General features: G+C 73.3%; 87 protein-coding genes and 2 tRNA genes (2 of these 89 only partly in view). 62 read left to right on the top strand and 27 right to left on the bottom strand.

Going from position 1 to position 115,343, the window contains the following annotated elements:
• From BGP79_RS14585 to BGP79_RS14515, 14 genes are all read left to right on the top strand, one after another.
• Positions 1 to 542: the 3' portion of a thymidine phosphorylase gene (locus tag BGP79_RS14585; protein ID WP_076696693.1), read on the top strand. Its footprint begins 799 nt before the window's first position; 542 of the gene's 1,341 nt are visible here — the last part of the coding sequence; its start codon lies beyond the left edge, outside the window; it ends in the stop codon at positions 540 to 542.
• Positions 543 to 621: 79 nt separating this feature from the next.
• Positions 622 to 1,332: a DedA family protein gene (locus tag BGP79_RS14580; protein WP_143588442.1), complete on the top strand. Its 711-nt coding sequence runs from the start codon at positions 622 to 624 to the stop codon at positions 1,330 to 1,332.
• 63 nt (positions 1,333 to 1,395) lie between these two features.
• A complete protein-coding gene (locus BGP79_RS14575; RefSeq protein ID WP_076697139.1) occupies positions 1,396 to 2,061 on the top strand; it encodes a DedA family protein in 666 nt (221 codons plus the stop codon).
• A gap of 63 nt (positions 2,062 to 2,124) precedes the next feature.
• A complete protein-coding gene (locus tag BGP79_RS14570; RefSeq protein ID WP_076696691.1) occupies positions 2,125 to 3,255 on the top strand; it encodes an adenosine deaminase in 1,131 nt (376 codons plus the stop codon).
• Positions 3,236 to 3,985: a MazG family protein gene (locus BGP79_RS14565; RefSeq protein WP_076696690.1), complete on the top strand. Its 750-nt coding sequence runs from the start codon at positions 3,236 to 3,238 to the stop codon at positions 3,983 to 3,985. Before BGP79_RS14570 ends, BGP79_RS14565 begins: the two co-directional genes overlap by 20 nt.
• Positions 3,986 to 4,106: 121 nt before the next feature.
• Positions 4,107 to 5,387: a phosphopyruvate hydratase gene (gene eno, locus BGP79_RS14560; RefSeq protein WP_076696688.1), complete on the top strand. Its 1,281-nt coding sequence runs from the start codon at positions 4,107 to 4,109 to the stop codon at positions 5,385 to 5,387.
• A 146-nt stretch (positions 5,388 to 5,533) separates the two neighbouring features.
• Positions 5,534 to 6,460, top strand: coding sequence for a septum formation initiator family protein (locus BGP79_RS16240; RefSeq protein WP_083701963.1), 927 nt, complete (start codon positions 5,534 to 5,536; stop codon positions 6,458 to 6,460).
• A 128-nt stretch (positions 6,461 to 6,588) separates the two neighbouring features.
• Positions 6,589 to 7,221, top strand: a complete 633-nt coding sequence (locus BGP79_RS14545) for a DUF501 domain-containing protein (protein ID WP_233121572.1) — start codon at positions 6,589 to 6,591, stop codon at positions 7,219 to 7,221.
• On the top strand, positions 7,199 to 8,272 hold the full coding sequence (locus BGP79_RS14540; protein ID WP_083701961.1) for a Ppx/GppA phosphatase family protein: 1,074 nt from the start codon (positions 7,199 to 7,201) through the stop codon (positions 8,270 to 8,272). Before BGP79_RS14545 ends, BGP79_RS14540 begins: the two co-directional genes overlap by 23 nt.
• A 2-nt stretch (positions 8,273 to 8,274) precedes the next feature.
• Positions 8,275 to 9,807 carry a S8 family serine peptidase gene (locus BGP79_RS14535; RefSeq protein ID WP_083701960.1) on the top strand — a complete coding sequence of 511 codons (1,533 nt, stop codon included), beginning with the start codon at positions 8,275 to 8,277 and terminating at the stop codon, positions 9,805 to 9,807.
• Between the two features lie 110 nt (positions 9,808 to 9,917).
• Positions 9,918 to 11,432: an NAD(P)/FAD-dependent oxidoreductase gene (locus tag BGP79_RS14530; protein ID WP_083701959.1), complete on the top strand. Its 1,515-nt coding sequence runs from the start codon at positions 9,918 to 9,920 to the stop codon at positions 11,430 to 11,432.
• Positions 11,433 to 11,675: 243 nt separating this feature from the next.
• A tRNA-Leu gene (locus tag BGP79_RS14525) sits at positions 11,676 to 11,749 on the top strand.
• Between the two features lie 329 nt (positions 11,750 to 12,078).
• Positions 12,079 to 14,022, top strand: a complete 1,944-nt coding sequence (locus tag BGP79_RS14520) for an HNH endonuclease signature motif containing protein (RefSeq protein WP_076696682.1) — start codon at positions 12,079 to 12,081, stop codon at positions 14,020 to 14,022.
• 86 nt (positions 14,023 to 14,108) lie between these two features.
• Positions 14,109 to 14,990, top strand: a complete 882-nt coding sequence (locus tag BGP79_RS14515; protein WP_076696680.1) for a Bax inhibitor-1/YccA family protein — start codon at positions 14,109 to 14,111, stop codon at positions 14,988 to 14,990.
• 242 nt (positions 14,991 to 15,232) lie between these two features.
• Here BGP79_RS14515 and BGP79_RS16800 read toward each other — a convergent pair whose 3' ends face one another.
• Positions 15,233 to 16,069 (bottom strand): hypothetical protein, encoded by an 837-nt coding sequence (locus tag BGP79_RS16800; protein ID WP_198928491.1) that lies wholly within the window; start codon positions 16,067 to 16,069, stop codon positions 15,233 to 15,235.
• A gap of 52 nt (positions 16,070 to 16,121) precedes the next feature.
• Between BGP79_RS16800 and BGP79_RS14505 the strand changes: the two genes are divergently transcribed.
• The gene (locus tag BGP79_RS14505) at positions 16,122 to 16,565 is read left to right on the top strand and encodes a MarR family winged helix-turn-helix transcriptional regulator (protein WP_076696678.1); all 444 of its coding nucleotides are present in this window, start codon (positions 16,122 to 16,124) and stop codon (positions 16,563 to 16,565) included.
• A gap of 52 nt (positions 16,566 to 16,617) precedes the next feature.
• Here the strand turns inward: BGP79_RS14505 and galK are convergent, their stop codons facing one another.
• The 3 genes from galK to BGP79_RS14490 are packed head-to-tail and all read right to left on the bottom strand — an operon-like array spanning position 16,618 to position 19,804.
• Complete coding sequence (gene galK, locus BGP79_RS14500) at positions 16,618 to 17,775, bottom strand: galactokinase (protein WP_076696676.1); 1,158 nt, start codon at positions 17,773 to 17,775, stop codon at positions 16,618 to 16,620.
• Complete coding sequence (gene galT / locus BGP79_RS14495; RefSeq protein WP_233121570.1) at positions 17,772 to 18,992, bottom strand: galactose-1-phosphate uridylyltransferase; 1,221 nt, start codon at positions 18,990 to 18,992, stop codon at positions 17,772 to 17,774. The genes galK and galT overlap by 4 nt, the downstream gene beginning before the upstream one ends.
• Entirely contained in the window at positions 18,989 to 19,804 is an 816-nt protein-coding gene (locus tag BGP79_RS14490) for a DeoR/GlpR family DNA-binding transcription regulator (protein ID WP_076696672.1), read from the bottom strand. Before BGP79_RS14490 ends, galT begins: the two co-directional genes overlap by 4 nt.
• A 369-nt stretch (positions 19,805 to 20,173) precedes the next feature.
• On the opposite strand from BGP79_RS14490, the gene BGP79_RS14485 reads away from it, so the two are divergent.
• From BGP79_RS14485 to ilvA, 8 genes are all read left to right on the top strand, one after another.
• Positions 20,174 to 21,550: an ABC transporter substrate-binding protein gene (locus BGP79_RS14485; RefSeq protein WP_076696670.1), complete on the top strand. Its 1,377-nt coding sequence runs from the start codon at positions 20,174 to 20,176 to the stop codon at positions 21,548 to 21,550.
• A gap of 82 nt (positions 21,551 to 21,632) precedes the next feature.
• A complete protein-coding gene (locus tag BGP79_RS14480) occupies positions 21,633 to 22,583 on the top strand; it encodes a carbohydrate ABC transporter permease (protein ID WP_233121567.1) in 951 nt (316 codons plus the stop codon).
• The gene (locus BGP79_RS14475) at positions 22,580 to 23,488 is read left to right on the top strand and encodes a carbohydrate ABC transporter permease (protein ID WP_076696668.1); all 909 of its coding nucleotides are present in this window, start codon (positions 22,580 to 22,582) and stop codon (positions 23,486 to 23,488) included. The genes BGP79_RS14480 and BGP79_RS14475 overlap by 4 nt, the downstream gene beginning before the upstream one ends.
• Positions 23,485 to 26,742 (top strand): glycoside hydrolase family 2 TIM barrel-domain containing protein, encoded by a 3,258-nt coding sequence (locus tag BGP79_RS14470; RefSeq protein WP_233121565.1) that lies wholly within the window; start codon positions 23,485 to 23,487, stop codon positions 26,740 to 26,742. Before BGP79_RS14475 ends, BGP79_RS14470 begins: the two co-directional genes overlap by 4 nt.
• 31 nt (positions 26,743 to 26,773) lie before the next feature.
• Complete coding sequence (locus BGP79_RS14465; RefSeq protein WP_083701958.1) at positions 26,774 to 29,083, top strand: alpha-galactosidase; 2,310 nt, start codon at positions 26,774 to 26,776, stop codon at positions 29,081 to 29,083.
• Positions 29,080 to 30,015, top strand: coding sequence for an aldose 1-epimerase family protein (locus BGP79_RS14460; RefSeq protein ID WP_076696664.1), 936 nt, complete (start codon positions 29,080 to 29,082; stop codon positions 30,013 to 30,015). The genes BGP79_RS14465 and BGP79_RS14460 overlap by 4 nt, the downstream gene beginning before the upstream one ends.
• A gap of 98 nt (positions 30,016 to 30,113) precedes the next feature.
• A complete protein-coding gene (locus BGP79_RS14455) occupies positions 30,114 to 31,451 on the top strand; it encodes an AI-2E family transporter (protein ID WP_076696662.1) in 1,338 nt (445 codons plus the stop codon).
• On the top strand, positions 31,448 to 32,695 hold the full coding sequence (gene ilvA, locus BGP79_RS14450) for a threonine ammonia-lyase (protein ID WP_076696660.1): 1,248 nt from the start codon (positions 31,448 to 31,450) through the stop codon (positions 32,693 to 32,695). The genes BGP79_RS14455 and ilvA overlap by 4 nt, the downstream gene beginning before the upstream one ends.
• Positions 32,696 to 32,782: 87 nt before the next feature.
• Here the strand turns inward: ilvA and greA are convergent, their stop codons facing one another.
• Positions 32,783 to 33,277: a transcription elongation factor GreA gene (gene greA / locus BGP79_RS14445; RefSeq protein WP_076696658.1), complete on the bottom strand. Its 495-nt coding sequence runs from the start codon at positions 33,275 to 33,277 to the stop codon at positions 32,783 to 32,785.
• Between the two features lie 327 nt (positions 33,278 to 33,604).
• Positions 33,605 to 34,021 (bottom strand): DUF4307 domain-containing protein, encoded by a 417-nt coding sequence (locus tag BGP79_RS14440; RefSeq protein WP_083701956.1) that lies wholly within the window; start codon positions 34,019 to 34,021, stop codon positions 33,605 to 33,607.
• Positions 34,022 to 34,260: 239 nt separating this feature from the next.
• Here BGP79_RS14440 and mca point away from each other — a divergent pair, with 239 nt between their 5' ends.
• From mca to BGP79_RS14425, 3 genes are all read left to right on the top strand, one after another.
• Positions 34,261 to 35,178 carry a mycothiol conjugate amidase Mca gene (gene mca, locus BGP79_RS14435; RefSeq protein ID WP_076696656.1) on the top strand — a complete coding sequence of 306 codons (918 nt, stop codon included), beginning with the start codon at positions 34,261 to 34,263 and terminating at the stop codon, positions 35,176 to 35,178.
• A 156-nt stretch (positions 35,179 to 35,334) separates the two neighbouring features.
• The gene (locus BGP79_RS14430) at positions 35,335 to 35,727 is read left to right on the top strand and encodes a hypothetical protein (protein WP_076696654.1); all 393 of its coding nucleotides are present in this window, start codon (positions 35,335 to 35,337) and stop codon (positions 35,725 to 35,727) included.
• Positions 35,724 to 37,919: a thioredoxin domain-containing protein gene (locus BGP79_RS14425; protein ID WP_076696653.1), complete on the top strand. Its 2,196-nt coding sequence runs from the start codon at positions 35,724 to 35,726 to the stop codon at positions 37,917 to 37,919. Before BGP79_RS14430 ends, BGP79_RS14425 begins: the two co-directional genes overlap by 4 nt.
• Positions 37,920 to 37,961: 42 nt before the next feature.
• On the opposite strand, the gene BGP79_RS14420 is transcribed toward BGP79_RS14425, so the two are convergent.
• A complete protein-coding gene (locus BGP79_RS14420) occupies positions 37,962 to 38,711 on the bottom strand; it encodes a hemolysin III family protein (RefSeq protein WP_369800225.1) in 750 nt (249 codons plus the stop codon).
• Positions 38,712 to 38,885: 174 nt separating this feature from the next.
• Here BGP79_RS14420 and BGP79_RS14415 point away from each other — a divergent pair, with 174 nt between their 5' ends.
• Both BGP79_RS14415 and BGP79_RS14410 read left to right on the top strand, forming a co-directional pair.
• On the top strand, positions 38,886 to 39,668 hold the full coding sequence (locus BGP79_RS14415) for an isoprenyl transferase (protein WP_076696649.1): 783 nt from the start codon (positions 38,886 to 38,888) through the stop codon (positions 39,666 to 39,668).
• Positions 39,669 to 40,177: 509 nt separating this feature from the next.
• Positions 40,178 to 41,497, top strand: coding sequence for a PhoH family protein (locus BGP79_RS14410; RefSeq protein ID WP_076697118.1), 1,320 nt, complete (start codon positions 40,178 to 40,180; stop codon positions 41,495 to 41,497).
• 69 nt (positions 41,498 to 41,566) lie between these two features.
• Here BGP79_RS14410 and BGP79_RS14405 read toward each other — a convergent pair whose 3' ends face one another.
• Together BGP79_RS14405 and BGP79_RS14400 are read right to left on the bottom strand one after the other, a co-directional pair.
• On the bottom strand, positions 41,567 to 42,154 hold the full coding sequence (locus BGP79_RS14405) for a rhomboid family intramembrane serine protease (RefSeq protein ID WP_076697114.1): 588 nt from the start codon (positions 42,152 to 42,154) through the stop codon (positions 41,567 to 41,569).
• A gap of 41 nt (positions 42,155 to 42,195) precedes the next feature.
• Positions 42,196 to 42,945: a hypothetical protein gene (locus BGP79_RS14400; RefSeq protein WP_143588441.1), complete on the bottom strand. Its 750-nt coding sequence runs from the start codon at positions 42,943 to 42,945 to the stop codon at positions 42,196 to 42,198.
• 234 nt (positions 42,946 to 43,179) lie between these two features.
• Between BGP79_RS14400 and BGP79_RS14395 the strand changes: the two genes are divergently transcribed.
• The gene (locus BGP79_RS14395) at positions 43,180 to 43,704 is read left to right on the top strand and encodes an A24 family peptidase (RefSeq protein WP_076696645.1); all 525 of its coding nucleotides are present in this window, start codon (positions 43,180 to 43,182) and stop codon (positions 43,702 to 43,704) included.
• 150 nt (positions 43,705 to 43,854) lie between these two features.
• Here BGP79_RS14395 and BGP79_RS14390 read toward each other — a convergent pair whose 3' ends face one another.
• Positions 43,855 to 45,600 (bottom strand): pyruvate dehydrogenase, encoded by a 1,746-nt coding sequence (locus BGP79_RS14390; RefSeq protein WP_076696643.1) that lies wholly within the window; start codon positions 45,598 to 45,600, stop codon positions 43,855 to 43,857.
• Positions 45,601 to 45,781: 181 nt separating this feature from the next.
• On the opposite strand from BGP79_RS14390, the gene BGP79_RS14385 reads away from it, so the two are divergent.
• Complete coding sequence (locus tag BGP79_RS14385; protein WP_076696641.1) at positions 45,782 to 46,258, top strand: NUDIX domain-containing protein; 477 nt, start codon at positions 45,782 to 45,784, stop codon at positions 46,256 to 46,258.
• 128 nt (positions 46,259 to 46,386) lie between these two features.
• Here the strand turns inward: BGP79_RS14385 and BGP79_RS14380 are convergent, their stop codons facing one another.
• From BGP79_RS14380 to BGP79_RS14370, 3 genes are all read right to left on the bottom strand, one after another.
• The gene (locus BGP79_RS14380; RefSeq protein WP_076696639.1) at positions 46,387 to 47,802 is read right to left on the bottom strand and encodes a class II fumarate hydratase; all 1,416 of its coding nucleotides are present in this window, start codon (positions 47,800 to 47,802) and stop codon (positions 46,387 to 46,389) included.
• 86 nt (positions 47,803 to 47,888) lie between these two features.
• A complete protein-coding gene (locus BGP79_RS14375) occupies positions 47,889 to 48,542 on the bottom strand; it encodes a carbonic anhydrase (RefSeq protein WP_076696638.1) in 654 nt (217 codons plus the stop codon).
• A gap of 121 nt (positions 48,543 to 48,663) precedes the next feature.
• Positions 48,664 to 49,338, bottom strand: coding sequence for a DUF4245 domain-containing protein (locus BGP79_RS14370; protein WP_158067198.1), 675 nt, complete (start codon positions 49,336 to 49,338; stop codon positions 48,664 to 48,666).
• 140 nt (positions 49,339 to 49,478) lie between these two features.
• On the opposite strand from BGP79_RS14370, the gene glpX reads away from it, so the two are divergent.
• The gene (gene glpX / locus BGP79_RS14365; protein ID WP_233121560.1) at positions 49,479 to 50,630 is read left to right on the top strand and encodes a class II fructose-bisphosphatase; all 1,152 of its coding nucleotides are present in this window, start codon (positions 49,479 to 49,481) and stop codon (positions 50,628 to 50,630) included.
• A gap of 165 nt (positions 50,631 to 50,795) precedes the next feature.
• A complete protein-coding gene (locus BGP79_RS14360) occupies positions 50,796 to 51,944 on the top strand; it encodes a peptidoglycan bridge formation glycyltransferase FemA/FemB family protein (RefSeq protein WP_076696634.1) in 1,149 nt (382 codons plus the stop codon).
• A 35-nt stretch (positions 51,945 to 51,979) separates the two neighbouring features.
• Here BGP79_RS14360 and BGP79_RS14355 read toward each other — a convergent pair whose 3' ends face one another.
• From BGP79_RS14355 to BGP79_RS14340, 4 genes are all read right to left on the bottom strand, one after another.
• On the bottom strand, positions 51,980 to 52,450 hold the full coding sequence (locus BGP79_RS14355; RefSeq protein ID WP_076696632.1) for a hypothetical protein: 471 nt from the start codon (positions 52,448 to 52,450) through the stop codon (positions 51,980 to 51,982).
• 264 nt (positions 52,451 to 52,714) lie between these two features.
• On the bottom strand, positions 52,715 to 54,049 hold the full coding sequence (manA, locus tag BGP79_RS14350) for a mannose-6-phosphate isomerase, class I (RefSeq protein WP_076696630.1): 1,335 nt from the start codon (positions 54,047 to 54,049) through the stop codon (positions 52,715 to 52,717).
• Between the two features lie 69 nt (positions 54,050 to 54,118).
• Entirely contained in the window at positions 54,119 to 54,673 is a 555-nt protein-coding gene (purE, locus tag BGP79_RS14345) for a 5-(carboxyamino)imidazole ribonucleotide mutase (RefSeq protein ID WP_076696628.1), read from the bottom strand.
• Complete coding sequence (locus tag BGP79_RS14340) at positions 54,670 to 55,896, bottom strand: 5-(carboxyamino)imidazole ribonucleotide synthase (RefSeq protein WP_076696626.1); 1,227 nt, start codon at positions 55,894 to 55,896, stop codon at positions 54,670 to 54,672. The genes purE and BGP79_RS14340 overlap by 4 nt, the downstream gene beginning before the upstream one ends.
• Before the next feature lie 248 nt (positions 55,897 to 56,144).
• Here BGP79_RS14340 and BGP79_RS14335 point away from each other — a divergent pair, with 248 nt between their 5' ends.
• Complete coding sequence (locus BGP79_RS14335; protein WP_076696623.1) at positions 56,145 to 56,726, top strand: GtrA family protein; 582 nt, start codon at positions 56,145 to 56,147, stop codon at positions 56,724 to 56,726.
• A 73-nt stretch (positions 56,727 to 56,799) separates the two neighbouring features.
• On the opposite strand, the gene BGP79_RS16795 is transcribed toward BGP79_RS14335, so the two are convergent.
• Positions 56,800 to 57,504, bottom strand: a complete 705-nt coding sequence (locus BGP79_RS16795; protein ID WP_076696622.1) for a TIGR03089 family protein — start codon at positions 57,502 to 57,504, stop codon at positions 56,800 to 56,802.
• A 502-nt stretch (positions 57,505 to 58,006) separates the two neighbouring features.
• Between BGP79_RS16795 and BGP79_RS17070 the strand changes: the two genes are divergently transcribed.
• The 3 genes from BGP79_RS17070 to BGP79_RS14315 are packed head-to-tail and all read left to right on the top strand — an operon-like array spanning position 58,007 to position 63,864.
• Complete coding sequence (locus BGP79_RS17070; protein ID WP_076696620.1) at positions 58,007 to 58,555, top strand: WhiB family transcriptional regulator; 549 nt, start codon at positions 58,007 to 58,009, stop codon at positions 58,553 to 58,555.
• 7 nt (positions 58,556 to 58,562) lie between these two features.
• Positions 58,563 to 62,195 (top strand): glycosyltransferase family 2 protein, encoded by a 3,633-nt coding sequence (locus tag BGP79_RS14320; RefSeq protein ID WP_076696618.1) that lies wholly within the window; start codon positions 58,563 to 58,565, stop codon positions 62,193 to 62,195.
• Positions 62,188 to 63,864 (top strand): DUF5719 family protein, encoded by a 1,677-nt coding sequence (locus tag BGP79_RS14315; RefSeq protein ID WP_143588439.1) that lies wholly within the window; start codon positions 62,188 to 62,190, stop codon positions 63,862 to 63,864. The genes BGP79_RS14320 and BGP79_RS14315 overlap by 8 nt, the downstream gene beginning before the upstream one ends.
• Positions 63,865 to 63,913: 49 nt before the next feature.
• Here the strand turns inward: BGP79_RS14315 and BGP79_RS14310 are convergent, their stop codons facing one another.
• The gene (locus tag BGP79_RS14310; protein ID WP_143588438.1) at positions 63,914 to 64,420 is read right to left on the bottom strand and encodes a hypothetical protein; all 507 of its coding nucleotides are present in this window, start codon (positions 64,418 to 64,420) and stop codon (positions 63,914 to 63,916) included.
• 114 nt (positions 64,421 to 64,534) lie between these two features.
• Between BGP79_RS14310 and BGP79_RS14305 the strand changes: the two genes are divergently transcribed.
• The 3 genes from BGP79_RS14305 (at position 64,535) to BGP79_RS14295 (ending at position 68,102) form a co-directional block, all read left to right on the top strand.
• Positions 64,535 to 64,921 carry a DUF3499 domain-containing protein gene (locus BGP79_RS14305; protein WP_076696616.1) on the top strand — a complete coding sequence of 129 codons (387 nt, stop codon included), beginning with the start codon at positions 64,535 to 64,537 and terminating at the stop codon, positions 64,919 to 64,921.
• 119 nt (positions 64,922 to 65,040) lie between these two features.
• Entirely contained in the window at positions 65,041 to 66,564 is a 1,524-nt protein-coding gene (gene ahcY, locus BGP79_RS14300; RefSeq protein WP_076696612.1) for an adenosylhomocysteinase, read from the top strand.
• A 263-nt stretch (positions 66,565 to 66,827) separates the two neighbouring features.
• Positions 66,828 to 68,102 (top strand): Ig-like domain-containing protein, encoded by a 1,275-nt coding sequence (locus BGP79_RS14295; protein WP_143588437.1) that lies wholly within the window; start codon positions 66,828 to 66,830, stop codon positions 68,100 to 68,102.
• Between the two features lie 167 nt (positions 68,103 to 68,269).
• Here BGP79_RS14295 and BGP79_RS14290 read toward each other — a convergent pair whose 3' ends face one another.
• A complete protein-coding gene (locus BGP79_RS14290; RefSeq protein WP_076696610.1) occupies positions 68,270 to 69,064 on the bottom strand; it encodes an RDD family protein in 795 nt (264 codons plus the stop codon).
• Between the two features lie 131 nt (positions 69,065 to 69,195).
• Between BGP79_RS14290 and BGP79_RS14285 the strand changes: the two genes are divergently transcribed.
• Complete coding sequence (locus BGP79_RS14285; protein WP_198928490.1) at positions 69,196 to 70,188, top strand: stage II sporulation protein M; 993 nt, start codon at positions 69,196 to 69,198, stop codon at positions 70,186 to 70,188.
• Between the two features lie 245 nt (positions 70,189 to 70,433).
• Entirely contained in the window at positions 70,434 to 72,578 is a 2,145-nt protein-coding gene (locus BGP79_RS14280; RefSeq protein ID WP_076696608.1) for a TIGR01906 family membrane protein, read from the top strand.
• 152 nt (positions 72,579 to 72,730) lie between these two features.
• On the opposite strand, the gene BGP79_RS14275 is transcribed toward BGP79_RS14280, so the two are convergent.
• Positions 72,731 to 74,677: a long-chain fatty acid--CoA ligase gene (locus BGP79_RS14275; RefSeq protein WP_076696606.1), complete on the bottom strand. Its 1,947-nt coding sequence runs from the start codon at positions 74,675 to 74,677 to the stop codon at positions 72,731 to 72,733.
• 16 nt (positions 74,678 to 74,693) lie between these two features.
• On the bottom strand, positions 74,694 to 76,424 hold the full coding sequence (locus BGP79_RS14270; protein ID WP_076696604.1) for a dolichyl-phosphate-mannose--protein mannosyltransferase: 1,731 nt from the start codon (positions 76,422 to 76,424) through the stop codon (positions 74,694 to 74,696).
• Positions 76,425 to 76,637: 213 nt separating this feature from the next.
• Here BGP79_RS14270 and rsmI point away from each other — a divergent pair, with 213 nt between their 5' ends.
• Both rsmI and BGP79_RS14260 read left to right on the top strand, forming a co-directional pair.
• Positions 76,638 to 77,492 carry a 16S rRNA (cytidine(1402)-2'-O)-methyltransferase gene (gene rsmI, locus BGP79_RS14265; protein ID WP_076696602.1) on the top strand — a complete coding sequence of 285 codons (855 nt, stop codon included), beginning with the start codon at positions 76,638 to 76,640 and terminating at the stop codon, positions 77,490 to 77,492.
• A 147-nt stretch (positions 77,493 to 77,639) separates the two neighbouring features.
• A complete protein-coding gene (locus tag BGP79_RS14260; protein WP_076696600.1) occupies positions 77,640 to 79,130 on the top strand; it encodes an NAD-dependent succinate-semialdehyde dehydrogenase in 1,491 nt (496 codons plus the stop codon).
• Between the two features lie 145 nt (positions 79,131 to 79,275).
• On the opposite strand, the gene BGP79_RS14255 is transcribed toward BGP79_RS14260, so the two are convergent.
• From BGP79_RS14255 to BGP79_RS14245, 3 genes are read right to left on the bottom strand one after another with little or no spacing between them, the layout of a single operon-like run.
• On the bottom strand, positions 79,276 to 81,765 hold the full coding sequence (locus BGP79_RS14255; RefSeq protein ID WP_076696599.1) for a DUF3488 and transglutaminase-like domain-containing protein: 2,490 nt from the start codon (positions 81,763 to 81,765) through the stop codon (positions 79,276 to 79,278).
• Entirely contained in the window at positions 81,762 to 83,387 is a 1,626-nt protein-coding gene (locus BGP79_RS14250; RefSeq protein WP_076696597.1) for a DUF58 domain-containing protein, read from the bottom strand. The genes BGP79_RS14255 and BGP79_RS14250 overlap by 4 nt, the downstream gene beginning before the upstream one ends.
• Positions 83,388 to 83,422: 35 nt before the next feature.
• Positions 83,423 to 84,409, bottom strand: a complete 987-nt coding sequence (locus tag BGP79_RS14245; RefSeq protein WP_076696595.1) for a MoxR family ATPase — start codon at positions 84,407 to 84,409, stop codon at positions 83,423 to 83,425.
• Between the two features lie 102 nt (positions 84,410 to 84,511).
• On the opposite strand from BGP79_RS14245, the gene BGP79_RS14240 reads away from it, so the two are divergent.
• From BGP79_RS14240 to BGP79_RS14220, 5 genes are all read left to right on the top strand, one after another.
• The gene (locus tag BGP79_RS14240; protein ID WP_076696593.1) at positions 84,512 to 85,549 is read left to right on the top strand and encodes a TatD family hydrolase; all 1,038 of its coding nucleotides are present in this window, start codon (positions 84,512 to 84,514) and stop codon (positions 85,547 to 85,549) included.
• 182 nt (positions 85,550 to 85,731) lie between these two features.
• A complete protein-coding gene (locus tag BGP79_RS14235; RefSeq protein WP_076696591.1) occupies positions 85,732 to 87,084 on the top strand; it encodes a ubiquitin-like domain-containing protein in 1,353 nt (450 codons plus the stop codon).
• Positions 87,085 to 87,163: 79 nt separating this feature from the next.
• Positions 87,164 to 88,087, top strand: coding sequence for a 16S rRNA (adenine(1518)-N(6)/adenine(1519)-N(6))-dimethyltransferase RsmA (rsmA, locus tag BGP79_RS14230; RefSeq protein WP_076696589.1), 924 nt, complete (start codon positions 87,164 to 87,166; stop codon positions 88,085 to 88,087).
• A 2-nt stretch (positions 88,088 to 88,089) separates the two neighbouring features.
• Positions 88,090 to 89,088, top strand: a complete 999-nt coding sequence (locus tag BGP79_RS14225; protein WP_233121557.1) for a 4-(cytidine 5'-diphospho)-2-C-methyl-D-erythritol kinase — start codon at positions 88,090 to 88,092, stop codon at positions 89,086 to 89,088.
• Positions 89,089 to 89,127: 39 nt separating this feature from the next.
• Positions 89,128 to 90,963, top strand: coding sequence for an ABC-F family ATP-binding cassette domain-containing protein (locus BGP79_RS14220; protein ID WP_076696586.1), 1,836 nt, complete (start codon positions 89,128 to 89,130; stop codon positions 90,961 to 90,963).
• Positions 90,964 to 90,981: 18 nt separating this feature from the next.
• On the opposite strand, the gene BGP79_RS14215 is transcribed toward BGP79_RS14220, so the two are convergent.
• The gene (locus BGP79_RS14215) at positions 90,982 to 91,629 is read right to left on the bottom strand and encodes a bifunctional 2-polyprenyl-6-hydroxyphenol methylase/3-demethylubiquinol 3-O-methyltransferase UbiG (protein WP_076696584.1); all 648 of its coding nucleotides are present in this window, start codon (positions 91,627 to 91,629) and stop codon (positions 90,982 to 90,984) included.
• Positions 91,626 to 91,799, bottom strand: coding sequence for a hypothetical protein (locus tag BGP79_RS16790; RefSeq protein ID WP_198928489.1), 174 nt, complete (start codon positions 91,797 to 91,799; stop codon positions 91,626 to 91,628). The genes BGP79_RS14215 and BGP79_RS16790 overlap by 4 nt, the downstream gene beginning before the upstream one ends.
• Before the next feature lie 171 nt (positions 91,800 to 91,970).
• Between BGP79_RS16790 and BGP79_RS14210 the strand changes: the two genes are divergently transcribed.
• The 14 genes from BGP79_RS14210 to BGP79_RS14145 form a co-directional block, all read left to right on the top strand.
• The gene (locus tag BGP79_RS14210) at positions 91,971 to 93,008 is read left to right on the top strand and encodes a hypothetical protein (RefSeq protein ID WP_076696582.1); all 1,038 of its coding nucleotides are present in this window, start codon (positions 91,971 to 91,973) and stop codon (positions 93,006 to 93,008) included.
• A gap of 214 nt (positions 93,009 to 93,222) precedes the next feature.
• Positions 93,223 to 93,294: transfer RNA gene (locus tag BGP79_RS14205), tRNA-Gln, on the top strand.
• 35 nt (positions 93,295 to 93,329) lie between these two features.
• Entirely contained in the window at positions 93,330 to 94,820 is a 1,491-nt protein-coding gene (gene glmU / locus BGP79_RS14200; protein ID WP_076696581.1) for a bifunctional UDP-N-acetylglucosamine diphosphorylase/glucosamine-1-phosphate N-acetyltransferase GlmU, read from the top strand.
• Positions 94,817 to 95,800, top strand: a complete 984-nt coding sequence (locus BGP79_RS14195; protein ID WP_076696579.1) for a ribose-phosphate diphosphokinase — start codon at positions 94,817 to 94,819, stop codon at positions 95,798 to 95,800. The genes glmU and BGP79_RS14195 overlap by 4 nt, the downstream gene beginning before the upstream one ends.
• Before the next feature lie 325 nt (positions 95,801 to 96,125).
• Positions 96,126 to 96,770 (top strand): 50S ribosomal protein L25/general stress protein Ctc, encoded by a 645-nt coding sequence (locus BGP79_RS14190; protein ID WP_076696577.1) that lies wholly within the window; start codon positions 96,126 to 96,128, stop codon positions 96,768 to 96,770.
• A gap of 34 nt (positions 96,771 to 96,804) precedes the next feature.
• Positions 96,805 to 97,389 carry an aminoacyl-tRNA hydrolase gene (gene pth, locus BGP79_RS14185; protein ID WP_076696575.1) on the top strand — a complete coding sequence of 195 codons (585 nt, stop codon included), beginning with the start codon at positions 96,805 to 96,807 and terminating at the stop codon, positions 97,387 to 97,389.
• 235 nt (positions 97,390 to 97,624) lie between these two features.
• On the top strand, positions 97,625 to 100,270 hold the full coding sequence (locus BGP79_RS14180; protein ID WP_076696573.1) for a LuxR family transcriptional regulator: 2,646 nt from the start codon (positions 97,625 to 97,627) through the stop codon (positions 100,268 to 100,270).
• Positions 100,267 to 102,942, top strand: coding sequence for a helix-turn-helix transcriptional regulator (locus BGP79_RS14175; RefSeq protein ID WP_076696571.1), 2,676 nt, complete (start codon positions 100,267 to 100,269; stop codon positions 102,940 to 102,942). Before BGP79_RS14180 ends, BGP79_RS14175 begins: the two co-directional genes overlap by 4 nt.
• 484 nt (positions 102,943 to 103,426) lie before the next feature.
• Positions 103,427 to 104,962, top strand: a complete 1,536-nt coding sequence (locus BGP79_RS14170) for a sugar transferase (protein WP_143588435.1) — start codon at positions 103,427 to 103,429, stop codon at positions 104,960 to 104,962.
• Positions 104,963 to 105,130: 168 nt separating this feature from the next.
• Complete coding sequence (locus BGP79_RS14165) at positions 105,131 to 106,363, top strand: DUF1972 domain-containing protein (RefSeq protein ID WP_076696567.1); 1,233 nt, start codon at positions 105,131 to 105,133, stop codon at positions 106,361 to 106,363.
• Positions 106,356 to 107,195 carry a CDP-alcohol phosphatidyltransferase family protein gene (locus BGP79_RS14160; protein ID WP_076696565.1) on the top strand — a complete coding sequence of 280 codons (840 nt, stop codon included), beginning with the start codon at positions 106,356 to 106,358 and terminating at the stop codon, positions 107,193 to 107,195. Before BGP79_RS14165 ends, BGP79_RS14160 begins: the two co-directional genes overlap by 8 nt.
• Positions 107,192 to 108,010, top strand: coding sequence for a hypothetical protein (locus BGP79_RS14155; RefSeq protein WP_076696563.1), 819 nt, complete (start codon positions 107,192 to 107,194; stop codon positions 108,008 to 108,010). Before BGP79_RS14160 ends, BGP79_RS14155 begins: the two co-directional genes overlap by 4 nt.
• 23 nt (positions 108,011 to 108,033) lie before the next feature.
• Complete coding sequence (locus tag BGP79_RS14150) at positions 108,034 to 112,236, top strand: LamG-like jellyroll fold domain-containing protein (RefSeq protein WP_076696561.1); 4,203 nt, start codon at positions 108,034 to 108,036, stop codon at positions 112,234 to 112,236.
• A 110-nt stretch (positions 112,237 to 112,346) separates the two neighbouring features.
• A protein-coding gene (locus tag BGP79_RS14145) for a LamG domain-containing protein (protein ID WP_143588434.1) crosses the window boundary here: on the top strand, positions 112,347 to 115,343 show its 5' portion. 132 nt of this gene lie beyond the right edge of the window; only the first 2,997 of its 3,129 coding nucleotides appear in the window; it begins with the start codon at positions 112,347 to 112,349; its stop codon lies off the right edge, out of view.

The following is a 115,343-nucleotide window of genomic DNA, read 5'->3' as shown; positions in this document are numbered from 1 at the left end:
AGGCCGTCGAGGTGCTCGCCGGCGGGGGACCGGCCGACGTCGTCGAACTGACCCTCGCGCTCGCCCGGGAGATGCTCGACGCAGCCGGGCGTCCCGACGCCGATCCGGCGGCTGCCCTCGCCGACGGACGGGCCATGGACGTGTGGCGGCGGATGATCGCCGGCCAGGGCGGGGACCCCGACGCGCCGCTGCCCGTGGCGGCCGAGACCGAGACCGTACTGGCCTCCGCGACCGGCACCCTCACCCGGCTCGACGCCCTCGCCGTCGGCGTCGCCGCCTGGCGGCTCGGTGCGGGACGGGCTCGCAAGGAGGACCCGGTGCAGGCCGGGGCGGGCGTCACGCTGCACGCCCGCCCGGGCGATCCGGTGACCGCCGGGCAGCCGCTGCTGACCCTGCACACCGACACACCGGAGGCGTTCGGCCGCGCCCGGGAGGCGCTCGCCGACGCCGTCGACGTCGCCCCCGACGGCGCGACGGTCGCGGGAGCGGGGACCACCGGTGTGGACCGGTCCATCGTGCTCGAACGGGTGGCGCGGCCATGATCCGAGCCGCCCTGTTTCCTCCCCGGTGATGACCCTATGATGTGGGCGTGGGGGCGACGAGAGGGACGACGTGCACATCGTGAGTGACCTGGTGATGCACGCTGCCTCGATGTGGTGGATCCATCCGCTGTTGCTGCTGTTCTGCTTCATCGACGGATTCGCCCCGATCCTGCCGTCCGAGACCCTGATCGTGGCGCTCTCCGCCCTCTCGGTCTCCTCCGGCCAGCCCAATCTCGGCTTCGTCGCGATCGCCGGCTTCATCGGCGCCGTCGCGGGGGACCAGGTGGCCTACCGGATGGGCCGGGCTGCCGGCTCGAGCGGGTTCCGCTGGATGCAGGGCGCCCGGGCCCAGGCATCGCTGCGCTGGGCCCGCCGGGAGCTGGACAAGCGCGGCGCCATGCTCATCCTGACCGCGCGGTACATCCCGGTCGGCCGCGTCGCCGTCAACTTCACCGCCGGCGCCACCGGCTTCCCGCTGCGGCAGTTCACCGTCCTCGACCTCGTCGCGTGCGCCACCTGGATCGGGTACGGCATCGGGATCGGCATCGTGGCCGGCGCCTGGGTGCACGAGCACCCGCTGCTCGGGGCCGGGCTCGCGATCGTCATCGCGATCGCCATCGGTTTCATCATCGACCACGCCATGCAGTGGGTGGGGCGGATCAAGGCGCGGCGTGCGGCCCGCGCCGAGGGCGGCTCCGGCTCCGGCACGGCGACCGAGTCCGCGGCGGCCACGCTGGACACCCCGGCCGTGGAGCCGGTGCGGGAGAACGCGCGCAGCGAGAACGCCTGACCGGTGCTCGGTGCCCCGCTGTCCTCAGCCGTGACCGCGGCGGTCACCGCCGCGGCGGGTCCGATGCAGACCGTCAACGACGCGGTCGCGTCCCTCGCCGGCACCGCGTGGGTGCTGCCGGTCCTCTTCGTGCTCTGCGTGTGCGACGGCTTCTTCCCGCCCCTGCCCAGTGAGTCGGTCGTCGTCGCCCTGACCGCGATCGCCGTGTCCACCGGCAACCCCGCCCTCGTGGGCATCGTCGTCGCGGCCGCCGTCGGCGCCGTGATCGGGGACAACATCGCCTGGCTGATCGGTCGCCGGGTGGGCGTCACCCGGTTCCGGTGGATGCGCCGCCGGCGGGTGCAGCAGGCCTTCCGGTGGGCGCGCGGCGAGCTGGACCGGCGCGGCGCCCTGCTCATCCTCACCGCCCGCTACATCCCGGTCGGCCGCGTCGCGGTGAACATGACGGCCGGCGCCACCGGGTTCCCGCGGGCCCGGTTCGTGCTGTACACCGTGATCGCCGGCGTGAGCTGGTCGGTCTACTCGGTCGGCATCGGCGTGCTGGCCGGAGCGTGGGCCCGCGACAACCACGTGGTGGCCGCGGCCGTCGCGATCGTCATCGCGGTGACGGTGGGCATCGTCGTGGACCGGCTCACGCACAAGCTCGCCCGCCGCGACCACGCCCCGGAGCCGCACGTCTCGGACGCCCGGTCGCGACAGGATCCCCCGGCCGCCGGGGAGGGGCACTGACCCGTCCGCGGGTGCCCGCCGGACCCGCACGGACGACGGCCCATTCGTCGCTACAGTGGGGGCGTGACCGAGAACCTGAGCCCTGCCGCCGCCGCTGACGTCGACTTCCGCGTGCTGCCGAAGATCTCCCTCCACGACCACCTCGACGGGGGGTTGCGCCCGGCCACCATCGTCGAGCTGGCCGAGGCCGCCGGGCACACGCTGCCCACGACCGATCCGACCGCCCTCGGCGCCTGGTTCGTCGAGGCGGCCGACTCGGGGTCGCTGGTGCGCTACCTGGAGACGTTCGACCACACCATCGCCGTCATGCAGACCCGCGACGGGCTGACCCGCGTCGCCCGGGAGTTCGTGGAGGACCTCGTGGCCGACGGCGTCGTCTACGGCGAGGTCCGCTGGGCCCCCGAGCAGCACCTGCGCGGCGGCCTGACCCTGGACGAGACCGTCGAGGCCGTGCAGGCGGGCATCGAGGAGGCGACCGCCGCGGCCCGCGCGGACGGCAGCGACATCCTCGTCGGCCAGCTCGTCTCCGCGATGCGGCAGGCCGACAACGGGGTGGAGATCGCCGAGCTCGCCCTGCGGCACCGGGACCGCGGCGTCGTCGGCTTCGACATCGCCGGTCCCGAGGACGGCTTCGGCCCGGCCCGGCTGGCCGACGCCTTCGACCTGCTCGCGAAGAACCTCTTCCCCGCCACCGTGCACGCGGGGGAGGCGGCCGGCCTGGACAGCATCACCGAGGCCCTGTCCGCCGGTCACGCCCTGCGCCTGGGCCACGGCGTGCGCATCGCCGAGGATCTGACGGTCGACTTCGACGCCGGGCTCGAGGACGGCGCCGCCCTGGTCACCTGCGGCCCCGTCGCCAGCTGGGTGCTGGACCGGCAGGTCCCGCTCGAGCTGTGCCCGTCGTCGAACCTGCAGACCGGCGCCGTCGCCGCGTTCGGCACCCGGCTCGACCAGCACCCGTTCGACCTGCTGTACCAGACCGGGTTCAAGGTCACGGTCAACACCGACAACCGGCTGATGAGCAACACGACGCTCAGCGACGAGATGGCGCTGCTGGTCGACGCGTTCGGCTACGACCTCGACGACCTGCTCACGCTCACGCTCAACGCCGTCGACGCCGCCTTCGCGCCGCTGAGTGTGCGCCTGGCTCTCGCCGAGGCCATCACCGAGAGCTATGACGGCCTCAGCGGCTGACCCCGCGAAGCAGCCGGCCGGAGAGGCGTTCGCCGAGCTCGTCGGCGTGATGGACCGGTTGCGCTCGCCCGGCGGCTGCCCGTGGGACGCGGCGCAGACCCATCAGAGCCTGCTCACCTACCTGATCGAGGAGGCGCACGAACTGGTCGAGGCCGTCGAGACGGGCGGCCCTGCCGACGTGCGCGAGGAACTCGGCGACGTGCTGCTCCAGGTGGTCTTCCACGCGCGCGTGGCGGAGGAGGCCGCGGACGGCGCCGCGTTCGACGTCGTCGACGTGATCGCGACGCTGGTCGAGAAGCTGCGCCGGCGGCATCCGCACGTCTTCGCCGCGGACACCGACGCGTCGGGGCAGGGGACCGACCCGGGACTGGCCGAGCTGCACCGGCGCTGGGACGAGATCAAGCGCGTCGAGAAGCCCGAGCGCATCGGGCCGTTCGACGGGATCCCGCCCGGCCTGCCCGCTCTCGCCCTTGCCCAGAAGTCCCTCGGCCGTGCCCAGCGGGCCGGGCTCGACCCGACGCCGGCTCCCGCCGCCGCGCACCCGGCTCCGGACGACGACGACGAGAGCGCCCTCACCGAGGAACGACTCGGCGACGCCCTGCTCGCCCTGGTCCGCCGCGGGCAGGCCGCCGGCCTCGATGCCGAGGCGGCCCTGCGCCACGCCGTCCGCCGCTACCGCGGTGCCGTCACCGACGACACCGACGCGCCGGGCACCGGACCCGCGCACTAGGCTGGGATCGGCATCCGCGGGGCCGCCTCAGGGCGGGGTCCGCGGACGGCCCGGGCCGCCGACAAGAAGCCCGACGACCGGCGTCAGACCACGCATCAGCTCGACGAACAGGAGTCCTTTCATGGCCACCATCGATGCCATCCACGCGCGGGAGATCCTCGATTCCCGCGGCAACCCGACCGTCGAGGTCGAGGTGCTGCTCGACGACGACTCGTTCGGCCGCGCCGCGGTGCCCTCGGGCGCCTCGACCGGTGAGTTCGAGGCCGTCGAGAAGCGCGACGGCGACGCCGGCATCTACCAGGGCAAGGGCGTCACCTCCGCGGTCAACGCCGTCGTCGAGACCATCCAGCCGGCCCTGCTCGGCTTCGACGCGACCGACCAGCGCCTCATCGACGCGACGATGGTCGACCTGGACGGCACCGAGAACAAGAGCAAGCTGGGCGCCAACGCCATCCTCGGCGTCTCGCTCGCCGTGGCCCGTGCGGCCTCCGAGTCCGCGGCCCTGCCGCTCTACCGCTACCTCGGCGGCCCCAACGCGCACGTGCTGCCCGTGCCGCTGATGAACATCCTCAACGGCGGTTCGCACGCCGACTCCGACGTGGACATCCAGGAGTTCATGATCGTGCCCCTGGGTGCGGCGACGTTCTCCGAGGGCCTGCGCTGGGGCGTCGAGGTCTACCACAACCTCAAGAGCGTCCTGAAGAAGGAGGGCCTGAGCACGGGCCTGGGCGACGAGGGCGGCTTCGCCCCGAACCTGCCGTCCAACCGGCACGCCCTCGACATCATCACCACGGCGATCGAGAAGGCCGGCTACACCCCGGGCAGCCAGATCGCGTTCGCCCTCGACGTGGCGTCGAGCGAGTTCTTCGACAAGGGCGCCTACCAGTTCGAGAAGCAGTCCCGCAGCGCCGAGGAGATGAGCGCCTACTACGAGGACCTCGTCGCCAACTACCCGCTGGTCTCCATCGAGGACCCGCTGGACGAGAACGACTGGTCCGGCTGGCAGACCCTCGCCGCGAACCTCGGCGAGAAGGTGCAGCTGGTGGGCGACGACCTGTTCGTCACCAACGTCGAGCGGCTGCAGCGCGGCATCGACGAGAAGGCCGCGAACTCGCTGCTGGTCAAGGTCAACCAGATCGGCTCCCTGACGGAGACCCTGGACGCGGTCAGCCTCGCCCAGCGGGCCGGCTTCACCACGATCACCTCGCACCGGTCCGGCGAGACGGAGGACACGACGATCGCCGACATCGCCGTCGCCACCAACGCCGGCCAGATCAAGACGGGCGCCCCGGCCCGGTCCGAGCGCGTGGCCAAGTACAACCAGCTGCTGCGCATCGAGGAGGAGCTGGACGACGCGGCCCGGTACGCCGGAGCGAGCGCCTTCCCGCGTTTCTCGGCCTGATCCGCCTCCGCGCTGGCTACGGTAGGAGGGACGGCACCGCACCCGCGGCGGCCGTCCCTCCACCGGTGAGTCCGCCGGCCCCGTCCCCACCGGATCGGCCGCCGCGCCGCCAGGGATGACGACGTACCGAGAGCAGCAGGAGTGCCATGTCGACGCGACGACCGAACGTGCCCCGGACCGGGCCGGCCTCCGAGCCCCGTCCCAGCACGAGCGCCGTCGACGGCAGGGCCGACGGGTCGACGCCGCAGCCGGGGAAGCCCCGCAGCGGCCACACGGGCTCGACCGCCGCACACCCGCCGCGGCCGGTGACCTCCGCACTGCCGGTCACCCGCACGTCCCCGGTCCGGAGCGCCGGCAGCGGCTCGGGCACCGCTCACCGCAGTGGCTCCGGGTCCACCGCGGCGCACCCGCGCGGCGGCAACCGGTTCCTGCGGGGCCTGCGCGGCGGTGCCGGGACGGACGGGAACCAGACCGGCCAGGATGGGTCGAGCAAGGATCATTCGGGGGCGGAGCGTCCGAGCGGTGGCCGTTCCGGTGAGGGCCGCCCCGGCCGTGGCCGGAAGGACGCCTCCGCGACGTCGACCACCCCGACGCGCTACACCGTGCGCCGCGAGGACGGGCGCGTCAACTATGCCTTCACCGACGGGGGAGCGCGTCCGGTCTCCGCGGGATCGACGGCCGTCCGCCCGGTTCCGGCCAAGGCCTTCTCGGGCCGCCTGCTCGCGCTGGCCCTCGTGCTGGTGACGATCACCATCCTGCTCGCGCCCACCGTGCGCACCTACCTCGCGCAGCGCGCCGAGATCAGCAGCCTTCAGCAGAGCATCAGCGAGGAGCAGGCGCAGCAGACCCAGCTCAAGGACCAGCTCGCGCGCTGGAACGACCCCGCCTACGTCAAGCAGCAGGCCCGTGACCGGCTGTTTTACGTCATGCCGGGCGAGACGGGATACTTGGTGATCGGGGCGGGGAACACCGACGAGGTCCCGCCGGTCGCCACCTCGGCCGAGTCCGACAGCGGACCGCAGCCGTGGCTGGACGCCCTGTGGACCTCCGTGCAGGGTTCCGCCGCCCGCTGAGCAGCACCGCTGGACAGCACTGCTCCAGCACTGCACCAGCACCGCACGAGAACAGCCGACAGCAGGACAGGCACCGCGGGTCCGGGCGCCGGAGGCCCCCGATCCCGGTGCCCGGAGAGGACATGCACGTGAGACCGCGCACCGGTACCGGTGAGGACCTCGACGGCCAGGGCGGCGTCGACCCCCGACAGCCGACCCCGGCGGACCTCGACACCATCAGCCTCCAGCTCGGCCGGCCGGCGCGCGACGTCGTCGAGATCAGTGCCCGCTGCGTGTGCGGGAACCCGCTGGTGGCCGCCACCGCCCCGCGGCTGGGCAACGGCATCCCGTTCCCCACGACGTTCTATCTCACCCACCCGGTGCTCACGGCCGCGGTGTCGCGGCTCGAGGCCACCGGCACCATGGCCGCGATGAACGAGCGGCTGGCGGCGGAGCCCGATCTGGCCGCACGTCATCGCGACGCCCACGCGCACTACCTCGCCGAGCGGGACCGGATCGGGGCGCGAGCCGGCACCGGGGAGGTGCCCGAGATCGCCGGCATCTCCGCGGGCGGCATGCCCGACCGGGTCAAGTGCCTGCACGCGCTCGCCGGTCACGCCCTGGCCGCCGGGCCGGGCGTCAACGTCCTCGGCGACGAGGCACTCGCCGGCGTCGCCGACGACTGGACGCCCGACCGCTGCACCTGCACCGGCGCCTGGGACCCCGACGCCGCCGTACCGACGAAGGATCTGAGCCGACATGTCCGACGCCTTGCCCGCTGACCGCCCCGCCGACGCTTCCTCTTCCGGCTCCGCTTCTTCCGGTTCCTCTTTCTCCGGCGCTGTTTCTTCCGGCTCACGCCGGGTCGCCGCCATCGACTGCGGCACCAACTCGATCCGCCTGCTGATCGCGGACGTGTCGGCGGACGGGACCTCCCTCACCGACGTCGTGCGCACCATGCGCGTCGTCCGGCTCGGCCAGGGCGTGGACCGGACCGGACGGCTCGCCGACGAGGCGCTCGAACGCACCTTCGCGGCCTGCCGCGACTATGCGGACCAGTGCCGGGAGCACGGCGCCACCGCGGTGCGCTTCGTCGCCACCTCCGCGACCCGCGACGCCGAGAACCGCCAGGACTTCGTCGACGGCATCCGCGACATCCTCGGCGTGGAGCCCGAGGTCGTCAGCGGTCACGAGGAAGCGGCCCTCTCCTTCGCCGGCGCCCTCAGCGTGCTGGACCCGGCGCAGCCGCTGCCCGCCCTCGTCGTCGACCTCGGCGGCGGCAGCACCGAGTTCGTCCTCGGCGACCGGGACGGCGTCCGCGCGAGCCTGAGCACCGACATCGGCTGCGTCCGGATGACGGAGCGGCACCTGACCGCGGACCCGCCCACGGCGGACCAGATCGCCGCCGCGACCGCGGACATCGACGCGGCGATCGACGCAGCCGCCGCCGTCGTCCCGTTCGAGGACATCGCGACCGTGATCGGGGTCGCCGGCACCATCACGACCATCACCGCCCACGCCCTCGATCTGACGGCCTACGACGCCGAGACGATCCACGGCACCGAACTGCCCGTCGCCACCCTCCGCGCCAGCGCGGACGCGCTGCTGCACGCGACCCGCGAGGAGCGGGCGGCGATGCCGTTCATGCACCCGGGGCGGGTCGACGTGATCGGGGGCGGGTCCCTGATCTGGTCCCGGATCCTCGAGCGGGTCGCCGCCGCGACCGCCGCGGCGGACGGGACCGCCCCGGCGCCGGTGACGAGCGCCGTGACCAGCGAGCACGACATCCTCGACGGCATCGCCCTGAGCGCTCCGGCCGCGGAGCAGCGCTGAGCATGACGGCACCGGCGACCTCACGTCCGTCCGCGCGCCCGTCGTCAGCCACCGCGGCCCCCACCGGCTCGGGCCGGGGAGGTGCTGTCCGTGGCGCAGGCCGCGGCGCAGCCGCCGGCCTCCTGGCCGCCGTGCTGGCCGGTGGGGGCTGGCTGCTGCCCGTCACCCCGGCCACCGCGGCGGACGGCCCGGTCCCGGCCGAACCGCGGCCCACGCCGGCCGCGACCCGGACGACGGCCCCGGCCACCCCGACCGCGTCCGCGACGGCGACTCCCACCGCGTCTGCGACGCCCGACACCCGGACGCCGGAGTACTGGATGCACGAGTACGGCTTCGACGAGGCGCAGAAGGTGTCCCGCGGCGCCGGCGTCACGGTCGCCGTCATCGACACCGGCATCGCCACGGACCATCCCGACCTCGCCGGCGCCGTCGCCGGGGGCACCGACGTCTCCGGTGCCGGCGCGTCGGACGGGTCCGAGCCGATCGGCTTCGAGTCCGAGCACGCCACCATGGTCGCGACCCTGCTGGCCGGTCGCGGGCACGTCCCGGCGGGCCGCACGTCGAGCAGCGCATCGAGCAGCGCATCGAGCAGCGCCGACGCCGGCGCCTCGGGCAGCGCCGACGCCGGGAAGAACCGCTCGGCCGGCATGCTCGGGGTGGCCCCCGAGTCGAGGCTGCTCAACGTCTCCGCCTGGGTCGGCGACGGCAACCCCGGTGGCCGCGACATCATGGACCAGATCCCGGCGGCGGTGCGGTGGTCGGTCGATCACGGCGCAAAGGTGATCAGCATGTCGCTCACCAGCACGAGCACGTCCTGGCCCCGCAGCTGGGACGACGCGTTCGCGTACGCCGAGCAGAAGGACGTGCTCGTCGTCGCCGCGGCGGGCAACCGGGCCGGAGGCATCACCCAGGTGGGGGCGCCCGCGACCATGCCCGGGGTGCTCGCCGTCGGGGGGCTGGACCGGCAGGGGAAGGCGAGCTGGGACGCGTCGGCGCAGGGCATCTCGATCGGTGTCAGCGCGCCGTCGGAGGACCTCGTGGGCGGCCTGCCCGGGGGCGGCTACCGCACCTGGGCCGGCACGTCGGCGGCCACCCCGTTGATCTCCGGCCTCGCGGCGCTGATCCGCTCCCGCTGGCCCGAGCTCAGCGCGGGGGAGGTCGCGAACCGGATCGTCAGTACCGCGCACGACGAGGGCGCGCCCGGCCGGGACCCGATCTACGGCTTCGGAGCCGTCGACGCCGCCCGCGCGCTCACCGCCGACGTGCCGACCGCTGCCGGCGACCCGCTCGGCTCCATCACCGAGTGGATCCGCGTGCACCGCCGGGCGAGCGACCCGCAGGTCACCGCGCCCGCAGCGGCACCGAGCAGGCGAACCGCGCAGGCTGTGCCCGTCCCCGCCGCACCGACGCCGCACCGCCCCGTCTGGGACGGCGGCATCGTGCCCGGCCTGATCGTCGTCGGATTCGGTGCGGCCCTCGTCGTCATCGTCGGGGCCGCGGCTGCGCACCTGACGTCGCTGCGCCGTCGTCGTTGACGTCCGCTCGATCACACCGCCCGACGTCCGCCCGATGTCCACCGCCCCGCCGCGGATCGGCGCGGCGCCGGGCTCGTGGACGGCTCGGCGGAGTGGGTAGCATGGCCCCTATGGCGCCTACACCCCAAGTCGTGAATCGTCCGCGCATCCTGATCGTCGGCGGAGGCTATGTCGGCCTCTACACGGCCCTCGGCCTGCAGAAGAAGATCAAGGAGCAGGGTGGCATCGTCACCCTGGTCGATCCGCTGCCCTACATGACCTACCAGCCGTTCCTTCCCGAGGTCGCTGCCGGCAACATCGAGTCGCGGCACGCCGTGGTCTCGCACCGGATGCACCTGAAGGACACCGAGCTGATCAACGGCAAGGTCATCAAGGTCGACCACGACGCCCGGACGGCCACCATCCAGTCCGTGGACAACGAGGATCCGTTCCAGCTGACCTACGACGAGATCGTGATCGCGGCCGGGTCCATCACCCGGACCTTCCCGATCCCGGGTCTGGACGAGGCCGCCGTCGGGCTGAAGGCCATCGAGGAGGCCAACGGCATCCGCAACCAGACGCTCGAGCTGATCGAGACGGCGTCCCTGACCGCGGACGAGGAGGTCAAGCGGCGTTCGCTGACCTTCGTCGTCGTCGGCGGTGGTTTCGCCGGCATCGAGATCCTCGCCGAGCTCGAGGACATGGCCCGCGTGGCGGCCGAGCGCAACCCTCGCCTGAAGCCGTCCGACCTGCGGTTCGTCCTCGTCGAGGCGATGGGCCGGATCATGCCCGAGGTCACCGAGGAGCAGGCGGTCAAGGTCGTCGAGCACCTGCGCAGCCGGGGCATCGAGGTCCACCTGAACACCTCGCTGGCCTCCGCCGAGGGCGGGCACCTCAAGCTCATCTCGATGCCGGACAAGGCGCCGAAGGACGAGTTCGACGCCGACACCCTGATCTGGACCGCCGGCGTGCAGGCCAACCCGATGGTCAAGCAGACCGGGTTCCCGCTCGACGAGCGCGGCCGGGTTCGCGTCAAGGCCGATCTGCGGATCGCCACCGAGGACGGCGTGGTGCCCGGTGCGTGGGCCGCCGGCGACGTCGCGGCCGTGCCGGATCTGACCGGTGAGGGCCCCGGCGGGTTCTGCGTCCCGAACGCGCAGCACGCGCTGCGGCAGGCCAAGCGCCTGGCGAAGAACGTCCTGCTCGCGCGGGCGGGGCAGCCGCTGGTCGACTACAAGCACGCCTCCCTCGGTGCGGTGGCCGGCTTCGGCACCTGGAAGGGTGTCGCCAAGATCGTGCTCGGCGGGAAGACCATCAAGATGGACGGTCCGCTGGCCTGGCTCGCGCACCGCGGCTACCACGGCATGGCGATGCCGACGGTGGAGCGCAAGGCCCGCGTGGTCGGGAACTGGGCGATCTCCCTGGTCGCCGGCCGGGACACCACCCAGCTGCTGAACCTCAACGACCCGACCCGCACGTTCCGCGAGGCCACGTCCCCGACTCCGAAGATGGCCTCGCCGTCGACGGTGCCGGTGGGTACCGACCCCAACCGCGAGCGCAAGGGCGTCGACTCCCGTCGTCATTCGCTGCCGCTGGCGGCCGGTCCCCGGGAGACCACGCCGGAGCAGACGCCCACCGTGCGCTGACGCTCCGTCACTGCTTCATCGAACGGGCCCGGTCTCACGACCGGGCCCGTTCGTCGTGTCCGGGCCTTCGTCTGCCGCGCCGACTGCTCGCGGCCTGGCACCGCTCGACCGCGGAGTGGACTGTTCTTGCCGTTGGCGCGGGTTCTTCCCGGCGCAACAGCAAGAACGGTCCCGTTCACGTCGTCGGATCGTCCCGTCGGTCGCCGTCCCGGTAGCGTGGGGGAGTCCGGGCTCAGTTCCCGCGCCCCAGTAGCCCAATCGGCAGAGGCGGCGGACTTAAAATCCGCGCAGTGTGGGTTCGAGTCCCACCTGGGGCACCGTCGGGTCGCGGTGGCCTCGTGACGGGACGGCGCGAGAGTTCGGCCGGCGGCGTGAGCTTCTCGGCGCCGGGATGGAGCGCTCCGGAGTACGTCACGAGGACCGCGCGACGTCGAGCTCGTGGAATGCGTTGTATGGCGGGTCCAGCACGACGACGCCGAAGCAGGGGCCGAGGACGGTGGGCTGACCAGATGGCCCAGGCCGTCGTCGTGTCGCGGGTCGGTCGGGATGGGTAGACATCTTCCCCTGACCGGTGGGTGTCATCGGAGTTATCAACAGGCTTCCCGCCGCCACGAGTTCTGTCGTTGGCGGCTGGTTGAGTGGACTCATGGAAGCCCCCGTGGACCCGACGACCCAGCCGCAGCCGATCGCTGCCGTGCTGCCGGGCCTCGGACTGTTCGGGTTGGACCTCCCGGGCGCGGGGTTGCCCGGTCAGGATCCGGCCGGTCGGGATGGAGCCCGACAGCACCGGCGCGGTGAGAGCTCGGGTGTCGATCCGGAGCCAGCGTCGGCGCCCCCGTATGACGACGACGAAGGGGCGCCCGCCCTGGCTGCCCGCCTGTCCCGGACTCACATCGGCGCCGATCTCGACCTCGCGATGTCGGCGCTGGAGGACGTGCGCCGGCTGGAGTCCTGGGTGGCGTCGGCGAAGCACCGGCTCGTTCGTGAGGCGCAGCAGGCGGCCCGCGCCGCGCACGTCCGGTGGGTCGACGCCCACCCCGACCCTTCCGCCGGCGCGCAGGTGCGCGGGGGCCTTCCCCGCGCGGAGCGGCTGGCCGTGGCCGAGCGCGATGGAATCGCCCAGATCGCCTGCGCCCTGCACCTCAGCGAGGCGGCCGCGTCAGGACTGCTCGCCGACGCCGTTCGGCTGGCTGAGCACCTCCCGCGGACCGCGGCCGCCCTTGCCTCGGGCGCCATCACGGCAGCGGCGGCCACACTGATCTCCGGTGAGACGGCCGAGTACACGGACCACCTACCCGGCTGCGTCGACGAAGAGGCCGTCGTGCAGCTGCGGTGGTCGGTGTCCGCTACCGAGGAAGCCCTGCTCGGCGCGGCCACCCGCGGGCGCACCCGGCCCCAGTTGCTGGCGCGGGCGCGCCGAGTGCGCGAGTTCTGCCACCCATCGACCTTCTTCGAGCGGGAGCGGAGGGCACGGGCCGAGCGGTTCGCGCGCATCAGTCCGGACCGGGACGGGATGGCTCGGTTGTCGGCCCTGTTGCCGGCCGCGGTGGCCTGGCGGATCGACGGGCACCTGTCCGCGGTCGCCCGGAGTCTGCGGGCGGAGGAGACGGGCGGCTCGTCGGTCGATGCCGGGCCCGGGTCCTCATCGGCATTCGGGACCGAGGCGATTCCTCCTGCCGGCAACGACGACGCCGCACGGGGCGTGGACGCGGCCGGCGACACGGCGGGCGGAGGTCTCGAGCGGCGGACGATCACTCAGCTGCGGGCCGACGTGCTGGCGGACCTGCTCGCCGGCGACGGTGCTGGGGAGCCGAGCGCGGCGGCAGGTCGTGGAGGGCTGTCGTTGGTTGGGCAGGCCATTGCGACCAGATCGGTCGCGGCGGGAGACGCCCTGGACGCAGCGGGGCATCCGGAGCCGCAGGTGTTGCTCACGATGCCGGCCGCAACGCTGCTGGGCGGCGACGACCCCGGCAATCTCGGGTCCTTCGGTCCGATCCGTGCCGCCGACGCTCGACGACTGGCCCTCGCGGCCTATTCGTTCATGCTCGGCGTCACGGTGGACCCCACCCGCGACGGCGCCCGGGTTCTGCCGATGCTCGTCACCGGCGGTGATCAGTACCGGATCCCGGCGGCCCTGCGACGAGCGCTGGCGGTGCGCGACGGAACCTGTCGTTTCCCCGGTTGTCGCCGTTCCGCCGCCCGCTGCGACGTCGACCATGTCGTCGCCTGGGCCGATGGTGGCCGGACGGAGCCGGCGAATCTTGCCCACCTGTGCCGGAAGCATCACGTGCTCAAGCATCACTCCGGATGGACGGTCGACGCGGGGCCCCCACCACCGGCGGTGAGCCGTCGCGTGGGACGCCGCCCGGACAGGTGCCGCGCGGAGGTGGGCCGGACGGCGCCGGCAACGCCGGAAGCGGCGGTGATCCGAGAGACGGAAGCCTCTGCTGGACCTCGCCCACCGGACGCCGCTATCCGACCGAACCGGAGGACCCGCCCCCGTTCTGACGGTCAGCGGCCCTCGGTACCCGCGTCGGCGGTGTCCCGCTCCCAGCTGACTCGCAGGCTTCGTCCGCACGTCACGCCGTGAGAGAACAGCTCGCACAAAAGCTGGTACGAAAGGCCGTTCTCGATAGACTGGCCGCTCCAGACCCCTTCTCGAGGAGACAAGACGCGATGGCAGCCGGAGGCAACCCCCTGCTGAACAACAACCCCGTCTTCACCGGCCGGGCGCGGGACGGGCGGGCCGGTTACGCGCCCGCTCCGCCCCAGAACCCCTACGGCCAGAACGGCTTCGGTCAGGCCGGCTACGGGCAACAGCCCTACGGCCAGCCGAACGACCTGCAGGACCTGTACAACCGCCCCTCGGCGACCCCCGGGCAGACCGGCCGGATGACCTTCGACGACGTCATCGTCAAGACGTCCATGACGCTCGGCCTCGTCGTCGTCGGTGCGGCCATCGGCTGGTTCGTGCCGGGCCTGATGCTGATCGGCATGATCGGCGGCCTCGTCCTGGGCCTGGTCAACTCCTTCAAGCGGGAGCCGGTCCCGGCCCTGATCCTCGCGTACGCCGCGCTGGAGGGCCTGTTCCTCGGCGGCCTCTCGGGCTTCCTCGAGGGCATCTACCCGGGCATCGTCGTCCAGGCGGTCGTCGGCACCTTCTCGGTGTTCGCCGTGACCCTGGTGCTGTTCCGCAGCGGCAAGGTGCGCGCCACCCCGCGGGCGATGAAGTTCTTCCTGATCGCCCTCGCCGGTTACGCCCTGTTCTCGCTGGTCAACCTGGGCCTGATGGTCTTCGGCGTCACCAATGGCATGTTCGGGCTGCACAGCGCCAACATCCCCGGGACCTCCATTCCGTGGGGCGTCGTCATCGGCCTGCTCGCCATCGGCCTCGCCGCGTTCTCCCTGATCGTCGACTTCACCTCGATCTCCGAGGGCGTCCGCAACGGTGCGCCGGCCCGCTTCGCCTGGACCGCGGCCTTCGGGCTCACCGTCACCCTGGTGTGGCTGTACGTCGAGATCCTGCGCCTGATCGCCATCCTGCGCGGCAACGACTGACGCACGGACAGCCTGACGCGCTGACCCCTCACGCGCTGAACGACCTGAATCACTGAACGACCTGGATCACTGAACGACCTGAATCACTGAACGACCTGAATCACTGAACGACAGCGGCCCCGGCATAGCGCCGGGGCCGCTGTCGCGTCCGGACGCGCCCATCGGACAGCTCTGCCGGACACTGGGAGTCTCGGCGCCGGCCGCCGGACACTGAATGCCGGACGCCGGACGCCGGACGCCGGTCAGTCGGTGGTCCAGCGACGGGGGATCTGGTGGACGGTCGTCCCCTGCAGCACGAAGCCGGCTGCGATCAGCCACGCCAGACCCACGAAGCGGACGACCGGCAGCACCGCGGAGAACGGTGGCCACAGCAGGGTGAGGAAGGACAGCTCACCGAGCACCGCGAGGACCAGCCCGATCCACGCCAGCCACCGGGGGAGCAGGCCCATGATCAGACCCGGCACCGCGATGCCGGCGATCAGCAGGCCGAGCCCGGTGGCGAACGCGACGCCGCCGAGGAGGAAGCCGACGGCGGCCAGCGCCAGGGCCACCGGCGGGGTGGCGGCCACCTCGGGCAGCGCCGCGACCCACAGGACCGCGGCCGCGACCATGAGGGAGACCGCGGCCACCGACCCGCCGAACCAGCCGATGGACGGCCCGGGCACCGCCACCCGGAGCTGCCGCAGCCGGGTGTATGCGGTCGCGGCGTAGATGCCGAGCGGCACCGCGGACCCGAACGTGCAGAACGCGAGCCAGACGACGGCCGCGGGGTAGGCGGTGGCCACGGCTGAGGCCGTGCTCGCGAGGCTGACGGTGGGAAGGACGGCGCCCGCCGCGGCTGCGGACCCGCCGACCCCGACGACGGTGCTCGCCAGGGCCACGATGGCCAGCGCGCCGAGGTGGGGACCGGTCGCGCGGTGCGATCGGCGGCGCGGGCCACGATCGGGCGGCTGACCGGTCGGGGCGCCGGTTCCGAGGCCGGTCGCGGGCCCGGTCACGGGATGGTGCTGCGCGGAGGTGGCGGGGGAGACGGTGGAGGAGGAGTCGGCGGGGCGAGGTGTTCCGGTGGGCGAGCTCATGACTCGATCGTTCACCTGATGAATCAGTCTGTCAATGACGTAATGTGGGCGCATGACCGACCATCCGTCCCGTGTCCCCTTCCTCCTGTCCCAGCTGGGGTCGGTGGCCGCCGACCGCTTCGCCGCGGGTGCTCGGGACGCCGGCGTGAGCCCGTCCGAGGCCGGGGTCCTGCGTCTGGTGGGTCGCCAACCGGGGTCCAGCCAGCGTGAGGTCGCCCGCTCCGCCGGCGTCGTGCCCAGCCGGATGGTTCCGCTCGTGGACGGGCTCGAGGACCGCGGCCTGCTCGCCCGCGAACGCAGCGCCACCGACCGGCGCACCTACGCGCTGCGGCTCACACCCGCGGGATCGGCCGTCCTGGCCGCGCTCGGCGGGGTGGCCAGGGGGCTCGACGACGAACTGACGGCGGCACTCTCGTCCGACGACCGGGACCTGTTGACCGGACTGCTCAGCCGGATGGTGGACGGACTCGGCCTCGACCGGGACCTGCACCGGTAGAGAACCTGCACCGGTAGGCCGCCGGGCGCCGCGGCCGACGCGAGCGGTGCCCTCAGCCGATGCGGCGGGCTCCGTCGGCCGGTTCGACCGGAAAGATGTCCGGCGCGGCGCACCCGGCGGCGTCGAACGCCTCGCGCACCGCGACCGACACACGCTCGACGTCGGCGGAGCGCACCAGGGCGATGGCCGAGCCGCCGAAGCCGCCGCCGGTCATCCGGGCCCCGTATGCACCGGCCGTCCGGGCCGCCGCCACGGCGGTGTCCAGCTCGGTGCAGCTGATCTCGAAGTCGTCCCGCATCGACGCGTGGCTGGCGTCCAGCAGGGGGCCGATCTCAGCGGGGGAGGAGGAGCGCAGGGTCTGCACGGTGTCGAGGACCCGCTGGTTCTCGGTGACGATGTGCCGCAGCCGCCGGAACGTCACCTCGTCCAGCCGGCGCTCCGCGTCACCCAGGTCGGCCACGGTGACGTCCCGCAGGGCCCCGACGCCCAGCGTGTCCCGGGCGAGCTCGGTGGACCGCCGCCGGTCCGCGTAACCCCCGGTGGCGTGCTCGTGCTTCACGTGCGTGTCGATCACCAGCAGCACGAGCCCGTGCTCGGTCAGGGGCAGCGGGACCGTCTCGCTGTGCTGGTCGCGGGTGTCGAGGAAGACGGCGTGCCCGGCGGCGCCGCGCAGGGACGCGGTCTGGTCCATGATGCCGGTCGGGGCTCCGGCCATCTCGTTCTCGGCTCGCTGACAGGCCAGGACCAGCTCGTCCAGCCCGATCGAGGACCCGGTCAGGTCGCGGAGCCCGACGGCGACCGAGCACTCCAGGGCCGCGGAGGAGGAGAGTCCCGATCCGGTGGGCACGGTCGAGTCGACCAGGATGTCCGCGCCCTCGATCGTGACGCCCCGCTCGCCGAGCGCCCACACGACACCGGCCGGGTAGGCGGCCCAGCCCTCGACCGCGCCGGGAGCGAGGGACGCGAGGTCAATCTCGACGACGCCGTCCTGGGACCGGGAGGCCAGCCGCAGCCGCCCCGAGTCGTTCAGCGCGATCGCCGCGGTCGTGGCCGCGTCGATCGCGAAGGGGAGGACGAACCCGCCGGTGTAGTCCGTGTGCTCGCCGATCAGGTTCACCCGGCCGGGGGCGGTGAACAGTCCGTCCGGGGCATCGCCCCCGAAGACGGCGCGGAACTCCGCCGCCAGGCGGCCGGCGTCCACCGCGCTCACCGGTCGACCACCGGATCCGGGGCGGACGCCCGGGCCGCGGAGGCCGCGGCGGACGTCGGTACGGACACTGCCGCGGACGCCGGCGCGGGTGCAGGAGCCGTCGGCTCGCCGGAGACCGAACGGAGCCGCTCGGCCACCTGCTCGGGAACGGTGTCGTTGATGAACGCGCCCATCGCGGCCTCCGACCCGGCGAGGAACTTCAACTTGTCGGCCGCCCGTCGCGGCGAGGTCACCTGCAGATGCAGCCAGGACGCCGCTCGCAGCCGCGGGTCCGCCGGCGCCTGGTTCCACGCCGCGATGTACGGGGTGGGGGAGTCGTAGAGGTGGTCCAGCCGGTTGAGCGTGTCCAGGTAGACGCGCGCGGCGTCCTCCCGTTCGGCGTCGGTCAGCTCGTCAAGGCGGCCGACGTGCCGGTGCGCGGAGATGTGCACCTCGAGCGGCCAGCGGGCCGCCCACGGCACGTAGGACGTGAAGTGCTCACCCATGGTGATGACACGGGACCCCTCCCGCTGCTCGGCCAGGAGCAGGCGCTCGCCCAGCAGGGTGCCGGTCGACTCCAGGTGGGCTGCGGCGCGTTCGCCGAGCAGCGCCCCGCGCGGGGTGACGTACGGGTAGGCGTAGATCTGCCCGTGCGGGTGGTGCAGGGTGACGCCGATCTGCGCGCCCCGGTTCTCGAACACGAACACCTGGGCGATGCCGGGCAGGGCCGAGAGCGCCGCGGTCCGCTCGGCCCAGGCGTCCAGCACGGTCCGCGCCCGCCGCAACGGCAGGGTCGCGAAGGAGCCGGTGTGCTCTGAGGTGAAGGCGACGACCTCGCAGCGGCCGGTGGCCGGGACGGGCTCACCCCAGTGGGGGTGTGCCGGGATCGCGCCCGCGATGGGGCCGAGCGAGGGGAAGCGGTTCTCGAAGACGACGACGTCGTAGTCGGCCGCCGGGATCTCCGACTCACGGCGGGTGCCGTCGGCCCCGGCGTGGCCCGAGGGGCACAGGGGGCACTGATCGGCCGGCGGCAGGTAGGTGCGGGTCTGCCGGTGCGCGGCGATCGCGGTCCACTCGCCGCTCAGCTCGTCGAAGCGCAGTTCGCCCGGCTCTGGACGGGGCGGCAGGGGCCGCGGGTCCGCCGGCGGGGTGAACGAGGACGCGCGGGCCTCGTCGTCGAAGAAGTAGAGGATCTCCCGGTCGTCGGCCAGCCGTCCGGGCACGGGCCGGGCGCTCACGTGCCGACCCCTTGGGCGGGCGCACCGAGGGGCGCGAGGACCACCTCGTCGATGTAGCCGCGGAGCAGGTCGACGGCGGAGGGGCTCATGGCCTCGTCGGTGATCAGGGTCTGGACCTCCTCGAGGCCGGCGATGCGGCTGAGCCCGGACAGGCCGAACTTGGTGTGGTCCGCGAGCACGCACAGCCGTGAGGCGGACTCGAGCATCTGCTGGTTGGTCTCCGCTTCCAGCAGGTTCGGGGTGGTGATGCCGCGTTCCAGGGAGATGCCGTGCACCCCCATGAAGCACACGTCGACGTTCAGGGTGCTCAGCGCGTGCACCGCGAGGGGCCCGACGAGGGCGTCGGAGGGGGTGCGGACCCCGCCGGTGGCGATGACGGTCGGCCCGGGCCGGCCGGTGACCGACGTGTCGAAGCTCCAGAGCACCTCGGCGACGCGCGGGGAGTTGGTGACGACAGTCAGGTCGGGGATCGGGGCGAGCAGCTGCGCCAGGGCGTGGGTGGTGGTGCCCGAGTTCAGGGCGATGGCCATGCCGGGCTCGATCAGCTCGACGGCGGCCGCCGCGATCGCGGCCTTCTCGGCGCCGTCGCGCGCGGCCTTGGCGGCGAAACCGGGCTCCTCCGAGGTCGGCGAGCTGCGCAGGGTGGCACCGCCGTGCACCTTGATCAGCAGGCCGCGCCGCGCGAGGGCGTCCAGGTCCCGGCGGACGGTCATGTCCGAGACGTCGAAGGCGTGCACGAGATCGGTCACCCGGACCACGCCCTCGGCCTGCAGCCGATCGACGATGGCCTGCTGACGCTGGGCGGCGAGCACGGGACCTCCTCGGCGGGCTGGTGGCTGACGGCGGGACGGGCGGAGCTGACGGGACGACGACGCCGGAGCGCGAGGACGAGCGCCGTGGTCGTGTGTCAGCGTGCCCCGCCGCCGATACCGATGTCAACACTTTCGAACATCGTGGTCCGGGACGCCGCTGAATCGTCAGCTGTCTTATCTTCGCTGGTCACCAGCCGATGCGCAAATCGGTCGTTGACACAGTCTGTGATGTCTGGCACATTCTTTCCAACGTCGAAACATGGTGGTTTCTGTTGGATTGGGTGACCGGGTTCCGGTACGCGATCTCGGGGCCACCGGCCGGCGAGACGACGTCGCCGTCCCCGTCCAGCCCAACCCCGAGGAGTCGTCATGGGAATCTTCGATCGGCCCGCCTCCGCGCGGCCCCTGTCCCCGTCGCCGTCGTCGGTCAACCCGCTCGCCCGGGTCGACCTGTCCCGCCGCTCCGTGCTCGGGGGAGCGCTCGGCCTGTCGGCCCTCGGCCTGCTGACCGCGTGCGGCGGAACCTCGACCACCGCGCCGGCCACCACGTCGGGCGCCGCGACGGGCACCGTCAGCTTCGGCTCGAACCAGTCGGACGCCGTGCCGAAGGCCGCCTACCAGAAGGTGGTGGACGCCTTCACCAAGGCCAACAGCGGCCTCAAGGTGAACGTCAACACGGTCGACCACAACACCTTCCAGGAGTCGATCAACAGCTACCTGCAGGGTGCTCCGGACGACGTGTTCACCTGGTTCTCCGGCTTCCGGATGAAGTTCTTCGCCGACCAGGGCCTCGCGGCCGATATCTCCAGCGTGTGGGAGTCCATCGGCGGCTCGTTCAACGACTCGTTCAAGCAGGCCGCGACGGCCACGGACGGCAAGCAGTACTTCGTGCCGTTCACCTACTACCCGTGGGCGGTCTTCTACCGGAAGTCGGTCTTCGAGTCGAAGGGCTACAAGGTCCCCACCACCCTGACCGAGTACGTCGACCTGGCCAAGGGCATGAAGAGCGACGGCCTGACGCCCATCGGGTTCGCCGACAAGGACGGCTGGCCGGCCATGGGCACGTTCGACATCCTCAACATGCGCCTGAACGGCTACCAGTTCCACGTCGACCTGATGGGCGGCAAGGAGTCCTGGGACCAGGACCGGGTCAAGGAGGTCTTCAACACCTGGGGCACCCTGTTGCCGTACCACCAGTCCGGCTCGCTCGGCCGCACCTGGCAGGAGGCCGCGCAGGGCCTGCAGCAGAAGAAGACCGGCACCTACCTGCTCGGCCTGTTCGTGGCCCAGCAGTTCCAGACACCGGGCTCCTCCTCGGCCGACCTGGACGACCTGGACTTCTTCACCTTCCCGAAGATCAACGACGAGAACGGCACCGACTCGATCGACGCCCCGATCGACGGCTTCATGATGTCCTCGAAGGCCAAGAACGCCAACGGCGCGCTCGAGTTCCTCAAGTTCCTCGGCACAAAGGACGCAGAGAAGATCAACGTCCAGACGGACAAGTCGATCGTCGGGGCCGCCAAGGACTTCGACACCTCCGGGTACACGGCACTGCAGAAGAAGGCCGTCGAGGTCGTCTCCTCCGCCAAGCACATCGCCCAGTTCATGGATCGGGACACCCGCCCCGACTTCGCGTCGACCGTGATGATCCCGTCGATCCAGAAGTTCATCCAGAACCCGAAGGACATCAACCCGCTGGTGAGCAGCATCGAGGAGCAGAAGAAGGCCATCTTCGCCGGATGAGCCGGACAGACCACGGGGCCGGTCGCAGCGATCCGACGATGGCGCAGCCGGCCCCGCGGCCCGTGAGCAGGAAGGCACCATCGTGACCACCACCCTCCGACCCGCGAGGACCACCCGGCCCGGCCGCCGGGCTCGTCGCGGTCCCGCCGCCGGCCCGGTCCGGAAGGTCCGCCGTCTGACGGTGGTCGACCGGATCGTCCTCACCGTCATGGTCGGCATCCCGGCCCTGCTGGTGGCCGCCCTGATCTGGGGGCCCTCGATCGCGTCGATCGTGCTCTCGTTCACCACCTGGAACGGGGTCACCCCGCCGCGGTTCATCGGCACCCGCAACTACGAGCAGGTCGCCACCATCTACCCGCCGTTCTGGCCCGCGGTCAGCCACAACGTCCTGTGGCTGCTGTTCCTGCTGCTGATCGCGACGCCGCTCGGGCTGCTGCTCGCCGTCATGCTCGACAAGGAGATCCGCGGCACCCGCATCTACCAGAGCGTGTTCTACCTGCCGGTGGTGCTGTCTCTGGCGCTCGTCGGGTTCATCTGGCAGCTGATCTACTCCCAGGACCAGGGGCTGATCAACCAGCTCACCGGGGCGGACGTCAACTGGCTCGGCGACAGTTCCATCAACCTGCCCGCGGTGCTGGTGGCTGCCGGCTGGCGCCACGTCGGCTACATCATGGTGCTCTACCTGGCGGGGCTGAAGGGCGTGGACACCGAGATCAAGGAGGCCGCCGCGCTCGACGGCGCGACCGAGACCCAGTCCTTCTTCCGGGTCGTCTTCCCCACGCTCAAGCCGATCAACATCGTCGTCCTCGTCGTGACCGTGATCGAGGGGCTGCGGGCCTTCGACATCGTCTACATCGTCAACAAGGGCACCAACGGCCTCGAGCTGCTCTCCGTGCTGATCACCAACAACATCCTCGGCGAGGCCAGCCGCATCGGTTTCGGCTCGGCGCTCGCGGTGATCCTGCTCGTGATCTCGCTGGCCTTCATCATCACGTACCTGTACCAGAACTTCCGGAAGGAGGACGTCCGATGAGCACGGCCACGACCACGCCGGCGAACAGCCGCCGTCCCGCACGGGACGAGACCACCCGCCCCGCCGGGGCGGAACACCGCAGGCCGCTGCGGCCGGCCCGCGTCGTCCTGCACGTCTTCCTCATCGTCTGCGCCGTGCTGTGGCTGATCCCGCTGCTGTGGGCGCTGTACACGTCGCTGCGTCCCTACTCCGAGACCGCGACGAAGGGCTACGTGTCGCTGCCCACGACGCTGACGCTGCAGAACTACATCACGGCGTGGAACCAGGGCCAGATGCCGCGGTTCTTCCTCAACTCCCTGCTGATCGCCGTCCCCGCGGTGATCATCGTGCTGCTGCTCGCCTCCGCCGCCGCGTTCGTGCTCTCCCGCTTCAGCTTCGCCCTGAACATCGGGCTGCTGATGTTCTTCACCGCGGCGAACCTGCTGCCGCAGCAGGTGATCATCACCCCGCTGTACCGGCTGTTCCTCAACCTCGGGCTGTACAACACGCAGGTCGGCATCGTGCTGATCAACGTCGCGTTCCAGATGGGCTTCTGCGTGTTCGTGCTGTCCAACTTCATGCGCACGCTGCCGCACGAGCTGACCGAGGCGGCCCTGGTGGACGGCGCGAGCGTGTGGCGGCAGTACACGAGCGTGATCCTGCCGCTGACCCGGCCGGCGCTCGCGGCCCTGGCCACCCTCGAGTTCGCGTGGATCTACAACGACTTCTTCTGGGCCCTCGTGCTGCTGCGCGACGGCTCCCTGATGCCGGTGACGACGGCGCTGAACAACCTCAAAGGCAACTTCTTCACCGACAACAACCTCATCGCCGCCGGGGCGATCCTCGTCGCGCTGCCGACCGTGTTGATCTACGTGCTGCTGCAGAAGCACTTCGTGTCCGGCCTGACGCTGGGCGCCAACAAGTGACGGCCGAGACGACGACGGGCGTCGAGCTGTTGCCGGACGGCTGGGAGCACAGCACCGCGCCTGGCGCCGGCGCCCTCTCACCGGCCGCCGCGCTCGAGAGCACCGCGCCCAGCGTCTCCCTGGACGGGGACTGGCAGTTCCGCTGGACCGCGCACCGCACCGACGCGCCCGCCATGCCCGGCGAACACGCCGAGCCCGGCCACGCCTACCCGGACCGGGTGAAGGTGCCCGGGCACTGGGTGCTCCAGGGCGGCGAGCCGGCCGGGCGCGGCCCGTGGGGCGCGCCCTGGTACACCAACGTCAACTACCCGTTCCCGGTCGACCCGCCGTTCGTGCCCGACGACAGCGCCGTCGGCGACCACCGCGTCGAGTTCACCCTGCCGGGACCTGACGACGGAGGAGAGGACACGGAGCACCCCCTGCGCGGGTGGCAGGACGCCCGGGCGCTGCTGGTGCGGTTCGACGGGGTGGACGGCGCGTACGCCGTGTGGGTCAACGGCAGCCCGGTCGGCTGGGCCACCGGCAGCCGCCTGGTGCACGAGTTCGACGTCGCCCCACACGTGCACCCCGGCATCAACGTCCTGCAGGTCCGCGTCCACCGGTTCAGCGCCGCCAGCTACCTGGAGGACCAGGACCAGTGGTGGCTGCCCGGCATCTTCCGCCCCGTGACCCTGCGGCTGCGTCCGCAGGCCGGCATCGACGACGTGGACCTCGCCGCGGACCGGGACCCCGAGGCCGGCACCGGCATCCTCGACGTCACCGTCACCGCCCCGGAGGACGCGTTCCCGGTGCGGCTGCACCTGCCCGAGCTCGGCGTCGACGTCACGGTCGGCGCCCACCGGCAGCGGATCGAGGTCGGCCCGGTGGACCCGTGGTCCGACGACGCGCCGCGCCGCTGGACCGTGCGCGTCGAGGCGCCGGGGGAGACGGTGACTCTTCGGACCGGGTTCCGGCGCATCGAGATCCGCGACGCCGTGCTGCTGGCCAACGGCCGGCGCGTGCGGCTGCGCGGCGTCAACCGGCACGAGTTCCACCCCGAGACGGGGCGGGCCGTGACCGAGGAGTTCACGCGCACCGAGCTGATCCGGATGAAGCGGCACAACATCAACGCCATCCGCACCAGTCACTACCCACCCGCCCACCACCTGCTGGAACTGGCCGACGAGCTCGGCCTGTGGGTGATCGACGAGTGCGACCTGGAGACGCACGGCTTCGTGCACCAGCAGTGGCGGCGCAACCCCAGCGACGACCCGGCCTGGCGTGACGCGTACCTGGACCGGATCGCCCGGACCTGGGAGCGCGACAAGAACCACCCGTGCGTCGTGATGGTCTCGCTCGGCAACGAGTCCGGCACCGGGGCCAACCTCGCCGCCATGACCGCGTGGTTGAAGGAACGCGGCTGCCCGCTACCCGTGCACTACGAGGGGGACCGGGAGTCCGCCTACACCGACGTCTACTCCCGGATGTACCCGACGTACCGCGAGTGCGAGCACCTCCTCGCCGGGGATCTGGTGCCCAGCGTGCCCGACGACCGCCAGGAACGGCTCGCCACCCGCCCCTTCGTGCTGTGCGAGTACGGCCACGCGATGGGCAATGGCCCCGGCGGCCTGGCCCGGTACGAGCAGCTGATCGACCGGCACCCGCGGTGCGCCGGCGGCTTCATCTGGGAGTGGAAGGACCACGGCATCGCCACCGCCACCCCCGACGGCACGCCCTATCACGCCCACGGTGGGGACTTCGGTGAGCCGATCCACGACGGCACCTTCGTCCTGGACGGCGTCTGCTTCCCCGACGGCACGCCCAGCCCGGCGCTGCTGGACATCCGGGCGACGTTCGAGCCGGTCAGGATCACCGTCGGCGACGACGGGCGGGTCACGGTGCGCAACCGCAACACCGCTGTGGACACCGGCTACCTGCGCTTCACCTGGCGCCGCGAGGTGGACGGCGTCGCCATCGCCGACGGTGAGCTGCCGTTGCCGCCCGTGCCGGCCGGCGAGACGGGCATCGCCGCCGTCCCCGATCTGACCCTGCCCGAGTTGACCGTGCGGACCCGGCACAGGGCCGGCGTCGCCGGCGACGGCCCGGGGGACGGGACCGACCCGGCCGACCCGGTCGCGGTGCGCCCGGAGAGCTGGCTCGTGGTGACGGCGGCGCTCGCCGCGGACACTCCCTGGGCACCGGCCGGGCACGTCGTCGCGGTCGGGCAGAGCCGGCTCGCCGGCCCGCCGCCCGGCCCCGCACCGGCCGTCCCCGCGGCACCGGGCAGCGCGGTACCGGACGCGGCCGACGGCGTCGAGGACGTCCGGCAGGTCGGGATTGCGGCGTTCACCGCGACCGGAGAGCCGTCCTCCCTCGGCAGCATCCCCCTGCTGGGGCTGGCGCTGTGCCTGGACCGCGCACCGACCGACAACGACCGTGGCACCATCGAGCCGACGCGGGACACCCGCCGCATCGACCGGCCCGGCTTCGACTGGGATGCCGACGCGGGTACCGACCTCGTGCCGGTCGCCGCCGCGCAGCCGTGGGCGGAGCACCGGCTGGGGGACTGGCAGCGACGCACCGTCGACGTCCGCGGCCTGGACAGGGACGACCGCGACGGAGCCCTGACCCGCGTCGAACGGTGGGGCGAGCCGGCGGGCGACGCCGCGGCACGGTTGACGACGACGTGGCGGCCGACGCCGGGCGGGGTCGCGCTGACGGTCACGATCACCCCCGAGGGCAGCGCCGCCGAGCACCCGCTGGCCGCCGCGCGCGAGGGCATCGTGCTGACGCTGCCGGCGGTGCTGGGCGCTGCTGCGGATGCCGCACCGATCGATACCGTGCAGTGGTTCGGGCCCGGCCCGCAGGAGAGCTACGCGGACACGGCGATCGGTGCGCGCGTCGGCCGGCACCGGCTGGCCGTGGACGAGTTCATCACGAGCTACCCGTCCCCGCAGGAGAACGGCAACCGCCGCGGCGTGCGCTGGCTCCAGCTGCGGGCCGGGCAGGACGCGCCGGCGGTCCTGACCGTGCGGGTGCACGCCGCGGACTCCGTCGACGGCTGGCTGAACGTCAACGTCCAGCGACACACCCCGGCCCAGCTCGCCGCCGCCGACCACCCGCACGAGCTGCCCGACTCGGACGTGCTGCACCTGCACCTCGACGTCGCCCAGCACGGCATCGGCAGCCGCTCCTGCGGCGTCGACGTCGAACCCGAGCACCGGCTCGTCCTGCACGAGGCGACCTTCACCGTCGAGTTCCTCACGGCGCGCTGACCGTGCCCCACCCCGGCCCCGAAAGGACCGCATGACCCTCCCCACCCCGGCATCGCCGTCCGGCGCTGGATCCGGCTCCATGTCCGACGCTGCGTCCGACTCCGTGTATCTGCGGGCCGCCGGCGTCAGCGTCCTGCTGGACCTGCCGCACCCCGACCCCGGCCCTCCCGACCAGCACCGCCCCCGCCGGGCGCCCGCGTTCCTGCACTGGGGCGCGGACCTCGGCCCGACGCCGCCGCCGGCCGTGGCGTTCTCCCCGCCGGTCACGCACTCGGGCTGGGACGACCCCGTTGCGCCGCCGGTCGTGCCCGCGGCCGCCGACGGGTGGCGGGGACGGGCCGCACTGCGCGGCAGCCGAGGCGGTGCGGACTTCTCTCCGCGCTGGCGACTGGTCGAGGCTCGCGTGCACGTGCCCGACGGCGGGAATACGGGAAACGGCGGGGGCTGCGGCGGGACCGTCCGGCTGGACCTGGCCGACGAGGCCGCCGGCCTCGCCCTGGCCTGGCACCTGGAGCTCAGTGTCACCGGCGTCGTCCGCGTGACGGCGACCGTGCGCAACACCGGCGCCACCCCGTACCAGCTGGCCGGCCTCGAGGTGAGCCTGCCGGTGGGGGCGGCGGCCCGCGAACTGATGGACCTGACCGGCACCTGGACCCGCGAGCGCCACCCGCAACGGCTTCCGTTCGCGCAGGGTGCCTGGGTCCGCGCCGGCCGGCACGGCCGCACGGGACACGACGCCCCCACCGTCCTCTGCGCCGGAGACGAGGGCTTCGCCCACCGCTCCGGCCGGGTGTGGGCCGTGCACCTGGCCGCGAGCGGGGACACCGAGGTGGTCGCCGAGCGCCTGCCGGACCCCTCCCGCCGGCTCGGCGGCGGCGAGCTGCTCGGCGCCGGGGAGATCGAGCTGGCGCCGGGGGAGGAGTACCGGGGGCCGACGCTGTTCGGCGCCTACGCCGACGCGGGCCTCGACGGGATCGCCGCCGCCTTCCACCGGTGGGTCCGGGCCCGGCCGAATCATCCCGCGACGCCCCGCCCCGTCATCCTCAACACGTGGGAGGCCGTCTACTTCGACCACGACCTCACCGCCCTGACCGAGCTCGCCGACGTTGCCGCGGACATCGGCGTCGAACGATTCGTGCTCGACGACGGCTGGTTCGGCCACCGGCGGCACGACCGGGCGGGTCTCGGCGACTGGTGGGTCGACCCGGAGGCCTGGCCCGACGGGCTCGGCTCGCTGATCGAGCACGTCACCGGGCTCGGCCTCGAGTTCGGCCTGTGGGTCGAGCCGGAGATGATCAGCCCCGACTCCGACCTCGCCCGCGCCCATCCGGACTGGATCTCCGGCCCCGGACACGGCCGGATGCCCGCATCCTGGCGCCAGGAGCAGGTGCTCGACCTGGTGAACCCGGACGCCTACGCCCACGTCCTCGGGGCGCTGGACGCCCTGCTCACGGAGTACCCCATCGCCTACCTGAAGTGGGACCAGAACCGGGACCACACCGAACTCGGCCACGCCGGCCGCCCCTCCGCCCGCGCCCAGACCGCCGCCGGCCTGGCCCTGATGGCCGAGCTGAAGCGCCGGCATCCGGGCCTGGAGATCGAGAGCTGCTCCTCGGGCGGGGCCCGGGTGGACCTGGCCGTCCTCGAGCACACGGACCGCGTCTGGGCGTCGGACTCCAACGACGCCCTCGAACGGCAGACCATCCAGCACTACACCGGCCTGCTCCTGCCGCCCGAACTGGTCGGCGCCCACATCGGGCCGCCCACGGCGCACTCCTCGGGCCGGACGCACGCCCTCGGCTTCCGCGCCGTCACCGCCCTCTTCGGGCACCTCGGCCTCGAGTGGGACGTCCGCCTCACCGACCCGGCCGAGCGGGACGAGCTGCGGCACGTCATCGGGCTCTACCGCCAGCACCGCGCACTGCTGCACGGCGGCGTCACGGTGCGCGCCGACACCGACGGGACGGGGCTGTCCGTCCACGGCGTCGTCGCCCCGGACGCCGGGAGCGCCCTCTACGCCGTGGTCGCGACCGCCACCAGCCCCGACGCGTCGCCCGGCCCGCAACCGCTGCCCGGGCTCGACCCGGGCGCCCTCTACGACGTCGCGCTGGTCGACCCGCTGCACCCCGAGCCGCCCGACTTCCACGCCCCTACCGACCCCGCGGCCGGCCACGCCGCGGAGGACCACACCGTCAAGGAACGGCGTGCCCCGGCCTGGCTTCCCCGGGTGCCAGGGATCAGCGGCGCGGCCCTCGCCGCCGTCGGCGTCACCCTGCCCGTGCTCAACCCCGAGCAGGCCCTCCTCCTGCACGTGCAGCGGACCGGTAGCGTGAGCGCATGACGGCACCCACCCGCCCCGCAACCGGAGAACAGTTCGAGATCGCCGCCGGCGACACCCGTGCGGTGATCACCGAGCTCGCCGCCGGTCTGCGCCTGTTCGAGGTCGCCGGCACGGCCCTGACCGAGACGTACGACGACGACGCGATCGCCCCCGGGGCCGCCGGCGTCACCCTCGCCCCCTGGCCCAACCGGATCGCCGGTGGCCGGTGGACGCAGCCGCTGCCCGACGGCGGCACGAAGGTCCAGCAGCTCGACATCACCGAGCCCTCCCGCGGCAACGCCAGCCACGGCCTGCTCCGCAACACCGGTTACACGCCGATCGAGCATCGCGCCGAGTCCGTCACCCTCTCGGCCGGCATCTACCCGCAGCACGGCTACCCGTTCCACCTGACCCACGAGGTCCACTACGCGGTTTCCGACGACGGGTCGCTCAGCGTCCGGCAGCGGTTGACCAACCGCGGCACCGGCACCGCGCCGGTCGCCCTCGGGGCGCACCCCTACCTGCGCGTGGGCGACGTCCCGGTGGACGAGTTGACCCTGCGCGTGGAGGCGACCACCCGCGTCGTCGCCGACCCGCAGACCCTCATCCCGACCGGGACCGAACCCGTCGCCGGCGAGCACGACCTGCGCGGCGGTGTCCGCATCGGGGCGCTGCGCACCGACTCCGCCTACACGGGCCTGACCGCGGTCGACGGCCAGCACCGGCACGAGCTGCGCGCCCCCGACGGCTCCGGCGTGCAGCTGTGGACCGGGCCCGAGTGCACGTACGCGCACGTCTTCATCACCGAGGACACCCCGGGTCTCGGCCTCGCCGTCGCGATCGAGCCGATGACCGCGCCGGCGAACGCCTTCAACTCCGGGGACGGGCTGCGCTGGCTCGCGCCCGGCGAGGACCTGACCATCACGTGGGGGATCCGCCGTCTGACCCGCTGACGCGCCCGTCCGTGCGCGACACGCCCGGGCGTCGATCGTGTGTCCACCGGGCGACGTGAATTGAGCGATCCGGCTCACGAGGGGCGAAGATGGAGTGCATGGGACTTTTCAGTGGACTCCGCGGCGAGACGCCGGCCACGACACCGCCGGACCCCTCCTTCCAGCCCGCCAACGACGAGGTACCGTACGCGCTGCGCATCGGTGCCGCCTGGTCGTGGCGCCTGGCCATGATCGTGCTGGTCGGCTGGGGCCTGTCCTGGGTGGTCGCCTTCTTCAGCGTGCTCATCATTCCGCTGATGATCGCCGGCCTGCTCGCGGGCCTCCTCTCCCCGCTGGTCCGTCTGCTGCACCGGCACCGCGTGCCGAAGGGGCTCGCCGTCGCCATCGTCGAGATCGGCTTCCTCGCCGTCGTCGTGGGCGCCCTGACCCTCGTCGGCCGGCAGATCGCCACCGGTATCTCCGCCCTGTGGGGCCAGGCCCGCGCGGGATACGAGCAGCTGATGGGCTGGGTGCAGACCGGCCCCCTGCAGCTCTCCACCGCCGAGATCGACCGGTACGTCCAGCAGGGCGTGCAGAGCCTGCAGGACAACAGCGGCACCCTGCTCTCCGGGGCAGCCTCCCTCGGCAGCACCGCCGGCCACGTCGCCGCCGGTCTGCTGCTGACGATCTTCTCCCTCATCTTCTTCCTGCTCGACGGGGACCGGATCTGGCGCTTCGTCGTCGGCATGCTGCCGCGCCGCGCCCGTCCGGGGGCCGACGGCGCCGGCCGCCGCGGCTGGCAGTCGATGGTCTCGTGGGTCCGCGTGCAGATCCTCGTCGCCGCGATCGACGCCATCGGCATCGGCCTCGGGGCCCTGATCATCCAGGTGCCTCTGGCCATCCCGCTGGCCGTGCTGGTCTTCCTCGGCTCGTTCATCCCGATCATCGGCGCCCTGGTCACGGGCAGCGTCGCCGTCCTGCTCGCCCTCGTGGCGCTCGGGCCGGTGCCGGCCGTGATCATGCTCGCCGTCGTCCTGCTGGTCCAGCAGATCGAGGGCCACATCCTGCAGCCGCTGATCATGGGCCGCGCCGTCTCCCTGCACCCGCTGGCCGTCGTCCTCGCCGTGACCGGTGGCTCGATGGTGGCCGGTATCGCGGGCGCCCTGTTCTCCGTCCCGCTGCTCGCCGTCGCCAACACCGTGGTCCGCTACCTGGCGGGACGGCAGTGGGAGACCGACCCGCTGCTCGCCGGATCGGACGCCGACGGGTACGGGCGGCACGCCGACGACACGTCCCACCAGCGCGACATCCACGGCCGGTCCGGCGCGGACGCCGAGACCGCCGCGGTCAACGCGACCGGGCCCGACGCGGCCGACGCCGATACCGGCGCAGTGACCGTGCCCCGCGGCGAGCCCGACGCCGCCGGATCGACCGCGCACGGGGGGGCCGATCGGTGAGCGGATCCAGCACGACCGATCTCGGCGTCCGGTACGAGGACGTCATCGCCGCCCGCCGACTGCAGGCGGGGCTGATCGAGAACACCCCGATCCAGCACTCCCGGGCCCTGGCCCGCATCACCGGCTCGCCGGTGTACCTCAAGTGCGAGAACCTGCAGCGCGCCGGTTCCTTCAAGGTCCGCGGCGCGTACACCCGGATGGCTCGGCTCACCGCGGACGAGCGGGCCCGCGGCGTCGTCGCCGCGTCCGCCGGCAACCACGCCCAGGGCGTCGCCGTCGCGGCGAAGCACCTGGGGGTCAAGGCCCGGATCTACATGCCGCTCGGCGTCGCCCTGCCGAAGCTCGCGGCCACCCAGGACCACGGCGCGGAGGTCGTGCTGCACGGTGCGACCGTCGACGAGGCCCTCGCCGAGGCGCAGCGCTACGCCTCCGCCACGGGCGCCGTGTTCGTGCACCCCTTCGACAACGTCGACGTGGTCGCCGGGCAGGGCACCGTGGGCCTCGAGATCATCGAGCAGGTGCCCGACGTCGAGACGGTGCTGGTGGGCGTGGGCGGTGGAGGCCTGCTCGCGGGCATGGCCGTCGCCCTCAAGCACGAGGCGCAGCGAGCCGGCCGGCAGATCCGGGTGATCGGGGTACAGGCGGAGAACGCCGCCGCCTACCCGCCGTCCCTGGCCGCCGACGCGCTGGTGCCGTTGACGAAGGTCTCCACCATCGCGGACGGCATCGCCGTCGGGCGGCCCGGTCAGCTCCCGTTCTCCATCATCAAGGAACTGGTCGACGACGTCGTGACGGTCAGCGAGGACGCTCTCGCCCGGGCCCTGGTGTTCTTGCTGGAGCGCTCGAAGATGGTGGTCGAGCCCGCCGGCGCCGTGGGCGTCGCCGCCCTGATGGAGGGGCGCATCGAGAACCCCGGCGTCACCGTCCCCGTGCTCTCCGGCGGCAACATCGATCCGATGCTCATGCTCAAGGTGATCCAGCGCGGCCTCTCCGCGGCGGGCCGGTTCCTGCAGGTGCGGATCATGCTGGACGACCGGCCCGGCTCGCTCGCGACCATCTCCCGGATCATCGCCGAGAACGACGCCAACGTCACCGGGGTGGACCACACCCGGATCGGCGGCTCTATCAGCATGGGCGACGTCGCCATCACGATCTTCATGGAGACCAAGGGCGCCGAGCACGCCGAGCTCATCCTGCAGGCCCTGCGCGACGAGGGATACGACCCGCAGGTGATCCACAGCTGAGCTGACCCACCGCTGGCTCAGCCAGACGCAGAACGGCCGGTCACCCCGCGGGGTGACCGGCCGTTCTCGCGTGCGTCGGGTGGCGACTCAGCCGGTGTAGGGCTTGGCGTCGACGATCTCGACGGCGATGTCCTTGCCGTTGGGGGCGGTGTAGTGCGTCGACTCGCCCTTCTTCAGGCCGAGGATGGCGGCACCCAGCGGGGACTTCTCGCTGAAGACGTCCAGGTCCGTGCCGACCGCGACCTCGCGGCTGCCGAGCAGGAACGTCTCCTCGTCGCCGGCGATCTTCGCGGTGACCATCATGCCGGCCTCGACCACGCCGTGGTCGGCGGGCGGCTCGCCCACGTGGGCGTTGCGGAGCAATTCGGTCAGCTGCCGGATGCGGGCCTCGGTCTTGCCCTGCTCGTCCTTGGCCGCGTGGTAGCCGCCGTTCTCCTTCAGGTCGCCCTCCGAGCGGGCCGCCTCGATGCGGGCCACGATCTCGGCGCGACCGGGACCCGAGAGGTACTGGAGCTCGGACTGCAGGCGGTCGAAGGCGTCCTGGGTGAGCCAGGGGGACGAGGCGGCGCTGTTCGTGGTCACGCGATACTCCTTGTCATGCGGGTGGCCGTCGGCCGGCCACGGGGGCCGGTGCGGGGACGCTCCGAGTCCGATCGGGGTCGCCGGCGCGGTGCCGGTCGCCCAAAAAAGGAACCCCGCCGGTGCCGGTCACGCGATCCTGGATCACGACCATCACCTTCACCAGCGGGGCGAAGCGTATTCCGACCATTCTACCGAGCCGGCGCGGGGAACGCGGTATCGACGGGTGCCACGAGCACCGGCGCGTCACACGGGACGGTTGCATCCGGCCTCGTCAGGAGGCGTCCCGGCGGCAGACCGGTCAGCGGCAGACGGGTCAGCGGGAGACCGTCAGGGAAGGGACCAGCAGCGGTCGACGCCGCCGTTGACGGCCAGGGAGGTGGTGCGCAGGTTCACGCGGTGGGCCGAGCCCGGAGCGTCATCGGTGCCCGCCACGTCGACCTCGGTGTAGCCGACCACCGTGAAGCGTTCGTCCAGGGCCTGCACGGCGCAGCGCCCCCGCATACCGGACGGGACGGCGACGTCGAAGTCGACCGTGATCGAGGACGGGCCGTGCACGGCGAAGCCGACGTCCTTCGGGGAGAGGGTCGGCCGGTTCAGCACGAGGGCCACCACCCCGGTCGCGACGACGGCGACGACGAGCGCGAGGACGATGGTCAGCCGCCGGCCGCGGCGGTCCAGGCGGCGCTTGGGCGCTCCGTAGCGAGTGACTAAGGTGGGACTGGTCATCGACTCGGGGGTGCTCACGCGGGCGCTCTCAATTCGCGGTCACGGATGGTTGGGCGTGCCGCTCGCCGGGAGGCGGCGGCACCGGCCCGGGAGGGCGTCTCCAGCCTATCCCGGCAGCGACGTGGTCCCCGGACCGCTCCGGCGGCTGCGACGTCGTCCGGACGCCACCGCGGACCGATGACCTGCCCGCCCTTCGGCGGACGACCCGGCGACGCACGACGTCGCCGGCGCTCACCCGAATCGTCCAGGAGTCCCACGTGCCCGAATCCGTTCCCCCCGGCTCGCTGCGGCTGCTCACCGTGCACGCCCACCCCGACGACGAGTCCAGCAAGGGCGCCGCGACGATGGCGAAGTACGTGCACGCCGGCGCCGGCGTCATGGTCGCCACCTGCACCGGTGGCGAGCAGGGCTCGATCCTCAACTCGGCGCTCGCGTCCGAGCCCCGTGCGCACCGGGACCTGCCGGGCCTGCGCCGGGTGGAGATGGCCAACGCGGCCGCGGCGCTGGGCATCGAGCAGCAGTGGCTCGGCTTCGCCGACTCCGGGCTGCCCGAGGGGGACCCGCCGCCGGACCTGCACGAGCACAGCTTCGCGATGATGCCCCTCGAGCGCGCCGCCGCGCCGCTCGTGCGCCTCGTGCGCCGGTTCCGTCCGCACGTCATCGTCAGCTACGACGAGAACGGCGGCTACCCGCACCCGGACCACATCATGGCGCACCGGGTGGCCGTCGAGGCCTACCACGCCGCCGGCGACCCGGACCGGTACCCGGGCACGGGCGAAGCCTGGGCACCGTCGAAGCTGTACTACGATCGCGCCTTCAACCCGGCCCGCTTCACGACGCTGCACGAGGCGATGGAGGAGCGGGGCATCGAGTCGCCGTTCGCCGAGTGGATCGCCAAGCGCATGCAGACCGACGCGGAGGGCAACCCGCCTCCCGGGCTCACGCACGAGACGACCACCCGGATCGAGTGCGCCGACTGGTTCGAGGCCCGTGACGCCGCGCTGAAGTCCCACCGCTCGCAGGTGGCCCCCGACGGGTTCTTCTTCGCCGCCGGGCTGGACCTGCAGCGGGAGGTGTGGCCCTGGGAGGAGTACACGCTGATCGACGCCCGCGTGCCCACCGAGCTGCCCGAGACCGACCTGTTCGCCGGGATCGAGCCCGAGTCCGCCGCCTGAGGGCGATCCGGGGCCGGACCCCGGGACCGGGTCCGGCGCTGAGGAGTGTCGAGGTCCGGCGACTACCATGGAGGGGCAGCGGGACCTCTCCCGCCCGGGGCGGTTCCTCCGTCCACGACCCGGCGACGAGCCGGGACCGCACGAGAGAAAGCCCCCATGTTCCTCAGCTCCGTCCTGGCCGCCACGCCCACCCCGACGCCCACGCCGGGGAACGGGGGACTGAAGCCGGGGCTCTCTCTCGACCAGGTCACCCCGGGCACCCTCGGCTTCATCGTGACCTTCGCCCTCGCGGTGGCCGGCCTGCTGCTGATCCGTTCCATGAACAAGCGGCTGCGCCGCATCCGGCACCGCGCCATGCTCGACGAGATGGCGGCCGCGGAGCGCGGCGAGGGACCGGGTGCCGGCGGGTCCGACGGCCCCGGTGACACCGGCGGTCCGGGTGGCTCGGGCGGTTCGGGCGGCTCGGGTCGACCGGGCGGCGACGAGCCCTTCGACGGCCGGCACGGCTCCGGACCCGTGACCGGCGATCCCGGGCGGACCCAGCGGTGAACCGGCTGGCGGGCAGCGCCTCCACCTATCTGCGGCAGCACGCCGACAATCCCGTCGACTGGTGGCCGTGGGGCCCCGAGGCGTTCGCCGCCGCCGCCGAGCGGGACGTGCCCGTCCTCGTCTCGATCGGCTACGCCGCCTGCCACTGGTGCCACGTGATGGCCGCCGAGTCGTTCTCCGACGCCGGCGTCGCCGCCTACCTGAACGAGCACTACGTCGCCATCAAGGTCGACCGCGAGGAACATCCCGACGTCGACGCCATGTACATGGCCGCCACCCAGGCGCTCACCGGCGAGGGCGGCTGGCCCATGACCGTGTTCACGGACGCCGACGGCCGCTGCTTCTACGCCGGCACCTACTTCCCGCCCCGTCCCGTCGCGGGCCGCCCGTCGTTCAGCCAGCTGCTCGTCGCCGTCCAGGAGGCGTGGGACCAGCGACGCTCCGAGCTCGAGGCCACCGCCGAGTCCCTCGCCACGAGCCTCGGCCGCGCCCAGGCCGTCAACCGCGATCTGATCGGCCAGCTCGACCTCACCGGCGAGGCGACGACCAGCACCGGCTCGCTGCTCCGCCCGGGCGTGCTCGCCGAGGCCGTCGAGGCGCTCGCGGCCACCGAGGACACGGTGCACGGCGGCTTCGGCGGTGCCCCCAAGTTCCCCGGCACGCCGCTGCTCTCGTTCCTGGCCCGGTACGCCTCGACGGGTTCCGCCACCGCTGCCTCCACCGATTCCTCCGGCGGCGAGTCGGCCGTGCAGATTGCCGAGGACCTGCTCGCCCGCACCCTCACGGCGATGGCCTCCTCCGCGCTGTACGACCAGCTCGAGGGCGGTTTCGCCCGCTATTCCGTCACGGCGGACTGGTCGGTGCCCCACTTCGAGAAGATGCTCTACGACAACGCGCAGCTGCTGCAGGTCTACCTGCAGTGGTCCCGCCTCGGGGCCCGGCACCGGCACGAAGGCTACCTGGGCGCGCGGATCGCCGCCGAGACCGCTGAGTGGATGATCCGGGAACTGGCCCTGCCCGGCGGCGGCTTCGCGTCCTCGCTGGACGCGGACACCGAGCTGGCGGGCGATCACTTCGAGGGGCTGACCTCCGTGTGGACGCCGGCGCAGCTCGCCGACGCCATCGGCGACGACGACGCGCAGGCGGTGGCGGTGCTGATGAACGTGGGCACCGGCCCGCAGCCCACCGAGTACGGCTGGCCCCTGCATCCCCGACTGGAGATCAACCGCGAGGAGTGGGCGCTGTTCGAGGCCGTGCGCCCGGCGCTGCGGCGGGCCCGCCGCGCCCGGCCGCAACCGGGCCGGGACGAGAAGGTCGTCGCCGGCTGGAACGGGATGGCCATCGCGGCACTGAGCGAGGCATCCCTCGCCCTGGACCGGCCGGAGTTCGCCGCGGCCGCCGAGGCCGCCGCGGACTACCTGTGGGACGTGCACGTCGACTCCTCGTCCGGCGTTCCGGTGCTGCACCGCATGTCCGCGACGACCACCGCCTCGACCGCCTCGTCGGGCACCGCCACCGTGCAGCCGGGGGAGGGCCAGCTCGAGGACTACGCCCACTGCGTGATCGGCTTCCTGGCGTTGCCCGCCGCCACCGGCGACGAGCGTTGGTACGAGCGGGCGATCCTCCTGCTGCAGACCGCCCTGGACCGCTTCGTCGTCGACGGCGCCCTGCGCGACACCGCGGCGGGTGAGGAGGGAAGTGCCGCCGGTCCCGCGGCGCTGGCCGGAGAGGCCCCGGTCGACCCCCTCGACGACGCCGTCCCCAGCGGCACCGCCGCCCTCGCCCTCGCGTGCACGCTGGCCTCGGCGTACTCCGGGTCGACCGACCACCGCTCGGTCGCCGAGCAGTTGATCGGCTACGTCGGCCGGCTCGCCGGCCAGGCGCCCCAGGTGGTGGGCGCGGGCCTCGCCGCGGCGACCGTGCTCGCGGCCGGCCCGACCCAGATCGCCGTCGTGGGGCAGGACTCCACGATGCGCTCGGCCCTGCGGAAGATCGCCGCCGTGCACCCCGCGCCGGCGCTCGTGCTCGCGGTCGGGGACGGGACGACGTCCGCGCGCGAGAGCCGGGTGCCGCTGCTGCGCGGCCGGCCCACCGGCCCCGGCGGCGTCGCCCGGGCCTACGTGTGCCGGGACATGGTGTGCGACCTGCCCGCCGAGACGGAAGCCCAGCTGCGGACGCAGCTGGGGAGTTGAACCGGGCAGCTGGGGAGCTGACGGGCAGCTGCGGACGCAGCGTCAGCGGGCGGCGAGGACCGCCATCATGATGCCGACGAAGTGGCAGGTGAATCCGACGACCGTGAGCGCGTGGAACAGCTCGTGGAAGCCGAACCAGTCCCGGCTGAAGTTGGGCCGCTTGATCCCGTAGAACACGGCGCCGACGATGTAGGCGATCCCGCCCACCCCGATGAGGATGGTGACCGCGGGGTTGACCGCCCAGAACTCGCCGAGGTAGAAGACCGAGACCAGGCCGAGCAGCACGTAGGTCGGCACGTACAGCCAGCGCGGCGCGTGCGTCCACAGCACCCGGAAGGCCACCCCCGCGACGGCGAGGGACCAGATCAGCCACAGCAGCACGGTGCCGTGGGACGGACTGAGCAGTGTCACCGCGATCGGGGTGTAGGTGCCGGCGATGACGAGCGAGATGTTCGAGTGGTCCAGCCGCTTGAGCAGCAGCTTCGTCCGGGGCGCCCAGTTGCCGCGGTGGTAGGCGGCGCTGGTGCCGAACAGCAGCACCCCGGTGAGCGCGAACACCGCGGACGCCCAGCGGGTGGCGGTGGTCGGGGCCAGGGCGATGAGCACGATGCCCGCGGCCAGCGCCAGCGGCGTCATGCCGAGGTGGATCCACCCGCGCAGGCGCGGCTTCTCCAGCAGGTCGGCGACCGTGCCGACGGCGGCGTCCCCGGGCGACGCGGGCGACGCCTCGTTTGACGCCGGCCGGGCGGACGGGCCGGTCGAGGAGGCGGAGGTCACCGGGTGGGAAGGCACGTGCTCATGGTAGCGAGACCGGCTGGGCGCCGGCCGCACGCACCCGGACGGTCCCCGGGCACCCGGCGGGGTGCGCGATAGTGTGGACAGGTTCGCTTCCCGCGGCGAGCGTGAAGGACGAGCGGGAGCGGAAGCGAGCAGGTGGAGAAGCGAGTGGGCGGAGAAGGAGGTCTCGTGGGCAGAGCGGACGAGCGGCCGGCGCGGCGGACCCCGCTCTACGACCTCTACGAGCAGCGTCTCGCCCGTCAGGTGGCGCGCTCGCCCCTGCCGGAGCACATCGGCGTCATGGTCGACGGCAACCGCCGCTGGGCGGCCCTGGCCGGCGCCCCCACGAAGCACGGGCATCAGGCGGGCGCGGACAAGATCCACCAGTTCCTCGGCTGGTGCGCCGAGCTCGGCATCAAGGTCGTCACCCTGTACATGCTCTCCACGGACAACCTCAGCAGGGACAGCGCGGAGCTGGACGACCTGCTCGCCATCATCGGCAACACCCTGGACCGGATCGCCGAGGATCCCACGGTGCGGGTGCACCCCGTCGGTGCGCCGGACGTGCTGCCCGCGGACCTCGCGGCCCGGCTGCGGGCTTTGGCCGAGCGGACCGGCAGCGCCGACGGGCTGCACGTGAACGTCGCCGTCGGGTACGGCGGGCGCCGGGAGATCGTCGATGCCGTCAGTGAGCTGCTGCGCGACGCCGCGGCCGCCGGCAAGGACCTGGGCACGGTGGCCGAGGAACTCTCCGTCGAGCAGATCTCCGACTACCTCTACACCCGCGGCCAGCCCGACCCGGACCTGGTGATCCGCACCTCGGGTGAGCAGCGGCTCTCCGGCTTCCTGATGTGGCAGAGCGCCTACAGCGAGTTCTACTTCTGCGAGGCGCTGTGGCCGGACTTCCGGCGCATCGACTTCCTCCGCGCCCTGCGCGACTACGCCCGCCGCCAGCGCCGCTTCGGCTCCTGACGAGACCGTTCCCGGTTCCCGCGTCCGGGGTCGGCCGGGTCGTCAACTCGTCGCGTGCTGTTCACATCCCGGCCACGGCGTGGCGCGCGGATGTCGACCTGCTGCGGCCTACATTCGGTGCATCGGGCGGCACGACCGCCGCCCGGTGCGGGAGGCTCACGATGGCGCATCGCATCCTCGGATCCGGACAGGGCCGGCGGAACTCCGTTCCGGCGCGGCTCGACGGGTTCGCGAGCGGTGGTGCGGCCGGCCGGACGGCTGGGCGACAGCCCGCCCGGCGCCCGAGCGTCCCGGATCCGACCTGACGAGCGATCCGGGTCGCGGTCGCGGCCCGGGGCGGGGAGCGAATCGTGACATCACGGCAGTCATCTGCGCAGGCCAACGACACGCAGGCCACCGACACGCAGTTCGGCGACACGCAGTCCACGGGTGAACCCGGCGCGGTGCGACCGGCCACGGGCACCGTCCGGAACGATCGCCCTGCGCGCACCTCGCGCGGCAACCGGCCGCTGGCCAATCAGCCCGACGCGGCGGTGCGGTGCATCGTCGTCGACACCTCGGTGCTGCTCTCGGACCCCCGCGCGATCTACAGCTTCGCCGAGCACGACGTCGTGCTGCCCGTCGTCGTCATCACCGAGCTGGAGAAGAAGCGGCACGACCCCGAGCTCGGTTGGTTCGCCCGCAAGGCCCTGCGGCTGCTGGACGACCTGCGGATCGCGCACGGCACCCTGAACGAGCCCGTCCAGCTCGGGGAGCAGGGCGGCACCCTGCGGGTGGAGCTGAACCACATCTCCGCCGAGGTGCTGCCGGCCGGGTTCCGGCTCGGCGACAACGACACCCGGATCCTCGCCGTCGCCCGCAACCTCGCCGACGAGGGCCACAACGTCACGGTCGTCTCGAAGGACCTGCCGATGCGGGTCAAGGCCTCGGCCATCGGCCTGACCGCGGAGGAGTACCTGCACGAGCAGCCCAAGGACTCGGGCTGGACGGGGACCGCGGAGGTGACGCTCGACGAGGCGCAGATGGCGGCGCTCTACGATCACGAACCGGTGGCCCTCGACGGCGTCGCCGGTGAGCCCGCGCTCCCGGTCAACACCAATCTCGTCCTGACCTCGGTGCGGGGCTCCGCGCTCGGGCGCGTCCAGGCGGACGGGACCGCGCGGCTGGTGCGCGGGGACCGCGACGTGTTCGGCCTGCACGGCCGCTCCGCCGAGCAGCGCCTCGCGATCGACATGCTGCTCGACGAGACCGTCGGCATCGTCTCCCTCGGCGGCCGCGCCGGCACCGGCAAGTCCGCGCTCGCCCTGTGCGCCGGACTGGAGGCCGTGCTGGAGCGCCGGGCGCACCGGAAGGTGGTGGTGTTCCGTCCGCTGTACGCCGTCGGCGGCCAGGAGCTCGGGTACCTGCCCGGCTCCGAGCAGGAGAAGATGGGCCCCTGGGCTCAGGCCGTCTTCGACACCCTCGGTGCGCTCGTCTCCCAGGAGGTCGTCGAGGAGGTCATCGACCGGGGGATGCTCGAGGTGCTGCCGCTGACCCACATCCGCGGCCGCTCCCTACACGACGCGTTCGTGATCGTGGACGAGGCCCAGTCGCTCGAGAAGAACGTGCTGCTGACGGTGCTGTCCCGGATCGGGCTGAACTCGAAGGTGGTGCTCACACACGACGTCGCCCAGCGGGACAACCTGCGGGTCGGTCGGCACGACGGGATCGCCGCCGTCGTCGAGTCCCTCAAGGGGCACCCGCTGTTCGGGCACATCACCCTGACCCGGTCCGAGCGGTCCCCGATCGCGGCGCTGGTCACCGAGCTGCTGGAGGGCATCGACCTCTGACGCGCACCACCCCGGGCCGGGGTGTCGGCGGTCTCGCCGGCACTCCGGCTCAGGTGCGTTCAGGTGCGTTCAGGTGCGCTCGCGCGTTCGTCTGCCCAGCACCAGGCCGACGACCGCGCCGGCCAGAGCACCGCACAGATGTCCCTGCCAGGAGACGAACGGGTTGAGCGGCAGCACCCCGGCGGCCAGCCCGCCGTAGACCAGGACCACGACGAGCGCGACGACGGCCGGCCCGAGCCGCCGGGCCGCGAGGCCGTAGGCGAGCAGGAACGCCGCGAAGCCGTAGACGACCCCGCTCGCCCCTACGTGCACGCTGCCGCTGCCGCCGATCAGCCAGGTGCCGAGGCCACCGAGCACGGTGACGCCGGCGAACACCGTCCAGAACCGGCCGCTGACCAGCCCCACCAGCACCCCGAGGACGAGGAACGCCCCGCTGTTGGCGATCAGGTGCGCGAAGCCCACGTGCAGGAACGGCGCGGTGACCACGCCCCACAGTCCGTCCAGCTGGCGGGGCCGGATGCCGAACGCGTCCAGACGCAGCGGCAGGATCACGTCGACGATCTCGACCACCCACATCAGCGCCACGAGCAGCATCGGGGGCAGGACGACGCGGGCGGTGTGCCGGCGCAGCTCCTCCCGGAGGGTCGGCTCGGGCACCGGGACGGCGGCCCGTCGCGTCCGGGGTGTCGGGGGCGTGGTCACGGGACGCCGGCGAACTCGTCGTCGCCCGCGTACTCGTCGGTCGCGAGGATGCGCAGCCACAGTGCCGGCGCGGCGTCGTCCTCCGGCTGCACCAGCACGCACACCCCGGTCGCGACGTCGATCCGCACGGTGCTGCGGCCGGGGCCCAGCAGGGCGGCGGCGGGGTCGGCGACGCGGTAGGCGTGGCCGGGGGAGACGACAGCCTCCAGGGCGGGCCGGCCCTCGTGCGCGGTCTCGCGCACGGCGTGGATGGTGACCGGTTCGGCGTGTGGCAGTTCCGCGGCGGCCGGGGCATTGCCGGCCAGCTGGGCGGGGTCCAGGGCCGAGGCGAGGCGCGGGTCGTCGTACCAGGGCTCCCCGTAGGCGGCCTCGGGGCGACGACGGACCAGCCCCTCCGGGTCCCGTCCGGGCGTGACCAGGTGCGGAGCCATCAGCCAGGAGGTGCGCCGCGCCGTGGTGGCGTAGCTGCCCGTGCCCGGGCGGGCGGCCGTGCTCGCGTAGACGACGTCCCCGCCGGCGGCGACGATCCGAAGCGCGAGCGGCCGGCGGACCAGGACCTCCACGGGATCCAGCCCGGCGCGCAGCACCAGCTGGAACCGCAGACTGCGCCACCGCCACGGCGAGGACCGGCACAGGCGGCGGAAACGGGCCGCCGCCACCGGATCGGCGTGCCCGGGGTCGGGCCGCTCCTCGCGTTGCTGCTCCGGTGGCGTCTGTGGGCTTTCCCGGGACGGGGGGACGGACATGAGCGCAGTCTAGCCAGCGGCCCTTGCCGTCGCCCCGGCGATCGACTCCCCGGGCGGCGCCGCCCCGTCCCGCCTGCTCGCCACCGGCGCGCTCGACACCCGGCTCACCGGGCCGCTCGTCGCAGTCGTCCACAGGCGCGTTCCGTGCCCGGACGCGGCGGCAGGTCGCCGGGTAGGCTGCGCTCATGTCGGGGGAGACGCCCGTAGTGACGTGGGACAACGCGTGGGGGAACGATGCCGGGCCGGCTCACTGAGCTGGCCGCCGCGCATCCGCTGGCGGGGGTGCTGGCGGCGCTGGCCTGCGCCGTGCTGCTCGCCCTCGCGGCCGTGCTCACCGTGGTCGACGTGCGCGAGCACCGGCTGCCGGACCGGCTCGTGCTGCCCGGCATCGCGGTCTCCGCCGTGCTGTGGGTGGCGGCGTTCGCCGTCGCAGGACCGGCCGCGGACGCCGTCGGCGGCATCGTGCGCACGCTGGGCGCCGGGGTGGTCCTGTTCGCCGGGTACCTGCTGCTGCGCCTGATCCATCCGCCCGGCATGGGCTTCGGCGACGTCAAGCTCGCCGCGCTGCTCGGGCTGCACCTGGGGGCCGCCGGTTGGGCCCACGTCGCGGCCGGCACGGTGCTGGCCTTCCTGCTCGGGGGGCTCGGCGGCGTCCTGCTGCTGCTGACGGGGCGAGCCCGCTGGCGCAGCGCCATCCCGTTCGGGCCGTTCATGCTGGCCGGGGCCGTCGTCGCTCTCGTCCTCGTCCCGGCCGCCTGACCGCGCCGAAGCCTGCCGCGCCCGGGCCTGCCGCGCCTGCGCCCGGAAACGACGCCAGCTCGTCACCAGATGTCCCATCGCCCCTCGGATCGGGGTCGGATGGAGCATCTGGTGACGAGCTGGCAGAGGTGGTGCGTGGAACGGGAGGGGTCAGCGGGGGATGTTGCGCAGGTTGGATCGAGCCATGCTCACGGCCTCGCCGGCGCCCCGGTTGAGCACCACCTTGCTGATGGCCGTCGCGAACCCGAACACCTGCTCGGAGGTGATCTTCGGCGGGATGGACAGGGCGTTGGGATCGGTCGCGATGTCCACGAGCGCCGGCCCGGCGTGGGCGAAGGCCTCCCGGTAGGCGTTCTCGATGTCCTTCGGGTCCTCGACCCGCGCCGTGTGGAACCCGAGCGCGGCCGCGACGGCCGCGAAGTCGACCATCGGCACGTCCACCCCGAAGTCGGGCAGCCCGTCGACGAGCATCTCGAGCTTGACCATGCCGAGCGTCGAGTTGTTGAAGACGATCACCTTCACGGGCAGCTGGTACGCGGCCACGGTGATCAGCTCGCCGAGCAGCATCGACAGGCCACCGTCGCCGGAGACCGCGATCACCTGCCGGTCGGGGAAGGCCACCTGCGCGCCGATCGCGTGCGGCAGGGCGTTGGCCATCGACCCGTGCAGGTAGGAGCCGATCAGGCGGCGAGTGCCGAGCGGGTTGATGTACCGGGCGGTCCACACGTTGCCCATCCCCGTGTCGGCGGTGAAGATCGCGTCGTCGTCGGCCACCTGATCCAGGATCGACGCGGCGTACTCGGGATGGATCGGCACGAGCCGGTCCGCCCGCCGGGTGTAGGCGCCGACCGCCTTGTTCATCAGCTTGTCGTGCCGCTTCAGGGTTGCATCGAGGAAGCGGCTCGACGTCTTCTCCCGCACCAGTGGCAGCAGCGCCTCGAGCGTGGGCAGCACGTCCGCGTTGACCGCGACGTCGACGTCGGTGCGCCGGCCGATGTGCTCGGCCGCGCGGTCCACCTGGGCGGTCCTCGTGTCCGGCAGGAACTGGTCGTACGGGAAGTCGGTGCCGAGCAGGATCAGCAGGTCCGCGTCGTGGATGCCCTCCGCCGCGGCGCCGTACCCGAGCAGGCCGGTCATCCCGACGTCGTACGGATTGTTGTACTGGATGAAGTCCTTGCCGCGCAGGGAGTGCCCGACCGGGGCCTTCAGTTTCGCGGCGAGGTCGATGACGGCGTCGTGCGCGCCCGCGACGCCGGCGCCGGCGAAGATCGCGACCTTGTCCGCCGCGTCGATCGCGGCAGCCAGCGCCGCCAGGCTCTCCGGGTCCGGATACAGGATGCCGGGCGTGAAGGTCGCCGGGGCCGGCGCCTTCGCGGTGGCCATCTCGTCCGCGACGTCCCCGGGCAGGGTGATCACCGAGACGCCGCGCAGGGCGAGGGCGTGCTGAATGGCCGCGTGGACGACGCGCGGCGACTGCTTCGGCGTCGAGATCAGCTCGCTGTAGACGCTGCACTCGGTGAACAGCCGGTCCGGGTGGGTCTCCTGGAAGAACCCGGTGCCGATCTGGGAGCTCGGGATGTGCGAGGCGATCGCGAGCACGTGCGCCCCGGAGCGGTTGGCGTCGTACAGCCCGTTGATCAGGTGCAGGTTGCCCGGTCCGCAGGATCCGGCGCAGACCGCGAGCTCGCCGGTCAGCTGCGCGTCGGCCGCGGCGGCGAAGGCGGCGGCCTCCTCGTGCCGCACGTGCACCCAGTCGATGCCGCCACGGGCGGACCCGCCGCTGGCGCGGACCGCGTCGACGATCGGGTTCAGGCTGTCCCCGACGATCCCGTAGATCCGGCGGACCCCGGCGTTGATGAGTTGCTCGACGATCTGCTCGGCCAGTTTCTGGGCCATGGCGGTTCCTTCCGTTCGTGCACGACGGGTGGTCTCGCCTGCCAGTCTGGCACCGCGGCCGCAGCGGCGGTATTCCCTGGCTCACGGTCGGTTGGAGCCCGCCCGCCCTGACCGCGGCGACCGGGTCGGCGGTGCGGACGCACGCGCAGGCACAGGTGTGGGGCGCTCCTAGACTGGCCGCATGCCCGTCCCCGATTTCATCCTCACCATGCGCGAGAAGCTCGGCACCGACCTGATCTGGATGCCCGGGGTGAGCGCCGTCGTCCTCGACGACGACGGGCGGGTGCTGCTCGGGCAGCGCGCGGACAACGGCCAGTGGGGGCTGATCACCGGGATCCTCGACCCCGGGGAGGAGCCGGCCGTGGGCGCGGTGCGGGAGGTCGCGGAGGAGACGGGCGTCGTGGCGCGCGTCGAGCACCTGGCCTCGATCAGCGCGGGCCGGCCGGTGACCTTCCCCAACGGCGACCGGGCCCAGTTCCTCGACCTGACCTTCCGCTGCCGGTACGTGGCGGGGGAGGCGCGGGTGGCCGACGACGAGTCGCTCGCCGTCGGCTGGTACGCCGTCGACGACCTGCCCGACTCGGTGCCCCCGCACCAGCGGTGGCGCCTGCAGACGGCGCTGACCGCCACCGGCGTGCCCGTCTTCGCGCGGGACTGATCGGGCGACCGGCTGAGCAGCAACCCGCACTGAGCACCCACCCGGTGAGGCGTCGGCATCCTCCCCGGGACGCCGAACGGCGGCCGGAGAACCGGCCGCCGTTCGGGCGGAGTGGGTGCGGGTGCTGATCAGGCGTTCGGCCCGGTCATCGTCGTCACGTCCAGCGCCGCGTCCAGCTGCTCCTCGGTGACCTCGCCGCGCTCGACGAAGCCGAGCGCCACGGTCGCCTCGCGGACGGTCAGGCCCTCGGCGACGGCCTTCTTCGCGATCTTCGCCGCGTTCTCGTAGCCGATGTACTTGTTCAGCGGCGTCACGATCGACGGGGACGCCTCGGCCAGGAACCGGGCGCGGTCGACGTTGGCCTCGATGCCGTCGATCATCTTGTCCGCCATCACCCGCGCCGTGTTGGCGAGCAGGCGGATCGACTCGAGCAGGTTCGCGGCCATCACCGGGATGCCGACGTTCAGCTCGAAGGCGCCGTTGGTCGAGGAGAGCGCGATGGTCGTGTCGTTGCCGATCACCTGCGCGGCGACCTGGATCGCGGCCTCGCAGATCACCGGGTTCACCTTGCCCGGCATGATCGACGAGCCCGGCTGCAGGTCGGGGATGGCGATCTCGCCGAGGCCCGTGTTGGGGCCCGAGCCCATCCACCGCAGGTCGTTGTTGATCTTGATCAGCGAGTAGGCGATGTTGCGCAGCTGGCCGGAGGCCTCGATCAGCCCGTCGCGGTTGGCCTGCGCCTCGAAGTGGTTGCGGGCCTCGGTCAGCGGCAGCGCGGTCTCCTCGGCGAGGATCGCGATGACCTTCTGCGGGAAGCCGGCCGGGGTGTTGATGCCGGTGCCGACGGCGGTGCCGCCGAGCGGCACCTCGGCGACGCGCGGCAGCGACGCCTCGATCCGCTCGATCCCGTAACGGACCTGCGCGGCGTAGCCGCCGAACTCCTGGCCGAGGGTCACCGGGGTGGCGTCCATCAGGTGGGTGCGGCCGGACTTGACGACGTCCTTGAACTCCGCGGCCTTGCGGCCGAGCGACGCGTCCAGGTAGGTCAGGGCCGGGATGAGGTCGTTCAGCAGGGCGCTGGTCGCGGCGACGTGCACCGAGGTGGGGAACACGTCGTTGGAGGACTGCGAGGCGTTGACGTGGTCGTTCGGGTGGACCGTCTTCTCGGAGCCGGCGGCCTTGAGGGCGCGGGTCGCGAGCTCGGCGATGACCTCGTTGGTGTTCATGTTCGAGGAGGTGCCCGAACCGGTCTGGAACACGTCGATGGGGAAGTCGCCGTCGTACGCACCGGAGGCCACCTGGTCGGCGGCGTCGGCGATCGCGTCGGCCAGGTCGCCGTCGAGCACGCCGAGCTCGGCGTTCGCGCGGGCCGCGGCCTTCTTGATCTGGGCGAGCGCCTCGATGTGCTTGCGCTCGAGCGTCTTGCCGGAGATGGGGAAGTTCTCGACGGCCCGCTGGGTCTGCGCCCGGTACAGGGCGTTGACCGGCACGCGGACCTCGCCCATCGTGTCGTGTTCGATGCGGTACTCGGGGGTGTCGGACACCGGTGTCTCCTCGTGGTGGCGGTGGGTGGTGGCCCGGTCGACGTCGTCGTGAACGGGCGGGTCGGATCTGCGGCCGCCGGCGGCGGTCAGCCCGTCGTCAGCGGCGTGGTCGAGGAGACGACGCTGGCCGTCCCCTCGTCGAGGCGGTAGCTGACGCCGACGACGGCGGTGCGGCCGGCCTCGACGGCCTCGGCGATGACGCGGGAGCTGTCGGCGAGCCGGGACGCCGTCTGGCGGACGTGCTCGTCGATCATGCCGGTCAGGTCGTCGTGACCCTCGCGTTTGGCCGTCAGCACGGACGGCGTGATCCGCTCGACCAGGTCGCGGATGAAGCCGGCGGGCATCTCGCCACTGTCGACGGCGTCGCGGGTCGCGGTCACGGCGCCGCAGCTGTCGTGGCCGAGGATGACGATGAGGGGGACGCCGAGGACCGCGACGGAGTACTCGAGGGAGCCGAGCACGGCGTCGTCGATCACCTGACCGGCCGTGCGGACGACGAACACGTCACCGAGGCCCACGTCGAAGATGATCTCCGCGGCCAGCCGCGAGTCCGAGCAGCCGAAGATGACGGCGAACGGATGCTGCGCGTTGACGAGGGCGGAGCGCCGGGCGGCGTTCTGGTTGGGGTGGCGCGACTGCCCGGAGACGAACCGGTGGTTGCCGTCCGCGAGTCGCTGCCAGGCCTCGGCGGGGTCGACCGGAGCGGCGGGACTGGGGGAAGAAGTCACGCGTGCCAGCATATCGAGTCGGCGGAGCCGGCCGGGATCGTGTGACGGACCGCGGTGGGGGTCGGCACGGGTGCGGTCGGCGCGGGGATCGGCCTGCGGGCAGGAGCTGGTGCCGGGGCCAGTGCCGGGTCGGTCAAGGCGTGGGGGAGGACGACGGCGAGGCGGCCGGCGTGCTCGACGTGCCTGTGGTGGTTCCTGACGGCGTGCTCGTGCCGTTGCCCCGCAGGTCGTCCACGACGGCGGCGGCGAGAGTGGTCAGCGCGGCGTCGGAGGCCTGCCCGCGCAGCACGACGGTGGACCCGCCGATCGTGGCGATCAGCGACTTGGTGCCGGCCTTGTCCCGCAGCTCGAACCGTTGCCCGGCGACGGTCCGGTCCGAGGTGACCGGCGCGTTGTCCGTCACCTGGGCGACCCAGGTGGGGTTGGCCCGACGCGCGGCGGCCTGGGTGAGGGCGATGAACTGCTGGTCGCCGCTGACGTAGCCGACCTCCCAGTTCGGCACGCCCGTCGTGGTGCCGGCATTGAACCGGGCGTAGTTCGCGCTCCAGCCCGGGGGCATCACCGAGACGGGGCGGAATCCCGCGGCGGCAGCGGCCTGGGCGGCGATCCCGGAGACGTCGACGGCCGGCCGGTAGGTCTCCGCCCGCTGCCCCGGGCTGAACAGCAGCACGGGAATGATGACCGCCAGCGTCACGGCCAGCGCGATCAGCAGGCCGGTGATCGAGGAGCGCATCCGCTTGGCCTGCGCGGCGCTGAGGACCGCGGGGTCGCGCGGGGTCGTGGAGGGGGCCGGGTCGGGGGAGCTCACACCCTCCATCCTGCCGCATCGGGGGCCCGCGGCCGGCCGTCGGGCGCCGTCACGGAAGCCGCCGGAACGGGCCCCGTGGGTAGGATCGAACCGTCCGCGCAGCACGTTCGGCATTCCCGAAACTCGAAGATGAGGTCACCGTGTCCGAGAAGACCACCGATACGTCGACGCCCGCACCCGTGACGGGCGGATCCGGTGACGGCTCCGCCGGTGCGCCGCAGACGCCGGCCGATGTCGCCCCCTCGGTCGTCGAGGCTCTCTCCCAGCCGCACCACGCGGAGAACCGGTTCTCCGAGCTCTCCCCGACGCTCGCCACCTCGGACCGCGAGCCGGACCGCAACCTCGCCCTCGAGCTGGTCCGCGTGACCGAGGCCGCGGCCATCGCCGGCGGGTTCTGGGTCGGCAACGGCGACAAGAACAAGGCCGACGGCGCCGCCGTGGACGCGATGCGCGCCTTCCTCCACTCCGTCCGGTTCAACGGCGTCGTCGTGATCGGCGAGGGCGAGAAGGACGAGGCGCCGATGCTCTTCAACGGAGAGCGCGTCGGTGACGGCACCGGCCCCGAGGTCGACGTCGCCGTCGACCCGATCGACGGCACCCGGCTCACCGCGCTGGGCATGGACAACGCCCTCGCGGTGCTCGCCGTCGCCGAGCGCGGCTCCATGTACGACCCGTCCGCCGTGTTCTACATGGACAAGCTCGTCACCGGGCCTGAGGCCGCCGAGATGGTCGACCTGCGGCTGCCCGTCAAGCAGAACCTGCACCTGATCGCCAAGTCCCTGGGCAAGAGCATCAGCCAGGTCACCGTCATGGTCCTGGACCGGGAGCGGCACAAGCCGCTGGTCAAGGAGATCCGCGACGCGGGTGCTCGCACCAAGTTCATCGTCGACGGCGACGTCGCCGGCGCGATCGCCGCGGCCCGCGAGGGCACCGGCGTGGACGCCCTGATGGGCGTCGGCGGCACCCCGGAGGGCATCGTCGCCGCGTGCGCGCTCAAGACGCTCGGCGGCGCGATCCAGGGCCGGCTGCACCCGACCAGTGACGAGGAGCGGCAGAAGGCGATCGACGCCGGGCACGACCTCGACGCCGTGCTGCTGACCGACGACCTGGTCACCAGCGACAACTGCTACTTCGCGGCTACCGGCATCACCAACGGCGACCTGCTGAGCGGTGTGCGCTACAGCAACACCACCGTCCGTACCCAGTCGATCGTGATGCGCTCGAAGTCCGGCACCATCCGGTTCGTCGAGGCGGAGCACCAGGCCGAGAAGTGGACGGACTACGCCCGCTGAGCCGACGGTGAGGCCGGTGCGGTGCGGCTCGTCGAACCGGCCCGCTGTCGGGTCGGCTCGTTGACCGGGCGGGTGTTCCTCCGTCGTCGTCCGGCGTGACATAGGCTGGATGCCGCCCGGGCGGCCCTGCGGGGCCGCCGTTCCGCCGAGCCCGCCAGGAGAGCAGTGAGCCAGAACCGCGCGACCGTCACCCCGATCGACGACCGGACCGCGTGGGACGCGGCCGTCGAGGCGCTCGGCGGTCACCCGCTGCAGCTGTGGGGCTGGGGCGAGGTCAAGGCCGCCCACGGCTGGGAGGTCGAGCGGCTGCTCGTCACCGACCCCGCGGCCGAGCTCGGTGCCGGTTCCGCCGCCACGTACGGTGCCGCCGAGGTGGCCTACCGGTCGCTGCCGTGGCCCCTGCGCTCCCTCGCCTATGTCTCCCGCGGGCCGGTGGGAGACCCGGAACACGCGGCCGAGGTGCTGGAGGCCGTCGCCGCCCACGTCAAGGCCACCCGCGGCTCCGTCGCCCTCGTCGTCGAGCCCGACTGGGAGGCCGGATCGGCAGGGGAGGCGCGCCTGACGGCGGCCGGGTTCCACCGCACCGACACCACGATCCTCATCCCGCGTACCCTCATCCTCGACCTCACCCGCAGTGAGGACGACCTGATGGCCGCGATGCACCGCACCACCCGGGCCAACGTCCGCAAGAACCTGCGCAGCGACCTCGAGTTCCGCCGGATCGCCACCGAGGCCGAACTCGAGAAGATCCTCTCCCTCTATCGCGACACCGCGGCCCGCGCCGGCTTCGGGATCCACAGCGACGACTACTACCGCGACATCTGGCGCTTCCTCGGCGAGAACTCGCCGATCGTGGCCGCCTTCGACGGCGGGGAGCCGATCGCGTTCGTGTGGATCGCCCGCAGCGGTTCCACCGCGTTCGAGCTCTACGGTGGCGTGTCCCCGGCCGGGCAGAAGGCGCGGGCGAACTACGGCGTCAAGTGGGCGGCGTTCACCGAGATGAAGGCCGACGGGTGCACCCGGTACGACCTCAACGGGCTGCTCAACGACGGCATCTCGGACTTCAAGAAGCAGTTCGCGCAGCACGAGGACCAGCTCACGGGCACGTGGGAGCTGCCGCTCTCGCCGCTGTACCCGGTCTACGCGCGGGCGATGCCGCTCGCGCGGAAGGTCGTCACCCGGGCCCGGCCCGCCGCGAAGGCCGCGCTGGCCGGGGCCGTCCCGGCCGCCCGCCGTGTGGCCGGTGGCGCTCTGCCCGCGGCCCGGTCGGTCATCGCCCGGGTGCGCTCGCGAGGCTCGCGTCCCGGCGAGTGACCGCCTCCGTGCTGGTGGGGTGATCCCGCCCGGGCTCACCGGCCACCTCCTCGAGCGTGGGTGGGCGGGCCACCCGCGACGCCGCGCCGGGGTGCCGACAGCCGGGCGGTGACCGCATCCACCTGGCCGCGGGCGACGTCGGGGTCCCCGTCCGCCGCGATGCACAGGTGGGCGGCGGCATTCGCGTACCAGGCGGCGGCGTCGGCCCGGCCCATCGCCGCGAACACGCCGGCGGCCTCACCGAGCAGGTCGGCCCGACCGTCGGCCGCACGACGTACCTCGGCGGCGGCGTCCTCGAACGCGACGTCGCGGCGGCTCGCATGCCGGGAGGCCACGCCCATCAGCGTCGCGATCGCCAACCGGTCCCGCGCCGTCGTGCCGTTCCCCGCACGGCTCGGCGGTCGGACCGGCAGCGGAGGCTCCGACCGGCCGCTCGAGGGGGTCGGAGCACGCAGGATGCCGGGGGCGGTGTGGGGAGCGGGAGCGTCGAGCAGGGTATCCGTCATGGCGCCCATCGTGGACGCCGCCACCGACAGAATTCACCGGGCCGGACCGCGGGGGTGACGGGCACCCCGGCAGTGCCGCAGTCTCGCTGTCGCCGCTCGCGTGAGTCAGCGGTCAGCGCCCGGAACACGTGCTCAAAGAGCAGCGCTTTGGGACGGGAACCGCTGACTCGGGTAGGAGGGGCACCGCATTGGGGCGGGAACCGCTAGCTCAACCTCAAAGAGGCCCGCTTTCGGGCGGGACCCGCTGACTCAGCCGGTTCCCGCTCAGAGCTCCCGGGCGACCGTCGCTGCAAAGGCTCGCGTGCCGGGCTCTGCCGCCCGCGCCATCACGGGTGCCTCGGCGGCCGGGATGAACACCGCGTCCCCCCGTGCCACCCGCAGCGACCCGTTCGGCGAGTCCAGCACGAGCGCGCCGTCGGTGACGAGGACGAGGACCGGGCCGTGCTGCAGGACGGGCACGTCGTCGCTGGTCGAGCCGTCCCCGGTACCGCCACGGAAGTCGAGGACCTGCAGGGCGAACTCGTCGAACGGGGGAGCGAACACGCGCTGCCCCCATTCGGTCTCCACCGCGGGCAGCTCCGGGACGCCGAGGGCGGCGAACCGCACGGTCTTCAGCAGTTCCGGCACGTCGACGTGCTTGCTCGTCAGACCGCCCCGCAGCACGTTGTCCGACGTGGCCATCACCTCGATGCCGAGCCCGGACAGGTACGCGTGCACGTTGCCGGCCGGCAGGTACAGCGCCTCGCCGGGCAGCAGACTGACGCGGTTGAGCAGCAGGGAGACGATGACGCCCGGGTCGCCGGGGTAGCGCTCCTGCAGGTCTGCGGCGGTGGCGATCGAGATCGCCGTGGCGGGGGACACGACGCCCGACATCGATCCCGGGGCGAGGCCGGCGAGTGCCTCGGCGGACAGTGCCGCGTCCTCGCGCCGGTCGAAGACGAGGGCGAAGGCCTGCCGCAGGCGGGGGTCCTCGTCCGTGCCGGAGGCTCCGGCGCCGGACGACGGGGCCTCCGCCTCCAGCAGGTCGGCGAGCTCGGCGAGCAGACGTACTCCGGCCCCTTGAGCGCCGGAACCCTCAGCGCCGGATCCTGCGTCGCCCGTGAGCATGGCGATCGCCTCGCGCAGCAGTCCCGCGGTCGCCGCGGGGTCCCGGAATCCGCTCAGCGCCGCGAAGTCGCTCAGGGCGTAGATCATCTCGGGCTTGTGGTTGCGGTCCCGGTAGTTCCGCTCGGATGCGTCGCGCGCCACGCCGGCCTCGTCCTCGGCGGCGTACCCGGCCTCGGCCTGCTCGATCGTCGGGTGCACCTGCAGGGACAGGGGGGCGCCGGCGGCCAGGACTTTCATGAGGAACGGCAGCCGCCCGTCGAAGCGCTCGGCGGCGGCGGTCCCGAGGGTGGCACCGGGCTCCTCGGCGATCACGTCGTCCAGCCGTGCCCCCGCGGCGGGCTCACCGGGGGCGATCACCGAGGGCGAGTCGGGGTGGGCGCCGAGCCACAGCTCCGCCTCGGGATCCCCGGAGGGCTCGCGACCGAGCAGGGTGGCGATCGCCGTCGTCGACCCCCACGCGTAGGGCCGGATGGTGCTGGTCAGGCGGAACACGGGCGCTCCTTCAGGTCGACATGGACGGGCTCAGCGTCGGCGCAGCGGTACGGGCTGGAGTCACGGCGTTCAGCCGTCATCCCGGGCGCCCGTCCCCAGCTCGCCACGCAGCTTCTCGCCCTTGGCCATCGCGCTCGCGCGCAGGTCCGCGGCGAAACGCGTCAAGTCCTCGCGCAGCCGGGCGGCGTGCTCGTCCGTCCCCGCGCCGAGGATGCGGGCGGCCAGCAGTCCGGCGTTCCGCGCACCACCGATCGAGACGGTCGCCACCGGGACGCCCGCGGGCATCTGGACGATGGAGAGCAGGGAGTCCATGCCGTCGAGGGTCTTCAGCGGCACGGGCACCCCGATCACCGGCAGCGGGGTGACCGCGGCGAGCATGCCCGGCAGGTGGGCGGCGCCCCCGGCCCCGGCGATGATGATGCGCAGGCCGCGGCCGGCGGCCTCCCGCCCGTACGCGATCATGTCCTCCGGCATCCGGTGGGCGGAGACGACGTCCGCCTCGTACGGGATGCCGAACTCGTCCAGGGCCCCGGCCGCGGCACGCATCACGGGCCAGTCGGAGTCCGACCCCATGACGACGCCGACGAGCGCGCCGGGCGACGGGGACGGTGTGGTGGCGGTCATCGGGATCCTCCGGTGGTGGTGACGGCGTCAGGCCGGCCGGACGCGGCATCGGGGGACGGCGAGCCGTCGGCCAGGGTGCGTGCCGCGTCCTCGGCGGCCCTCCGCACGGCCGGCAGGTCTGCCGCGGTGGGGGCGACGGCGTTGACGTGACCGATCTTCCGGCCCGGACGCACGCCCTTGCCGTAGGTGTGCACCTTGACCGCCGGGGCGTCCGCCATCACCTGCGGGTAGACGGCGAAGAGGTCGGGGTTGGCGCCGCCGAGCACGTTCTTCATCACCGCGGCGGCACCGACGACGTCGGTCGCGCCCAGCGGCAGGTCGAGCACGGCGCGCAGGTGCTGTTCGAACTGGCTGGTGACGCTGCCGTCCATGGTCCAGTGGCCGCTGTTGTGCGGGCGCATGGCGAGCTCGTTGACGGCGAAGCCGGGGCCGACACCGGGCGTCTCGAACAGTTCGACGGCGAGGACGCCGGTGACGCCGAGCTCGGCGGCCAGCGTCCGGGCGGCGTCACTCGCGGCGGCCGCGACGGCGGGATCGAGGTCGGGCGCGGGGGCGATCACCTCGTCGCACACGCCGGCCACCTGGATGCTCTCGACGACCGGCCAGGACGCGATCGCGCCGGACGGCGTCCGCGCCAGCAGGGCGGAGAGCTCGCGGCTGAACGGGACCTTCTCCTCGGCGAGCAGCGGGCCGCCCCCGACCGAGGAATCAGCGAACCAGTCGGCGGCGTCGCGGGCGGCGTCGGCGTCGTCGATCACGCGGACGCCCTTGCCGTCGTACCCACCACGGGGGGTCTTGAGGATCACCGGCCAGCCGGTCGCGTCCCCGAAGGCGATCAGGGCGTCGACGTCGTCGACGGCGGCCCAGGCGGGGTTGGGCAGGCCGAGCCGGTCCACGGCCGCCCGCATCACGAGCTTGTCCTGCGCGTTGACGAGGGCGTCGGGGCCCGGGTGCACGGACACGCCGTCGGCGATCAGGGCCCGCAGGTGCTCGGTGGGCACGTGCTCGTGGTCGAAGGTGAGGATGTCGACGTCGGCCGCGAACCGGCGCAGGGCGTCCAGGTCCCGGTGGTCGCCGATCTCGAACGTGCGCACCGCGGCGACGGCGCACTCGTCGGCCGACGTGGCGAGCACGCGCAGCTCGATCCCCAGCTCCGTCGCCGGGGGCGCCATCATCCGCGCCAGCTGGCCGCCGCCCACCACTCCGATCACAGGTCTGTCCATGCCGCCAGCCTATCCAGCGGACCGGACGGCCCGTGCCCGATGACCGCGGATGGCCTGACGGGTGGTGGGCATCGTCACGGCCCCACCACCCGCGGGCGCGCAGGGGCCGGCGGTAGAGTGTCCCCGTGGTCGCGGCTGGTCCGGCCGGCGGTCGCCGATGTCCACCGGTCCCGACACGATCGCGGGACCCGCAGGACACCAGCACGATCCGCGCGACAGCGGTCCACCAGCACGATGGCGAGGTCAGCATGCAGGCACTGATGGAGCGGTTCCGTGGGCTGTTCTCGATGTTCGTCCGGGAGGTCCTGAAGTTCGGAACCGTCGGCGCGGTCGGCGTCGTCATCAACAACGGCGTCTGGTTCCTCCTCGTTCACGGCCCCATGGCCGACAGCCACGCCAAGGCCAAGGTCGTCTCCGGCATCGTCGCGACCCTCTTCGCCTGGGTCGCCAACCGCTACTGGACGTTCCGGCACAAGCGGCAGCCCAACAAGGTCCGCGAGCTAGTCCAGTTCCTCGTCATCAACGCCATCGGCGTCGGCATCGAGGCCGGCTGCGTGTGGTTCACGTCCTACGTGCTGGGCCTGCGCGACACGACGTCCTCCTTCATCGCCGGCGGCGTCGTGGGCCTGGCCCTGGGCACCGTCTTCCGTTTCATCGCCTACCGGTACTGGGTGTTCTCGGCCGAGCTGAACACCGAGCCCGAGTTCGCCGACGACATCGCGGCCCAGGATCAGCACCGCTGGACCGAGACCGAGCGACTGCGCCAGATCCGCGCCGACGAGGTGCACCGTGACGAGGTGCGTCAGGGCATGGAGCACGAGGGCCGCTGAGGCCGCGGCATCACCCGCCGGAGGCGGCCGAGACGCGACCGGGAGCCGGGACCGACAGGCGGCACCGGCGCCGTCAGGACGCGCGGACGGCGCGCTCGGAGGCGAGCACCGCATCGGTGACGCCGTCCGTCTTGTCCGTGATCAGCACGGCCGCGCCGTCGAGCCAGGCGCCCACCGCCGCCACGAGCGTGCCCGTGACGCCGAGGGCCGGATCCAGCGCCCGCGTTCCGGCACCCGCCGTCTCCGACGCGGACAGCGCGACCGGTTCGCCGTCCCGGCGCAGCTCGAGCGGACCCGTCGCGGGGGTGCCCCCGAAGCCGTCCCCGAACGCCCGGACCATGGCCGCGTAGTCGAGGACGTCGGCGGGCAGCCGGCCCGGCCAGGCGAGGTCGAGGGTGCCGAGGGCGACGACGACGTCGTGGTCCGCCCGCATGGTGCCGTCCTCGGCCGGCGCCCCGCCGATGTACACCGCCACAGCACCGTCCACCGCTCCGGTGTGCAGGACGGCACCGGTCTGCCAGGCGCCGAGCGCGATCGCCAGCGTCCGCCAGTGCACGGGCAGGTCCAGGCCGACGGCGGTGCCGGGGTCGACGTCGCACTCCTCGACGAGCAGATTGGCGGTCTTCGCCGCCCAGTTCAGCAACACCGCGCCCGAGAGCTCGATCCGTTCGCCGGCCGAGCCGTACCAGACCAGCCGCGGCGCGGGGCCGGCGGACGCGAGGGCGCGGTCGAGATCACGGAACCGGGGCGACGGCGCGGCCGCGGTGGGGGAGGTCATGGGAAAGCCTTCCGGTCGGGAGGGGAGCCGCACCATTCTCTCGCAGGACCGGTGCCGCGAGATCCCCGTGCCGGCGCACCCAGCACACCGATGGCGTGCCGCGACGTGCGACACGCCCGAGAAAGGCCAACACGCCGGAGCGGCCTCGCATTCGCCCGAATGGCTTGACGTTGCTGTACTTACACGCGTGTAATTAGGTCGTCGGCCCAGGCGCGGCCGGACGAGAACCCAGCACACCCGACCAGCGATCCACCATGTCAGCCCGGAGCGGCCACCGCCGAGGGTACCCGAGCACCACCAGCGGACACCACCGCGGGAGAGCCGGGGACGACCGGACTCCTCATCCGAGCCGGTGGCGGACCCGCGGGACCGAGTCTGCACACCGGCCGGAGGTCTCAACCAGCCGATCGGTGGGGTCTCCGGATGCGCCCGACCGACCGGGGGGACCAGGCGGTCTTCTGTCCGTGCACCATCCAGTAGACCGAGCAGACGAGGAGCACCAGTGGGAGCAGCGGAGCAGGCGCAGGAGCGTTATCTCGCCGCGGATACCGCCAGTCGGCACGGGGCCCGAGCCGTCCCCGACGACTGGTACGTCGACCCCGCCGACCCGGACGCCTCACGGCGGTACCGGGAACACACGCAGCGGTCCCTCGAGGATGCTGCCACCGCCTTCCTCGCCGAGCACGAGGCCCTCGAGGAGTCCGGTGTCACCGCGCTCGCCGGCGCTCCAGCCGCGGCGCCGCAGCACACCGAGCACGCGTACGACCACCAGGTCAGCCCCGCCATCTGGCTCGGGCTGCCGGGCACGTCCCCGGATCCCGCCGACGACGGCGAGCTCTCCTGGCAGGCCGACGCCCTGTGCGCCCAGACCGACCCCGAGGCGTTCTTCCCCGAGAAGGGCGGCTCGACCCGCGACGCCAAGAAGGTCTGCGGTGCCTGCACGGTCCGTTCGCAGTGCCTCCAGTACGCCCTCGAGAACGACGAGCGGTTCGGCATCTGGGGCGGCATGTCCGAGCGCGAGCGCCGCCGGCTGCGCAGGCGCGCCGTCTGACACCGGCGTGCACGTCACGGCCGTCCTCGTCGCGCACGACGGCGAGCGATATCTGCGGCGGACCCTTGCGGGACTGACCGACCAGCAGCGCCCCGTCGACGCCGTCGTGGCCGTCGACACCGGCTCCCGCGACGGTAGCGTCGCCCTGCTGCGAGCCGGGCTGCCCGCCGGTTCGCGGCTGGTGCACACCGATCCCGGCACCGTCTTCTCCGCCGCCGTCGCCCGCGGCCTGCAGGACGCCGACGGACTGATCGGCGATCCCGGCCCCGCCGAGTCCCGCTGGATCTGGCTGCTGCACGACGACGGCGCCCCGGCCCCCGACGCGCTGGCCCGGCTGCTCGCCGCCGTCGAGACCGCCCCCTCGGTGACCGTCGCCGGCTGCAAACAGGTCCACTGGGACGACCCCCGCGCCCTGCTGGACGTCGGCGTGCACGTGAGCCGCTGGACCGAGCGGCTCATCCTGATCGCCCCGGACGAACAGGACCAGGGCCAGTACGACGCGGTGAGCGACGTGTTCGCCGTCAACACCGCCGGCATGCTGATCCGCCGCGACGTGTGGGACGCCCTCGGCGGATTCGACCCGGCCCTTCCCGTGGCCGGCGACGACGTCGACCTGTGCTGGCGCAACCGGCTCGCCGGGAACCGCGTGGTCGTCGTACCGCGCGCCCGCATCCATCACGCCGCCGACCGCGCGGCGGCCCGCCCCCGGGGCCGGGAGCACGCGCTGCGCCGCCGTGCCCAGGTGCACCTGCGGCTGACCCACGCCCCCGCCTGGCGCCTGCCGTTCACCCTGCTCGGCGCCCTGCTCGGTAGTCTGGGCACCTTCCTCGTCAGCTTGCTCGCCAAGGATCCCGGCCACGGCGCCACCGAGCTGGGTGCCACCCTCTCCGCGCTCCTCCGGCCCCGCCTGCTGCACCGGTCCCGCCGGCGCGCCGAACGCAGCCGCCGCGTCTCCCGGGCCGTCGTGAAGCCGCTGTTCACCCCGGCGCGGGACGTCCGTGCCCACCGCCGGTCCCGCGGCGAGGCCGTCGCCGGCACCGTGGTGGGGGACGGCACGGGCGCCTCGGACGGCACGACGGAGGCGACCGGTGACACCGTCGGCCGCGACGACTTCACCTCCCTCGCCACGCCCGCCCGCAACGGCAGCACGGCGACCGTCCTGCTCGTCGTCGCGCTGACCCTCACCGCGGGCGCCCTCGCCTTCGGTTCCTTCTTCGCCGGGCCCGCGGTCGCGGGCGGCGCCCTGCTACCCCTCTCGCCGGAGCTCGGCGCGGTGCTCGCCCACGCCACCTCCTGGTGGTCGGCGCTGGGCGCCGGCTGGCCGGCCGTGCCGGACCCGTTCACCGTCCTGCTCGCCGGCCTCGCGCTGCTCGGGGCGGGCAACGGTTCGATGGTCGTCGCCTGGCTGTTCCCGCTGGCGTTCGCGCTGAGCGCCCTGACCGCGTGGCTCGCCGTCGGCGCGGTCACCGCCCGCCGGTCCGTCCGGTTCTGGGCGGCGCTGGTGTACGCGGCGGTGCCGGCCCTGCAGACCGCCCTGGGAGCGGGCCGCCTCGGCGCCGTGCTCGCCCACGTGCTGCTGCCGCTCGCCGTGCTGGGCACCGTCCGGGCCGTCGGCGGCGCACGCACGCACCGCATCGACGCACGCGGCCGCGTCAGCAGCATCGGCAACCTGCCGCGCGCGGGCACCGGCGGCACGCCGTCGTGGACCGCCGCGGCGGCGGCCGGTCTCGCGGCCGCCGCCGTCACCGCGTCCGCGCCCGTGCTGCTGCCCGCGCTGGTCGCCGGCGTCCTGGTCCTCGCCCTGGTGCTGGGCCGGCGTGCCCGGACCGCCGTCTGGGCCCTGCTGCCGCCCCTCGTCCTCGTCGCTCCCGTGCTGGTGGACCGGCTGATCGCCGCGAGCGCCGGCACGACCGCTGCGGACGCCGTCGCGTCCTTCCGGATCGTCCTCGCCGATCCCGGCCTGCCGCTCGGCACCCGGTCCGCGCCCCTCGGGCTGCAACTGCTCGGCTTCCCCGAACGACTGCAGCTGGACGCCGCAGCGGCCGCGCTGCCCGGCGGGCCGTGGGTGCTGGTCGGGGCGCTTCTCGTCGGTGTACCCGCGCTCGCCCTCGCCGTGGCCGCCCTGTTCGCCGCTCCCCGCCGCGCCGCGACCGCCCGCGGCGCGTGGCTCGCCGTCCTGCTCGGCCTGGGCACCAGTCTGCTGGCGTCGGTGCTGGTCACCGGGACGGCCGACGACGGCACCGTCGTGGGCCCGTACCCCGGCCCGGCGGTGTCGCTGATCGCCCTCGGCCTGCTCATCGCCGCCGCCAGCGGTGTCGAGGCGTGGACGGTCCACCGGCGCCACCGGCCGGACACCGCCGGCACCCCGTTCGGCCGGGGCGGACGGATCACCGGCGTGCTGCTGTGCACCGTCCTCTGCGTCGCGCCGCTGGCCGGGCTCGGCCTGTTCGCCGCGAGCCGGCTCGACGGCGGTCCCGCCCAGCTGGCGGTGCTGACCGGCCGTGCCGACGCCGTCCACACCGTCCCCGCCCGGTCCCTGCCCGCGACCGCCGCGGACCGCGCGACCGGATCCGACCGGTCCCGCGTCCTCGTGCTCGACGCCGCGGATCACCAGGACACCACGGCCTCCCTCGTCAGCGGCACGGGCACGACGGAGGACGCCCTCTCCTCGACCGTGCTCGGCCAGGGCAGCGCCGGGGCGTCGACGGCCGTCGCGGCCGACGGCGCCGCGGAGGCCACGGGCGCCGGCGGAGATCCCGCGACGGCCCTCACCCGCCGCGCCGCGGCCACCGTGCTCGCCGCCAACGGCGTGGACCCGGCCGCGGATCTGGAGTCCCTCGGCGCCGCGTTCGTCGTCCTGCGCGGGGCCGGCAGCAGCACCGACCTGCTCGCCTCCCGCATCGACACCGTGCCCGGGCTCGTGGCCGTGGGCCGCACCGACACCGGGTGGCTGTGGCGCGTGACTCCGGCCGCGGTCGCGTCCGGCAGGGCCACCGTCGTCGCCCGCGCCCGCCTCGTCGACGCGCAGGGCGGCACGCTGATGTACCTGCCGACGACGGCGGACGGCACGGTCGCCCAGCTGCCGCCGGGCACCCCGGGCCGGCACGTCGTGCTCGCCGAGCGCGCCGACGTGCACTGGAACGCCACCGTCGGCGGGACGCCGGTCGCGGGCGGCACCGGCACCGGGCGGTCGGCGTGGGCCCAGTCCTTCGCGGTGCCCGCCGGAGGAGGCGCGTTCCACGCGCAGTACCGGCACCCCGCCGCGCCCTGGTGGGCCGCCGCGCAGGGCGTCGTCCTGCTCCTGACCCTGCTGCTCGCGCTGCCGCTGCGGATGCCCCACCGCCTCACCCCGCACTGGCAGCAGTCCGACGCCGCGCTGCTGCACCGGGCCGCCGCCCGCGCGGGTGCGACCGCCGCGGACGTCGCCGGGACCCACCCCGCGCCGATGCGCGCCGGGTCCACCGGTACCCCGGCCACCGGGGACGGGTCGACGAGCCGATCGACACCCCGAGGCGACGACGGCGACCGACGCGGTCAGGACGGACCCCCCGAGAACGACCACGACGGCGATGGAGCGCCGACGACCGGGGACCCGGTCACCCGATCCGATCGCGAACCCGAGGGGGCGTCCCGTGGCTGAGACCCCGGCCCGATCCGCCGGCTCGACGTCGCCGGAAGAGCCGGCGCTCGCCGGTCCGGCGTCGGGACATCCGGCTCCCGAGCGAGCCGCATCGGACCGACCGGCTGGCACCGGCCGCGGCCGGGTGGCGGCGTCCGTCGCGGCGTCCGTCGTCGTGCTCGCCGCCGCCGGCGCGCTCGTGGCCGGCCCCGTGCTGATCCCGGGGACGGCCCCCGCCGCGGGCGCCCGCTCCGTCGCCGCCCCGGTCGCGCCCGTGCCGGCCGCCGAGACGACGGCCGTCTGCCCCGGCGCGCCGCGGTTGCTCACTGCCGGATCCGGTACGGACCCCCGGTTCAGCCCTGTCTCGGCCAGCGCGCGGACCACGGTCGGCGCCGTCGTCGGCAGCACCGGCAGCGGCGTCCTCGGCGGCACCGTGCTCGAACCCCTGAGCGGGGAACGCCCGCTCGCGACCCTGGCCGAGGTGCCGCGGTCCTCCTCCGGCACCGCCACCGGTGCCGCGCGGGCCGCCGCCCGCACCGGCATCGGCGTCACGGCCCCCTCGGTGCTGCGCGCGGCCCCGGTGGGGCAGACGCCGACGACGGCCGCGGCCGTGCTCGGCTACCGCGCCGACGACGGCGACCTCCGCGGGCTCGCGGCGGCCGGCTGCCAGCGTCCCGGCAACGACCTCTGGCTGCTCGGCGCCTCGACGACCGTCGGCCGCACCGCGATCCTCACCCTGCACAACCCGGGCACCAGCCCCGCGACCGTGGACCTGGATCTGACCGGGACGCGCGGCCCGATCACCGCCGCGGGCAGCCAGGGGCTGCTCCTCGCCCCCGGGGGCAGTCGCTCGATCGTCCTCGCGGGACTCGCGCCCGGCCAGTCCGACCTCGGGGTGCGGGTGCGCAGCAAGGGCGCGCCGGTCGCGGCCGTCATCCAGCAGAGCGTGCTGCGCGGACTCACCCCCGGCGGAATCGAGTACCTCACCCCCGCGCAGGGGCCGGCCCTCACGCGCACGGTGCCCGGCGTCCTCATCGAGTCCCCGGCGGCCTCGGCCGCGCTGCGCCGCGCGGCGCCCGACACGGTCCCGGTGCTGCAGATCGCGGTGGCCGGCGACGGCGACGCCACGGTCCGCGTGCAGGCGCACGGACCGTCGGGTCAGGTGGCGCTCGGCAGCGCCGGGGTGGTCCGGGCGCGCGGTGGGGCCGTGACGACGGTGCCGCTGCAGGCCCTGCCGGCCGGGGTGTGGGGGATCACCGTGCAGTCCGACGTCGCGGTGACCGCCGGGGTGCGGACCGTGCGCGGCACCGCCGTGCGCCGTCCGGTCGACATCGCCCAGGCCGGCGCCACCGCTCGGCTCGGCCAGGACGCCGTCCTGCCCGTCGTGCCCGTCGGCACCGCGCGTCTGGCCCTGACCGCACCGGCCGGGGACGCGACGGTGACGATCCGCCCGGTCGGCACGGACGGCCGGCTCGGGACGGCACGCACGGTGCGCGTCGGCGCCGGCCGGAGCGTGCTCACGGATCCGCGTCAAGGAGCGCCGGGCGCGGCCGCGGTCGTGCTGCAGTCCGGCGGGGGAGCGGTGTACGCCGCGCAGGTGACGACGTCGGGGACCAGTGGCATCGCTATCGCGGCCGTGCCCGAGCCCGACGAGGCCGTCCGGCAGATCCCGCTGCGTCTCGGCCCCTGACCGTCAGCGAGTCAGCGGCTCCACCGTTGCCGTGGTCGAGCGCGGAGCCTCAGTCGAAGCGGCCGTAGTGCGGGTCGACGGCCTCGGGATCCCAGTGCAGCCAGGAGGCGACGAGTTCGACGATCGCGTCGTGCACCGCATCGGCCAGGGGGATGTCGCGACCGGCGAACTGCTCGACCACCCGCCGGAAGACCACGATGACGACCCGGCCGTCCCGCTCGTCCAGGCGACCCATCGGGATGCCGCCGTCGGCCAGCAGCTCACCGGTGGCGCGGGCGCGCAGCTGCTCGAGGTCGTCGGGGATCTGCTGGACCGCAAAGGACACGGCGTCCAGGGCCGGGCGGTGCAGTCGTTGCAGCCGCTGGGCGGAATCGAGGACGGCGTCATCGAAGACGTCCGCACGGGTGCGGCGCACCGGGGCGCCGAGGGGGAGGGGTCCACTCCTCATGCCCCGGCCGTGCCGGTTCCGGCGACGGTGGGAGAAGGGGCGGGACACGTCCACGGAACCCTCGGCGGGGACCGGCGGAACGGGCGACGGGCCGACGCTGTCGTGCATGACAGAACTCTAGTCCGTCCCACCCGGGACATGCGGAGCGGGGCCCCGCGTCGGCGGCGGGACCGGCGAGGCGGTGGCCGGGAGGACCCACCGCCGGGAGTAGGCTGGTTGCTCGTGGGATCCTCCAGACTGTGCACCCGGACCGCCTGCGGCCAGACCGCGGTCGCGACGCTGACCTACGTGTATGCGGACTCCACCGTGGTGCTCGGCCCGCTCGCGCTCTACCCCGAACCGCACACGTACGACCTGTGCGCCGATCACGCCCAGCGGATGACCGCCCCGCGCGGCTGGGAGGTCGTGCGCCTGCACCTGCCGCAGGCCGGCCCGGTCGACGACCTCGGCGCTCTCGCCGACATCGTGCGCCGGCCGCGCACCGACTCCACCCCCGAGGTTCCGCAGCCGCCCGCCGGCCAGCGCGAACCCGGTCAGCCGCTCGAGGCACCGTCCGCGACCGGCGTCCGTCGCGGCCACCTGCGCATCCTGCGCGAACAGCAGCCCTGACCCCCGCTCCGACCGCCCACCCCGACCCGTCCCGGCATCACGCCGGCCGACCCGCTCCGGGCCGTGAGCGGACCGATCACCCGGGCCCGGCGCCCACCCGTTCCCGAGGAGGACAACCCGTGGCATTCGACTCATCCTTCGACACCACCCCCGACTACCAGGTGGCCGACCTGTCCCTGGCCGTCGCCGGCCGTCACCAGATCCGGCTCGCCGAGCACGAGATGCCGGGCCTGATGGCGCTGCGCGCCGAGTACGGCCCCCGCCAGCCGCTGGCCGGCGCGCGGATCGCCGGTTCCCTGCACATGACGGTGCAGACGGCCGTCCTGATCGAGACCCTCACCGCGCTCGGCGCACAGGTCCGCTGGGCCAGCTGCAACATCTTCTCCACGCAGGACGAGGCCGCCGCGGCCATCGTCGTGGGCACCGGGACCCCCGAGGACCCGCAGGGCGTGCCCGTGTACGCGTGGAAGAACGAGTCGCTGCCCGAGTACTGGTGGGCCGCGTCGAGGATCTTCGACTTCACCGACGAGAACGGGGCGCCGGTCGCGCCGACCATGATCCTCGACGACGGTGGCGATGCGACCCTGCTCGTGCACCGCGGTGTCGAGTTCGAGGCCGCCGGCGCCGTGCCGCCGGCCCCGCAGGAGGGCGACGCGGACTGGTCCGAGGAGTACACGATCGTCCTCGACACCCTGCGGACCAGCCTCGCCGAGGACCCGCAGCGCTGGACCCGCATCGCCGACGGCATCCGCGGCGTCTCCGAGGAGACCACGACGGGCGTGCACCGGCTCTACCAGCTGGCCTCCCGCGGCCAGCTGCTGTTCTCGGCCATCAACGTCAACGACGCGGTGACCAAGAGCAAGTTCGACAACCGGTACGGCATCCGCCACTCGCTGCCCGATGGCATCAACCGGGCCACCGACGTGCTGATCGGCGGCAAGGTCGCCGTCGTGTGCGGCTACGGCGACGTCGGCAAGGGCGCCTCCGAGGCCCTGCGCGGCCAGGGTGCCCGCGTCATCGTCACCGAGATCGACCCCATCTGCGCGCTGCAGGCCGCGATGGACGGCTACCAGGTGGCCACGCTCGACGACGTCGTCGGCGTCGGCGACATCTTCATCACCACGACCGGCAACCGGGACGTCATCCTGGCCCGGCACATGGAGAAGATGAAGGACAAGGCCATCGTCGGCAACATCGGCCACTTCGACAACGAGATCGACATGGCCGGCCTCGCGCGGATCCCCGGCATCGAGCGGGTCGAGATCAAACCGCAGGTGCACGAGTGGATCTTCCCGGACGCCTCCGAGAACGCGGAGACCACCGCCACCGAGGGCGGCGAGCGGCGCAGCATCATCGTGCTCTCCGAGGGTCGCCTGCTCAACCTCGGCAACGCCACCGGCCACCCCAGCTTCGTGATGAGCGCGTCCTTCACCAACCAGGTGCTCGCGCAGATCGAGCTGTGGACCGCCGAGCCCGAGGAGGAGCCGGCGGTGCATGTGCTGCCGAAGGTGCTCGACGAGAAGGTCGCCCGACTGCACCTGGACGCGCTCGGCGTCGAGCTGACCGAGCTGAGCAAGGACCAGGCCGAGTATCTCGACATCGACGTGGCGGGCCCGTACAAGTCGGAGCACTACCGGTACTGATCCGGCACGCCGGGGCCGCGACACCGCACGACAGCGAACGACCCGGACCGCGGTCCGGGTCGTTCGGCGTCGTCGCCGGTCACGTGTCCGGACCACGCACACCCGGATCAGCGGGTTCCGCCGGGCGCCGGCGTCCGGGCCACACCCTCCCGTCGCCACCACGACGCGTCGCCGTCCGTCGACCGCAACCTGAACGGGCGGGGCGGCGCGGTCACCTAGACTCGGAGCATGGGCGTGGACGCCCGCGAACAAGGGGTTCTCACGTGTCATCTGCTTCCTCCCGGCCGCCTCACGGCCGTCCCTCCCTGCGGCTCGCGGCCCTGGCCGCCGCCACCGGTCTGGTCGTCGCCCTGAGCGGGTGCACGACCTCGGCGCCCACGTCGGCGGGCTCGGCCACCCGGCCGGCGAGCAGCTCAGCGAGCTCGACATCGACGGCCAGCCCGAGCACGACGAGCTCCGCCCGGCCCACCTCGACCGCTCCTGCGGCGCCCGTGACCGTGACGACGAACCCGGTCGCCGGTTCCCGGGAGGTCAACCCGGCCACCCCCGTGACGGTGAAGGTGGCGCACGGCACGCTCGCGACGGCCTCCCTCACGGCCGCCGACGGTACGGCCGTCACCGGCAGCGTCGACGGAGCGCGCACGACGTGGACCTCGGGCAAGCGGCTCGCCTTCGACACCGCCTACACCCTCGCGTGGACCACGCGGGACGCCGCCGGCGCCACCCGGACGGCGAGCCAGCAGTTCACCACGGTCGTCCCGCAGAACGAGGCGGACGCCCTCGTCTACCCGGGCCCGGAATTGACGACCGTGGGCATCGGTCAGCCGATCCAGTTCACCTTCAGCGAGCCGGTGGTGAACCGCGACGCCGTGGAAAAGGCCATCGCCATCACCTCCAGCGCCGGGCAGAAGGGCGACTTCCACTGGTACAGCAACCAGGTGGTCCGCTTCCGCGCCCCGCAGTACTGGAAGGCGAACAGCACCGTCACGATCGACGCGAAGCTCTTCGGCGTCGACTTCGGCAACGGCCAGATCGGCAACACCGACATCAAGCGCACGGTGAAGATCGGGGATGCGAAGATCGCCGTCGCCGACGACAAGACGAAGCGCATGATCATCACGGTCAACGGCAAGAAGGTCCGCGACGACCCGGTCACGCTCGGTGACGCGGACTGGCCCTCGACCTACGGCACGAAGGTCATCATGGACCAGTACGCGACGACGAAGTTCAACGCGGGCACGCTCGGGCTCAAGCCCGGCGACCCGCACTACTACCCGCCGCTGACCGTGCACAACGCGAGCCGGCTGACCAACGGCGGCGAGTTCATCCACCAGGCGCTGCCCTCCGCGCAGCCCTACCTCGGCAAGATCAACGTCTCCCACGGGTGCATCGGCATGTCACCGGCCGCCGCCGGCTGGGTCTATCAGCACATGACCGCCGGCGACGTCGTCATCGTCAAGAACACCGGGTACGGGCCGATGGAGCCGACCGACGGATTCGGCGACTGGAACGTGCCGTGGGCGAAGTGGGCCAACTGAGCGGCGCAGCCGCACCCGGTCCCCGGGTTCCGGCCCGTTCGGCGGGCTGACGCAGCAGGTCCCGATCAGGAACGCTCCCGATCGGGACCTGCTGCGTGTCGGGGGCCTGACGCCTGCCGTCGGCCGATCGTCTTCCCGGCGCGTGTCGGACCGGTCCGACCGTCGCCTCAGTAGGGCAGGCGGTGCAGGGTGACGGACCGCGCCGACGCGCGGTCGCGGGCGACCTCCAGCCGATCGGTGTCCCGGCGCCGTCGTTCGCTCATCACGGCGGCCAGATAGTCCTCCGGCGCGGTGCCGGTCGGGGGTGCGGGGGCGACGAAGGCGGACGCCTCCGCGGCCAGGGCCGCCCCGATGCGGTGCCGGGACTCGGGGGAGAGCCGGGTCAGGTTCTGCTGGAACTGGCGGACGCGGCGCGCGAGCGGGTCCGGCAACCGGCCGAGATCGGCCAGCTGCGCCCACGCCACCAGCGACGGCGGGGTCTGCGCGAGCGGACGGCGGCGCACCGCTACCCGCTCCCGCACGCTGTACGTGCCGGCGAGCATGTCGCCGAGCCGCTTGGACCGCTCGTTGAAGAGGGAGACGACCAGGGCCAGGGAACCGACCGTCAGGAGGATCTCCACGAAACCGAGCAGCCCCCGGATCATCGCGTGCCGGAACCGGATGCTGCCGCCGTCGTCCCGCACGATCCGCAGACCGAGGGCGAGCTTGCCCAGCGACCGGCCGCGGCTGAGGGTCTCCACCGTGATGGGCAGGACGACCAGCACCAGCAGCACGAGCCCGAGGACGAGGATGCGGGCGGCCGCGGGATCGAGGTCCTGCGCCGCAGGGCCCACCAGGAGCAGCAGGGCCACGAACAGCAGCACCTGGGCGAGGAGGTCGATCAGCAGGCCGGCGCCGCGGGACGCGAAGGTCGCCGGCCGCAGTTCGAGGACGACCGCCTCCCCGCTGACGATCGACGTCACGGCCGTGGCCCGTTCATGCGGTCACTGTAACCCACCGCCCGACGCCGTCGGCGGCGCCCGTCCCGTCCCTGACGTGCGGCGACCGTCGCAGTTCCCCCGGATCCCACGCGGTGCACGGTTAGGCTGTGCGCGTGGACATCGACGCCTTCGAGGCGGTGCACCGACCCGACTGGGACCGACTCGCCGTGCTGTCACGCCGTCGGCGGCTCAGTGGGCCCGAGGCCGACGAACTGATCGCGCTCTATCAGCGCGTGTCCACCCATCTCTCGCTGCTCCGGTCGATCGCGCCGGAGAGTTCCACGTCGACCCTGCTCTCCTCCCGGCTGGCCCGCGCCCGCACCCGCTTCACGGGCGCCCGCTCCAACCTCGCCGAGGACGTGGCCGCGTTCTTCGTCATCGCCCTGCCCGCAGCCCTGTACCGACTGCGGTGGTGGACGGTCGTGATCGGGGTGATCTTCTGCGCGATCGCGACGATGGTCGCCCTCTGGGTGGCGTCGGACCCGCAGGTGCTGGCGACGCTCGGCACCGAGGCGTCCCGACGCCGGCTCGTCGACCGGCAGTTCGTCGGGTACTACTCGGAGAACCCCGCCGCGTCCTTCGCGGGCTCGGTGTGGATCAACAACGCGTGGATCGCGGCGCAGTGCGTCGCCTTCGGGATCACCGGCCTGTGGGTCCCCGCCACCCTGATGCAGAACGCCGTCTCCCTCGGGTTGACCGGCGGCATCATGGTCGCCTACGGCCGCACGGACACGTTCTTCGCGTACATCCTCCCGCACGGCCTGATGGAGCTGACCTCGGTGTTCGTCGCCGGGGCCGCGGGCCTGGCCATCTTCTGGGCATGGGTACGGCCCGGCCCCCGGACGCGGCTGCAGGCGCTCGCGGAGGAGGGCCGGTCCCTCATCACCGTGGCGCTCGGCCTCGTCCTCGTGCTCGCGGTCAGCGGCATGGTCGAGGGGTTCGTGACGCCGAGCGGCCTGCCCACCTGGCTGCGGATCGGCATCGGTGCGCTCGTGCTGGCGGCGTTCTGGACCTACGTCCTGGTGCTCGGCCGCCGGGCGGTCCGGTCGGGCCACCGGGGCGACCTCGACGCGGCCGACGCCGGGTTCCACGAGCTCGCCGCCTGACCGGCGGCCGCCCGGTGTGCTGAAGCGTCGGGACCACAACACCACGGTTCGATAACGCGTGGGCGTCACCGCCGCGCCACGCCGCGGATGCGGGGCCTGCGGCGAGTAGCCTCGTGGGGAGAAAAGACCGATGCCGTGCCGCCCTGCGGTCCGGTCGCCGACCGCGTTGGCCCCAGGCCGGCCCTGCGCCGGCCGGTCCGGTAACCCGGCGGCCCCGATCCGACCGGCAGAGAACGAGGAGATCCGTGAGCAGCAGGACACCGCGACCCGAGGACGAGTACCCGCCGCTGGACACCGACGACGGCGACCGGTACATCCCCACCTCGCGCGAGCTGGCCGAGCAGTACCGCCGTGACCGGTCCGAGCAGGAGGCCGCGCCGAGCGAGCAGGACGCCCGCCGGCAGGACGACGACCAGCACGACGGCGATCTGGGCGCCCCCCAGCACGACGACGTCACGCGCGACCCCTTCGGCCGCGACCAGCCGGGCAACGCCCGGTTCGGCGATCCGGTGGACGGACCGGCCGATGACGGCAGCGGTCAGGCCGCCGATCACGGCGTCCGGGTGACGGAGCCCGTGCCGCTGATCCCCGACGAGACCGACGGGCAGGACGAGGCTCACCAGCACACCCCCGCAGCCGGCGGCACCGCAGCCGACACCCCCGCAGCCGGCGGCACCGCGGCCGCCGTCGATCCGGCGGACCGGGCGGTCCCGGCCGCCGACCCGTCCGCCGCGCCCCACGCCGGACGGGACCTCCCCGGCGACGCCTCCGGCCAGGACGCTTCCGAGCAGGACGTCCGTGGTGGCGGCGACGGATGGCGGGACCGGTTCGACCACGCGGCGGCGATGGACGACTGGGACCGTGAGTTCGGCGACAGCTCCGGCTCGACCGGCGGCACCGACGTCCAGGAGGCCGAGTCCGCCGCGCCGGCCGTCGGCACCGGTATCACCGAGACGGATGCCCGGAGCGACGCCGGCCGCGCCGCCCCCGGGGCCACCACGATCGACCGCCGCAGTGCCGCGACGCAGTCGGCCCCGGGCGAGCAGGTTCCCGCGCCCCTCGGCGCCGCCGCCGTCGCCGGCCCCGCCCACGAGGATGAGCAGGTCACCGACGGCACCCGGAACGCCACCACGGCCGGTCGTCCGGACGACGCCGCTGACCGGGAGGACGCCTTCGGGACCGCCGACGCCGGCGCCGAGCCGACGGCCGCGTCCACGACCTCCGACGACGACCGAGCCCGGCGCGACGCCGACCCGAGCGACCGCACCGGCCAGGAACGCGCCGGTATCCGCGGAGACAGCACCGACCGCGACGGCGCCGACACCGACACCGACCGCGACGACTCGGCCGACACCGACCGGCACGCCGGGGCGGACGCCATCGGCGCGACCGCGGCCGGTGCGGCCCTCGCCGGCGGGGCCGTGGCCGCCGGCACCCACCGGACCGAACGGGACACCACATCCCAGCCCGTCGCCGCACCCGTCCGTGACGATTCGTCGGACGCGCCGGGCCAGCCGCTCGACTCGTCCCGCCGGGAAACGGAGGCACGCGTCGTCGACGACCACGACGACCGCGACCGTCCGGGCGTCGCCGTCGCCGAGCTCGACGACGAGGAAGCGCGACGCCGGGCCACCCGGCGCGACGCCGCCCTCGAGGGCAAGCCCGCGGCCGGGCGGTTCTGGCAGGTCGTGCTCGCGATCGCCTTCCCGGTCGTGCTGCTCGTCGCGGCGATCCGCACCGTCGCGTCCCCGCTGTTCCTCTGGCTGGAGTACCACCGGCCCGGCTTCCCGGTCGACACCTACGGCTACACCACGGACGACCGGCTCACGTGGGGCTCGGCCGTCGAGGACTACATCAACAACTTCGCCAACCCGCGCTACCTGACCCAGATCCCGGGCAAGGACGGCGGCTCCCTCCTGACGGAGGGCGAGGTCAGCCACATGGTCGACGTCAAGAACGTCATCGGCATCACCTACATCGCGGCCGCGGTGCTCGCCGTGCTCGCCCTGATCGCCGTCATCTACCTGGCCAAGCGGTACCTCGGCGGGGTGCGGCGCGGCCTGTTCGCCGGGTCGGTGATCACGCTGGTCGTCATCATCGCGCTCGGCGTGTTCGCGGTGATCGACTGGAGCCTGTTCTTCACCACGTTCCACCGGGTGCTGTTCTCCCAGGGCAACTGGACCTTCTACGAGAACGACGCGCTGATCCGGCTCTTCCCGTCCCAGTTCTGGGTCGACTCCGGCATCGTCATCGGCGGCATCGTGCTGATCGTCAGCCTCGTGACCCTGATCATGACCTGGCCCACCCGGCGCCGGCGTGACCGGTCCCGCGCGGCGCAGGAGGCTCTGCGCCGGTCGATGGCCGAGCACGAGGAGGCACTCGCCGCCTGAGGATCCGCCTGGGGATGGCCAAGCAGTCGGACGGCGAACCGCCACGACGACCCGCAACGACGAAGGACCCGTCACCGCAGCCGCGGTGACGGGTCCTTCGTGTTCCTCGGGTGCCCGTCCCGGGTAGCCGGACGGGCCGCTGCCGGCCCGGCTCAGGTGGAGGCCGTCTCCGGCGCATAGAGGGCGTCGATGGCGTCGGCGAAGTCGTGCGTGACGGCGTCCCGCTTGACCTTCAGGCTCTCGCTCAGGTGCCCGGACTCGAGCGAGAGGGCGGTGGGCAGCACGGTGAACCGCCGGATGCTCTCCGCACGGGAGACGGCCGCATTGGCCTCGTCCACGACGTGCTGCAGGTGCTCGCGGATCTGCGGGTTCTCCGCCGCCTCGGTGAGGGTGAGGGTGCCGAGGCCGTGCCGGGACGCGAAGACGGCGAGCTCCTCCTCGTCGAGCGTCAGCAGGGCCGCGACGTACTTCCGGTCGTTGCCGACGACGACGGCCTGGTCGACCAGCAGGTCCCGGCGCAGGGCCTCCTCGAGCGGCGCCGGGGCCACGTTCTTGCCGCCCGCCGTCACGATGAGGTCCTTGAGCCGTCCGGTGATGGTGAGGAACCCGTCGTCGTCGAGCCGGCCGAGGTCGCCGGTGCGCAGGAAGCCGTCCGCGGGCAGCTCCTCCACGGTCGAGGGATCCAGGTGCACGCCGTCGACGGCGTCCGGGTCGAACGGCGCCGCCTCGGCGCGATCGTGCCGCACCGGGCCGCCGCGGTGGTAGCCGGCGAACACGCCGATGCCGCGGATCAGCACCTCGCCGTCGTCGGCGATCCGCACCGTGGTCCCCGGCAGCGGGATGCCCACGGTGCCGACCTTGGTGCTGGTCGGCACGTTCACCGCGGCCGGCGCCGTCGTCTCGGTCAGGCCGTAGCCCTCGAGCACGGGGATGCCGGCACCGCGGAAGAAGTGGGTGAGCTGCGGGTCCAGCGCGCTCGCCCCGCAGATCGCGTAGTTCAGGGAGCCGCCGAGCGCGGTGCGCAGCCGGCGGTAGAACAGGGAGTCGAAGAGGGAGTGCGCCGCGCGCAGTCGCACCGGGATCCGCGGCGCCGCGGAGGCGGGACCGCGGTACCAGGCTCGCTCCTGCTCCAGCTCGGACCAGCGCACGGCGGTGCGCACCGCCGCGGCGAACGGCTTGCCGAGCCCGGTGTTCTCGGCCCGGCGCTGGGTCGAGGCGAAGATCTTCTCGAAGATGCGCGGCACCCCGAGCAGGAAGGTCGGGGCGAACGTCTCGACGTCGCGCATCAGCGTGCCCGGATTGCTGACGTGGGCGATCTGCACGCGACCGACCAGGCACATCACCTGCACGGCGCGGGCGAGCACGTGGGCGAGCGGCAGGAACATCAGCGTCCGCCCGTTCTCTCCGATCACCTCCCGCAGCACCGGGACCGTGTTGCGGGCGAGCACGCTGATGTTCGCGTGGGTGATGATGCAGCCGCGGGGGCGGCCGGTGGTACCCGAGGTGTAGACCAGCGACGCGGGCGTGTCCAGGGTGTTGCTCGCGCGGTGCGCCTCGAGCAGGGAGTCGGCGACGGGCTCACCGAGCAGGCGCAGGTCCGAGAAGTCCGGGCCGTACCCGTCGTCGGACATCAGCCAGATGCTCGGGCTGCAGCCGGCCTCCTCGGCGGCCGTCTGGACCGCACGGCGTCGTCCGCCGTCGGCGACGAACACGTGCCGGGCACCCGAGTCGGCCAGGATCCAGGCGATCTGCGCGGGGGCGGAGGTCTCGTAGATCGGCACCGTGACGCCGCCGGCGTACCAGATGGCGAAGTCGACGAGGCTCCACTCGAAGCTGGTGGGGGAGAATACGGCGACGGGGTCGGAGGGCTTGAGCCCGGACGCGATCAGGCCGCGGGCGAGCACCTTGACCTGGTCCTCGAAGTCGCCGGCGGTGACGTCGCTCCAGCCGTCGCCGGAGCGCACCGCGTACAGGGGCGTCCAGGGGCTGCGCCGGGCCAGCTGTGCCAGCAGGTCCGTGGTGTTGGACTGGCGGTCCACCGTGACGAGGAGCTCCGTGCTCGCTTCCTTGAAGGGGAAGGGATGGAGGGGGTGGGTCACCCGAACACGCTCGCTTTCAGATCCAGCTGGGCATCCACATGCGCAGCCGCCATTGCTCGTAGGGGATCACCTCGGCCGTCCAGATGGGCAGGAAGAACGCGGTGAGCAGCAGCGCGGCCGCCACGAACACCCCGATCACCACTATGCCCCACCGGCGGCGAGCCACCGGAACCGGGCCGTCGTCGGCGGTTCGCGGCGTCGCGAGCACCCTCCCGGCGACCATGGTGAGGCCGAGGACGAGGAACGGTTCGAAGGAGACGGCGTAGAAGAAGAAGGTCGTCCGGTCCGGATAGAGGAACCACGGCAGGTAGCCGGCCGCGACGCCCGCCAGGATCGCGCCGGCCCGCCAGTCGCGGCGGCCGATCCACCAGAACAGCAGCACGATCAGAGCCAGGGCCGCCGTCCACCAGATCAGCGGGTTGCCCACGGACAGGATGGCCGAGGAGCACTTCTGCACGTCGCAGCCGCCCACCGGTCCGGCCGGGGACTCGTAGTAGAACGACGTCGGCCGGCCCATCACGAGCCACGTCCAGGCGCTGGCCTGGTAGGGGTGCTCGGCACTGAGTCCCTGGTGGAACTGGTACGCGGTCAGGTGGTAGTGCCACAGCGACCGCAGGGACGCCGGGATCCAGCCCCACGTCGTCGACGGGTTCTGCGCCGCCCACTGCCGGTCCCACGCGTCGCCGGAGAGGAACCAGCCCGTCCAGGTGACCAGGTAGGTGACGGAGGCGACGGGCACGATCGCGACGAAGGCGGGCAGGCCGTCCTTGACGATGCCGGCCCGGATCCAGTGCTGGATGCCGGCGAGCCGGCGGGCGTTCAGATCCCACAGCAGGGTCATCAGGCCGAAGACGACGACGAACGAGAGGGCGGACCACTTGGTGCCGAGCGCGAGGCCGAGCAGCACCCCGGCGGCCAACCGCCACGGCCGCAACCCGAGGAAGGGGCCGGTCCGCAGCAGCGCGGGCCGGGCGGCGGTCACGGTGCCCAGGCCGTCCGCGGCAGCGTCGGAGAGCCGACGCGCGAGCCGTCGGCGGCCGTCGTCCCGGTCCAGCAGGAGGGCGACGAACGCGGCGAGGAGGAAGAAGGAGAGGAAGATGTCCAGCAGCCCGGTGCGGGACATCACGAGGTGGTGGCCGTCGATGGCGAGCAACAGCGCGGCGAGGCCCGCGAGGACCCGCGAGCGGAACAGCAGCCAGGCGGCGAGGCCGATCAGCACGATGCTCAAGGTGCCGACGGCGGCCGCGCTGAACCGCCAGCCGAACCCGTTGTCGGAGCCGAACAGCCACATCCCGACGGCGATCAGCCACTTGCCCACGGGCGGGTGGACCACGTACTCCGGATTGCTCTCCAGCACCGGGCGCCCGGCGATGAACGCCGCGTTGGCGTTGTCCGGCCAGGTCCGCTCGTAGCCGCTCTGCAGCATCGACCAGGCGTCCTTGACGTAGTACGTCTCGTCGAACACCAGGGAGTGCGGCTCGCCGAGCCGGACGAAGCGGAGCAGCCCGCCGACGACGGCGGCGACCGCGATCAGCGCCCACCCGGCCGGGCCGAGACCGGCCGAGCCGAGGCCCGCGGGGAAGCCGATCAGCCGGAGCTTCAGGGCGGTGAACGTGAGGGCCTCGCCGGGGGCCAGCACCCGCCGGGAGGCGATGCTCCACGAGCGGCGGAGCCGGGACGTGGTGGGAGCGGATACCGGGCGGGTCGACGCGGGATCGGTCTCGGTCGGACTCGCTGGGTGGCTCACCCGACCATGCTACGGGCCGGTGCTGTGCGGTCCCGGGCGTGACGGCAGGTGTCGGGCGGGGTGTCGGGAACGAGCGTCCCGCAGTTCGGTCCCGGGACACGCCGGCCTCGGCTGCGACCGGGTGTCGGGTGTCGGGTGTCGGGTGTCCGGTGTCCTGCACCCGGTCTCGGGCCCGCCGGTCGGCCCGACACCGCGCCGGGTACCCTCGACGGTGTGGAGCAGCGTGAGGGGACCGGCGTCATCGTCCTGGCGGCGACGCCGATCGGCAACCTCGGGGACGCGAGCGACCGATTGCGCACCCTGCTCGCCACCGCCGACGTCGTCGCGGCCGAGGACACCCGCCGCCTGCACCGCCTGCTGCAGGGCCTCGGCGTGACCACCACCGGCACCGTGACGAGCTACCACGAGCACAACGAGGCCACCCGCACCCCCGAGCTGCTCGAGGCGGCCCGCGCCGGTGCGACCGTGCTGATCGTCACCGACGCCGGCATGCCCGCCGTCTCCGACCCCGGCTTCCGACTGGTCAGTGCCGCGGTGCGGGAGGACGTCCCGGTCACCGTCGCCCCCGGTCCCTCCGCCGTGCTCGCCGCCCTCGCCCTCTCCGGGCTGCCGACCGACCGGTTCTGCTTCGAGGGCTTCCTGCCGCGCAAGACGGGCGAGCGCGCCGCCCGGCTGACCGAGCTCGCCGCCGAGCCCCGCACCATGGTCTTCTTCGAGGCGCCGCACCGGGTCGAGGTGATGCTCGCGGCCCTGGCCGAGGCGTTCGGCCCGGTTCGGGAGGCCGCGCTGGCCCGGGAACTGACGAAGCTGCACGAGGAGGTGCGGCGCGGACCGCTGGAGGCCCTGCTGACCGGCACCCGGGAGGACCCGCCGCGCGGGGAGATCGTCGTCGTGGTCGCCGGAGCGCCGCCGGCCCCGGCGGTGTCCCTGGACGACGCGCTCACCGAGGTCGCGGCGCTGCGTGCCGCCGGCACGCGCCTGAAGGACGCCGCCGCGCAGGTCGCGGCGAGCACCGGGCTGAGTCGGCGGAATCTGTACGAGGCGGCGCTGCGGCAGCCCACCCCCTGATCGTGCATTCGCACCAGTCGACCCCGTCCCGGTCGACCGGATGCACATGGACAGTCCCCGGGCCCGCCCGTAGCGTGGATCACGAAGACGGCGCCCGCACCGGGTGCTGTCCACCCACCATCCGAGCCGGACACGAAGGAGAATGCCGTGGTCGCCACCATCGCCGACCGTGAGAAGGAACTGCTCGACCGGGTCCCCACCGGACTGCTGATCGGCGGCCAGTGGCGCGACGCCACCGGCGGCGCGACCTTCGACGTCGAGGATCCCGCCACCGGACGCACCCTGCTCAGCATCGCCGACGCGAGCCCCGAGGACGGCAAGGCCGCGCTCGACGCCGCCGCTGCCGCCCAGGAGAGCTGGGGCCGCACCCCGGCGCGTGAGCGCGGGGAGATCCTGCGCCGCGCGTTCGACGCCGTGACCGCCCGGGCGGACGAGTTCGCCCTGCTGATGAGCCTCGAGATGGGCAAGCCGCTCGCCGAGGCGAAGGGCGAGGTCACCTACGGCGCCGAGTTCCTGCGCTGGTTCTCCGAGGAGGCCGTGCGCGCCTTCGGCCGGTACTCCGCCTCGCCGGAGGGCAAGCTGCGGGTGCTGACCGTGAAGAAGCCGGTCGGCCCGTGCCTGCTGATCACCCCGTGGAACTTCCCGCTGGCCATGGCCACCCGCAAGATCGCGCCCGCGATCGCGGCGGGCTGCACCATGGTGCTCAAGCCGGCGGCCCTCACCCCGCTCACCTCGCAGCTGTTCGCACAGGTGCTGATGGACGCCGGGCTGCCCGCGGGCGTCCTCAACGTCGTCGCCACCACCAGCGCCGGCAAGGTCACCGGGCCCCTGATCAAGGACGACCGGCTGCGGAAGATCTCCTTCACCGGTTCGACGCCGGTCGGCCGCCGGCTGCTCGCCGACGCGTCGGAGACCGTCCTGCGCACCTCGATGGAACTCGGCGGCAACGCCCCGTTCCTGGTCTTCGAGGACGCCGACGTGGACGCCGCCGTCGAGGGCGCCATGGCTGCCAAGATGCGCAACATGGGTGAGGCGTGCACCGCGGCCAACCGGTTCCTCGTGCACCGCGACGTCGCCGAGCAGTTCAGCACCGCCTTCGCCGAGAAGATGAAGGCCCTCACGCTCGGCCGCGGCACCGAGGAGTCGACGACGGTGGGCCCGCTGATCGACGCCAAGAGCCGGGACAAGGTGCACGAGCTGGTCACGGCCGCCGTGGAGGACGGCGCGAAGCCGCTCGTCGGTGGCGCGCCCGCCGAGGGCGACGGCTACTTCTACCAGCCCACGGTGCTCGCGGACGTGCCCGCCGGCAACCGGATCCTCCAGGAGGAGATCTTCGGGCCGGTCGCGCCGATCACGGTGTTCGACGACGAGGACGAGGCCGTGCGGCTGGCGAACGCCACCGAGTACGGTCTCGCCGCTTACGTCTTCACGAAGGACCTGAACCGGGGCCTGCGGATCGGTGAGCGTCTCGAGGTCGGCCTGCTCGGCCTGAACGCCGGGGTGATCTCCAACGCGGCCGCGCCGTTCGGTGGCGTCAAGCAGTCCGGCATGGGCCGCGAGGGCGGCACCGAGGGCCTCTCCGAGTACCTCTCGACCCAGTACGTCGGCATCAGCGACCCCTGGGCCGACCTGGCCTGACGATCCGGTTGCCGGCCGGCAGCGGCCGGCGGATCCGCTCGGATGACGAACGGCGCCCCACCCGATCGGGTGGGGCGCCGTTCGTCGCCCTGTCGTTCCGGGGTTCTGACGGTGACGAGGAGTGGAGCGGGACGCCGGTGGGGTGTCAGCCGTCGCCGCGGTCACGGAGCCGGGTGAGTAGGGAGCGCGGTGCCAGGGCGGCGCCCCACCGGGCCGTCCGGGGGAGCGGACGCAGCAGGGCGGCGCGCAGGGCTTCGACGTCGGCGGCCCGCACCCGACCGTCGTCCTGCTCGGGCTCCGGAGGCCGGGACGGTCCTGCCCCGGCCGGCACCGGCCGTCCGTACCGTGCCCGCTCGACGGCGGCGACCAGACGGTCCGCCGCCGGCGCGGGGAGGGGGCTGGAGCCGCCGAGCCGGGCCAGGAAGGCCCGCGGCGTCTCGTGCGCTCCCGGCCCGCGGCCGACGTCGACGGCCGTGTCGACGACCTCCCGCCAGGCCGTCAGTGCGGCCGTGCCGGAGTCGGCGTCGCGCACCGCGTCCAGCCGCCGTCGCCGCCGCGTCACCCGCAGCAGGGCCGGCACCAGCAGCAGCGCGATCAGCAGCACGACCCCGGTGACCAGGCCGGCCAGCCACGGCGAGCTCGTGCGGGTGGCCTGCGTGGTCGCCGCGTCCGGGGCCGTGGTGGCCGAGGCCGACTCCGGCGCCGCCGCGGGGGCCGCGCCGCTCTGCTGCCGCGGGTCCTCACCGCTGGTGTCCGGCGCCGCGGAGGCCCCGCCACCGGGCGTCACCGTGTATCCGGGCAGGACGCCGCGGCCCGGCGTGGGCTCGAACGGCACCCAGCCGTCGTCCTCGAACCACAGTTCCGGCCAAGCGTGCGCGTCCCGCGAGTCGGACGAGAAGGTCTGCCACTGCTGCCCGCGCGGGGCGCGGCTGGTGTCGCCCACCGGGGACTCGGCGACGCGGCCCGGCGCCAGTCCCACCACGATCCGGCTGGGGATGCCCATGGCCCGGGCGAGCACGGCCATCGTCGACGCGAAGTGGACGCAGTAGCCCTCGCGCTGGGTCAGGAACTCGCCCACGATGCGGATCCCGGTGCCGTCGTACCCGTTGCGGCCCGGGGCGTCCAGGGAGTACGTGAACGAGCCGCCGCGCAGGAACTGCTGGATGGCGAGCGCCCGGGCGAAGTGGTCCGGGCTGGTGGCGGCCAGCCGGTCCGCGGTCTCCCTGATCACGGCCGGCATCTGGTTGGGCAGCTGCAGGGTGGACGCCATCGATGCGGGCACCCGGTTCGGGGAGGCGAGCAGGCCCTGCCGCGTCAGTTCCGGGGTGATCAGCTGGGTCGCGTACTCGGCGGACGGGTAGCCGTGACCGTCCACGGTGCGCACGTCGCCGGTCCTCGGGTTGACGAGCCAGCGGGCGTCGTCGGTGCTGACGTACCGGGCGTTCTGGGGGAGCGGGAGCCATGGCATGGAGTACCCGGTGGTCTGCACCCGGGCGTAGTCGGTGCGGCCCGAAGGAGCCGGCCCGTCGGTCAGGGTGTTGCGCAGCGACTCGTAGGCGCGGGTGTCCTGATCGGGCCCCCACTGGGATCCCTCGAGGTCGGTGATGGTGGACATCCGCAGGTAGACGGGGTTGTCCGCGGTCGTCGAGTACCGGACCTCGCCGCGCCCGGCCTGCGGTGCCTTCAGATCGTCGCCCAGGCGGATCAGCGGGCTCACCCGGTCGTCCGGTTCGACCAGCCGCAACCGGGAGCCGTGCGGGAACAGGCCACTGGTGAAACCGGGGATCGCGGCGGGCACGGCCAGCGAGGCGACGAGGACGACGACGCCGAGGATCGCCGTCGAGACCCATCCCGCCGGGGCCGAGTCCAGCGTGTCGGTGTGCCGGGACGGGCCGTCGCCGCCGACGACAGCATCGGCGGCCGTGGCGGACGAGACGGTCGCGGACGAGCCCTCCGGCGACCGGCGGAGCGCCCACGCATGCCCGGCGGCGAGGACGAGCAGGTAGCCGACCGCGGCCCCGGCGAAGCCGAGCACCCCGATGCTGTCCGGGCGCATCAGCGCGGGCACCAGCAGCAGCGCGAGCAACGGGACGCCGCCGAGCGCCGGCATCCGCAGGCTGAAGACGAGGGCCTCGACGACGAGGGCGATCAGCCCCGCGGCCACCGAGAACAGCATCAGCGTGCCGGTGTCCGCCTCGACGGGGATCACCGAGGTGCGGATCAGGTCCGAGGTGGCCGTCAACGCGTCGGCGGCGGCGGTAAGCGTGCCCGTGGTCGGGACGACGCCGAGCAGGGTCGTCGTCGGGAAGTAGACGGCGCTCACGGCGGCGACGAGGACGACGGCCCCGGCGACGGTGAGAACGCCCTCGGGCGCGCGGACGACGCGCAGCAGCGCGACCGGCAGGAGGGCGACGGCGGTGCACACCAGCACCGGCACCATCCACGCGCTGCCCAGCAGCACCCCGGTGACCGGGGGGAGGGTCAGTCCGACGGCGATCAGCACGACGAGCGCCGGCACCATGCCGAAGGGATCGAGACGCCCGGGACCGCGGCGTCGCCCCGACGCGCCGGGCGAGGAGCCGGTGGCGGGGCGACCGGCGGAAGGCCCGGCGGGGGGGGTGTCGGTGACGGTCATCGGGTGGATCCTCGGGAGTCGGTGGTGCTGCCGGGCCGGCCGACCGAGCCGGTCCCGCCGGCCGTCCCGCCGATGGGACCGGTGACGAGGGGGTGGCGCCGGGCCGGCCGCGTGGTGTGCTCGCGGGTGAGGGTCTCCCACGTGGAGCGGACCGTCGCGTGGCGCTCGACCGCGACGGCCGCCCAACCGGCGTCGCGCAGCCGGTTCAGGGTGCGGCCCGCGGCCTCGGGGCGGGGGAGGACGAGCACGACGTGGGCGGCGGCGACCGAGCCGGCCAGCGCGGCCAGTCTCGCGGTCTCCGTGTCCGTCAGCTCGCCGGCGAGGACGAACAGGTCCCCGTCCGGAACGTCGTGCGGCAGACCGCGCAGCACCGCCGGATCGAAGACGGGGTGATCGGCGGGGTGGTCGGTGTCCTCGCCGGACCGGCCGGACCCGGAAGGCCGGTTGCCACGCGAGAGGCCCCGCCGGGTTCGCGCGGCCGCGGTCCGGCCGGTCTCGCGCAGCGACAGCCCGGCCAGTCCCTCGGCGAGGTCGGCGACGCCGGCCGCGCGGGCGAACAGCTCCTGGCGGTCGTCCAGCGCCGTCGGGCTCGTCCCGAGCAGGGGGTTCCCGTCGGCCGACCGGACGACGACGTCGGCCCCGATCCGGCTCAGTTCCGCCGCGAGGGACAGGCCGAGGCTGACCAGCAGCTCGAACCCGTCGCTGGTGACGAGCTGCCCGCTGCCGGCGGACGGAGCGAACGCGGCCCCGGTGCGGGAGAGGTGGGCGCCGATCCGATCGTCGACGAGCAGGACGGCGGGGGGCGTCGTCGTGCTCAGTTCCTGGCGCACCATGAGCTTGCCATGGCGGGCGCTCGCGGGCCAGTGCACGCGGCGGATCGGGTCGCCGGGGTGGTAGTCCCGGGTGCTGACGTCGATGTCCGACTGTGCGGTGGTGCGCACGGCCGGGCTCAGTCCGCGCACGTCGCGCCAGCCCTCGTCCTGCCCGCCGCGCAGGTCGACGAGCCGGGGCCGGACGACGACGGTATCGGCTTCCCCGGTCAGCACCTGCCGTGCCGTCATTCCGAACGGGTCCTGGCGGCGCAGTCGCAGCGGGCCGGCGGTGTAGACACCCCGCCGGGTCGGGTGCAGCTCGTAGCGGTACCGGCCGCGCACGCGCCGGGTGCGCGCGCCGTCGCCGGCGGGCATCTGCCCCGGTTCGGGCACCCGGAACCGCAGCGGGGTGCCCAGCGCGGGGTCCACGTCCTCCTGGGCGAGGGCCTGCACGCCGTTGACGGTGCCGTCCACGGCCAGGTGCACGCGCACGGGCCGGCCCACCTCCGCCCGGTCCGGGTCGAACCAGCGGCGCGCGGTGAGCACGGGGCGGGACCACCTCAGGTACAGCAGGCCCGCGCCCGGCAGCAGGAGCAGGAAGATGCCGAGTGAGAGCAGGTCGCGCCGGCCCAGGATCTGCGCGGCCAGCAGGGCCGCGACGGCGACGGCGAGGAAGCTCCAGCCGCGCCGGGTCAGGGGCCAGCGGGCCTCGTCCGCGGAGCGCGCAGCGGCCCGGGCGGTGCCGCCACGACGTTCCCCGTCGCGGCCGGCCCCGCCCCGGGAGCCTCGCGCGGTGGCGTCGCGGTACATCGCCGCCGTCCCTGCCTTCCCCGCCCGCTCCGTCGTCAGCCCCGGCCGGCCTCGACCGGCACGGACGCGAGGACCGCGTCCAGGGCGTCGGCCACCGCGGCGTCGGGGTCGGAGGAGCGGCGCACCGGGACCAGGCGGTGGGCCAGGACCGTGGGGGCCAGGCGGGCGACGTCGTCGGGGAGCACGTAGTCCCGGCCCGAGAGGGCGGCCTCCGCCTTCGCCGCCCGCAGCAACTGCAGCAGCGCCCGGGGGCTCGCGCCCAGGGACAGGCCCGCGTGGTTGCGGGTGGCGTTGCCGATCCGCACCACGTAGGCGTGCACCGCGTCGGAGACGTAGACGGCGCGGACCTGCCGGATCAGGGAGGCGACCTCGGGGAGGCCGATCACCGGCCGCAGATCCTCCAGCGGGGAGGCCGCCTGATGCGTGCGCAGCATGGTGATCTCGGCGTTCTCGTCGGGATACCCCAGCGTCACCCGCGCCATGAACCGGTCCCGCTGCGCCTCGGGCAGCGCGTACGTGCCCTCCATCTCCAGCGGGTTCTGCGTCGCGACCACCATGAAGGGCTCGGGCAGCAGGTGCGTGATCCCGTCGGCCGTGACCTGCCGCTCCTCCATGCACTCGAGCATCGCGGACTGGGTCTTCGCGGAGGCACGGTTGATCTCGTCGGCGATGACGAGGTGCGCGAACACCGGGCCGGGCCGGAACTCGAACTCGGTGGTGCGCTGGTCGAAGATCGCTACCCCGGTCACGTCCGAGGGCAGCAGGTCCGGGGTGAACTGGATCCGGGTGACCGTCGCGTCGATCGTGCGGGCCAGGGAGCGGGCCAGCAGCGTCTTGCCCACCCCGGGCACGTCCTCCAGCAACAGGTGGCCCTCCGCCAGCAGCACCGTCAGGGCGGTGCGCGCCGCTTCGGCCTTGCCGTCGATCACCGTGCCGATCGCGTCGAGGACCGCCGTGGTCAGGGCCGCGAACGGCGCCTCCGTCAGCTCGGCCGCGGTGCCGGGTTCGGCTCCTGTCGCCATGGACTCTCCGCTCGTAACGGCGCGGTACCCGCCCTGCCCGGTGGGCATGCGCAGCCGCGATCCGACCAGCGTACCCAACCTCGCTCTGGCTACGCTGGACACATGTCCCCCTCCTCCAGCGACGCCCGTCCGCCCGCCGCCGGTCAGGCCCCGCCCGAGTACCGGACCCCCGCCGCAGCCGGCTCGTCGGAGGCCGGGTCGGAGGCGGGGTCGGGGGCAGAGTCGGAGCCGGGCCGCCGGCGCAGTTCGACGGGGGAGAACGGTCGGTCGCGCCGGCTGACCTATCCGCCGGCTCCCGAGCCGCTGCCCCTGCCGGTGATGGACAACCACACCCACCTGGACTTCCACGACGGGCTGGTCGAGGTGGATCCGGCTGCCGCCCTGGACGCCGCCGAACGGGTGGGCGTCGCCGGCGCGGTGCAGGTCGGCTGCGACCTCGAGTCCTCCCGGTTCACCGTGGCCGCGATCGAGCGGGACCCGCGGCTGCTCGGCGCCGTGGCGATCCACCCGAACGAGGCCGTCCGGTACGCCGCCCGCGGCGAGCTGGACGCCGCCCTGGCCGAGATCGAGGCGCTCGCCGCCCACCCGCGGGTCCGGGCGATCGGGGAGACGGGCCTGGACTACTTCCGCACGCCGCGCGAGGACGCCGGCCCGCAGCACACCTCGTTCCGCCGGCACCTCGACCTCGCGTGCCGGCTCGGCAAGGCCCTGCAGATCCACGACCGGGACGCCCACGACGACGTCGTCGCCATCCTGCGCAGTGCCCCCGAGCCTCCCGCCGTCGTGTTCCACAGCTTCTCCGGTGACGGCGAGCTGGCCCGCCTGTGCAACGACCGGGGCTGGTACATGTCCTTCTCGGGCACCGTGTCCTTCGGGAACGCCGACGCGCAGCGGGAGGCGCTGCGGGTCGCGCGCCCCGAGCTGCTGCTCGTCGAGACCGACGCCCCGTTCCTCACCCCGCACCCGCACCGCGGGCGCCCCAACGCCAGCTACCTGGTGCCGTACACGGTCCGGTCGATGGCGACGACGCGCGGGACGGAGCTGGCCGAGCTGTGCGCCGTCCTGCGGGAGAACACGGAGCGGGTGTACGGGACGTGGGCCGCCGACGAGGACGCCTCCCCGGCGGTGCCGGCCACCTGATCACCGGATGACGCCACACGTCCCCGGACGGCGTGGTGGTTGGCCATCAGGTCACGATTCGGTTACGGTCGAACCAGGCCGCCCGCGGATCCGGGCCGCCCGCCGTCCCGCTGCCGGGTCCGTGCGCCTCGCGGCGGACGCCGGCGTCTGCGCCACCGACCAAGCCCTGGGGGGCCTGCCTCGTGACCACCCGTCCCACTCTGCGCCGCCGGCGTCAGCGCCGGATCGCCGGGTTCCTCGCCGGTGCCGTGCTCGTGAGCGTCCTCGCCGTCGCCGGAGCCGTCGGCCTGGCCGTCGCCTCGCCCGCCCGCACCGTCACCATCACCGTGATCGACGGCGCCGCGCGGCCCACCACCACGGCCGTGCAGGCCGATGCCGGTCGCGTCGGTGACGTGCTCGCGCAGGCCGGGGTGACCGCGGGCGCGCAGGACGACGTCGACCCGGGCCTCGACGAGCAGGTGGGCGACGACGACGCCATCCGCATCACCCGGGCCAAGGAGCTCGACCTCGTGATCGACGGGCGACCCCGCCACCTGACCACCCCGCTGCGCACGGTCGGCGAGCTGATCCACTCGCTCGCCCTGCCGGCCGGCACCCGGGCCGCCGTCCCCGACGACCGGGACCTGACGACCGCACCGCACCCCCTCGCCATCGCGACACCCAAGCGCATCACCATCACCGTCGACGGCCGGACGTCGACCGTGCGCACCGCTGCGCCGACCGTCCGGCAGGCCGTCACCGAGCAGGGCATCCGGATCGGTGCGCGGGACCAGGTCACGCCCGACGCCGGAAGCGTGCCGACCGCGCAGTTGCGCATCACCGTCACCCGGATCGGCACCGGTCCCACCGTGAAGGAACGCGAGAGCGTCCCGTACAGCACCGAGGTGCGGCAGGACCCCACCCGGTACGCGGGCGAGACCGTCGTCCTGCGCGACGGGGTGCCGGGGGAGATCGTGCGCAGCTTCGCGACCCGTACGGTCGACGGACAGCCCCGCGGACGGGTGCTCGTGGGGTCCACGACCGTCCGGCAGCCCGTCTCCCGCATCGTCTCCGTCGGCACCCTGGACCGGCCCGGTCAGGCCCCGCCGGAGAGCGACGGCGGAGCGGCCGTCCCCGGCACCGGCTCCCTGCCCGCGGATCCCGCGCCGGCCCCGGCGGCTCCCGCCACGGCCGCCCCCGCTCCGGCCCCCCAGCCGTCGTCCTCGATGCCGGATCCGACGGATCCCACCCAGCCGGACCCCACGCAGCCCGGTCCGACCCAGCCGGAGCAGACCTCCGACGCCCGGCTGCCGCAGGCGGAGGGCTCGCCGTTGCCGTCGGCCTCCTCGCCCGCGCCGTCCGCGTCGACCTCCTCGACGGATGCCCCGGCGGCCGGCCCGCAGCCGGCGACCGGGAACGCCACGGGCGGATCCGCGTCGTCGTCCACGGTGCTGCCGTCAGCGCCCGCCCCGGTGGTCGGCGGGGACCCGTCCGGCGTCCTCTCCGGGGTCGGGACGGCGACCCGGTCCGCGCTCCTCTCCGGCGGCCTCGCCTAGACGGGTGCCCACGCGGCCCCTCCACCCGAGCCGCGTCGTGCGGCGTGAGGGAGCCCGCGGCGTCGCTACGATGATTGGCATGACCGCTGATCTGCCCGCGCCCGCGGCCGGCTCCACCGACGGCCTCCTGGGAGCGGCACAGATCCGGCAGCTCGCGCAGCAGGCCGGGGTGCAGCCGACCAAGACGCTCGGCCAGAACTTCATGATCGATCCCAACACGATCCGCAGGATCGTCGCCGCGGCGGACGTCGCCGCGGACGAGACCGTGCTCGAGGTCGGTCCGGGGCTCGGCTCCCTCACCCTCGGGCTGCTCGACGCCGCGACCGCCGTCGTCGCCGTCGAGATCGACCCCGTCCTCGCCGGGCAGCTGCCCGCCACCGTGCGCCGGTTCCGGCCGGACCGGGCCGGTGCCCTGACCGTCGTGACCGCCGACGCCGCCGCCGTCACCGGCCTTCCCGGGCGGCCCACCGCGCTCGTCGCGAACCTGCCCTACAACGTCGCCGTGCCCGTGCTGCTGCACCTGCTCGCGACCGTGCCCACCCTGGACCACGGGCTCGTGATGGTGCAGGAGGAGGTCGCGGACCGGCTGGCCGCCGGCCCCGGCAGCCGCACCTACGGGGTTCCCTCCGCCAAGGCCGCCTGGTACGCGAGGGTGCGCCGGGCCGGCACCGTCGGGGCGAACGTCTTCTGGCCGGCCCCGCGGATCAGTTCCGGCCTCGTCTCCTTCGTCCGGCAGCCGCCCCCGCCGACGACGGCGGACCGGCGTGAGGTGTTCGCCGTCATCGACGCCGCGTTCGCCCAGCGACGCAAGACCCTGCGGGCCGCCCTCGCCGGCTGGGCCGGCTCCCCGGCGGCGGCCGAGACCGCCCTGCGTGCCGCCGGTATCGACCCGACGGCCCGCGGCGAGACGCTCGACATCGCCGCGTACGCCCGGCTCGCCCAGCACCGCCCGGTCGAGCCCCGCCCGGCCGAGCACCCGCCCACCCCGCACCGGGCCGGCTGACCGTGCCCGGAACCGGCGGCTCGGTCACCGTCAGCGCACCCGGCAAGATCAACGTCTGCTTCCTGGTCGGGCCGCTGCTCGAGGACGGCTACCACCGGGTGGCGAGCATCTACCAGGCCGTCTCCCTGCTCGAGCACGTCACCGCCACGGCGACCGACGAGCCCGGCATCAGCCTGACCGTCGAGTTCACGCCCGGCAGCGTCCTGGCCGCCCAGGCCCGCCGGCAGCTCGACAGCGGGGTCGACCTGCTGGCGACGATCCCGCGGGACGCGACCAACCTGGCCGCCCGCGCCGCCGCCCTCGTCCTCGCCGCGTCCGACTGGGACGGCGGCGTCCACCTGCGGCTGAGCAAGGCCGTGCCCGTGGCCGGCGGCATGGGCGGCGGCTCGGCCGATGCCGCCGCGGCCCTCGTCGCGTGCGACGCCCTGCTCGGCACCGCCCTGGGCAGTCGTGCCCTTGCCCGGCTGGGCGAGCAGCTCGGCGCGGACGTCCCCTTCGCCCTGCTCGGCGGCGTCGCCGTCGGCCTCGGCACCGGCACCGAACTGACGCCGGCGCTCGCCCCCCGGCCGTTCCACTGGGTGCTCGTGCCCGCCCGCTTCGGCATCTCGACGCCGCGGGCCTTCGCCGCCCTCGACGAGCACCGGCAGGAGGTGGCCGGCGGGGCGGGACCGGACCGCATCCCCGTGCCGGCCCCACCGGCGGACGTCCTGCACGCCCTGCGCGCCGGCGACCCGCACGGCCTGGCCGCCGTCCTGCACAACGACCTGCAGGAGGCGGCGCTGACGCTGGCCCCGCAGCTGCGCCCGGTGCTGGCCGAGGGCCTGGCCGCGGGGGCGCTCGCCGGCATCGTCTCCGGATCCGGCCCGACGCTCGCGCTGCTGTGCCTGGACGAGGACGACGCCGAGGCGGTCGCCACCAGCCTCGGCCACCGTGGCTTCGACGCGGTCCCGGTGACGGGCGCCGTCGGCGGCGCGCAGGTGCTCACCCGCACCGGCGGCTGAGCGGGAGGACCCCGCCGTCTCGCCTACCCTTGAAGGGATATGGCGCATCTTCTGGGGGCCGAGGCCCTCCACCTCGAGTACCCGACCAAGGTCGTCTTCGACTCCGTGACCCTCGGGGTGGAGGAGGGGGACCGGATCGGCATCGTCGGCCGCAACGGCGACGGCAAGTCCTCCCTGCTGGCCATGCTGGCCCGGCGCCGCGAACCCGACGGCGGACGGGTGACCGTGCGCGGCGGCACCCGGATCGGCGTGCTCGAGCAGGCCGACACCCTGCCCGACGACGAGACGATCGGCCACGCCGTCGTCGGCGACGAGCCGGAGCACGAGTGGGCCGGTGACGCCCGCACCCGCGACGTCATCGCCGGTCTGCTCGGCGACCTGCCGTGGGACGCGACGCTCGGCACCCTCTCCGGCGGCCAGCGCCGCCGCGTCTCCCTGGCCCGGTTGCTGCGCGGCGACCACGACATCCTCGCCCTCGACGAGCCCACCAACCACCTGGACATGGAGGCCATCACCTGGCTGGCCGGGCACCTCAAGCGGCGGTGGAGCGCGAACGCCGGCGGCCTGCTCGTCGTGACCCACGACCGCTGGTTCCTCGACGAGGTCTGCACCGCGACCTGGGAGGTGCACGACCGCATCGTCGAGCCCTTCGAGGGCGGCTACGCGGCGTACATCCTGCAGCGGGTCGAGCGGGACCGGCAGGCGGCGGCCAGCGAGGCGCGGCGGCAGAACCTGGCCCGCAAGGAGCTCGCGTGGTTGCGGCGCGGAGCCCCGGCCCGGACGTCGAAGCCGAAGTTCCGCATCGACGCGGCCAACACCCTGATCGAGGACGTCCCCGAGATCCGCAACCGGGTGGACCTGCAGTCCCTCGCCCTCACGCGGCTCGGCAAGGACGTCGTCGACCTCCTCGACGTCTCGGTCGCCTACGACGACCACGAGGTGCTGCACCGGGTCGAGTGGCGGCTCGCGCCGGGGGAGCGGACCGGCATCCTCGGCGTCAACGGCGCCGGCAAGTCCACGCTGCTGGGACTGATCGACGGGGCCGTGGATCCGACGACCGGCCGGGTCAAGCGCGGCAAGACGGTCAAGGTCGCGACCCTGACCCAGCGTCTCGACGAGCTCGAGGAGCACCTCGCGGACCCGGTGCGGGTGGTCGTCGGCCGGCTCCGCGCCACCTACACCCTCGGCACGGGGTCGAAGGCGCAGGAGCTGACGCCCGGCCAGCTGCTCGAGCGGCTCGGGTTCGCCTCGGCGCAGCTGTCCACGCCGGTCAAGGATCTCTCCGGCGGGCAGAAGCGACGGCTGCAGCTGCTGCTCATCCTGCTCGAGCAGCCCAACGTGCTGATCCTCGACGAGCCGACGAACGACCTGGACACCGACATGCTCGCGGCGATGGAGGACCTGCTCGACTCCTGGCCGGGCACCCTCATCGTCGTCAGCCACGACCGGTACTTCCTCGAGCGGGTCACCGACCAGCAGTACGCGATCCTCGACCGCCGGCTGCGGCACCTGCCCGGCGGCGTCGACGAGTACCTGCGGCTGCGCACGACGCAGGACGCGGCCGGTTCCGCGTCGTCCCGGGCCGGTTCATCGAACGGGAACGGTCCGGGCTCCGCGGCCTCAGCCGGGTCCGATCCGGGGTCCGGCGCCGGCCTGTCCGGGGCGGACCTGCGCGCCGCCCAGAAGGAGCTCGCCGCGATCGAGCGGCGCCTCGGCAAGCTCACCGAGCAGATCTCCACCCGCCGCACCGCGCTCGCCGATCACGACCAGGCGGACTACGTCGGTCTCGGCAAGGAGATGGCGGTGATCAACGACCTCGAGCAGGAGACCGCCGAGCTCGAGGAACGCTGGCTGGAGCTCGGCGAGTCGATCTGACGAGGAGTGCCGGCGCCGTCAGTGGCGCTGCGCGAGCAGCACGCCGTCGAGCAGCTCGGCGGACTCTCCCGAGGGCCCGGTCGCGGGGCGGCTGCTCGTCCGTGCGGTGACGATCCGCCACGCGGGCCCCAGCTCGAGCTCGGCGAACTCCTGCTCCGGCCCGGGGAAACGGTGCCCGGGCTGCCGGGCGAGCCCCGACCACGGCGGGGGCGCCGCGTGCGAGACGACCAGCAGATGACCGCCGACGCGGATGTGCTCGGCCGCGCGCCGCAGGATCGCGGTGCGCGGCACCTCGACCGGGGAGTGCAGGAAGCTCGCCGTCACGAGGTCGTACGGCCCCGCGGGTTCCCAGTCGGTCAGGTCGGCGGCGACGAAGCGGGCGACGTCCCCCTGGCCCCGGTCCTCTGCCGCGCGGCGGGCGCGGTCGACGGCGGTCGACGCGATGTCGACCCCGGTCACGGTCCAGCCGCGGCCGGCGAGCCAGATCGCATCCGCGCCCTCGCCGCACGCGAGATCGAGGGCCTTGCCCGGCGGCAGCGGGGAGACGGCCTCGACCACCGCCGGGTTGGGGCGCCCGGACCACACGCGTTGCTCGTCGCGGTACCGGTGCTCCCAGAACTGCCGGGGGCTGCGGTCGGCCGCGTCGTCGTGCCGGTGGTCGGTCACCGACCGAACAGGCGCGCGAACAGGCCGCCCTCGGCCGGCGCCTTCTGCTCCTTGGGGTGGCCGTTGCACCACTGACCGGCGGGAACCGAGCGCTTGACGTCGGCGACGTGCTGGCCGCAGCCGGCCCAGGTGGTCTTTCCGCAGGTCTTGCAGGTCACGGCTCGGCACATGGTGGTTCTCCTCCAGGATTCAGTGGTTCACGGGTTCGAGCGACGGTGGTGTCGCTCGCTGCCACTATACCCCCGGGGGTATCCAGAACGGTACCCGTCCGGGACTGCCGGTGCGGCGAGCACGCAGTGCTTCCACGCCGTGCCGTCGGTGCGGCGTGGAAGACTGAGCGCATGACGACTGCCGCTCCGCGCACCGAGCCCGGTGAACCCGCACCCGGTTGGCTCGTGGACGGAGCGGCCGGCCTCGACGAGGTGATCGAGCGGTGCCGTGCGCACGACGTCACCGTCATCGGGCTGGCGGCCGGCCCGGGGGAGGCCCTGGGCATCCACCTCGGCTCCCGCGTGCGTGACGACTACCGGCGACGGCTCCGGGAGGCGGGCCTGCGCCTGATCACGGTGACCGCGCCGGCGGACCTGCTGGCGGAGCGGCCGGACGAGGGCGTGGCCGCGGACGTCGCCGAGTACCTCGACCTCGCCGCCGACGTCGGTGCCGAGTCCCTGACCCTGACCCTGACAACGGCCCAGGCGGTCGCCCGGGTCGCCGGGGATCCCGCGGGTGGCCACGCCGTCGACCGGCTGCGCATGCTCGCCGACCGTGCCGCCGCCCTCGACGTCGCGGCCGTCCTGCGCAACGCCCCGGCCGTGCCTCGCATCGGGCAGGTCATCGACCTGATCGACGTCCTCCACGACCAGCTCGGCGACGCCGAGGAACGCCCCGCGGATCCGCGTCCGGCTCCGGGCGCCGGGTCCGACGGCGTCGGCGCGAACGCGTCTCCGGCCGTCGATGCTTCTGCCGGTGCGAGTGGTCCCGGCGCCGGTGTCACCGAGGCCGCCGGTGGCGGCGACGCGAAGGGACGCGACTCCTCCGACCGCGCCGCGACCTCGCAGCGCGCCGGCTCCACCCGCGACCGGTCGGCTGATCCCGCAGCGGGCGGCGCGGGCCGACCCGTCGTCATCGGCGCCGTCTGGGACGTCGCCACCAGCCTGGCCGCGGGGGAGGACGCCGCGACCGGGTGGAACCGCGTGCAGCGGTTGCTGCTGCAGTCGCACGGCCACGTGGTGGCCCCCGACGGCGCGACCGCCGCGGCCCTGCACCACGCCGTCCCGGCCAGCGTCCCGGTGCCCGTCCTGGTCGCCGGCCGGCCCGGTGACCACGCCACCCGGGCGGTGGCGGAGGGCGACGACCACGCGACCCCGCCGAACGCCTGAGTCACGAGCACGAACTGCGACGCCTGAACCTCGACACCGGTGACGGCGGCCCGTCCGGCCCGGCCGACGCGCCGCCGCACGACCGTCTCCGCGTGCCCCGTCGACACCGCCGTGGCGCGGCCGCGCACCCTGCCGGGGCGCCTCGCCGATTCACGACCGTCCCGAGCCGGGACCTACACTGTGGGGGTCGCCCGGCGCAGCAGGACCGGGTGGGTCCGCCCTGGTGTAATGGCAGCACCCCGGCCTTTGGAGCCGTGGAGTCTAGGTTCGAGTCCTAGGGGCGGAACGACCCGAATCCCCGATGCGAGGAGAACGAATCCCGTGAGCAGCGACCGGCAGCACGAGACCGGCCGAACCCGTCCCGCCGCCGTGATCGTCCTGGCCGCCGGTGCCGGCACCCGGATGAAGTCGACCCGACCGAAGATCCTGCACGAGATCGCCGGGCGCTCGCTCGTCGAGCACGCCGTCCGCGCGGTCGCCGGCCTGCAGCCCGAACGCCTGGCCGTCGTCGTCCGGCACCAGCGCGACGTCGTCGTCGAGCACCTGGGCACCGTCGCCCCGGACGCCGTGATCGTCGACCAGGACGAGGTCCCCGGCACCGGCCGTGCCGTCGAGGTGGCCGTCGAGGCGCTCGGCGAGCTCGACGGCACCGTCGTGGTCACGTACGGCGACGTGCCCCTGCTCTCCACCGACCTGCTCGGTGAACTCGTCGCGGCGCATCGCCCCGGCGGCGTGACCCTGCTGACCACCGAGCTGGACGAGCCCGGCGCCTATGGTCGCGTGCTGCGCGCGCAGGACGACACCGTGGCCGGCATCGTCGAGTTCAAGGACGCGACGGAGGAGCAGCGCGCGATCCGCGAGGTCAACTCCGGCATCTACGCGTTCGACGCCGCGCTGCTGCGCCGGGTCCTGCCGCAGCTGAGCACGGAGAACGCCCAGCGCGAGAAGTACCTGACCGACGTGATCGGGTTGGCCCGCGCCGAGGGCGTGCCGGTCTCGGCCCTGACCTGCCCCGACCGGTGGCAGCTCGAGGGGGTCAACGACCGGGTGCAGCTCGCCGCGGTCGGCGCGGAACTGAACCGCCGCACCGTCGAGGGCTGGATGCGGGCCGGCGTCACCGTCGTCGATCCCGCGACCACGTGGATCGGCGCGGACGTGACCATCGAGCCGGACGTGACCGTGTTGCCCGGCACGCAGCTGCACGGACGGACGACCGTGGCCACCGGCGCCACCGTGGGCCCCGACTCGACGCTGACCGACGTCGTCATCGGGGCCGGTGCCACCGTGGTCCGCACCCACGGCTCCGGTGCCCGGATCGGCGACGGCGCCACCGTCGGCCCCTTCGCCTATCTGCGGCCCGGCACGGACCTGGGCGCGGACGGCAAGATCGGCACCTTCGTCGAGACGAAGAACGCCACCATCGGCGCCGGCTCGAAGGTCCCGCACCTGAGCTACGTCGGGGACGCCACGATCGGCACCAACTCGAACATCGGCGCGGCGAGCGTGTTCGTCAACTACGACGGCGTCAACAAGCACCACACCACCATCGGCTCGGACGTGCGGATGGGCAGCGACAACATGTACGTGGCCCCCGTCACGGTCGGCGACGGCGCCTACAGCGGGGCCGGTACCGTGATCCGCAAGGACGTCCCCGCCGGGGCGCTCGCCATCAACGTCGCCCCGCAGCGCAACCTCGACGGCTGGGTGACCACGAACCGGACCGGCACGGCCGCGGCGAAGGCCGCGGAGCGGGCGGGCGCGACGACCGACTCCACCACCGACCGACCGACGGCAGAAAGCGATCCTTCATGACGGGCATCAAGGTCCAGGGCGAGAAGCGGATGGTGCTGATCGCCGGGCGCGCGCACCACGAGCTGGCGGAACAGGTGGCGGAGGAGCTCGGCATCGAGCTGCTGCCGACCTCCGCGTACGACTTCGCCAACGGCGAGATCTACGTGCGGTTCGAGGAGAGTATCCGCGGGTGCGACGTGTTCGTGCTGCAGGCGCACCCGTACCCCATCAACAAGTGGCTGATGGAACAGCTGATCATGATCGACTCCGCCAAGCGGGCCTCCGCCAAGCGGATCACGATCGTCTCGCCGTTCTACCCCTACGCCCGGCAGGACAAGAAGCACCGCGGCCGGGAGCCCATCTCCGCCCGCCTGGTCTCGGACCTGTACAAGACGGCCGGCGCCGACCGGCTGATGAGCGTGGACCTGCACACCGCGCAGATCCAGGGCTTCTTCGACGGCCCGGTCGACCACCTGATGGCCATCCCGCTGCTGGCCGACTACGTCCGCACCCGGGTCGACGTCGACGAGGTCACCGTCGTGTCCCCGGACACGGGGCGCGTGCGTGTGGCCGAGCAGTGGGCCGAGCGGCTCGGCGGGGCGCCCCTGGCGTTCGTGCACAAGAGCCGCGACATCACCGTGCCCAACCAGGCCGTCTCCAAGCAGGTCGTCGGCCAGATCGAGGGCCGCACCTGCGTGCTGATCGACGACATGATCGACACCGGCGGCACGATCGCCGGCGCCGTCAACGTGCTCAAGCAGGCCGGTGCGCGTGACGTCATCATCGCCGCGACCCACGCGGTGTTCTCCGACCCGGCCGCGCGCCGCCTGGCCGAGAGCGGGGCCCGCGAGGTCATCGTCACCAACTCGCTGCCCGTCCCGCCGGAGAAGCGCTTCCCGAACCTCACCGTGCTCTCCATCGCGCCGCTGCTGGCGCGGGCGATCCACGAGGTGTTCGACGACGGGTCGGTGACCAGCCTGTTCGACGGCGTCGCGCACTGACGCCACGCCGAGGAGGCGCTGAGAACGCACGACAGGACGGGAGCGCCGGGAGACCGGCGCCCCCGTCCTGCTCTCTCACGGGGGAAGCCCTCGGCAGTGCCCTCGGCGCCGTTTCACCGCGGGCACCACGAGCGGCTAGACTGGACCAGTTGCCCAGGCGAGGGAGCACCCGCTCCGTGATCGACGACATGGCATTCCCCGGCCGGATTCCGGCCGGCGGCTCCGGTGGTCGGCGCAGGCCGATCACCCGCAGAGCAGGGATCCCCGTCTGGCAGGCCCGAGCCGTGGAATCTCCGCGGCGACCACCGCCTCCAGGAGGAACCCCATGGCAGCCAAGACGCTGACCGCCACGTCGCGCACCGAGTTCGGCAAGGGCGCCGCCCGCCGCATCCGCGCCACCAACCAGATCCCCGCCGTCATCTACAGCAACGGTGCCGAGCCGCTGCACGTGACCCTGCCGGGTCACCAGACCATGCTGGTCGTGCGCACCGTCAACGCGCTGCTCGAGATCGACGTGCAGGGCGAGAACCACCTGACCCTGGTCAAGGACGTGCAGCGCAACCCGGTCACCCAGCTGATCGAGCACATCGACCTGCAGGGCGTCCGTCGCGGCGAGAAGGTCACCGTCGACGTCCTCGTGCACGTGGTCGGCGAGCAGGCCGACCCGAACGCCTACGTCAACCTGGACCAGAACTCGATCTCCGTCGAGGCCGACGCCACCGCCATCCCCGAGTCCTTCGAGGCCGACATCACCGGCCGCGAGATCGGTGACCACCTCTACGTCTCGGATCTGGCGCTGCCCGCCGGCGTCAGCCTGGTCACCGACGCGGAGACCCTGCTCGTCAACATCTCCGAGCCGACCGTCCAGGACCTGGGCGAGGAGCCCGAGACCGAGGAGACCGCCGAGGGCGAGACCGCCGAGGGTGAGGCCGCGGAGGGCGAGTCCACCGAGGACGAGTCCGCCGAGTGACGACCCGCATCACCTCGTCCGGCGCCCACCAGCGGTGAGCGCGGACACCTGGCTCGTGGCCGGGCTCGGGAATCCCGGGCCCGGCTACGCGCGTCACCGCCACAACGTGGGGGCCATGGTGCTCGACGAGCTGGCCGGCCGCATCGGCGCCGGTTTCAGTGCCGACCACCGGGCGCGCGCCGCCGTCGCCACGGGCCGGATCCGTCCCGGCGGCCCCCGCGTCGTGCTCGCCAAGCCCGCCGTGTTCATGAACACCTCGGGCGGCCCCGTCGCCGCGCTGCTGCAGTACTACTCGCTGTCCGCCGACCAGCTGATCGTCGTGCACGACGAACTGGACATCCCGTTCGACGACGTCCGGCTCAAGTGTGGCGGCTCCGAGGGCGGTCACAACGGGCTCAAGGACATCTCCCGGGCGACCGGCACCCGGGACTACGTGCGCGTCCGCGTGGGCATCGGCCGTCCGCCCGGTCGGAAGGACCCGGCGGACCATGTGCTCAGCGATTTCGCGAAGGCCGAACAGTCCACCCTGCCGCTGATGCTCGACACCGCCGCCGACGCCGTGGAGGCCGTGATCGAGGACGGTCTGCTGGCCGCGCAGCAGCGATTCCACGCCCGGTGATCCCGGCGCCCGTCATCGTCGTGGAAGCTGGGAGGAACGGAGGGCACTGCCGTGTATGATCACGTCCAGTCGCGAACGCGGTCCCCGCAACCCTCCGATGACGTGGGGTTTTTGGGGACATAGTGACTCGAGATCGGGGGGATCTCGTGGCCGAATGGGGGCAGTGTAGATGGCGACGGGTCGACAGGGGTCCGGGGGAGCCGGCGATGATGGGGGTCATCGTCCGCTCGATCTCGTGGTGCCCCATCACCGGGCCCGCCTGCGGGGCCGGGACGACGAGATCGCCCGGGCCATGGCCGAACTGCGCGGCGCCCACGGTCGGTCGGTCCTGGTCGTGGGTGAGGCCGGAAGCGGCAAGACCGCCCTGCTCGGCCAGCTCGTGCACGACCTGGCCGTCGACACGGAAGTGCTCACCGTCCGCGGCAGCGTGGCGATCGCCGGATCCGACTACGCGAGCCTCGGGCTGCTGGTCAGCGAGCTGAGCGAGGCCGACCTGACCCACCCGTTCCTCGTCGTCGACGGCCTCACCCGGCTGCTGCGCGACCGGGCGAACGGCCGGCCGGTCGTCATCGGCGTCGACAACGCCGACTCCATCGACGCCCGTAGCGTCGTCGTGCTCAACGAGCTCTGCGCCCGGGGTGTGGTGCGGCTGATCCTGTGCACCGCCGAGGCGGAGCTCCTGGACCCGGTGCTGCAGCAGCTGGTGTACTCCGGCGGCCTGCAACAGATCGACCTGCCGCCCCTGAGCCTGGCGGACGCCTCCCTCCTGCTCGCCGACGAACTCGGGAGCGCGCTCTCCCGGATGGCGTCCTTCACGATCTGGGAGGCGGCGGCGGGCAATCCCCGGTACCTCCAGATGATGCGGATGAGCCTGCTCGCCGAGGACCGGCTGGTGCTGCGCGACGGCATCTGGGTGCTGCGGGATCTCACGGGCAAGGGCGAGCGCAGCCGCCGGCGCACCCTCGAGCGGCTCCACGGCATGCGCGAGGAGCACCGCCGGGTGGTCGACATCCTCGCGTGCGTCCGGGAACTGCCGTTGCCCCTCCTGCTCGACCTCGCCGGTCACGAGGTCCTGGACGAACTGCTCACCCTGCGCCTGCTGCTCGTCGACCAGCGGCGGGCCCCTGCGGTCCGCCTGCGGCACCCCGGTCTCGGCGACCTCGTGCGCGCGGAGATGCCGCTGCTGAGGCGTCGCGCCCTGCACGCCGAGGTGCTCGCCGTCGTCGGTACCCGGCCACTGCCGGTCGCCACGCGCGCAGGACTGATCGAGTGGGCGGTCGACGCTCGTGAGCCAGTGGCCCCCGAGGACGTGCTCGCGGCGGCCGAGTACGCGCTCCAGGCGCTGGACCCGGCCCGGGCGGCCCACCTGGTGGAGAGCTTCCCCCGCGCGCCGGACGACGTGCACGCCGTGGTGATCACGATCGACGTGTTCTGCGCGTCGGGCGAGTTCCGGCGTGCCGAGCGGGAGCTGGCGCGGTGGGAGCAACTCGGCCTTCCCGTCACCGACGCCGAGTTCGTAGCCCTGGCCATCGCCGAGCAGGCGGTGTATCGCAACCTGCCGGACGGGTACGAGCGAGCCGGTGCCGCGCTGATCGCCGCCCGCGTCCGCGCCGACGGCGACGAGGGACTGCTCTCTCGCATCGTCACCGCCGAGGTGGAGCTCGCCGCCCACCAGGGGCACTACGCGGACATCGTCGGCACGCACCTGCCCGACGGAGTCGAGGCATCCCTGCCCACGGCCGGCACCGTGCTCTCCGCCGACTGCATCACCCGGCTCGGGTGGATGGCCGAGGCCCTGGCACACGTCGGGCGCACCACGGACGCGCTCCGGCTGATCGCCGCCACGGGCGCCGCCTTCCCGCTCGACGGGGTCTCGCCGATGGCGCGGTTCGCCTTCACCGAGCACGAGTTCTTCATCCGGATGGTTGCCGTCGACTTCCTCCACTCGCGCCAGCTGGTCGCGCAGGGGATGGAGGAGACGGACCGTCCCCCGGGTCCCATCGTCCTGCTCGTCGGTCTGTGGGAAGGGCTGATCGACAGTTTCACCGGTCGCCACGAGCAGGCGCTCGAGTCCTTGCGGCCGGTCATCGCCCAGCTCGCCGTCGACGGTCGGGCCTCCGTGTTGCCCGTCGCGCTCGGCGCAGCCGCCTACAACAGCGCCCAGGTCGGGCAGGCGGAGGAGGCGGCCGCGTTCCTCGCCCGCCTCGACGCGTACCGGGGCAACCCCGAGTGGCTGGTGCGTCGTTACGCCGAGTACTTCCGGGCCGCGTCCCGCCTGGTGCTGGAGGAGGACCGCGCCGCGGCGACCGCGGCACTGCTCGAGCAGTCGCACCTCGAGGAGGAGCGGGGACTGTTGCAGCTGGCCTTCGATCTCGCCCTGACCGCGATCGTGACCGGTGACGGGATGGCGGTGCAGACGACCCGTCGACTCGCGGAGCGGGTGCAGGGTCCGGCCGCGGCGATGGCGAGGGACCTCGCGGCGAGCATGGAGAGCGGTGATCCCGTGGGCCTGATCGCCGTCGGTGAGACCGCCGAGGGTCTCGAGCTGGACGCTGTCGTGGTCGCGGTCGCGGAGCGGGTGCTTCAGATCGAACCGCTCGGGGCGGCACATCGGCGTGCCGCCCGCGGGTTGCTGCAGCGGGCACAGCAGCGGACCGCGACGCCGGCGTCGGCCTCCCGGCGGCTCGAGGCGCTGACCGTGATGGAGCAGGAACTCGCGGTCGCCGTCGCGGACGGCGCGTCCAACGAGGAGCTCGGCCGTCGCCTCCACCTGTCCCGCCGCACGGTCGAGTGGCACCTGACCAACATCTACGAGAAGCTGCCCGTCACCGGCCGCGGTGAGCTCGCCGCGCTGGTCGACCGCGCCCGGTCGGCGTCATGAGCGTCCTCTCGCCCCTGCTGCAGGGCAGTCGCAGGGACGTGGCCGAACACGTCGCCACCCAGCTGCGTGCGGGCGTGGGCGGCGGCAGCCTCGTCCGCGGGGACATCGGGATGGGCAAGACCATGATCGGGCAGGGCGTGCAGGACCTGCTGGACGGAGCGCTGCCGATCTCGGCCGTCCTGGCCACGAGCAGCCTGGCCAGTGTGCCGTTCGGCGCGCTCGGGCCGTACCTGAGCGGGCTGAGTGCGCGCGACGTCGACTCGCCGGTGGCGGTGATGCGGCAGCTGAACGCGCGGTTCCACCCGGACGCCGCCGGCCACGTGCCGGTCCTCGTCCTCGACGACGCGCAGTTCGTCGACGAGAGCAGCGCCGCTCTGATCGCCCAGCTCGTCGCCGGTGGGCAGCTGCGGCTGGTCGCGCTCGCCCGGGCGTCGGCCGACCTGCCCACGGACCTCCTCCAGCTGACCATCGACGGGCTGCTCGACGAGATCGACCTCCGGCCGATGGACGAGGGGGAGATCCAGCACCTGTGCGAGACCGTCCTGGCCGGCCCCGTGCTGCACAGCGTCGGCGGCTACCTGGCGCGGGCCTCGGAGGGCAACCCGATGATGGCCCAGGCCCTGATCGAGGGGGCCGTGCGCACCCACAGCCTCGTCCGACGGCGCGGTGTGTGGATCCTGGTCGGGGAGTTCCCCAGCGCCGAACTGCCCCTGACCGAGGTGATCAAACGGGAACTGGTCGGCCGGCCCCCGGCCGAGCGGCGGGCGCTCGAGCTGGTGGCCCTGGCCGATCCGCTGCCCCTGCACGTGGCCGAGCGGCTGGGCCACCGGGAGGCGATCGCCCAGCTGGAGGCGGCCGGCATCCTCACGGTCAGCCAGGACGAGCAGCCCGTCGTGCGGCCGAACCACCCGCTCTACGGCGACCTCGTGCGGGCTCTCGTGCCGCGCGGCCGGTCCCTGCTGATCCGTCAGCAGCTGGTGGAGCAGATGGACTTCGATCCCTACTCCTTCGACGGGCTGCTGCACCATGTCGCCTGGTCGCTCGACTGCGGTATCCGGGTCCCGGACCAGCACCTGATCAAGGCGGCCCGGCTGGCCAACCAGGTCTACAACCCTGACTTCGCGCTGCGTGCCGCCAGCGTGGTGACCGCCCCGGAACTGGTGGGGCAGGCCCAGGCGGAGATCGCCCGCGCCAATTTCCTGCGGGGCAACACGGCGCGCGCGGTCGAGATCGCGGATTCGCTGGCGAGGACGTCGACGGAACCGCTCGTGGTGGCGGCGGCCGTCATCCAGATGGCCCAGATCCATCTCCAGACGCTCGGACTGCCCACCCCGCTGCGTGCCGACGCCCGGCTGTGGAGCACCGCGCTCGAGCGGATCGAGGCCGACCGGTCCCTCAGCGAGTACGAGCAGGCCGTGATGGGGCATGCGCGGATCGGGATCGAGCTGATCGAGACCGGCGCCCTCCTGCTCGAGGCCCGGTACGACGGGCTGGAGGAGCGGCTGCGGGCGATCGTGGCCAGCCCCGACCAGAACGTGGCCTGCCGTGTGGTCGCCCTCACCCAGCTCGGCGAGGTGCTCGCATGGACGGGGCGGCCCCGGTCCGGTGTCGCGTGCACGCGCGAGGCGTTCGCCCTCATGCAGCAGTCGTCCGCGCTGGCCGGGTTCCACGAGTACGTGCTGACCCGTCACGTGATCGCGTGCATCCACGTCCCGCTCTGGCAGGACGTCGCCGCCATGATGAAGGCCTACAGCGATCGCGGGCCGGCCAACCTGCTGTACTTCGGCGGCGCGGTGGGCTTCGTGCGCGGCATGATCGGCGTCCTCACCGGCGAGGTGGACGAGGGCCTCGGCCACCTCGTGCCGGCGGTGGAGGCGCTGCGGGAGTCCGACGTCGAGAACTGTCTGCCGCTGGCGCTCGGGGTGACCGCGTTCGCCGCGTCCCTGCGGGGCGACGAGGCGCTGGTCCGGCGGTCGCGCGAGGACTTCGAGTGGCTGCCCACGCGGGAGGACGACCCGAAGTACCAGATGGCCGAGGCGTTCATGGCGCTCGCCTCGGCACCGATCGTCGGTGTCGACGCCGCCCTCGACGCGCACGAGGCCGTCGCCCGGTCCAGTGCCGATCCGCACGCCGTCACCCTGGAGATCGACCTGCGCCTCTTCGGCGCGTTCCTCGCGCCGCTGCGGGACCCGGCGCGGGTGCTCGCCCTGACGGAAGGGCACGAGAGCGAGTCGGCGGGAATGCTCCGGGCGTACGCCCGTGGCCTGATCGGCGAGAACGGGGAGGCTGTCGCGGACGCCGCGGACCAGGCGGCCGCGATGGGCTACCCGCTCATCGCCCTGCACGCCCGGCGGGCGGCGGTGCCGCTGCTGGAGACCGACGGCGGGCACGCCCGCGCTCGTGCGCTGCAGCGGCTGACCGCCGACGGCGCCCGCGCCCTGGGCGTCGACGGTGCGGAGACCGACGGCGGACCCGACCTGAGCGTGCTGACCCGACGGGAGCACGAGATCGTCGAGCACCTGCTCGCGGGCCGGTCGAACCGGCAGATCGCGGCGGCGATGGGCGTCTCCGTGCGCACGGTCGAGAACCATCTCTACCGGATCTACCCGAAGCTGGGAGTGAGCCGGCGGGAGGATCTCCTGCCGGATGCGGGGTCGGCCGACGGCTCCTAGAGTGGTCGTCCGCGAGGTTCCCCGTGGTGAGAAGCCGGTTACCGGCCGGTCACTCATTTCACCCCTCGAATTAGAGTAGTCACCCCGGCAAGACCGGTAGTCAGACGGCTGTTCGCGCCAGTGAACACACCTAGACTGAGGGAGAAGCGGAAACAGCGGGGGAATGAACTGCTGGGGGACAACAGCATGGTTTCCACAGCGTTCCGCTTCACCGAGAGCAGCCCTGGGGGGACTCTGCGAGGCTGCTCGGGTGGGGGTCAGAAGCGACCGTTCGCGTCACGACCACCCGCCATCCTCCCGGACCGGCGTTCCTCGCCGAGCGTCATCGACGCCGGCCGGTTCACCGGGACGGAGGACCTGAGACGGAGTCGGCGGCGGATGGCCTTCTGAGACCAAGGCCCCCCCCAGCCGCCGCCGACTCCTTCGGTCAACAGGCTCGCCGGGCGCGTCATCGCGTCCCGGAGGACCGGTGAAGGGGGGGAACGTGACTCAGCTCGGGCAGGACGCCATCGGCGTCGGCAACACATCTCTGGACGCGATGGATCTGGCGGGGCTCGCCACGGCACGCAGCCCGCACCGCTTCGCCTCCACCACCACCATGACCACCGCGCGCTGGGTACGCCGCTACCGCGCCGGTCTGCTCGTCATGGACACCATGCTCGTCTTCGCGGGGATCCTCGGCACCCAGCTCCTCCTCCACCCGGAGGTGTTCACCGGTCGCATGCTGCGGCCCGAGCAGATGGCGCAGGCCGTCGTCGTGTTCATCGTCTGGATGGCCCTGCTCGCCATGTTCCGCAGCCGGGATCGCCAGATCCTCGGCATGGGGTCCGACGAGTACAAGGCCGTCGTCAACGCCGGCGCGGCCGCGATCGGTGCCACCGCCGTCCTGTTCCTGGCCTTCCAGGCCGACTCCAGCCGCGGCTACGTCTTCGCCGGCATCCCGGTGGCGACGGGCGCGCTGCTGATGGAGCGCTGGCTCGCCCGTCGATGGCTCACCTGGCACCGCAAGGACGGCTACTTCCTGTCTCGCGTGGTGGTGCTGGGTTCCCGCGAGGACGTCGAATACGTCATCGCCCGGATCGCGGCCAAGTCCGGTGCCGTCTTCAAGGTGGTGGCCGCCGTCATCGAGGACGACGTCACCGGCCGGGGACTGCGCACCGGCGGCGACACCATCCCGGTCTTCACCCAGGTGCGGAACGTGCCCGCGGTCGTCCAGCGGTACGGCGCCGACGCCGTCATCGTCGGCGGTCAGCTCGCGGCCGGTTCGAGCTTCGTGCGGGAACTCGGCTGGGAGCTGGAGAAGACCAGCACCCAGCTCGTGGTCGCCTCGTCGCTGACCAACGTGGCGGGCCCGCGGATCCGGTTCCGTCCGGTCGAGGGACTGCCGCTCATGCACGTCGATCTGCCGAACTTCTCCGGCAGCCGGCACGTCGTCAAACGGTCCATGGACCTGGTGCTCGCCGCGCTCGCGCTGCTCGTACTCATGGTGCCGATGGGGCTGATCGCGCTGCTCATCCGGCGGGACAGCTCGGGGCCGGCCCTCTTCCGGCAGGTCAGGGTAGGGCGGAACGGTACCTCGTTCACCATGCTGAAGTTCCGGTCGATGGTGCAGACCGCCGAACAGGACCTGGCCGCGCTGCGGGAGCAGAACGAGGGCGCCGGCGTCCTGTTCAAGCTGAAGAACGATCCCCGGGTCACCCGGATCGGCCGGCTGCTGCGCAAGACGTCCCTCGACGAGCTGCCGCAGATCATCAACGTGCTGCGCGGCGACATGTCGCTGGTCGGACCGCGACCGCCGCTGCCGTCCGAGGTCGCGGCGTACCACGGCCACACCCACCGTCGCCTCTTCATCAAACCGGGCATCACCGGGCTCTGGCAGGTCAACGGCCGCTCCGACCTGGACTGGGAGGAGAGCGTCCGGCTGGACCTCTACTACGTGGAGAACTGGTCGATCCTCGGGGACCTGATGATCATGTGGCAGACGCTGAAGGTCATGGTCGACCGCAAGGGCGCCTACTGATCACGCCCGCAGGGGCCTCCGGGGGGAGGAACGACACAGGTCATCACCGCACGAGCAGGACAGCGGTCCGGACGGTCTTCCGGACCGGGTCTCGAGGAATCAGCATCATCGGGGAGCAGGGGGACGGCACGAGTTAACTCGGCCGGCCCCTGGGGGAAGGAATCAGTCATGGGTCACACATCCGAGAGGGCGGCCCGCGCGGCTCGTCCGCTGCGGATCGCGATGGTCGGCACCCGCGGGGTGCCGGCCGCGTACGGCGGTTTCGAGACCGCCGTCGAGCAGATCGGCGCCCGGCTCGCCGCGCGCGGGCACGCCGTCACGGTGTACTGCCGCGGCACCGCCGCCGGCGGGCCGGCCGCACACCTGGGCATGGACCTCGTCCACCTGCCCGCCCTGCGGCGCAAGACGCTCGAGACGCTCAGCCACACGGCGGCCTCGGCCGCGCACCTGTGGTGGCGCAACGACCAGGACGTGGCGTTCGTGTTCAACGCCGCGAACGCTCCGTTCGTCCCCGTGATCCAGTCCCGCGGTGTCCCCGTGGCCGTGCACGTGGACGGCCTGGAGTGGCAGCGCGGCAAGTGGGGTGGCGCGGGACGCCGGTTCTACCGCACGGCGGAGGCTCTCGCGGTGCGCACGGCGGATGCGCTGATCGCGGACGCGGCCGGCATCGCCGACTACTACCGGCTCGATTTCGGTGCGGCCACCGAACTGATCGCCTACGGCGCCCCGCTGCTAAGCGACGTGCCGACGGCTCCGCTGGCGCAGGTCGGCGTGGTGGCGGGTCACTACCACCTCGTCGTCGCCCGGTTCGAGCCGGAGAACCACGTCGCGGAACTGGTCGAGGGCTACCGGGCGTCCGCCGCGAGGGAACCCCTCGTCGTCGTCGGCACCGCGCCCTACGCGGCCGAGTACACCGAGCGGATCGAGCGCGCCGCGGCCGGCGACCCCCGCATCCGCCTCCTGGGCGGCGTGTGGGACCAGGGCCTGCTGGACGCCCTGTACGCGCACGCCACGTCCTATCTGCACGGGCACTCGGTGGGCGGGACCAACCCGTCGCTGCTGCGCGCCGTCGGTGCCGGCACCCCGGTGATCGCGTGGGACGTGGTGTTCAACCGTGAGGTGCTCGGCGTCGACGGCCGGTACGTGGCGGACGCCGCGGCCCTGCCCGCCGCACTGGCCGAGGCCGAGGCGGACCGGGCGGCGCTCGCCGTGCGCGGGGACCGGCTGCAGGCCATGGCCGCCCAGCGCTACACCTGGGACGACGTCGCCGATGCGTACGAGGACCTGGCCCACCGGCTCGCGGCGGGGGAGAGCACCCGCGGCACCGCGACCGGCCGGCGCACGGGGGAATGGGAACGGACCGGCGGAGCGAGCCGGCAGCGGGAGGTGGACCATGTCTGAGCGATCGGACGGCGTCGCCCGCGAGAGCTACCGCGAGACGGTCGCTCGGCTGGCCTCGCGCCAGAAGCGTGCCGCTCCCGGCGCGCCTGCCTACTCCGTGTTCGTCAACCGTCGCGTCGGCCGCTACATCGCGGCGGCGGCCTACCGGGCGGGTCTGACCCCCGACGCCGTCACCGGCATCAGCGCCGCCCTGACGTTCGTCGGCATCGGCATGATCGCGCTCGTTCCCCCGCAGTGGTGGCTCGGGCCGGTGGTCTGGCTGCTGCTGGCGGTCGGCTACGCCTTCGACTCCGCCGACGGCCAGGTCGCGCGTCTGCGCGGCGGCGGATCGCTCGCCGGGGAGTGGCTGGATCACGTGGTCGACTGCGTCAAGCTCGCGACCCTGCACCTGGCGGTGCTGATCACCGCGTTCCGGCACTTCGCGGTGTCCGACGGGTGGCTGCTCGTACCAATGGCGTTCGGCGCCGTCGGTTCCGTCACGTTCTTCGCGATGATCCTCAACGACCAGCTCCGCCGCCACGACGCGAGCGCCGCCGTCGCGGCCGGGACCCCGATGGAGGGTTCGGCGCTGCGGTCGCTGCTGCTGCTGCCCACCGACTACGGCATCCAGTGCCTCATGTTCGTCCTGCTCGGTTTCCCGGCGCTCTTCGTCCCGGTGTACACGCTGGCCTTCGCCGCCAGTGCCGGGTTCGCCGTGCTGGCCCTGCCGAAGTGGCTGCGCGCCATGCGCCGTCACGACGCGCGGCAGCGGGGCGAGGCAGACCCTGCGCCCGATGACGGACGGATTCTCGACGCTCCCGTCGCGCCCCAGGAGCGGACGGTGCAGCCATGAGTACCGGCACGCATCGCAACGGGGCGTCCGGTTCCCGCCGCGGCCTCTGGATCGGCCTGGGCATCGTCGTCGCCGTCCTCCTCGTCGTCGGCATCGTCGCCGGGACCACGCTCGCCGCGGGCGGTGGCTCCCCGGTCGCCGGCTCGACGACGTCGAGCGCCGTACCGTCCACGACGGCGTCGGCGACGAAGAGCGGTACGGCCTCCGGGACCGCACGCGCCACGGCGTCGTCGACCGCCGCACCGACCGCGTCGGGACGCTCGACGGGGACCGCGGCAGCGGCCACGGATTCCTCGGCAGCGGGATCCTCGGCTCCGAGCTCGGCCACGGCGACGGCGCCGTCCGCGGCCGCCGCGTCCGCCGCCCAGGCGGCTCCGGTCCTGCCTTCGGGGTCCGGCAAGGGCACCGAACAGCCGAGCTTCGCCGCGGCGGCGAAGATCGGTCAGACCGCGCCGGTCGGCCAGGACGTCAGCGTCCGGGTCACCGGCATCACGGCCACGCAGGGCGTCGCCTCGGCTGTGGGGGAGCGCTCGGGGCCGGCGGTACGCATCACCTTCGAGCTGAAGAACAACACCGGGCGCGCGGTCTCCACCGCGTCGGCGGTGGCCAACGTCGAGTACGGGTCCGATCGAACGCCCGCCGACGAGCTGCGCGGCAAGCGGCCGACCAGCTTCGCGGCGTCGATCGCTCCCGGCGGCACGGCCACGGCGTCCTTCACGTACCTGGTCCCCACCGACCAGCGCGGTGATCTGCGGATCACCTTCTTCTTCGACCCGACGAAGCCGGCGGCGCAGTTCACCGGCAGCGCCACCTGATCACCTGAGCCGAAGGCACGATCATGAGCACGACCCGCAGCGGCCCCGACGGCCGCACCCGGCAGCGTCGCCGGAGCCTGATCGCCGTTCTCACCCTCATCGCCGTCCTCGGCGGCGGACTGGCCGGTGCGGCGGGCAGCGCGGCCCCCGCGAGCGCCGCCACGCCCCCCGCCGCCCAGGCGACGGCGGCCCCGCTGCCCACCGCCCAGGTGAACGGCGTCGTGTGGTCCCAGGCGATCGTCGGGGACACCGTCTACGTCGCCGGGGACTTCACGTCGGCCAGGCCCGCGGGCTCCCCGGCGGGCACCAACGAGGTGCCCCGCAGCTACGTGCTCGCCTACCGGCTGAGCACGGGTGAGCTGCTGCCCGGCTTCGCCCCGGTGCTCAACGCCCAGGCACGGGCCATCACCGCCTCCCCGGACGGCTCCCGGATCTACGTCGGCGGCGCGTTCACGACCGTCAACGGGCGGCCGGCGTACCGGATCGCCGCGCTCGACCCCGTCACCGGCGCTGCGCTGCCCGGTTTCGCCCCCGTGCCCAACTCCCGGGTCAACGTCATCGTCGCCACCGGGAACACCGTCTACTTCGGTGGCTGGTTCGGCCAGGTGGGTTCCACCGTACGGAACAAAGCCGCCGCCGTGGACGCGACGACCGGTGCCCTCCTGCCGTGGGTGCCGTCGGTCGAGAACGGTGACGTCTCCGCGCTGGTGGTCTCGCCCGACGGGAACCGCGCCGTGCTCGGCGGCAACTTCACCACCCTCAACGGCTCCGCGAACCCCGGGTACGGCATGGGCGCCGTCGACACCGCCACGGGCGCGAACCTCCCGTGGGCCGTGAACGCGCTGCTGCGGGACGCCGGTACCAACTCCGGTGTCACGTCGCTGTCGACGGACGGTACGGACGTCTACGGCACCGGGTACTCCTACTCCAAGGGCGGGAACTTCGAGGGCACCTTCCGCGCGCGGTGGGACGACGGCAGCCTGACCTGGCTCGAGGACTGCCACGGCGACACCTACAGCGCCTACCCGTCCACCGACGCCGTCTACGTCGTCGGGCACGCTCACTACTGCGGCAACGTCGGCGGGTTCCCGCAGACCGAGCCGTGGGCCTTCCACCGGGCGCTCGCGTTCTCCAAGGAGACCACCGGCACCCTGAGCAGGGAGTACCTGGGGTACACGAACTACGAGGGCAAGCCCGCCCCGAGCCTGCTCAGCTGGTACCCCGAACTGGAGCCCGGCACGTTCACCGGGCAGACCCAGGCGGCGTGGAGCGTGACCGGCAACGCCGACTGGGTCGTGCTCGGCGGCGAGTTCCCCACCGTCAACGGCCAGCCGCAGCAGGGCCTCGTCCGCTTCGCCAAGCGCTCGGTCGCCACGGCGTCGGCCGCGCCCATCAACGGGGGCGCGCTGAGCACGCCGACTCTGCGATCGATCGATCCGGGCACGGTGCGGGTGAGCTGGATCAGCAACTGGGACCGGGACGACGCCACCCTGACCTACCGTCTCGTGCGCGACGGCCGCGAGAGCAGCCCGATCCAGACGGTCACCGGCGACTCCAGCTTCTGGCGTCGTCCGGCGATGACCTTCCAGGACACCGGGCTGGACCCGGGGTCGGTGCACACCTACCGGCTGATCGCCTCCGACAGCAGCGGCAACGTGGTCAAGTCGGACAACGTCGGTGTCACGGTCGCCACGGCGGCCGACCCCGGCTACGCGGCCGCGGTGCTGCGCGACGCGCCCACCAACTTCTGGCGCCTGGGGGAGACCGGCACCACGGGAGCCGACGTCGCGGGCTTCAACGACCTGACCATGCGGTCCGGCGCCACCCGGTCCGCGGCCGGGGCCCTGCCCGACGGCGACCCCGCCACCACCTTCAACGGCACCTCCTCCGGCAACGCCTACTCGCGGTTCCAGATCCCGTCCCCGATCTCCTTCGCGGTCGAGACCTGGGTGCGCACCACCAGCACGGCGGGCGGGAAGATCGTCGGCTTCGGCAACCGGGACGCCGCCGCCTCCGGAACCTACGACCGGCACCTGTACGTGGACACCGCCGGCCGGGTGAACTTCGGCGTCTACGCCGGGACGAGCCGCTATGTGCTCTCCTCGCGGGCGGCGATCAACAACGGACAGTGGCACCACGTCGTCGGGAACTTCTCGCCGGCCGGGATGGAACTGATCGTCGACGGCGCCCGGCAGGGCACCCGGGCGGACGTCACCGTCGCCAACCCGTACCTCGGGTACTGGAAGGTCGGCGGGGACGCGTCGTGGGCCGGCAGCGGCTACCTCAACGGCACCATCGACGACACCGCCGTCTACGCCGGTCCGCTCAGCCTGAACGCGGTCGACCGGCACCTGCGCGCCGCGGGCCGCACCTCCGTGCTGGCCACCGCCCCGGCGGACGAGTACGGGGCGGCGGTGTTCCGCGAGAACCCGCAGCTGTACTGGCGTCTGGCGGACACCACGGGTACCACCGCGGCGGACTCCTCCACCGGCAACAACGACGGCGTCTACACGGCCACCGGTGTCACCCGCGGACGCACCGGCGCCCTCGACGGGGTCGCCAACACCGCGGTCGCCCTCGACGGGACCAGCGGCGCGGTGGCGTCCAGCCAAAAGTTCGTCAACCCGCAGGTCTACAGCACCGAGGCCTGGTTCCGGACGACGAGCACGGCCGGCGGCAAGATCATCGGCTTCGCGTCCGCCCAGACCGGCACCACCGGCAGCTACGACCGGCACGTCTACCTGCAGCGCAACGGCACGCTGGTGTTCGGGGCCACCTCCGGGAGCCAGCGCACCATCACCACGACGGGCGTCTACAACGACGGGCAGTGGCACCACGTCGCCGCCACCCAGGGCGGTGACGGGATGAAGCTCTACGTCGACGGCGCGCTCGCCGGCACGAACGCGGCCACCACCGCCGGGGTGTACGACGGGTACTGGCGGGTCGGCAGCGGGGCAGGCTGGTCCACCATCAACCCGTTCCTCGCCGGCACCGTCGACGAGGTCGCCGTCTACGGCGCGGTGCTGACCCCGGACACCGTGGCCTCCCACTGGAAGCTCGGGCGCGGGGTCAACGACCCGCCCACGGCCGCCTTCACCAGCACCGCTCGCGACCTGACCGTCGGCCTGGACGGCACCGGGTCCACGGATCCCGACGGCACGGTGACCGCCTGGTCGTGGGACTTCGGTGACGGCAGCACCGGAACCGGCGCCACCGTCAACCACACCTGGGCGACGGCCGGCACCTGGACGGTGACCCTGACCGTCACCGACGACCGGGGGGCGACCGCCCGCGTGAGCCACGACGTCCAGACCACCGAGCCGGCCAACCAGCCGCCCACCGCCGCGTTCACGGCAGCCCCGACCGGGCTGACCGTCGCGGTGGACGGCACCGGCTCGAGCGATCCGGACGGCACGGTGACCGCCTGGTCGTGGGACTTCGGTGACGGGAGCACCGGTACCGGGGCGACCGCCGGACACACGTACGCGACGGCCGGCACCTGGACGGTGACGCTGACCGTCACCGACAGCCGGGGAGCCACCGCCACCACCACCCGCGCGGTCACCGTGATCGACCCGTCGGCCCCCGTCGTCGTGGCGAAGGACGCCTTCACCCGCACGGTGGCCTCCGGGCTCGGCACGGCGGACGTCGGCGGGAAGTGGACGATGACGTCGACCACGGCGGCCACGAGTGTCGACGGCAGCGCGGCCCAGGCCGTGTTCTCCGCCGTCCGCACCTCCAGCGCCGCGACCCTGACGGGGGTGTCCAGCTCCGCCACGGACACGACGGTGAGCGTCGGCACCGACCGGGTGATCGACGGTGGAGGTCTGTACCTCAGCGTGATCGGCCGCAAGGCGCTGAAGAACTCCTACTACGCGAACGTGCTGTTCAAATCCACCGGTGGCGTCTCGGCGACGATCGTCAAGTCCGTCAGCGGGGTCGACACGACCGTCGCCGGCGGCCCGGTGACCGGGCTGACCTACGGTCCCGGCACCACCCTGCGGGTCCGGCTCGTCGTCGCCGGCACCGGAACCACCGCGCTGAAGCTGAAGGTCTGGGACGCGGCGTCCCCCGAACCCGATACCTGGCTGGTCGACACCACCGATGCGACCGCCGAACTCCAGACGAGCGGGCAGGTCGGCTACTCGACCTACCTGTCCGGCTCCACCACCACCCTGCCCGCCACGCTCCGGCTCGACGACCTGCTCGTCACCGAAGCCCGGTGACGAGCAGGCCCGCCGTGAAATCCCCGCATCTCCACCCTCACCCCGCCGGCACCGTCCGGTCCCACTCGGGGGATTCTCGCCAGGGATCCCCGACAGCTCCGGGAGTAGTCATGCATGATCGCCCACCCGTCCGTCGTGGCCGTTCGCCCCGCCGGGCCCTGGCCGCCCTGACCGTCTTCGCCATGACGGCGGCGTCCGTGCTGATCGGCACGGTCGCCGGCGCCCCGGCCGCCTCCGCCGCGGAGGACGCGCCGGGATCGGCGACCACCGCCGGCCAGGTCAACGCGCAGGCGTTGCCGACCGCCCAGATCGACGGGGTGGTGTGGTCGCAGGCGATCGTCGGGGACACCGTGTACGTCGGTGGTGACTTCGCCACCGCGCGTCCCGCCGGCGCCGCCCCGGGCACCCAGACGGTGGCCCGGAAGAACCTGATGGCGTACCGGCTCTCGACGGGGGAGATCCTGCCCTTCGCCCCCCAGCTGAACGCCAAGGCCCTCTCGGTCTCCGCCTCGCCGGACGGGTCCCGGGTGTACGTGGCCGGTGCCTTCACCCAGGTCGACGGGCAGAACGTGTCCCGCGTGGCCGCGTTCAGCACCTCCACGGGCGCGCGCATCACGAGCTTCGCCCCGGTGCCGAACTCGCGGGTCACCGCGGTGGTCGCGACCAACACCACCGTCTACCTGGGCGGCTGGTTCGGTTCCGTGGGCAGCGCCACCCGCACGAAGCTCGCCGCGGTCAACGCGTCCAACGGCGCGGTGCAGGCGTGGAACCCGACGGTCGACGGGGGCGACGTCACCGCGCTGACGGTCAAGCCGGACGGCTCGCGCATCGTCGTCGGCGGCAACTTCACCAGCCTCAACGGCAGTGACAACCCCGGCTACGGTCTCGGCATGTTCAGCACCGACGGTGCGGGCACCCTGCTGCCGTTCACGGTGAACAACCAGGTGCGCAACGCCACCTCGAGCGCGGGCATCACCAGCCTGAGCACGGACGGCACCTACGTCTACGGGTCGGCCTACACCTACGGCCCGGGCACCCTGGAGGGCACGTTCTCCGCCACCTGGGACGACGGTTCGGTGCACTGGATCGAGGACTGCCACGGCGACACCTACAGTGCCTGGCCCGGCCCCGACGCGGTGTACACCGTCGGCCACGCCCACTACTGCGGCAACATCGGCGGCTTCCCGCAGACCAACCCGTGGAGCTTCCAGCGCGGGATCGCGTTCACCAAGGACGTCACCCGCACCATCACGGACGACGTCATGGGCTACCACAACTTCGGTGGCAACCCGGCGCCGAGCATCGTCCAGTGGTTCCCCTACCTCGATCCGGGCAGCTACACCGGCCAGACGCAGGCCGCCTGGTCGGTGACCGGCAACAACGACTACGTGGTCCTCGGCGGCGAGTTCCCGAAGGTCAACGGAACCGCGCAGCAGGGCCTGGTCCGGTTCAAGAGGAAGGCCGTCACGGCCGGCACCTCCGGCCCGGTCAACTCCGGCGCGAACGCCAACCCGTCCGTGACGTCGCTGGACGCCGGCACCGTGAAGATCACCTGGCCGGCCAACTGGGACCGTGACGACAAGACGCTCACCTACCGACTGTTCCGGGACGGCAACACCACGACCCCGATCTACACCGTGCAGAAGGACTCCAACTTCTGGCAGCTGCCGGGCATGGGCTTCGTCGACCGCGGTCTGGCCCCCGGCTCGGCCCACAGCTACCGGCTGTTCATCTCCGATCCGAACGGCAACGAGGTCCGCTCCAACGGCGTCAACGTCACGGTCAGCTCCACCGCCGCCAGCGCCTACGCCAAGACGGTGATCTCCGACGGGGCGAGCAACTACTGGCGGCTCTCCGACACGAGCACCACGTCCTCCACCGACTGGGCCGGCTTCTCCGACCTGGCCATGTCCGGCGGGATCACTCGCGGGGCCGGTGGCGCGATCGCCGGGGACAGCAACACCGCGACCTCGTTCAACGGGGCGAACTCCGGGCTCGGCGCCACCAGCGTCCAGCAGCAGGGTCCGAACACCTTCGGGGTCGAGGCGTGGTTCCGCACCACGAGCACCTCGGGTGGGAAGATCGTCGGCTTCGGCAACGCGAACACCGGCAACTCCAACCACTACGACCGCCACATCTACATGGACGAGCAGGGACGCGTGAACTTCGGCGTCTACACGGGCAGCACCCGGGTGATCTCCACGGCACCGGGCCTGAACGACGGCAAGTGGCACCACGTGGTGGCCAACCTGTCCTCGGCCGGGATGGAGTTCATCGTCGACGCCCGGCGCGTCGGCCGGATCGGCGACGTCACGGCCGGTGAGAACTTCGCCGGGTACTGGCGGGTCGGCGGCGACAGCACGTGGGCCGGGGCGAACTACTTCTCCGGTGACATCGACGACGTGGCCATCTACCCGGCGCCGCTGAGCCTGACGCAGGCCAACGACCACTGGGTCAAGGCCGGCGGGACCTCCACCGCGGTGGTCGCCCCCGCGGACGCCTACGGCGCCCGCGTGTTCCAGGACAGCCCGGACCTGTTCTGGCGGCTCGGCGAGAACGGCGGCACCACCGCCGCCGACTCCGGGCCGGCCGGCAGCCCGGGGACTTACTCCGGCAACGGACTGACCTTCGGGCAGACCGGCGCCGTGGCGGGCACCTCCAACTCGGCGGTCGCGTTCGACGGCTCCTCCGGCGAACTCGGCAGCAACGCCACCTGGGACAGCCCCTCCACGTACTCGCTGGAGACCTGGTTCAACACCGGCACGACGGTCGGCGGCAAGCTGATCGGCTTCGGCTCGAGCCCGAACGGCAACTCCGGTAGCTACGATCGGCACGTCTACATGCAGGACGACGGGCGCCTCGTGTACGGGGTGTGGACCGGGCAGGCCAACACGATCACCACACCCACCGCGTACAACGACAGTCGGTGGCACCACGTCGTCGCCACGCAGGGCAGCGACGGAATGAAGCTGTACGTCGACGGACAGCTGATCGACACCAACCCGCAGACGCAGGCGCAGCCGTACTCGGGCTACTGGCGGGTCGGCAACGACACGACCTGGGGCTCGTCGAGCTCCCACTTCAACGGCCTGCTGGACGAGGTCGCG

It is taken from the genome of Tersicoccus sp. Bi-70, assembly GCF_001968825.1.
Lineage (GTDB): Bacteria > Actinomycetota > Actinomycetes > Actinomycetales > Micrococcaceae > Tersicoccus.
This window is presented reverse-complemented; position numbering and strand designations above follow the sequence as displayed.

Bases quoted from the DNA above. Each gene is read 5' to 3' on its own strand.
- BGP79_RS14575 (WP_076697139.1), top strand. From the start codon at position 1,396: ATGCAGACCGTCAACGACGCGGTCGCGTCCCTCGCCGGCACCGCGTGG.
- BGP79_RS14565 (WP_076696690.1), top strand. From the start codon at position 3,236: ATGACGGCCTCAGCGGCTGACCCCGCGAAGCAGCCGGCCGGAGAGGCG.
- eno (WP_076696688.1), top strand. From the start codon at position 4,107: ATGGCCACCATCGATGCCATCCACGCGCGGGAGATCCTCGATTCCCGC.
- BGP79_RS16240 (WP_083701963.1), top strand. From the start codon at position 5,534: ATGTCGACGCGACGACCGAACGTGCCCCGGACCGGGCCGGCCTCCGAG.
- BGP79_RS14540 (WP_083701961.1), top strand. From the start codon at position 7,199: ATGTCCGACGCCTTGCCCGCTGACCGCCCCGCCGACGCTTCCTCTTCC.
- BGP79_RS14535 (WP_083701960.1), top strand. From the start codon at position 8,275: ATGACGGCACCGGCGACCTCACGTCCGTCCGCGCGCCCGTCGTCAGCC.
- BGP79_RS14530 (WP_083701959.1), top strand. From the start codon at position 9,918: ATGGCGCCTACACCCCAAGTCGTGAATCGTCCGCGCATCCTGATCGTC.
- BGP79_RS14520 (WP_076696682.1), top strand. From the start codon at position 12,079: ATGGAAGCCCCCGTGGACCCGACGACCCAGCCGCAGCCGATCGCTGCC.
- BGP79_RS14515 (WP_076696680.1), top strand. From the start codon at position 14,109: ATGGCAGCCGGAGGCAACCCCCTGCTGAACAACAACCCCGTCTTCACC.
- BGP79_RS16800 (WP_198928491.1), bottom strand. From the start codon at position 16,069: ATGAGCTCGCCCACCGGAACACCTCGCCCCGCCGACTCCTCCTCCACC.
- BGP79_RS14505 (WP_076696678.1), top strand. From the start codon at position 16,122: ATGACCGACCATCCGTCCCGTGTCCCCTTCCTCCTGTCCCAGCTGGGG.
- BGP79_RS14485 (WP_076696670.1), top strand. From the start codon at position 20,174: ATGGGAATCTTCGATCGGCCCGCCTCCGCGCGGCCCCTGTCCCCGTCG.
- BGP79_RS14475 (WP_076696668.1), top strand. From the start codon at position 22,580: ATGAGCACGGCCACGACCACGCCGGCGAACAGCCGCCGTCCCGCACGG.
- BGP79_RS14465 (WP_083701958.1), top strand. From the start codon at position 26,774: ATGACCCTCCCCACCCCGGCATCGCCGTCCGGCGCTGGATCCGGCTCC.
- BGP79_RS14460 (WP_076696664.1), top strand. From the start codon at position 29,080: ATGACGGCACCCACCCGCCCCGCAACCGGAGAACAGTTCGAGATCGCC.
- BGP79_RS14455 (WP_076696662.1), top strand. From the start codon at position 30,114: ATGGGACTTTTCAGTGGACTCCGCGGCGAGACGCCGGCCACGACACCG.
- BGP79_RS14430 (WP_076696654.1), top strand. From the start codon at position 35,335: ATGTTCCTCAGCTCCGTCCTGGCCGCCACGCCCACCCCGACGCCCACG.
- BGP79_RS14400 (WP_143588441.1), bottom strand. From the start codon at position 42,945: ATGTCCGTCCCCCCGTCCCGGGAAAGCCCACAGACGCCACCGGAGCAG.
- BGP79_RS14395 (WP_076696645.1), top strand. From the start codon at position 43,180: ATGCCGGGCCGGCTCACTGAGCTGGCCGCCGCGCATCCGCTGGCGGGG.
- BGP79_RS14390 (WP_076696643.1), bottom strand. From the start codon at position 45,600: ATGGCCCAGAAACTGGCCGAGCAGATCGTCGAGCAACTCATCAACGCC.
- BGP79_RS14385 (WP_076696641.1), top strand. From the start codon at position 45,782: ATGCCCGTCCCCGATTTCATCCTCACCATGCGCGAGAAGCTCGGCACC.
- BGP79_RS14375 (WP_076696638.1), bottom strand. From the start codon at position 48,542: ATGCTGGCACGCGTGACTTCTTCCCCCAGTCCCGCCGCTCCGGTCGAC.
- BGP79_RS14355 (WP_076696632.1), bottom strand. From the start codon at position 52,450: ATGACGGATACCCTGCTCGACGCTCCCGCTCCCCACACCGCCCCCGGC.
- purE (WP_076696628.1), bottom strand. From the start codon at position 54,673: ATGACCGCCACCACACCGTCCCCGTCGCCCGGCGCGCTCGTCGGCGTC.
- BGP79_RS14340 (WP_076696626.1), bottom strand. From the start codon at position 55,896: ATGGACAGACCTGTGATCGGAGTGGTGGGCGGCGGCCAGCTGGCGCGG.
- BGP79_RS14335 (WP_076696623.1), top strand. From the start codon at position 56,145: ATGCAGGCACTGATGGAGCGGTTCCGTGGGCTGTTCTCGATGTTCGTC.
- BGP79_RS16795 (WP_076696622.1), bottom strand. From the start codon at position 57,504: ATGACCTCCCCCACCGCGGCCGCGCCGTCGCCCCGGTTCCGTGATCTC.
- BGP79_RS14310 (WP_143588438.1), bottom strand. From the start codon at position 64,420: ATGCACGACAGCGTCGGCCCGTCGCCCGTTCCGCCGGTCCCCGCCGAG.
- BGP79_RS14255 (WP_076696599.1), bottom strand. From the start codon at position 81,765: ATGACCGTCACCGACACCCCCCCCGCCGGGCCTTCCGCCGGTCGCCCC.
- BGP79_RS14250 (WP_076696597.1), bottom strand. From the start codon at position 83,387: ATGTACCGCGACGCCACCGCGCGAGGCTCCCGGGGCGGGGCCGGCCGC.
- BGP79_RS14245 (WP_076696595.1), bottom strand. From the start codon at position 84,409: ATGGCGACAGGAGCCGAACCCGGCACCGCGGCCGAGCTGACGGAGGCG.
- BGP79_RS14240 (WP_076696593.1), top strand. From the start codon at position 84,512: ATGTCCCCCTCCTCCAGCGACGCCCGTCCGCCCGCCGCCGGTCAGGCC.
- rsmA (WP_076696589.1), top strand. From the start codon at position 87,164: ATGACCGCTGATCTGCCCGCGCCCGCGGCCGGCTCCACCGACGGCCTC.
- BGP79_RS14220 (WP_076696586.1), top strand. From the start codon at position 89,128: ATGGCGCATCTTCTGGGGGCCGAGGCCCTCCACCTCGAGTACCCGACC.
- BGP79_RS16790 (WP_198928489.1), bottom strand. From the start codon at position 91,799: ATGTGCCGAGCCGTGACCTGCAAGACCTGCGGAAAGACCACCTGGGCC.
- BGP79_RS14210 (WP_076696582.1), top strand. From the start codon at position 91,971: ATGACGACTGCCGCTCCGCGCACCGAGCCCGGTGAACCCGCACCCGGT.
- BGP79_RS14195 (WP_076696579.1), top strand. From the start codon at position 94,817: ATGACGGGCATCAAGGTCCAGGGCGAGAAGCGGATGGTGCTGATCGCC.
- BGP79_RS14190 (WP_076696577.1), top strand. From the start codon at position 96,126: ATGGCAGCCAAGACGCTGACCGCCACGTCGCGCACCGAGTTCGGCAAG.
- BGP79_RS14175 (WP_076696571.1), top strand. From the start codon at position 100,267: ATGAGCGTCCTCTCGCCCCTGCTGCAGGGCAGTCGCAGGGACGTGGCC.
- BGP79_RS14165 (WP_076696567.1), top strand. From the start codon at position 105,131: ATGGGTCACACATCCGAGAGGGCGGCCCGCGCGGCTCGTCCGCTGCGG.
- BGP79_RS14160 (WP_076696565.1), top strand. From the start codon at position 106,356: ATGTCTGAGCGATCGGACGGCGTCGCCCGCGAGAGCTACCGCGAGACG.
- BGP79_RS14155 (WP_076696563.1), top strand. From the start codon at position 107,192: ATGAGTACCGGCACGCATCGCAACGGGGCGTCCGGTTCCCGCCGCGGC.
- BGP79_RS14150 (WP_076696561.1), top strand. From the start codon at position 108,034: ATGAGCACGACCCGCAGCGGCCCCGACGGCCGCACCCGGCAGCGTCGC.